Below are 115,343 nucleotides of genomic sequence, written 5' to 3'. Positions count from 1 at the left end.
GCCTTCGGCACCTGCTCAAGGATCTCTATGATCCGGTCTTCTTTTTCTTTCAGTACAGAGGGTGAAATCTGATCCAGCACATTCGGTTGATTCTCATCTAATATAATATCATTCAATCCCCTGCCTGCAAAGCATTTCCTTATCAGTTCTTTCTCTAAAGGCACAGATCTTTTTATACCGTAACGGCCATTTCTCAGACATTCTGCTGCTCTGTGATAAATCTCAGAAGAGATGACCAGGCCGGTACCTACTTTTTCTCCGTGGTAAAAATCAAGACAGGAATTGACTGCCTCCATCTCCCACAGATGAGACATATGATGCTCTGTCCCTGAAGCAGGACGGGAATTCCCCACCATCTGGATCGCCAGTCCGGAAAGCAGGAGACCGTACATGAGCTGTTCATAAGCAGATATCTCACCCTTCTTTAGTCCCGGAAGACTTTTACACATAATCTCAAGAGCCTCTTCCTCAAAGCCGCAGACTCTCGGGCAAAAATATTCTCCTGTCAGCAGATGTGCCAGCTTCCAGTCCGCAAGCGCCGTATATTTCCCCAGCAGGTCACCTACACCCGAAGCTGTAAGGCGGAGCGGAGCTTCTTTCAGCACCCTGCTGTCTGCCGCAATGATCTTCGGCGCACAGGAGGGCACTGTCTTTTTAAATCCCTGAAGTGTCATAGCCGCAACTGTAGATGTGTAGCCATCCACACTGGCAGCCGTCGGCACAGATATAAACGGTATTCCAAGGTCAAAGGCACAGTATCTGGTAATGTCGTGAAGCGTGCCGGACCCGACCGTGATCAATGCATCCGGCCGTTCTCTTCCTTTCAGCTGTCCCATCACATATGCCACACTGGTTTCATCCGCATGGACCCCGCTCCCCTTCAGCATGACTGTTTCTGAAATATGAAGCAGCTGTTCCGTCTGTTTCCCGGCTATTTCATAAGTATTTTCATCGCAGATCATGACAAGATTCTGATAAGGTGTATCTTTCAGCAAAAGCGGCAGTTTTTCGACAGCTCCCTCCTCCAAAAGAATCTTATCAATATCTGCGTGATGTTCTCTTTGGCAGGAGCAGGCTCCCTCCAGCTTTTTTAAGTCAATCTCCATCAAAAAACCTCCTCTCATTCAGACAACAGGGACCTGCATCGCAAGTCCCTGGAAAATAGTGCCCGGTTATGATATAATACATCTGTAAGAAAGAAATGCTCTGCCGACGCTTCGCCCCAAATGAAGACTGTCTATGAGTGTTTCTTTTTTCTTTCTGCGCTGTATCTTCATCATTTTAACCCTTTCTGCATATGCTCTTTGAAAAATTCATTCAGCAGTGCACAAATCTGCGCCGGTGAATTCAGAACTTCGAGCTTAGCCATTTCTGCTTCATTGGATATCAGCAAAACCAGAGTACTCAGCACCTCCACCTGCTGACTCGGCTCTTTAACGCCCAGAACAAAAGCAAACTTTGCGTTCACCTGGATTTCAGGCTCTCCCATGTGCGAAAACAAAACCGTTTCTTTAAATCTTACAAAAGATATGGATGCCTCTCTTACATGTTCCACATCCGTATGCGGAATCGCAATCTCATATGATTCGGTCTTTAGACCTGTAGGATAAACTGCTTCCCTGCTCTTCAGCCCATCGGCAAAACTTTCCTTTACTTTGCCTTTTTCATAAAGCCTTTTCCCGATCTTATCAAAAAACTGGTCTTTGTCTTCAAACGTTTCATCCAGCCAGATGAGATCTTCTCTGAAAATCTGCTCCATTCTGTTTCCTCCCTTTATCTGCCTTAAAGATTCTTTTCTACTTCCTCATACAGTTTCCCGGTCCCCATCCATGGATATAAAAGACACAATCCCTGCAGTACCGGAAGCGATGTATTCAGATTGCCTGTAGCAGTAGAGATCACCATATCATGGCCTTCTTCCAGACTTTTTAAGTCCGTCACCTCATATGTATTTACAAATGTCACCTCGGCCATTATGTTCTTTTCTTTCAGTCCTTCTTTCAGAAGCTCTGCCGCCTTTTGGGCTTTTTCTTTCTTCATGCCTCCGGCCAGCAGTAAAGAAGTCTCTCTCATAACATCACTCTCCTCTTAGAATTCTTCCAGGATCGCTTTTGTCCTGCTGATGCCGATCCGGTCAGATCCCGCCTCGATCATAGCCATACAGTCTGCCAGGTTATTGATTCCCCCTGCGGCTTTCACATGGACTTTTTCTGAAACTGTCTCCCTCATGAGTCTGATATCCTCTGCAGCAGCCCCGGACGGCGCAAAACCTGTGGATGTCTTTACGTAAGCAGCTCCTGCTTCTTCTGTCAGCTCACAGCCTTTCCTGATTTCTTCTTTGGTAAGAAACGCTGTCTCAAGAATGACTTTTACAATGCCCGGTGTCGCATTGACCACTGCCTCGATGTCCTTTTTTACATCCTCGTATTCACCATTCCTCAGTGCCCCGATATCAATGACCATATCAAGCTCCACTGCCCCTCTTGCATAAGCATCCACTGCCTCCGCCACTTTTGAAAACGTCGTATGTGCTCCGGAAGGAAATCCGATCACGGTTCCAATCTTTACGTCCGTACCTGCAAGTACTTCTCTTGCCATATCCAGATTGCACGGGTTAATGCAGACAGATGCACAGTGATTCTCCTTTGCAAACTGAAGTCCTTCCATAATCTCTTCTCTCGTCAGCTGAGGTTTTAACAATGAGTGGTCCACTTTGCTTAAAAATTCTTGTTTTGTCATTTCCATAACTTTGTTTTCCTTTCATTCATAAATAAATGTGTTGTTTAGCCGAACAGTGAAAATACCTTAACGAACAGCCACGAAATCAGGTTTGCCCGGTCCAGATTTCCGATCTGGGAAGCTCCCGCCGGCATTTTGATTCCTGCAGTCAGGGCCATCTGTGTCTCGATCGGCGCCAGATTCGTTGCCATCAATAATACGCATGCCATAACGACCGTTCCCACGATCAGTGCCCGGATGACATTTCCCTTTGACATGGCAGTGATCAGGCATACGATGAACGGGATCACCGCCAGATCTGCAAACGGCAGCAGTTTATTTCCAGGCAGCACAATCGCCAGAAGGATTGTGATCGGCACGAGCAGAAGCCCGACAGCGATAACTGACGGCTCTCCGAGTGAAACTGCCGCATCCAGTCCGATAAAGATTTCTCTGTCTCCGAAATGCTTTGCCATAAACTCCCTGGCTGCCTCTGAGATTGGAATCAGCCCTTCCATCAGGATTGCTACCATCTTCGGCATGAGATACATGACTGCTGCCATTGTGATGGCAAGCTGTAAGATGGCATCAATTTTCTGTCCCCCTAAAAGGCCCAGCGCAAGGCCGATGATCAGCCCCATGGACATCGGCTCTCCAAAGATACCGAACCGTTTTCTGATGGTCTCCGGATTTGCATTCAGCTTATTGAGTCCCGGAATCTTGTCAATCAGCCAGTTTAAAGGCACGACCAGCGGCAGAAATCCAAGTGCCGTCAGATGCGGAAATGAAATGCCCGGCATACCGAAGAACTTTTCCACAAAAGGCTGGGTATAATCTGCAAGGATCAGAGCCAGAATGGAAAGTGCACTGGCTGCAATAATTCCCATCGGCAGGCTTCCGCTCACGGTTGTCACCGCATATCCAACGAAAGCGAACTGCCAGTAATTCCAAATGTCCACGTTCATAGTCTTCGTAAGTTTCAGCGTGAGCATCACGAAGTTGATCACGAGTCCAATCGGTATCATCAGGCCTGCCGCTGCCCACGCCCAGGAAATGGACGACATGGCCGGCCATCCGATATCGATGACCTGAAGGTCCAGTCCCAGGCGTTCCGTCATGGCCTGCGCCACCGGACCCAGCTGATCCGTCAGCAGCGTAATGACCAGGTTGATTCCTGTAAATCCGATTCCTATGGTCACACCGGACTTAAATGATTTTGAAAATCCAGCCCTCATGATGAGTCCGAACACGAAAATAATGATCGGCAGCATAACTGTGGAACCCAATCCCAATATAAAATTTAATATTTCCATACAATTCCTCCCATTGTACCCTCATTCATCTACGGTACTTTGTGGCCCTTGACTGCCGTCCAGACCATAAACCACTGTTCTGGCGTCAGCCGGTATTTCAATGCTTTGACTGGTCTCTCTGCCAATCCGATTTCTCCTGAACCTGTGATCGGAATCGGCTTTGCCGGATGGGAGAACAGCCATGCGAAGGCCACTTCATCGATATCTTCCGCACCGATCTCCTCCCGGATGACTTCTAAAACTTCTCTGAGCCTTATTTCCTCTTCTCCCTGCCCGGTAAAGATCCTGCCTCCGGCAAGCGGAGACCAGAGCATAGGATGAATCCTCTCTTCCAGGCAAAGATTCATGACTCCGTTTTCCATATTTCCCATCCTGAGCGGAGAAAGTTCGATCTGATTCGTGATCAAAGGTACAGTGAGATAAGATTTCAGCAGGCGGAATTCGTCCGGCAGAAAATTCGATACTCCAAAGGTCCTTACTTTTCCTTCCTTTAAAAGGGTTTCAAACGCTCTGCTGATCTCTTCCGGGTCCATAAACGGACTCGGACGGTGCAGGAGCAGTGTGTCCAGGTGATCAATCCCCATATATTTCAAAGATTTCTCCACCTGTCCGATGATGTAGTCTGTACCATAGTTATAATATTTGACACGTGCAGTTTCTGACTTGTAGACAATTCCGCACTTTGAAATAATCTGCATTTTGTCTCTGAGATCCGGCCTTTTTTTCATGGCTTCCCCGAATTTCTCTTCGACCGTGTAGTCCCCGTAAATATCTGCGTGATCCATCGTCGTGATCCCCAGGTCAAGACATTCTTCCAGATAGCGGATTAATTCATCGGTTGAAAGATTCCAGTCCAGAAGTCTCCAAAAACCAAGCACCACTCTGGAAAACTCAAGGCCTTCCGCCATTGTTACATATTCCATGTTTTACCTCCATCATACATCCTCATTCTTCCAGACCTCTTAAGACCGTCAGAATTTGTTCATCAACAGCTTCCGGTTTGATCCCTGTCAGATAGTTAATGGCAAATACCGACGGTGTCGTTACTGTTTCAGGAACTCGCGTGCTCGCAACGATCAGGTCAAATTCCGGAGCCATTTTTTCTACCTCCACAATTTTTACCTGCTGTACTTTTACTTTAAATCCATTGTCCTCGCAGAGATTCTTAACCCGGTTGGCAATCACCGTGCTGGTAGCAATACCGCTCCCGCAGGCGATCAAAATATGGTATTCCTTCATGTCATCCACCTCCTTTCCTTTTTATTTATTTTCAAAGACCGGTTTTGCGGTCCTTAAAATCATTTGGACAAATACTCCGCCGTATCCTGGTCCGTGACTAATATATCGATATATCCTGCCTCCAGCGCTGATCTCACGGAGTCATATTTTTCTCTGCTCTCTACCACACAGATCTTATTGGGAATCTTTTTTAATTGTTCTTCGGTAATCCCTATGCACCTCTCGGTAATATTTTCACAGCATATTTGGCTGTTCTTATCCAGGAAAACAACAGAGACAACATCACAGATAGCGTCCTCCTTTTCCAACTGTCTTAAGTCTGCCTCAGATATGTAGCCCGACTTTTTGATACTGCTGTCCTTTGCCAGCGGATTGCCAAGACTGAAAACCGCATATTCTGCCTGAGATGTGCGCTCGATTACACGTTTTACCTGGTTGTCGTCTGACAAAAATGTTTTCTCTTCTTTATTTTTCACAAGTGCCGGAGCGATCAGGGACAGCGATCTTCCCCCTGTTTTTTTTGCCAGGTTGGACGCTATGGTCGTAGCGTGCATATCCAGTTCGCTCTGTCCGTGTCCTCCGATGATCGGTGAAAACAACAGCTCCGGATCATCCATCTTCTGAATATAATCCGGGATCAGACGCATCGTGGACCCCCACCCGACGGCGACTGTGGAACCGGATTCCAAATGCCGTTCCAGATAATAGGCAGCAGCGGAGGCTACCTGCTCCTTTGAAGAATTTCCGATGGATGTGTCTACGATGACCACATCCTTTAACTTATATTTTCCTTTGATGTCCTGTTCCAGTTCCGGATAAACGCCGGAATAATCTATGATGATCCTTACGATGCCCTCTTCCTTCGCCTTCTGAAGAATTCTGGATACTTTCATTCTTGACAATCCGGTCTGCTTTGCGATCTGCTGCTGGGTCATATTTTCTTCATAATACAGCTTGCTGATCATAGTCATAGTTCTTCTCTGCATATCCATGTCATCACCTCTTTTTGTTCATTTGAACATATACTGTTATTTTGTTCATCTTTATAATATAACACTTATGTACAAAAGTCAATACAATTTGCCCGCAGGAAAATTTTCTCAGAAAAAAGGATATGAGAACTGTTTTCAGTACAGTTCTCATATCCTTTTTTAGTTTTGGCATTCAGTCCGCCGTCTAAGATTTCAAAAGTTTCCGGTATTCCGGGTGCTTTTCAAACCACCGCACCGCATAGGAACAGGTTGGGATTACCTTCATCCCTCTTTCTTCCAGCTGTTCTGCCGCCGTTTCCAATAGTTCTCCGGCCACTCCCTGTCCCCGCAGGGAATCATCTACAAAGGTATGGTCTATGACGGCCATGCCTTCAGACACTTCGGGAAATGTTACTTCTGCTATCACATGTCCTTCTTGATCTTTGGCAAAAATCCGGTGATCTTCACTCTGAAATTCCATTTGATCGTCTCCTTTTCCTTCATTACAGATAATCAATGCTGTAAACACCATTTGTATTCTTTCCGATTTTGGAGACTTTTATATAATACGTTCCCGCCCCATGCTTCAGACGATATTTTCTTTCCTTCTGTCCTGAGAGTCTATAAATCTTCAGTGGTTTTTTTCTGCCTTTTTTATAAATTGTAAACTTCAGTTTTCCAGAATTCATGGAAGTACTGATTTCAATGTAACGTTTCTTTTTCGCTGTCTTTCTGGAGATCCGATACCATCTGGAAGCTTTTTCTGTATCTGTATACAAATCTGTCTGAAAGCTTTCCAGCGTAATTTTTTTAGCTTTTGACTTTTTTGTCTTATATTTCTTCACAACCGTTTCGGGAACATAACCAATCAAATACGGCGTACCCGTCTTCCCCTTCACGGCAGCTCTGTAATTCCCCTTCGCCAATCCATAAACAGACCTGGATAAGGCCTTCTCATAATCATCATCAGCTGTCTTGGTTTTTGAAAGCATCTTCCATCCGGCCTTTGTCTTCCGCTGTATATTATATGACAGCTTCTGGTCTGTAAAGGGAAGTATCGGCAGCATTGCCATAGATCTTTTTTTCAGAGTAAACTCATGATAAAAATATCCTCCGGTGGCTGTCTGCACATAAGAATCATTCTTCCTTAACACCTTTTGATGATCTTCCATCAGATCGGCTTCTACGGTAAAACTTCTAAACTTTTCGGGTAGTTTTAGGGAATACACTGTTCCTGCAGAAACAACCTTCATAAGAAGTCCTTCCTTCTGATATTCCTTTACCTCTTTTCCTGAAGCATCATATAACGTACCGCAGGCATCAGCCATATCTTCAGATTCACCTCCGATTACGAGCAGTCCGGATTGATCTGCATAGATTTTAACTGTTTTGCCCTGCCATGAGGAGCTGTACTTGTATCCTTCTTCACCCGGCATCTCACCTATGGAGCGGTACTTTTTAACGTGAATCTCCGCCTGGTTCTTCCCGGCTGCCTTTCTGCCTTTGTTATACTCTGTTCTGTTTTTTACTTTCAGCAGATCTGTGACATCTGTCTTTTCTTTCGCTGAAACCGGGACCAAAATACTTCCTGCTGCCAACGCAGCAGACAGAAAAACTCCCATCAGCTGTTTCCGTCTTATTCTCATAACCATTCCTCCTGTCAGGTTGTCTGTTTATTATAGCAAAGCCTAAGGAGAAATTTGTAACAAAACTATGTTAGATCTATTACAAATCAATATTCACCGCTGTCGCCGAAAGTAAGAAGGTACACACCCTTTTTAAGCCGGATGCCGATCCATGTTCCCTGCTCATCTGCATGAAATGTCCGGTACCACTTCGGTGATCCCTCTTCCTTCACATTCTCCGCCTTAAAATCTGCCATGCTCCAGCCGGCTCCTATAAGGACAGACCCTATGATCAGAAATACCGCACTCAATATAAGACATTTCTTTTTAAAACTGCTGATACTCATACGTTTTTCCTCCTTATCCTGGTAACTGTCCCCGCCAGCCATTTACTGAAATTGGCTGTTACTTTTACAAAATATTTTCCTAAAACCCATGTCAGCAGACCTGTCAGGATGAAAATACCGGCAGACAACATGCCGACGCCCAGCTGAATGACCCCTGCCGCAGAATTCTGGAAAACGATGACTGCCGCGCCGCCCATACTGACTACTGACAGAATCAGGCCCGCCACTGAGGCTGCTCCGGTGCACAGCGGAATACACCAAATGACAATGTAGGCAGACAAGACCAGCAGCACCGCTGACAGCACAATACAAAATCCCGCAAGCATCAGGGAACCCCAAAGCGGAAAACCAAGGACCAGCAAAACTGCGACCAAGACTTTCGTCCCCCGGGACATCGGCGCCTTCATCTGTGACTGCTGTTCCTCCAAAATCTCCTGTGCGATCAGCCCCGGATTCCCGATCTGCTCTACCGCTTGCTCCTCCGTATATCCGTCCTCCATATAATCGTCAATGATCTCATTGTAATAGGAGAGCGATTTTTCTCTCTCACTCTTCCCAAGACTTTTTAAAAGCCGGTTAAGACTTCCTAAAAACTCTTCTTTACTCATGTTCTGCCGCTCCTTTCACAAACTCATAAATACCCATGATCTGCTGCCACTCATCCAAAAATTCTCTGATATGGTCTCTTCCCTTTTCTGTTATCCTGTAATACTTTCTGAGACGGCTGTTGTGTTCCACCGTGTAAGTATCCAGATATCCGCTGCTTTCCAGACGTTTCAGAATCGGATACAGCGTTGACTCGGAAATCTTAATACATCCCGATACATCTTTGATGATCTGGTAACCATAGGAGTCATCCTCACAGAGGGCAGCCAGAATACAAAACTCTAAAAAACCTTTTTTCAACTGTGTATTCAATCTATCGCCTCCTTATGCATTATACTATATATTACATAGTATAATGTGTCAAGATGTATTTTCAATTTCATCCTAGATCTATTCGTAAAAAATAGAAAAAAGCCAGCGAATCCTTTTTTCAAAGACTCATTGGCTTTTCACGTTTTATATATTTTAATTTACTGCAGGTTCTTTCTGAAATCGGCAAATTCCCTGGCGTCTGCCATGGCTGCCAGCGCTCCTTCCCTGGTTGTAGTATAAGCCGCATAGGCGTTGGCAAAATCCAGATACTCCTTTAAAGTCCCGAAATTCACCGCTTCCAGATCCGTCACATTATCCCTCAGAAGCTGGTATAAAAATGCTCCGATAAAGGAATCACCGGCTCCGGTCGTATCTCTTACGTCAATGGAATATCCCGGTGCTTCCGTCATTCCATGTTTCGTATAGATCTCCGCACCGTCTTTTCCTTTTGTATAGATGACATACTTCGTCCTTCCGTTCAGCAGGTCAGGCACTGCCTCCCTTATATCCGTATGTCCTGTGATAAACTCCAGTTCTTCATCTGAGATTTTTATAATATCCGCAAAAGGCAGAAATTCATTGACTGTCTCTTTCAGTTCCTGTAAGTCATCCCACAGTGAAAAACGGAGGTTTGGATCAAATGATACAAGCACGTCTTTGCCGTTTGCCATGTCAATTAATTTCTTATGTGCATCTTTCATGGGTGAATTCACCAAGTCTACGCTGCAGAAATGGATCATCCCGCAGTCATCCAGAACATCCGGCTCAATGTCATAGACACTGTAGCGGAGATCTGCGCTGTTTTTGCGGTAAAACTTAAAATCCCTGTTTCCGTCTGATGCCAGAGAGACAAAGGCCAGAGCCGTCTCTGCTTCTTTGTCCCGTTTAATATGACTTGTGTCAATTCCAGCCTCATCAAGTACTTCAACTATATAATCACCGAAGGGATCGTCTCCAAGTTTTGTCAAAAACTTGGACGGAATCCCAAGTTTCGTCACCGCACCGGCTACATTGGCAGGAGCCCCTCCTGCTACTCTGGTAAAGGACGGTACATCCTTTAATCTCTGTCCTTTCACTTCCGGAATAAAATCAATCAGTGCCTCTCCGATTCCGCATAATTTTCTGGTCATTCTCTTTCTCCTATCTCCAGAGGCCGCAGGCAATAGATCTTCATGGTACCCGAACAGTCCCCGTCTATGCTAAGCTTTCCCTGGCTGCTGTATACCCTGGTGGTAAAGACTTCTTCACCGCCGTTTACAAAAATTTCAAGAGAAGTAGTGTCTGCGAAAATCCGCAGGTCTTTTAATTCATCCAATGCGGCACATCTTGTCGTCCTGCCCTCACCAAAATCCCCCAGATCAAGGGTGAGCAGTCCGCTGTCATAGGATAAGGTAACGCCTTCCTTTAACGTCAGAACCATATCAGCGCAATGTCTGAATCGAACCTCTGCTTCATACAGTTTCAGATTGCTCTCCATCCTGCCCTGTTCAGAAAATGTACAGATCAGTTCTCCTTTTCTCATCTGTTCCATCTCCTTTATAGGCCGCTGAATGATCCTTCCATCCTTTATGTGCAGTTCCCTTGGGATTGTCAGTGCGTGCTGCCATCCATGCTCAACGGTCGGATTCGTGTAATCGGCATCCGGAATCCCCATCCATCCGATCAGGATACGGCGTCCCTTCTCGTCCTCAAAGGTCTGGGGTGCGTAAAAATCAAAGCCCCTGTCTAACTGCTGAAACTCTGAATTATCGCAGATCTCATATGATTTGTTCTCAAAGTCATAATCCATCTTCACCGCTGTACACTGATGAACATTCTGATAGTCAATGCCTTTCGGTTCTACCCCCTGAGGGCATGTGATCAGCATCATCTGTCCGTCCAGTTCGAACAAGTCCGGACACTCCCACATATAACCGAACGGTTCTTTCGGAACGATCCGGTCAAAATACTCCCAATGAGACAGATCCTTTGAATGAAACATCAGGATCAGTCCATGACTGTCTATATCCCTGGCTCCCTGGACCATATAGTAATCATCCCCCCGCCGGATGATCTTCGGGTCCCGCACATGGCAGCTCATATCCTCAGGATAATCGTCCGTGGTCATTAAAAGGTCTTTTTCAGAAAAATGATATCCGTCTTTGCTGGCCACATGAATCGTGTTGCTGCCCCGCCCTGAGTTGATGTAATCGTAATCATCCCTGTCAAAACACTTGATATTCCCTGTATAGAAATAGTGAATCGTATCTCCTTTTACAAAGGCGGAACCGGAGTAGACGCCGTGAGCGTCAAACTCCGAATCCGGAAATAATACCGGTCCTTCATCTATATAAGAAATAAAATCTTTTGTCGTATAATGCCCCCAAAGCTTCAGTTCTCCGGTCGGTTCAAACGGGGTGTACTGATAATAGATATGGTAGGTGCCGTGAAACTGGCACAGTCCGTTGGGATCGTTGAGCCATCCGGTCTTAGGCATCAGGTGAAATTTAAGCCGCATCGGATCTTTCGCTGTCTCTTCTCTGTCACTTTCATGTTCAGCATACCACTTTTCATAGTCTTCTTTCAATACTTTATTATACTTCTTAAACATGATTTCCCTCTTATCTAACGATCATAACCTGTGTTTTCGTATCTGCATCCGTCTTTGGAATGACTTCCACCTGTCCGTCTCCCTCTGCCAGCATCATCATAGTCTGAGGACTGTAACCCTTTTCTTTCACGAGATCTATATCAAACGTAAGGATCTTATCTCCCTGTTTTACCTTCGTTCCGGCTTCTGCGAACGTCTCAAAGCCTTCCCCTTCCATCTTTACGGTGTCAATTCCCGCATGAATCAGAAAACTCTTTCCCGTTTCTGCCTGAATCGCAATCGCATGTTTTGTCGGAAAGATCATCGTTATCGTACCGTCACACGGCGCATACACTGTGCCCTCAGAAGGATTGACGGCCACGCCGTCTCCCATGGCTTTCGATGCGAATGCTTCATCTTCGGACTCCGTGATGGGAAGCACTTCCCCATTCATCGGGGAGTAAAGCACTGTTTCCGCTGTTTCTGCCTGTTCCGGAATTTCTGCTGTTTCCTCAGAAGACTGTACCGGCTTTCCTGTTTTTTCATTTCCGCCAAGGTTATACTTTTTCCAGAACACAACGGTGAGCCCCGCTGAAATCACCATGGAGAGGATCAATCCGATTCCAAAGTGAAGAAAATGATCCGGTTTCATGGATATAAATCCGGGAAGTCCCGCTGCTCCCAATGCCTGTGCCAGTGTTTTGGTAGCTGCTGCGTATGCACTTCCCACTGCGGAACCAATGATCGCCGCGTAGAAAGGATATTTCAATTTCAGTGTCACGCCAAACATCGCCGGCTCCGTAATTCCCAATAATGCGGAGACTCCGGATGCAGAACAGATAGACTTCTGTTTCTGGTCTTTTGTGAGGAAGAGGACTGCTAAAACTGCCGCTCCCTGTGCAACATTGTTCATACTTGCCGTTGTAAAGATGAAGCTTCCTCCGGTCACTGCCTTTGCGGCCAGAAGCTGAGTTTCGATGGCAATAAAGCTGTGGTGAAGCCCTGTCATTGTGATCGGTGCGTATACAAGGCCAAAGAGTCCGCCTCCCACAGCGCCGAGAGTATTGTAAACCCATGTGATGCCGTCTGCTAATAAGTTGCCTGCTTCTCTTAATACCGGTCCCACACAGATGAATGTTAAAAATGCAGTTATAATGATAGAAAGCAATGGTGTCGTAAGATTGTCAAGCCAGGTAGGTGTTACTTTGTGAAGCCTTTTTTCAATCTGAGCCAGAATCCAGGAAATTGCCAGTACAGGAAGTACTGTTCCCTGATAACCGATCGCCTGAATGTTGAATCCGAAGATATCCCACACCGGTGCCTGCCCGATGCCGATCTGATAGGCATTTAAAAGATCCGGGTGAACCATGATCATACCCATGGCCGCACCTAAAAACGGATTGCCTCCAAACTTCTTCGTGGCGCTGAATCCGATCAGTACTGGGAGAAAGGTAAACGGTGCGTTGGCGAATGTATTGACCGCCTGAGTCAACCCCTTCCACTGGGGATATAATTCAATGATCGATCTGCCGTCGAATAATCCCGCCGTCAGAATATTATTAAGTCCCATCAGAAGACCGCCTGCCACAATGGCCGGGATAATCGGGACAAAAATATCACTCAGCATCTTTACAAAACGCTGTACAACAGAGCCCTGTTTTTCTTCTTTCTCCTCTTCTCCTGCGGCTGAGGAAACATCCCCGATCTGTTTCTGTACTTCGTCACAGATGAGATTTACGAGTCCTGATCCAAAAATAATCTGGAACTGTGACTGGGTTAAAAAGACACCTTTTACCCCATCCAGGTCACTGATGGCCTCTTCATTTCTCAAATCATTATTCTTCAGCTGAAAACGCAGCCTGGTCGCACAGTGCGCCACAGATTTGATATTCTCTTTTCCGCCTACGTTAGCGATGACCTGGCTTGCAATCTTTGCATAATCCATAGTTTTCTCTTATCCTCCTTACGATATTTGTGGTATCGGTTCCATATTTGTATTATAGGACGATTCTTTCTCTACGTCAACACTTTTCTGGTATCGGTTCCATAAAAAATTGCACAAAATAGAAGACTCCTGTTTGGGAGTCTTCTACAAAGTCTTAATCTATTTATCGATTATTTATTTTTTGAAACCGATATTTCATTGCCTCCTATAATGACCGCCTCTACGTTGTCAGGATTTATCAGCTCTGTAAAATCACTTTGATGAAAAGCATATCCGTTTGCCGACCTGTCAGCCCCCTGACTGTAAGACCAGTGAAGCTTTTTGACCGTTCCATCCTTGATCCTTAAAGAACATTCCGGTAAATTGGAATTATCCTCCGAACTGCCCTTTTTGCCATGATAAACCCTGAAATAAAATGGAGTAATCTCTATCTTCTTTATGATTTCCTTTCCGTTTTGGAAATGATATTCTTTATCCACATGAACCTCTGCCGTTTCCATTTTGCTGTTTTCCACTTTCCAGGTCAGCTTCCATGAGCCTTTGGGATTCTCAAAAATCAAATCTTCTGCCGTTGTATGGGTAGATGTAAATCCCTCCAGTGACAACATGATCTTCTGATTTTTAAAATCATGACCAGATCTCTCTGCCTGTAATATAAACCATCCGATATTCTCTTTTTTCTGAACCAACAGCAGACGGTCCGCGTTCATCCCTGTCATTTCTTTCTTCTTTGGGTCATCTTTTGCTCCGGTCTTTAAAAGACTGTATTTGAAAATCTGATCTTCCTTAAATGTCTGGTTCTCCGGAAGTTCTGTTTTCAGCAGTATATAAATCATACCTTTGGAGGCTGCCGACTGTACCACTTTCACTTTAATATTTTTACTTTCAGCCTCTGCCATTACTTTGTCACTTCCGCTGTACTCCTCCAGATCTGTCTCTGTGCCTTTTCCGATGAGCGTGCTGTTAAATAATTTGGGTATCAGATTTCCCCAGCCTCCGGAAGCTGCCACGGCAGTTCCTCCTCCAATAATCACAACAATGGCCGCTGCCGCTGCCTTCTTAAAAAAAGCCTGCCGCCGTTTCTGTTTCCCTGCAATCTTTCTTGCCATCGTCTTCATTTGGTCTGTCATTTCCTGATCTTCCAGATCTCTCTCGCTCTCCGGAATCTTTGTTTTTATCTTATTTAAGATGCGATATATATTCATTGTCCCGCCTCCCTGATCTCTTTATGTTTTCTGAGCTTTTTTCTTCCTCTTGATATTCTCTGATAGATCGTACTTTCATTTAATCCCATTTCCGCTGATATCTCTTCGATGGTGGCTTCCTCAATAAAATGCTTCTGAAAAATTTCACGCTCCGGCTGGGACAGCTGTTCAAATAATTCTTTTATTTCTTGGTCCAATTCTACCTTCAGCATCTGTCTTCCGGCATGTTCATCTTCAATGAACTGGTCTTCTATATCCACATATTTTCTGCTCCGTCTCAAATAGTTCCGTTTACAATCGATTGCCTTAAATCTGGCAATTCCCGCTGCCCAGTTTTGAAAACTGCCTGTATTCGGATCAAAATCACCGATGTGCTGCCAGACTGCCATCAAAACATCATTCATACACTCCTGCTGCAGATCCGGCAGCAAAAACAAATGCTTCCTAACCACAGACTGAATGACCCATCCGTAGGTTTCCACGGCATAGAGCAGCCCTTCCTCCCTCCTTTTCCTGATCAGATTTATAAAATTTTTCTCCGTTGCTTTCATAACTTTGTCTCCTGTCCCCTGAACAGTTCCCGCCTTCACTCTATATTTCGTATACAGACAGACATTTCTGACAGAAAAAAAGTCATAAAATCCAGCTTAATCCGGATCTTATGGCCTTTTTGCAGTCCTATGTTCGATTTTTTACGCTCTTACCTTCTATAAATTTATACTCTACGATTTGTTTCTTGGATACCGGTTCTTCTTTTATCATCTTGAGAATCGTCTCCGCCCCGAGATATCCCATTCCATAGGAATCAAATTTCAGTGTCGTAAGCTCCGGCGTTAAAAGACTGCTCTCGTCATATCCGCCAAATCCCACCACCGAAATATCTTCCGGGATGCGAAGCCCTTTCTCCTGCAAAACTTTATAGGCTCCAAACGCCAGACGGTCAGTGGCGCACACAATAGCGTCCGGCTTCATTTCCTCCAGGATCTCTCTCGTATTTTTCTGTCCTCCGAGAAAACTGTAATCACTCTTTTTTATCAGCGGATCATGAATTCCAAATGCCGCAAGTCCGTCCAGAACTCCCTGACGCCTTCGGATACCTACGGCCTCATCGGTCTCATAAACACCAATATATCCAACGTTCTTATGACCTGTTTTTCCGATATATTCTCCCACACATTTTCCAGCATTGTAATCATCATCGATGATAGAAATCCCGTCCTCATAATCCTGAGCCAGGACAACAATGGGTATCTGTGTCTGCTCAAAAATATCACGGTGATCCTCTGTGACTGCGATAGAACTGATCAAAATCCCATCCACATTCAGATGAATCAGCTTTTGTATATTTAAAAGCTCCAGATCAATATCATGATCTGAGTTTTTGATCAGTGTTGTGTAATTCCTGTCCCTTAAATACCGGTCAATGCTTGTGATGACACGGCTGGTAACCTTGGAATTCAGCGTAGGCACTACGACCCCGATCACATTGCTTTCCTTTGCCTTTAACCTTGCAAATGTATTCGGTGCATAATTATATTCTTCGATTACTTTCTGAATCTTTTCCCTCGTAGCCTTTTTGACATATCCCCCATTAAAATAACGGGAAACCGTGCTTTTTGTCACTCCCGCCATCTCTGCCACATCAGCCATTGTTATTTTTTTTGGCATTGTGTATCCTGCCTTTCTCTCATACTTGATTTTATTGTAAGATGATTTCCCGGATTGTGCAACCGGAATCCGGTTTCTTTCCATTTTCTTTGACATTTCATAATTTATGTAATATATTACATATAGGAGGTATTTCGACCATGAAATTAGAAGATTACGACAGCAGACACCTGCTGTTTGCTGCATTATTTATGACCAGTAACCGGCTCCAGTCAATCGGAGACCGCTTCTATGAAGAGATCACGTCAAAACAATGGTTTCTTCTGGCTGCTCTCAATACCTTTGAGTATGCCCCAACTTTCAATGAACTTTCCTCCCTTATGGGCAGTTCCCACCAAAATGTAAAGCAGATCGCTTTAAAGCTTCAGCAGAAAGGTTATGCGGAAATAGAAACTGACCCGGATGACCGCCGCAAAAGCCGGGTGCGCCTTGGCAGAAAAGCCGAATCACTGCAGTCTGCGTATGCCTTAAAGGAAGAAGCTTTTATGGATCTTTTATACAAGGATATCTCAGAGACACAGCTGAAGACCGCACTGGAAACCCTGAATACTATGATGAAAAACATGGAGGAATGTAATATATGAAGAAAACCGCAGTTGTCTACGGGTCCGTTTACGGGTCCACAAAACAATACGCACAGTGGATCGCCGACTCCTTGTCTGCCGATCTGTATGAAAATAAAAACCTGGATCTTTCTGTCCTGGAACCCTATGACGTTATCATTTACGGCGGCGGCCTTTATGCCGGAGGAGTCACCGGTATTTCCCTGATTTCCCGCCATCCTGAATTTATACAAAAGAAAAAAGTGTTTGTATTTACTTGCGGAATTGCCGATCCTGCGCTGCCGGAAAATGTAGAACACATTTTAAAAAATCTAGATTCAGTTTTCCCCGGTGAATTGAAACAACAGATTTCCTTCTATCACCTCAGAGGCTGGATGGATTATTCCCGGTTCAGCAGAAAACACCGGGTTATGATGTGGATGATGAAAAAAATGCTCTCCAAGAAAAAACTGGAGGACCTAACAGAGGAGGACCAGGGAATTCTTGAAACTTATGGAAAACACGTAGACTTTACCGATCGGGACAGCATCCTTCCTCTGGTACAGGATGTCAGACAGTATATCTAGCAATCTCAAGAAAAGACCCTCTTAATCAAAAGAGAGTCTTTTCTGTTTTACTTTCTTCTATTATAATTTCTGAACATCAGACCGGCACTGATGCTTCCGCTGGCTATCAGTAAAATTAAGATTACAAATGGTGTTTTTATGTCAGAAGTTTCAGATAATTCTCCGTTTTGGTTTCCATTCCCACTTCCTTTCATCTGGTATTGTCCCCATTCAGGAAGTTGCTCTGTTTTTTTATCTGACTTTTTCTTAGATGGCTTCTTTTTGGATGCCTGCTTTTTGTCTGATGCCGGGGGTTCTTTTTTGGGGTCCTTTGTCTGTTCTGTACTCTTAGATGCTTCCCTCTCCTTTGTCCATTTTGCTTTTAATTCTATTCCCTGATTCAATGAATCATTAAAATCCCATTTCTGTTCCTTTCCATTCTCATCAGTGTAATACCATCCTTCAAACGTGTATCCGTCTCTTTTCGGATCTGACGGTCTCTCGATCTTTTCTCCCCCGGTAACTAGCTGGTCTTCCGGTTTATGATCTCCTCCGCTGGGGTCAAACACTACCTTGTGTTCTCCTGTCAGTGTCACTTTGACCGTTACCGATGTACCGTCTGACATAGAAAAAGTCATAGGAAATACCCCGGTTTTTCCTGCCTGTTTTGCACGGTTGATCGTCTCCATCTGTTTCTCATCTGCATTGACTGGTATGCTATCCCCATATTGATTTTTTCCTTTTACATCACACAGGGTAATAATTTCGTCTTTGCTGAATGCATCTCCGCCGGTTTCATGGCTTGCATGGTTTGCTGCAATGCTTGCGCTGCCGCTCCTGTGGTCTGTACCGTCGGTCCCCTCATCCCTGAGAAAAACTTTGATGACCACTTCAGTTCCATTTTCTGTTGTAAATGTCAAAGGAAATTCTCCGGTTTTTCCGTCTTCTTTTGCCTTGTTAATACGTTCTAACTGGACACTTTCTGACAGACTGAGCTTGTCTTTTTGTATTTCGTTTCCATGCTCATCAACAGCTCTTAACAAAGAGAGATCTTTCAGCTGCTTCTCGGTAAAGCCCTTTCCTCCTGTCCTGCTGATCACATTTTGTGCCTTAATAATTTCATGATTGTCCGGATTTTCTGTAATCTGGTCAAACTCTCCCGTTAAGGTAACTGTCACTGTGACTGAGTTTCCTTCCGGATCGGTGAATTTGAGATCAAATTCACCCGCTTTTCCTGCGGTCTTTGCGCTGTTGATCTTATCAAGCTGTTCCTGGTTTAAGCTGAAATCATCCAGTGCAATATCATTGCCATCTGAGTCCTTTCCTTTTAATTCGGCAAACTGCTTGACATCGTCTTCGGTCCATTCGGTACCTCCAGTCTCTTTGGCGAAATTGTCTGCACCAAGGACAGATGTCGGGTCCTGCGGGTCATACTCCACGCCGTCACTGCCCTGTTCTTTTAAGTATACTGTAATCTGCACTTCTGTACCTGCAGATGTTTGAAATGTAAGCAGAAATTCTCCGGTTTCATTTTTGATCTTAGCATGATTAACCGCTTCCATCTGTGCTTTATCCGCAACGGATAACTCCTCCAAAAGATATTCCGTTCCATCTTTCTTCTTTCCGGTGACTTTACTGAGGATCTTCAGCTGTTCTTCTGTAAAGGCCGTTCCCCCGCTCTTGCTAATAATATTGTTCGCACCAATCTGTTCTTTCGTTGTGTTATCTACTGTGTTTTCATCTCGGTAAGGACCAAAATATACTTTTGTGTAAAATTTCCCCACTACAATATTTGAATTTGTCGGGAATGGAGATTCCGCCGTAAAATTATACTCTTCCGGATTTAGTCCGGTGCCGTCCTGTATATACCCCTGATATCCCGGATTCGGTGCTGCAAATACATTTGTTATTGTACTTGAAACAGTACCTATCCCCGGTTTTCCAGAGGCCTCGTCTCCAATTGCAGTGACAACGGTATCCCCACCGCTGATCGTTATATTTTTAGATGGATAATCTATAGAACCGATACCAGGAGCATTTTCGCCTCCTTCTGCTTCTACAACCCCTCCACTAATGTATAATCCATCTAATTCACACTGAAGTCCTGCACCTAAACCTGCACATGAAAAATTCCCTTTTGCCTTTACATTTCCACCTGTTATTCGAATATTTTTTGCAGATTTTTTTGCTATTCTTGTTGCACAGCAAGCACCTCCCAGCCCTGGAGAATGTTTCCCACCCAGTGCTTCAATATTGCCCCCTTCAATGGTAAAGTTGCAAAATCCTGCCTCTGAAGAATTGTTAGAACTTCTCCTGGTACTTCCTATGGCGCCTGCATGAAATAAATCTCTATTACCTTCGGCGTAAAGTGACCCGCAGTTATCATCACACTTATGTCCTTTTTGACCAGCTTTTTGGCACTTGATCGTCAGTTCTCCGTCCATTCCATCTTTAGCCAACGCATTCCCCGTATTGCCACCTGGAGAATCCCAGGTATCTCCCGCATAACAAATAAGACGATTTTTGCCAATCAAAATCATAGTAACATTGGCATGTGATACATTGATACAATCAAGTTTGATATTTGTTGTGACCCCAGCCGTCTGTTTTGCACAGGTGATGTCTACGTTATCTAAGGTTAAATTTGTTGTAACACCACGCTCAACCGTTACATTATAATCTTCTGTTGTACCCGTGATCCGGTATCCTTCCGGATTTAGCTCAGATTCATCTTCTTCCAGTCCGCCGCCTGTGGCGCCGGTGGCCGTGATCACGATATCCCCCTTGCTTACATCCAAAAGTGTTTGTCCGCTTACTAATTTCTTACTTTTGGCTGCCGCCTTCTTTTTTCGGGGGGGGGGGGGGGGTAATCGTCTTGTTTTGCGATATTTCTGGCTCAGACACACTTGTATCTAAAGCTTCTGTCTTTAAATCATCGCCTTCCTTTATTTCTGTCGCTGAAATCTCAGTTTCTGTTGTGGCTTCCGTCTGTTCCGAACGTTCTTCAGCATTTATGCTGCCCAAGTCATGAATAAGTCCAACAGAAAAAGCTGCGGTTACAGCCAGTATAAGAATCCTTTTCCATCTCCTCGTTTTAGACATTTTACTTCTCCTCTACTCTGCATATTTTAATGTTCACCAACAAGAAGGGCATCCTAAGACAGACCCTTTTCCAGCCACTTAGTCTTACCTTCTTCTATTATAATTTCTAAACAACAGCCCAGCGCCAATGCTTCCGCTAACTATCAGTAAAATTAATATCTCAAACGGCATTTTCTCATCAGATGTTTTTACAGCTCCTCCTCTTTCACTTCCGCTGCCGCTTCCTTTGATCTGGTATTGTCCCCATTCAGGGAGCGTCTCTGTTTTTTTATCTGACTTTTTCTTAGATGGCTGTTTCTTCCCTGATGCTGGTTTGGTCGTTTCTGTACGTTTAGACGTTCCACTGTCCTTTTTCCATTTCGCTTTTAATGTAATCCCCCTGTGCAGAGGATCATTGAAATTCCATTTATGTTCTTTCCCATCTTCATCGGTATAATACCAACCCTCAAAAGCGTATCCGTCTCTCTTTGGATCTTCGGGTTTTTTGATCTTCTCTCCTCCGGTAACTGTCTGGCCTTGCGGTGTATAATCTCCTCCATTAGAATCAAATGTCACCTTGTGTTCTCCCGTCAGCGTTACATTGACCGTCACGGATGTACCGTCTGACATGGAGAAGGTCATTGGAAATACCCCGCTATTTCCTGCCTGTTTAGCACGGTTGATTGCTTCCAGCTGTTTTTCATCTGCATTGACCGGCATCGTGTCTCCGTATTGATTTTTCCCTTTTACATCACACAGGGCGATGATCTCTTCTTTGCTGAATTTTTCTCCGCCAGTCTCATGATTCGCATGATTTGCTGCAATGCTGGCGCTGCCATCCTTATGGTCTGCCCCATCGGTCCCTTTATCTCGAAGAAAAATGCTGACAGTCACTTCGGTCCCATTCTCTGTTGTAAACGTCAATGGGAATTCTCCGGTTTTCCCATCTTCTTTTGCTTTGTTGATGCGCTCTAATTGAGCACTGTCTGACAGACTGAGCTTGTCTTTTAAAATTTCGTTCCCGTCCTCATCGACAGCTCTCAGTTGAGAAAGTTCTTTCAGCTGTTCCCCGGTAAATCCCTTTCCTCCGGTCCTGCTAATTACATTTTGTGCCTTAATAATCTCATGATTTACAGGGTTTTCTTTAATCTGGTCAAACTCTCCTGTCAAGGTCACTTTCACTGTGACTGAGTTTCCCTCAGGATCTGTAAATTTCACATCGTACTCTCCAGCCTTTCCAGCAGTCTTGATTTTATTAATTTTATCTAAAATCCCCTCATCTATAGTGAAATCACTTAATTCAATATTATTTCCGGCAGAATCCTTCCCCTTTAATCCTGCAAGATTCTTTATGTCGTCTTCCGTCCATGCTGATCCACCGGTCTCTTTTGCAAAACTATCTGCCCCGATTACCGCTGATGGATACAGCGGATCATACTCCGCTGTATCGCTTCCTTTTTCCTTCAGATATACTGTAACTGTAACCTGTGTTCCGGAGGATGTTTGAAATGTGAGCGGGAATTCTCCTATTTCGCCTTTGGTCTTTGCCTTGTTGATCGCTTCCATCTGTGTTTTATTTGCGATGGATAATTCTGATGATAAATACTCGGTTCCATCCTTTTTCTTTCCTGTGACTTTACTTAAAATTTTTAGCTGTTCTTCCGTAAACGCTCTACCGCCGCTTTTACTAATAATGTGATTGGCACCAATCTGTTCTTTGGTTGTATCATCCACTGTATTTTTATCTCTATAAGGCCCAAAATATACTTTTGTATAAAATTTACCCACAGCAATATCAGAACGATTATGAAACGGTGATTGCTCTGTAAAACTATACTCTTCTGGTTTTAATCCAGTTCCGTCCTGTATGTACCCTTGATAACCCTGATCTGGAACTGCAATAACATTTGTCATCGTACTAGCGGCAGTCCCTATCCCGGGTTTCCCGGTTGATTTGTCACCAATAGCAGTTACAATGGTATCACCGCCACTAATAATAATATTTTTTGACGGATATTCTATAGAACCGATTCCCGGAGCATCAACTCCTCCTTCGGCTTCTACAATTCCTCCAGTAATATAAAGACCATCTAAATCGCAATGATATCCACTTCCTAAACCAGGACAGCCTTGATTTCCTTTCGCCTTTACAATTCCACCTGTAATTCGAATATTACTAGTTAACTGCCCTCCAATATTGGTTGTACAGCAGGCTCCTCCTAATCCTGGGGAATGTATCCCACCCAAAGCTTCAATATTCCCTCCTTCAATGGTAAAATTTGAAAATCCTGCTTCAGAAGAACTATTAGAACTTCTCCTTGTACTTCCTATAGCACCTGCATGGAATAAACTTCTGCTTCCTTCTGCATAAAGTGACCCACAGTTATCATCACATTTATGCCCTTTTTGACCAGAATTTTGGCATCGGATTGTTAGCGATCCATCCATTCCGTCCTTGGTTAATGCATTTCCCGTGGTGGTACCTCCATCATCTACAACAGTTCCCGCATAGCAAGTCAATTTATTTTTACCAATCAAAATCATCTCAACGTCAGCATGTGATACATTGATACAATCAAGTTTCCTATTTGGTTGTTTACCACAAGTAATATCTACATTATCTAAGGTAAGTTTTGTTGTAACACCACGATCAACTGTCACATTATAATCTTCTGTTGTACCTGTGATTCGATATCCTTCCGGATTTAGCTCAGATTCATCATTTTCCAGACCGCCGCCTGCTGCACCTGTCGCTTTAATTATAATATCTCCTTTACTTACATCCAAAAGGGTTTGTCCATTTACCAATTTCTTTTGTTTCTTATCATTGCCTGCTCTGTTGTTCTCTTCTGCAGCATGAATGTTGCCTGTATCCTGAACCATCCCAATCGAAAACACTGCCGCTAAAACTAATGCGACAATCTTTTTCCATCTCCTCATTTTATTCACCCTTTTATCCCCCTTTTTTTACTTTCTTCTATTATAGTTTCTAAACAATATCCCAGCGCTGACGCTTCCGCTAACCATCAGTAAAACTAATATCTCAAACGGCATTTTCTCATCAGATGTTTCAGCAACTCCTGCTTTTCCGCTGTTCTTTCCTTTGATCTGGTATTGTCCCCATCTTGGAAGTGCTTCACCTTTTTTATCTGACTTATTCTTGGCGTTCTTCTTTTTAGAAGCCTGTTTTTTGTCTGATGCGGGTGTTTTTATTTCTGAATCTTTTTTTGTATCCTTTTCTGTATTTTTTGATACCTCGTCATCCTTCTTCCATTTTGCCTTTAGTTCTATCTCTTGGTTTAATGGATCATTAAAATCCCATTTCTGTTCCTTGCCGTTCTCATCCGTATAATACCATCCCTCAAAAGTATATCCGTCTTTCTTTGGATCTTCCGGTCTCTTAATCTTCTCCCCGCCAGTGACCGTATAATCTTCCGGTTTATAGTCTCCCCCATTAGGATCAAATGTCACCTTATGTTCTCCCGTCAGCGTTACGTTGACCGTCACGGATGTACCATCTGACATGGAGAAGGTCATAGGAAATACCCCGGTATTTCCTGCCTGTTTGGCACGATTGATTGCTTCCAGCTGTTTTTCATTTATTTTGACCGGCACGGTGTCTCCATATTGATTTTTTCCTTTTACATCACACAAAGTTATGATTTCTTCTCTGCTGAATCCAATTCCACCAGTCTCTTGGGTTATATGATTTGCGGCAATGCTTGCGTTTCCGGGTTTCTGCTTTGTTCCGTCCGTTCCTTCTTCCCTAAGAAAAACATTGATGGTAACTTCAGTTCCATTCTCTGTTGTAAATGTCAGAGGAAATTCTCCGGTTTTTCCGGATTCTTTGGCTTTGTTGATGCGTTCTAACTGAGTAATATCTGACAAACTCAGCTTGTCTTTTTGTATTTCATTCCCATCCTTGTCAACGGCTCTTAATAAAGTGATGTCTTTTAGCTGTTCCTCAGTAAAACCATTTCCTCCTGTTTTGCTGATTACGTTCTGCGCCTTAATAATCTCATGATTTATCGGATTTTCTTTGATCTGATCAAATTCTCCTGTCAGAGTCACTGTAACTGTTACAGAATTTCCTTCGGGATCGGTAAATTTCAGATCGAATTCACCGGCTTTTCCGTCAGTCTTCATCTTGTTGATTTCATCTAGCTGTTCCTTGTCTAAACTGAAATCATCCAATGCAATATCATTGCCATCTGAATCCTTTCCTTTTAATTCAGCAAACTGTTTGACATCGTCTTCCGTCCATTCAATGCCTCCGGTCTCTTTGGCAAAATTATCTGCCCCGATGACAGAAGACGGATTCAATGGATCAAAATCTACCCCGTCATTACCCTGTTCTTTCAAATATACCTTGATCGTTACTTCTGTTCCATCGGGCGTTTGAAATGTAAGCGGAAACTCTCCGGTTTCACCTTTTGTCTTTGCCTGGTTAATCGTTTGCATCTGTGATTTATCTGCGATGGACAGTTCCTTTAAAGGATACTCTGTCCCATCTTTCTTTTTTCCGATAACTTTGCTTAATATTTTGAGCTGTTCTTCCGTAAAGGCTGTCCCGCCACTTTTACTAATGATATTGTTTGCGCCAATCTGTTCCTTAGTTGTGTTATCCACAGTATTTTCATCTCTATGATGTCCAAAATAGACCTTTGTATAAAATTTTCCGACTACAATACTTGTTTTGACTTGGAATGGTGATTCAGCTGTAAAAGTGTACTCGTCCGGTTTTAATCCTGTTCCATCCTGTATGTACCCCTGGTATCCCGGGTCCGGAATGGCGACAACATTTTCCGTCGAACTTGAAGAAGTTCCTATCCCCGGTTTTCCGGTTTCTTCATCTCCAATCGCAGTAACGACAGTATCACCACCGCTGATCACTATATTCTTTGAAGGATATTCTATGGAACCAATTCCCGGAGCATTTGCCCCTCCTTCTGCTTCAACGATTCCTCCGGTGATATAAAGTCCATTTAAATCACAGTGATACCCTGCTCCCAGTCCTGCACAAAATTCATTTCCTTTTACTTTTACATTTCCCCCGCTAATTCGAATATTATTTACTGACTTTCCTCCAAGTAATGTTGTACAACAGGCTCCTCCTAATCCCGGGGAGTGTTTTCCTCCCACAGACTCAATATTTCCACCTTCAATGGTAAAATTTACAAAGCCTGCTTCGGAAGAATTTCCGGCATTTCTTCTGGTACTGCCTATGGCACCAGCATGATATAGATCCCTGTTTCCTCCTGCATAAAGCGATCCACAGTTATCATCACATTTATGACCTTCTTGACCTGCCTTCTGACACTTGATTGTCAGTTCTCCGTCCATTCCATCTTTTGCTAAAGCGTTGCCTTCATAACCGTCGAAAACATCAGCTGGATTTCCGGCATAACTGGTCAACCGATTCGTGCCAATTAAAAGAATGGTGACATTGGCATGTGATACATTGATACAATCAAGTTTTCTGTTTGGCGTATCCATTGGCTGCTTTCCACAGGTGATATCTACATTATCAAGGGTTATGCCGGTTGTAACACCACGCTCAACCGTTACATTATGATCCTCTGTCGTACCTGTGATCCGATATCCTTCCGGGTTTAGTTCAGTCTCATCCTCTTCCAGTCCGCCGCCTGCTGCACCTGTTACTTTGATTACAATATCTCCCTTGCTTACATCCAAAAGAGTTTGACCGTTCACTAATTTCTTCTTTTTCGCATCACTGCCTGCTTTTTTTCGAGTTATAACTTTTTTCTGAATGTTTGGGTTCTCGTCCTGCTTTTTTTTATCTTTTCTTTCTCCATCTGACGTTTCGGTCTCGGGTGTTATTGTTTCCGATGTCTCTGTAACATTTTTTATATCCGATGCAATATCTTCCTGCTCCGTGCCCTCTTCTGCAGCATTAATGCTGCCTGTATCCTGAATTATCCCAATAAAAAAGATCGCTGCCATGCCAAATGCAAGAACCTTTTTCCATCTCATCATTTTCCTCATCATTTTCTTCCCCTTCACTCTGCATATCTTAATATTTGTCAGCTTTAGCTTATTTCGTTTTCATATAGTGCTTAACTTTCAAATCTGGATTTTTTTGATCCATGGGTTATGGCCAAGAGAAATGCCGCCCCCAGAAGCACGAAAAGAATCAGTCTCTTACTCGTCCTCACCTCATTCATCTCAATTGCCCTTCTTTCAACTAAATATATTTTTATAGTTGACAACAAGAAAAACTCTCTGTTAAAAATGTTAGATTATTTCATAAAATAATAGTCTGAATCAGTTTTTTCTAAAATACTGATTCAGACTTATCATAGTCATTCTAATTTATTTTTTATAAAACCTGTACATCTTTGACCGTCCATCCTCTGCCGTCAGGTAAAGAACAAAATTTTCTGCCCTTGCCGGAAAATAAAGAATCCCTCTTGATGAATCATATTTGACAGGGTACATAATTTTACCGGAATCTGTTTTTGTATAGGTTTTACCATAGTGAATCCTCCCGCTTACCCGAACCTCAAGCAACTTTGTCTTTTTATTGACTCTCATAGAGCTGTAATTTACCGGGATGGAGGGTTTCTTTTTTTTCTTTGCCGGGATCTTGATCCCTTCCAACTCCTCTGTCTCCAAAGACATCTTCGGCAGCACAACAGAATCAAAACTTTCTTCCGCCAGAGGTTCACTTTGCCATAAAGCCAAAGCTGCGGCACCTGTACAGACTGTCAGAACAGTAATTGCTGCTTTTTTTGCTGCCAAAAAATGTCCGGATAAATGTTTCGAAGACGAAACTACGCATTCCCGAATCGGCGGATAAAAAACAAAGAAACCGAAACTCCGTACTCCAAGCGCCTCTCTGTCCGCCTTTGGAAGCTTCTGTATCTGTTTTTTCAAATTTCTCTTTCCATGATACAAGAGATTTTTCACCGCATTAATGTCACAATCCATGACTTCCGCAATTTCTCTCATTTTCATCTGCCACAGGCCACTCATGATCACTGCGGCCTTTTGTTTTGTCGGCAGATTTGAAATGCACTGAAACAGCAGCTGATTTTTTTCATCCTTCAGAACAGCTTCCTGCGGCTCACTGTCCTTCTCCGCTATATGATCCATTGTTTCAATGACACTGTCTCCAACGACAACATCCTTCTTCTGTTTGGAAAATCTGATACAGCAGCGATATGAAATCTTTCTCTGCCACGCGCAAAATGCCAGATTATTTTTCAAATCCGGCAGATAACGGTAAACATCCAAATATATTTCCTGTATAATGTCTTCTGCCTCATTTTTATCCTTACAAAAATTCAGCACAAACCATTTGGTCATATCATATGTAGCCTGGTAAAGATGCTCAAAGGCATCCTGATCCCCCTGCTTGGCCCGCTCCACATATGGACTCAATTCTTCATAAAACTTTTCTTCTCTCATCTCTTTGCGCTCCTAAACTTTTTCAGGACTAACTATAAATTAGAAACATAAGAAAATCAAGTGGAAAGAAATGTAATAGAACTGCGAATATTAACCAATTACTTCATAATTTTTGTCAAAAAGTCTGAAATTAAGCCAAAAAATAAGGATACACCTATACAATACAAGTGTATCCCTAAAAAACTATTCTGTTTCTGCTGCCAGCCTGTTTTTGGCCTGTTCTTCCTGCATATTATCTTTTTGTAAATAGAATCCTGCCAAAATAGTTCCTGAGATTGAGTGCCATACACAGGATACCGCACTGGCCATAGCCGCCTGAGGTGCTGCGGCAAAATGGGCCGTTGCCAGATTTGTAGCAAGTCCCGCATTCTGCATTCCAACTTCAATCGAAATTGTGCGTTTCTTTGCTGTGTTCATTCCTGTCAGTTTACCGACTCCATAGCCAAGGGCATATCCAAGACTGTTATGCAGCAAAACTGCAATAAAGATCACAGCACCAGATTTAAAGAAATTCGCTCCCTGAAGTGCAATAACGCCTCCGACGATCAATGCCAGCCCGATCACTGAGATCCCCGGCATGACCTTCTGTGCTTCTTTGAAGGCTTCCTTTTTGCCAAACAATGTATTTAGTATAAATCCGAGCAAGACCGGAAGCAGTACAGATTTCACGATCGAGATGAACATGGAAGCGGCGTTGACTTCGATCCTTGCTCCTGCCAAAAACAGTACCATCATCGGTGTCATGAGTGGTGACAAAAGCGTGGATGCCGTAGTCATTCCAACGGAAAACGGTACATCTCCATGGCATAGGTATGACATGATATTCGATGATACCCCTCCTGGGCAGCACCCGACGAGAATCAATCCGATGGCAATCTCATTGGGCAGTCTTAAAATAGTCGAAATCCCATAAGCCAGAAACGGCATGATCAGGTACTGAGCCGCTGCTCCGATAAAGATATCCAGCGGACGTTTTGCCAACACTTTGAAGTCTTCTGTCGTCAATGTCAGTCCCATCGTAAACATGATGACTCCAAGTACAAGGCTCTGATTATTTCCCTGTACCCAGGAGAAAATATCCGGGACAAAGAAGGCTGCAATCGCCACTAAGATGACAAAAACAGACGTTTTGCTGGACAGCATACTGCTGATTTTTTGTAAAGTTTTCATATGTATCTCCCATCTTTCATATATAAGTCTATTGGATATTGTATTCCAATAGACAACCCATGTCAAGAAAAGGAAATATATATCTTAATCCTAAAAAGAATTAGTTATAATTTAAATATACAGATAATTAATTAAATTCTGATTTAAAAACAAATGAGCAATTGCTTATCAGATGATAATTCTGGTCTGCAATCGCTCTTTTAGGATTATTTTTTATATTTTTTTACTTTTTTTAATTTCTTAATGGCTTTTTTCAAACTCGCATTTGATTTATCGATTGATTTTTGCTTTGCTGTGATGCTATATAGTATTTTTTTTGATTTTTTTAACTTTTTTTGCATATACTTCCATGTTTTTTTACTATATTTCTTTGTTTTTAACTTCGACGCTTTATTTATAGTTTTATATAATGAATTAGTTTTTAAAGAAACCTTTCCAGAAATAGGCTTCAGTTGGCTTTTATACTTTATTTCAACAGATAAAATTTTTGCTAATGTTGTAGCCCCTTTAGGTGTAAAATGCATATTATCTTTTACATACATATTCCGTGCTTGCTTTTTTCCAATTAAATTAAAGTAATCTGCCGACTTTTTTCCCAAGTCTATCAACGGTACCTTATATTTTTTCCCAATAGAAATCATAGCTGCTCTGTATTGTGGGACATAAGGAATGTATTTTCCTGATGTATTAACTGGAGGTGGCGTGATTAATACTGGTTTTGCCTTTTTGCTTCGTATTTTTTTTATATAATTAATTAGATAAGTCCTATACTCAGAAACCGTAGAACCAGTCCACCATTGAGTATATACTTCATTATGGCCAAGCTGAATAAAAACATAGTCTCCCTTTTTTAACTTTTTCTGAATCGCCTGAAACATTCCATATTTATCATAAATTGCAACACTTGCTCCATTTTTTGCCCAATTTTCAATAGATAACTCAGGTGTATTATACCTAATAACATCTACATAATCAGATGCACCTTTTACGTGAACCGTTCTTTTTTTAGATGGATGTTTAAAATATCTGTACAGCATTTGTCCCCATCCATTTTGATACCTATTTCCTTCATAGGAATGAGCAATTGAGTCACCCATAATATAGATTGTAGGTTTACTCTTTGCATGTAAATTATGTTTGGGAATGAAACATGTAATCAGAACCAGACTTAAAAACATAGACGCTATTATTTTAACCTTTTTTTTCATATTAATTGATATCCTCCTATTATTTCTAAGTATATCATTTTCATTCTATTTTATCTATGCTACTTTTTTCTAACCCAATAAAAAACCGTGATATAGGGTTATAGATTTGAGTGAGCTCCTCCTTCTCCTGCATTTTTTGTATAAGTTTTGCTTTTTATATTCATGTTAATATTCTGTCTTCCGTTTTGATTTGTTGTGACAATAGAATTATTTGCAGGATGTTCATCTGTATAGACATAGCATAAATCACTTTCCGGATGACTATGAGCAGGAATTTGTTTGATACTCAATGTTACATCCTTTAATCCACCAGATTTTTCAACAGTATTAAAATCCGGGCCAGATTCATTGACACCTACCAATGTTTGACCTTTTGCAATTGGTTCCCATTCTCCCAGTAATGATTTATTTGGATCGAAGCCATTTAAAAAGGCAAGTACAATACCAACAGGATATAAAGCCGAATTTAAATCTTCAATTCTTTCATCAAGGCTTACAATTGAACTTTTCAAATGACTAATTTCTCCTGTATGAATCTGAAACTGCTCGATGTTAACCAAGCCTACGGAGTCTATATTCACTTCAAATGGAGATGTATTTGAGGATTTAAAGCAGAAATCCCATGTAATCGAAAACCCCGGACTCTTTGATGCAGAAGGAATGTGCTTTGCCGCCGATATGTGGGCAATACAGTAAAGAATCTCTCCTTCCTCCGGGTCCTGTGCATAGATTCCGACCTGCCACAGATCATACCCTTCTTCCAAATTTGTGTTTTCTAAAAACACCGGAAGAATCATCTTATCCCCTTCTGTCCTGGCCTCCTGCAAATTGATTCGCTTTCCTCCCTCTGTGACGCTCGTCTGCTGTCATAGATTTACCACAGGCACCTTTAGAGCCCCAGTCATAACTTTTGTAATTTGCAATGTCTGTCCATCCACCAGTTTAGCCTGAAGATCTGCCCCTTTGTCAGTTAACACTGTACTTTCCGAAATGTTCATGCTTATTCTCCTTTATAAATCAATAATGAATACTACAAGAAGAAATATAACATGATGACCACGGGCATTGTGGGCAAGTTGTATCCGGGGCATTCAACAATGAAAAACCGCGTATCTGCAAAACGCGCTGTAAATACACGGTTCTCAATTTCTTATTTATTTGTTCACTGGGCAACTACTATCAGCCGTCTGCTCTGTTTATCATAGGGACTTTTATCATAGTCCCCGTAAATTTGTATGTTATGAAATCCTGCTTCTTCCAACAAACGTCTATAATCATCATCAAGAATAATCTTATATTTAATATCGTATTGATTCTGCTCGTTCCGTTCTTGTGAATGGAACAAATCCAGAACGTGTACTGTTTGAAATTGGCTGTCGTTTTCCTTCACAAATATCCGGGAAAAATCATTTCTGTTTACAACCACCTCGATTGGCGGCAAAGATAATGTATAGTGTGTTGTTCCCTGTGTTAATACAAGCAGCCCCTTTGTATTCAGCCTGTCCCTCATTGATTTAAGAGCTCTCAGCAAGTCTTCATCTGTATGCATGTGAGGCAGTGATGTTGTAAGACATACAACAGCATCAAATTTTTCCGTATATGCTTCCTGTAGCTGTCTGAAGTCACATTGTTGAAGTGGTATTTTCTTTCCATACTTTTCTAAATTTACAGCAGCAGCCTTTAGCATAGCAGCAGAGTAATCAGAGCCGCAAACAGACAGACCCAATTCATCCAGCATAAGTAAATGCTGCCCTGTTCCGCAGGCACAGTCTAAAACAGTTTGTACATTGTTTTCTGCAAATAACACTTTAAAGAATGTCTTCTCACTCCCTAAATAATCCTCAATGCTGCCAAATTCATCATAATCATTCGCAAACTTTTCATAGACATCTTTTAACATATTCACCCCGCGTTTTTATGAATTAAAGTATCTCTTTAAGAACCCTTCAAATGCCTTCCCATGTCTTGCTTCATCTCTCGCCATTTCGTGGACCGTATCGTGAATGGCATCCAGCCCTTTTTCTTTGGCCCGTGCCGCAAGATCTGTTTTTCCTTCAGCCGCACCATATTCTGCATCCACACGCAGTTCCAGGTTTTTCTTCGTAGAATCCGTTACTGCTTCCCCTAAAAGTTCCGCAAATTTAGCAGCGTGATCTGCTTCCTCCCTGGCCGCTTTTTCGTAGTATCGTCCGATTTCCGGATATCCTTCCCGGTGAGCTGCTCTGGCCATGGCAAAATACATTCCCACTTCCCGGCATTCTCCTTCAAAATTGGCATGAAGATCAGAAAGAATGTCCTCTGAAACTCCTTCAGCGGCTCCCACTGTGTGCTCCGCAGACCAGGACTTTTCGGCTTCCTGAAGAATAAATTTATCTGACCCCACATGACAAACCGGACATTCTTCCGGCGCCTGCTCCCCTTCATGTACATATCCGCAGACACTGCACACATATTTTTTCACAGAATCCGTCTTTATGTCAGGTTCTTTTTCTGTTTTCTGTCCAAGCTCTTCACTCCGGTCATGATACATGGTATGCAGCATTTGTTCTGCCAGTTCGCTTAACGGCTCCCCATAAAATTCTTCATAAAGCTTCTTGATCTGCTTATTTTCATGGCTTGCCCGGATCTGCATCCCGCTGTCTCTCCTGTAAAGGCTCTCAATCCTCTTTTCCTGAATGATCTGTCCTTTAAATTCTTTATCCTTCGGCTGTCCTCCGCCGCCGATACATCCGCCGGGACAGGTCATGACTTCGATGAAATGATACTGCTTATCCGAAGATTTTACCTTATCGATCATTTTTCTGGCATTTCCCGTACCGTAAACCACGGCCACGTTGACTGTGAGATCACCGATATCAAGGCTTGCCTCTTTTACCCCTTCCATGCCCCGGACAGGTTTCAGGTCGTAAAGGATATCCGGTGCTTTTTCTTTTGTGATAAACTCATATGCAGTTCTTAACGCAGCTTCCATAACGCCCCCGGAATTGCCGAAGATGACGCCCGCACCTGATCCTTCTCCCATAAATTTATCAAAGTCAGAGTCCTCAAGCCCCATAAAATCTATTTTCTCCTCGTTTGCCCAAAGAGCCGCTTCTCTTGTAGTTATCACATAGTCCATATCCCGCATATCTTCTTTGCCATAGGAAATACCTGCATCCTTCATCTCTTCCCTGCGGATTTCAAATTTTTTCGCCGTACACGGTGTCAGCGCCACGTTTACGATCTTCTCCGGATCGATGCCCATGAGCTTCGCAAAATAGGTTTTGATGGTCGGTCCCTGCATTCCGATGGGACTTTTTGCCGTAGAAATATGATCCAGCAGCTCCGGATAATAAATCTCTGCAAACTTCACCCATGCAGGACAGCAGCTGGTAAACTGAGGCAAAGGTTTTGTTCCTTTCGTAATCCTTTCGATCAGTTCGCTTGCTTCCTCCATGATCGTAAGATCTGCACTGAAATTTGTATCCAGCACATAATCAGCCCCCAGAGCACGGAGGAGTGCCACCATTTTGCCCTGGACAAACATACCTTCTTCTGTTCCGAATTCCTCACCCAAAGCAGCCCTCACAGACGGTGATGTACTTACGATAACAATCTTTTCCGGATCTTTTACCGCCTCTCTGACCTGCTGGTACTCATATGTCTCGGTGATGCTCTCAACCGGACAGACATTGGCACATTGGCCACAGTTGATACAGACGGCCCTGTCTTTCGTCTCGGCAAGTGAATAAGTTCCCAATACGGAAATATAATCTTTGCAGATATTTTTACACTGGCCGCATTTAATGCACTTTTCCTCGTGCCTCATGATTGATGGATTGTCGGAATCGATCGGTACTCTTACATCGACTGGCAAATGTTTACTCATTGGTTTTCCCCCTTACAGCATATCACAAATAGTAACAATTACTATTATTATATATTATTTTCCAGGAGAACACAACGTTTATTTGCAGTATCCTGTCTGAAAATCAACGACATGAAGCAATTCTTCTCCGCTCAGATATCTTCTGACATTTTCCACTGCAATGTCTGCGATAAAATCCAATGTCTGCGGAAGATGAAAGTCCCCAGAAATATGAGGTGTGATCACTGCATTTTTAATATTCCACAGACGGTGTTCCTGAGGCAGAGGCTCCGGATCTGTCACATCCAGTCCCGCGGCATAAATCTCTCCCCTGATCAGAGCATTGCACAGTGCCTCCGTATCCACGGCATTTCCACGGCCTGCATTGAGAAATACTGCGTTTTTTTTCATTTTCTTAAACTGGTCTTCTCCAAATATCCCTCTCGTAACAGGTGTATTGGGAAGGATGGAAACGACCACATCCGCCTTTGGAAGCAGCTCATCGAGTTCCTCCATGGTGTGCAGTTCATCCACGCCCTCCGGGCACTCTGACTTTCTTCTCTTAATTCCGATCACATAAGAATCCAGCCCTTTCATCATTTTGGCAAAGGACAGACCTATATTCCCGAGTCCCGCGATCAGCACCGTATTTCCAGTCAGAGAAAGCACCTGCCCCTCGTCGGACCAGTCACATCGGTTCTGATTGTCCCGGTAGACGTGAAGCTTCTTCTGTATGGACATGAGCATGGCAAACAGGTGCTCCCCCACGGCTTTCCCATAGGCGCCGGTCGCACTGGTCATGATCGTCCTGTCATTTAAAATGTTCACACCCATATAGGCGTCGGTACCGGAAGAATTCAGCTGCAAAAGCTCCAGATTTTTTGACATACCGATCATCCATGCGGGAACATTTCCGATGATAATATTTGCTTCCTGCACCATTTCTCTGCTGACATCCTCATATGTGGAATACATGATTTCACACCCTTCGGAAACTTCTTTCAGTTTTTCTTTATATGTATCGCTCATTGGAACAACGGTCAAAATCTTTTTCTTTGTCATAATGATTCTCCTATCCTGTTTTATTTTTAGGGATTTTATTATATCATAAGACATGGAGGAAAATATATGAACCCGAAAAAGAAAATTTTGATCATCGGCTCCTCTGTAGCCGATGTGATCATAAATGTCAAAAAACTCCCTGCCCCCGGTGAAGATGTTCATATCTTAAATCAGCGTCTGTGCATCGGCGGATGTGCTTTTAATGTATCCGATATCATCCGGCATTTCCGGGTGCCTCACCTGCTGTTTTCTCCGGCCGGCACCGGAATCTATGGGGATTTTGTCAGAGAAGAATGGCAAAAGCGTGGGGTTGTCTCTGTCCTGCCTGTGCCTAGTCTTGAAAACGGCTGCTGCTATTGTTTTGTCGACCAGACAGGCGAACGGACTTTTGCTTCTTACCACGGAGCCGAATATCTGTTTCAGAAAGAATGGTTTGATCTGATCGATGCTTCCGAATATGACACAGCCTATATCTGCGGACTGGAAATCGAAGAAAGTACCGGAGAACACATCGTTTCGTTTTTAGAACAGCAGCCGCATATGAAGATCTATTATGCACCCGGTCCAAGGATCGAGAAACAGCCGAAAGATCTGATGAACCGCCTATTTGCACTTCATCCTGTGGTACATTTAAACCAGTCCGAATCTTTTTTGCTGACCGGTAAGACAGATACGGAATATGCCGCCAGGGCCATCACCAGGCTGACCGGACAGGATGTCGTCATCACGCTCGGCAAAGACGGGGCATACTGTCTGGAAAACGGAACAGGGGTATTTCTTCCGTCCAGAAAAGCAAAACAAGTGGACGCCACCGGAGCCGGTGACGCCCACATAGGAGCTGTTATGGCGCTTAGAAAACTGGGATTTTCCCTTTCTCATGCAGTCGGCAAAGCCAACTTAGTCTCTGCCGCAGTCGTTGAGAAAAAGGGGGCTTCTCTGGATCATTCTTCATTTTTACAATGCTTTAATAGATAATCGTCCCATAGCTCTCAAAGGCTTCTTTCATTTCATCGGACAGCGGCTCATCCAGGATAAAACCGTCGAAGTCTCCGATCTTTGCATAGGAACAAATGGTACGCTTCCCGATCTTGGACGTATCGCAGACGAGATAATTCTGGTCTGCCGCGGCCATCATTTCCTTTTTGATCTCTGCCTGATCCATGTTTGGTGTGGTGGCACCCTTGGTCAGAGACACACCGTCCGATGACATAAATGCCTTTTCAACCGAGATATTCTCCAAAAACTTCATGCCCATACTGCCCACCGTGCTTTCGAATGCCGTCCGCACATGACCTCCGATCAGGATCAAGTAAACTCCTTCCATCTTCTGCAGTTCCATGGCAACAGGCAGGTCATTGGTCACGACCGTGAGGTTTTTTGCATCCTTTAAGAGTTTTGCAAGTTCCAGCATGGTCGTTCCGCTGTCCAGAAGAATCGTATCCCCGTCCTTTATCATGCTTCTGGCCTTTGCAGCGGCTTTCTGCTTTTCCCTCAGACATTTCTGTTTTCTTGCGGCGATAGACTCTTCCACATTTAAAATATCATCGTTCAGCAGTGCCCCTCCGTGAGTTCTGATCAGCCTCCCTGCCTTCTCCAGTTCCATCAGATAGGTGCGGACCGTCGTTCCGCTCACATGAAACCGCTCAGAAAGTTCGGCGCTGCTCACCCTTTTATTTTCTTTCAAAAGCCTCATGATTTCTTCTTTTCGTTCTTCTGCAAACATACGGTCCTCCTGTCAGTCTCTTCTTATAATTTCACGATCTTTTTGTTTACGATGGATTCATTTCCTGCTTTTACGATCCTTACTGCCATCTTTCCGTCAAGGCCGCTGCACTCTACCGGAGTATCATTTAAGATAGCGCGGATAAAGCTTCGGTCCTCGGCCAAGTAGGCGTCTTTAAACAAGAACTTCCAGCTTCTTGTAGTCGGACGTTTTAACTCATGATTCGGAGTACAGGTAAGGATCTTCTTTTCATGGATATCTCCGAGACAGATGACTCCTTTTGTCCCCAGAATTTCTACCCTGGCGTCATATCCATACTGAACATACTGGGCGCCTTCCACGCAGGCATGAATTCCATTGGCAAACTCACCGGTCATGATGACATTGTCATAGAAATCCGGGTACTGTTCGGCAATCTCTTTGTTTCGGAAATTCCCTCCTATGGCGTAAACGCTCTCAAGTTCACTTTCCGCGAACCAGCGGACCGTGTCAATATCATGGCTGCTGACCTCTGCCAAAGGTCCGTTGCTCTTTTTAATATCGTACATCCACTCCTTTGGTTTACTAGGCCCTCTGGAATGAGATTTCACTAAGACAATCTCCCCGATCTCCCCTTCTGCGATCATCCGTTTTGCTTCCTGGAAGCTCTCGTCGAAACGGCGCATAAATCCAATCTGCAGCTTTACATTATTTTCATCGGCGGCTCTGATCATCTCGTCACATTCTTCCTCGTTCATAGCCATAGGCTTTTCACAGAAAATGTGCTTCTTTGCCTGGGCTGCGGCCACTGCGATCTCTTTGTGGTACTTGGTTGGCGTCACAATATAGACCGCATTGATCTCGTCATTTTTCAGGACATCTCTGTAATCTGTATAATACTGTTCAATGCCCAGCTCTTCTGCCGCATTTTTTGCCGTTTCCTCTACCGGGTCACAGACTGCGATAATCCTTGCATTAGGAACGCTTCCTGTGAAATTATGTGCGTGGACCATACCTGCCCTTCCGGAGCCGATCAGACATACTTTGACTTCTCTCATCTTATTTTCCTCCCCTTATTCCTGCATCTCTTTTACAATCTCAACACCTGCACTCGTTCCGAGTCTCTCAGCTCCGGCTTCTATCATATCCAGGGCAGTTTTCAGATCTCTGATGCCTCCCGCGGCTTTTACTTTCACTGTATCGCCCACGACAGATTTCATCAGCCTCACGTCTTCCACTGTGGCTCCTCCGGTTCCAAAGCCCGTGGACGTTTTAATGAAGTCCGGCTTCACTTCCTTTGCGATTTCAGCGACTTTTCTTTTTTCTTCATCGGTGAGATAACAGTTTTCAAAGATCACTTTGCTGATAACACCTGCTTTTCTGCAGACAGCCACGATCTGCTCCATCTCTTCTTTTATGTACTCATAATTGTTGTTTTTTACTTCCGCCACGTTGATCACATAGTCAATCTCATCGGCTCCCTTTTCTATGGCATCTTTGGTCTCGAAGACTTTGCACTCAAGTGTGGTCTGCCCGAGAGGAAATCCAATGGCTGCACCCACATGCACCGGGCTTCCATCCAACAGTTCTTTGCACAGACTGATCTGTGCCGGATTGATCGCTACCATCTTGAACCGGTACTCTTTCGCCTCGCCGCAAAGCTTTTCAAACATTGCTCTGTCTGCAAATGCCTTTAAATTCGTGTGATCCACCATACCTGCCAACTGTTCTGCCGTGATCTTCATCTCTGCACCCTCCATTTCGTTTACCTGCGTTATACTTCGTTTACTTGTGTTTATGACCTTATATTACCACAGGTAATATACAAAAGCAATACATAACAGAACAAAAGTAAACAAAAGTTTTCGTAAGCGCTGTATCCTCTAATAAAACAAAGAAGAATCTGGAAAGATTTTCTCTCACAGACTCTTCTTTTATAAAATATTTTCAGTTTTTTATTTTTCTTTCATCCCCATGTAGATCTTCTCTGCTGTAATCGGCAGTTCTCTCACACGCACTCCCGACGCATTGTATACTGCCTCAGCGATTGCCGGATTCGGGGTATTAATGACAATTTCTCCGATGGATTTTGCCCCAAAAGGTCCTGTCGGCTCGTAGCTGCTCTGGAATTCTACCCGGATATTTCCGATGTCCTGTCTTGTAGGAATCTTGTACTGCATAAAAGAGTTGGCCGATGTCTTCCCTTTGTCATTGTAAAGGATTTCTTCATACAAAGCCATTCCGATTCCCTGAGCAATGCCTCCTTCGGTCTGGACTCTTGCAAGATTCGGATTAATGACAGTTCCACAGTCCACCACAGCCGCGAAATCAATCAGCTCCACTGCTCCAGTCTCCAAATCCACTTCCACTTCTGCGGAACCTGCCATAAAAGGAGGCGGAGAAGTCGGGGAATAATGGGATTCGCTTGCCTGAAGCGCTTCCTCATTTCCGCACATCACCTGATTGCCGATCTCTTTTAATGATATTTCTTTTCCGCTTTCCGGATGGAACACTCTCTTTCCGTCAAATTCCACTTCTTCCTTAGGACAAGAAATGTACTGGGCACCTTTTTTAAGAATCTTTTCTTTCAAGACCTCACAAGTCTTGACCACAGCCATTCCGGTCACATAGGTTGTACTGGATGCGTAGGAGCCTGTATCATACGGAGATACGTCCGTATCCACTCCGTGGACAATGATCTGATCCATATCACAATCCAGACAGTCTGCTGCCATCTGGGCAAGGATCGTATCGCATCCGGTTCCCATGTCAGATGCCCCGATGACCAAACTGTAAAATCCGTCATCGTTGACTTTGATTGTAACCGCAGCTGTGTCCACATTGGAAATACCGGAGCCCTGCATAGCTAATGCCAGACCGACACCCCTGACTTTTCCGTTTCCCATGTCTTTTCTTGGATATTTCTCATCCCATGAGATCATCGCTTTCACCCGCTCCACACACTTGTCCAGAGCACAGCTTGTTGCTGTCTCACCATAGTAAGCAGGCATCTTCTGGCCTTCCTTCACCATGTTCAGTTCTTTTAACTTCACCGGGTCCATGCCCATCTTGTGAGCCAGTTCATTTACTGCGGATTCTACGGCAAAAATACCCTGAGTAGCTCCGTATCCCCGATAAGCCCCCGCAGACATGACATTGGTATAGACTACATCGTAGGCAAAGCGGAATGCTTCTGCCTTTCCGTACAGAGGAATGGATTTATGGCCGGAAAGCCCAACGGTCGTTGGGCCATGCTCTCCGTATGCCCCCGTGTTTGACAGAGTATATACATCGATTCCTTTGATAATTCCATTTTCATCTGCACCAATGCGCACAGTGACTTCCATCTCATGCCGCGGACTGGATGCGATGAAAGATTCTTCTCTTGTGTAGACGATCTTTGCAGGCTTCCCTGTCTTCATGGTCACCAACGCCGGATATACTTCCGTGACTATCGTCTGCTTCGCCCCAAAGCCTCCTCCGATCCTTGGCTTTACTACACGGATCTTTGATTTTGGAATATCTAAGGCATGTGCCAGAATCCTTCTCACATGGAAAGTGACCTGCGTGGAAGACACCACATTGAGCCTTCCGTATGCGTCCATATGTGTAAACGTACAGAAGTTTTCCATCATAGCCTGCTGGTTTGCTTTTGTGTGATAAGTCTCCTCTACGTAATATTTACAATCCTTCAGCACCTGGTCTATGTCGCCTTCCTGTGTCTCATTGTGGGCACAGAGATTTCTCTGATTGTCCGCCCCAACTTCACAGAGAGCTTTCCAGTTTTCTTCCGGATGCACCAGGATCTCATGATCTTTCGCTTTCCTGAAATCAAGGACCGGCTCCAGCACTTCATAATCTACTTTTACAAGCTTCATAGCCTTTGCCACTGCTTTTTCAGAGACACCGGCAATCACTGCCACCGCATCTCCGACAAAACGCACCCTATCATCTAAGATCCTGCGGTCATAGGGACTCGGCTCCGGGTAAGTCTGTCCGGCCATAGTAAATCTCTTGTCCGGGCAGTCTTCATGAGTCAAAACACACTCAATTCCCGGAATTTTCAGTGCTCTTTCCGTTTCTATTTTCTTGATTTTAGCATGGGCATGGGGACTTCTTAAAACCTTGACGATCAGGCAGTCTTTCGGCGCCAGATCATCTGTATAGACGGGTTTTCCGGTCACCAATGCCATGGAATCTACTTTTGGGACAGAAGTATTGACTGAATTCATGTTACTGTCCTCCTTTTTCTTTCATGTAATTTTGAATGGCTCGCATCTGGCCTTCATATCCGGAACACCGGCAGAGGTTCCCTGCCAGATACTCTTTTATTTCCTCAATAGATGGATCTTTTAATTCTCTCATCATCGCAATCACGTTCATAATAAATCCCGGAGAACAGTACCCGCACTGTTCTGCTCCTTCTTTTGCGAGAAACCTTCCAAAATCTTCTGCCTCTTCCTGAAGTCCTTCTAACGTAACGATTTCTTTTCCTTCTGCCCTGGCTGCCGGCATGGCGCAGGAAAGGCTCGGCTTTCCATTCACCAAGACGGTACACAGGCCGCAGTTGGTTGTATCGCAACCCCGTTTGACGCTGTAACATCCCATATCTCTCAATAAATCCAGCAGCATACAGTCCGGCTCTATATCAGCTGCCGCCGGCTTTCCGTTTAACTGAAATTTCACTTCCATCCCTATGACTCCTCCAATACAGCATTTGCGGCACGCCTTACGAGAACTTTTGCGATCGCTTCCCGGTATTCAGCGCTGCCTCTCATATTGCTTCCAAATTTCATGTCAGCGACTGCCTTTTCGCCCAAAGTCTCTGCCGGTTCTCCATGGATCACAGCAAGCTCAGCCTTCGCCGGCCTTGCTCCAACGGAGACATACCATGTATCTTCCTTTTTAGATACAGCACATGCAGCCACAGGGAAATCGGTCTTTGTCGCCCTCTGGGACAGATAAACGACTCTGCGCCCATCTTTTTTAATGATGATCTTCTCTAAGATATCACGGTCACGTTTCCTGTCAGCAAATTCAGCCAAAGTCATTTTCCCTGCATGAACCAGCACCACTTCCGTGTCGAGGGCCAGCAGACAGGTCAGCACATCAGAAAACCCAAATCTTCCGTAAATACTTCCGCCTACTGTGGCCTGATTCCTGAACTGAACACCCACGATATGCCGCACGCTTTCCTTTATGGCTCCTCTAAAATAAGTCTCCAGCCCCGGATGAGTTTCCAGGCTCCTCAGGGAACACATAGCCCCGATTTCAAATGCTTCTTCTGTTTCCTTAATGTAGTCTAAATCAAGTCCGGACAAATCAATGGCATTTTGTATGCGCGGGGAACAAAGTCTCAGCCACATCATCCCCCCAAGGACCCGGTTAGCCTTCTTTTGGTTCAGCTCATATGCCTCTGAAAGACTTTCCGGCCTTAAATAATTTGCTATCGTTACCAATTCAATCTCCTCCATCGTCATTCGTTAAAATCACTCCCTGCCCGACACAATTTTTCGTTTCCGGACAGAAAACACTAATTTATACTGTAACATAGAAATAAGAAAGAGCGAAAGAGTTTTTTGAGAAAAACCAGATGTATACAAAAACTAGATAAATTTATACCCTCCGGGTAGGAGCGCTATGTGCGATAAGGTATGGGTTTTTTAGCACTATTTCCGTCACGCTTTGAAATGCGTTCCTCCAATAGTGCTAAAAAACTATCGTTAGATAGTTCCAAATGGGCCGCCGCAGAGACTTTGCTGAATGTTAGAAAATCTTACATCTCTGAGGCAGCAAGTCGTAAAACTGGTCAAAATGTCATGACATACAGAAAAATACCCTGGCAGTTAGACATTGACTCCTTTTCTTTGCCTAACTATCAGGGTATATCTTATTTCTGTTACTGTTTATCTGGCTGTAATGAAACGGTTTGATCTTGCAATCAAATTTCAATACAACTCTTGTTACTGTTTATCGAAAAACAAATATCTTGGGCAAAACAAATCCAATTATTTCAATACAACTCTTGTTACTGTTTATCCGGCGTTCAGCCGCAGTATTGGATTGATGGCTTAATATTTCAATACAACTCTTGTTACTGTTTATCTTATACTCCTTTTTTAACTAAATCTCTAAAGTGAATTTCAATACAACTCTTGTTACTGTTTATCTACTCTCACAGGGGAAATAAAGATTCCGGGTTCAGAATTTCAATACAACTCTTGTTACTGTTTATCGCTGTGGCTGGCCAAGATTTCAATTACTCCAAAAAATTTCAATACAACTCTTGTTACTGTTTATCTTTCTACTCTTACGGGGAAAAAAGTGACTCCTCGAAATTTCAATACAACTCTTGTTACTGTTTATCATGGTGCGTCACGGATGGACGACGGCGGTTTGGAATTTCAATACAACTCTTGTTACTGTTTATCAGGATGTTACCAACGTGGCCACCGTTAATTCAGAATTTCAATACAACTCTTGTTACTGTTTATCCAACGCTTTTAAGCCATTCTTCCATTTCATTATATCCAGTTTTCCTGATAAAATCAACGTTTCTCTAAATATTTCCCAACCGTCATCAATTTTTTCACATTTTTCTCCAATACCCCTTCAAATGGCTATCCTCTGCGGTTTGTATGTAATTATCAATTTTATCGGTTGGAAAATCAGTATACCTTATCGCGCAGAGCGCGCCACCCGAAGGGTATGAAATACGGTGTAGTTTTTCTGCATGATTGGAGTGAGGCATTCTAAGAGCCGAACGGAAATCATGCAGAAAATGCTACTGTCAATACTCACAGTTATTTTCTCTTTTTTTCGTTATACTTCACAAACTTAATCAAGTTTATCCCAACCCTATTTACTTCTGCCAATCTCAGGTATATACTGGAAACAACTTATACTTTACCAACTTAATCAAGTTTATATTTTTTATATTTCAATCATAGTATTCTAAATACCTTATCGTGAGATCACACTCTTTAAAGAGCCTTTCAGCAAGGCATTCATTACGGTGTTTTCCTCACAAAAATTTAAATCAAAGGAGGCTCTATATGTTATTTCAAACAACCGAAGCTCATGAAGCCCTGCGTGCGAAAGTCAGGGAATTTGCAGAAACCGAAGTAAAACCACTCACCTTCCTCTTGGACAAAGAAAATGAATTTCCGACCGAAGCCATTGAAAAGTTTGCCAAAATGGGCATGATGGGACTGCCTTATCCGAAAGAATACGGAGGCGCAGGATCAGATGTCTTGAGCTATGCCATTGCTGTAGAGGAACTTTCCAGAGTTGACGGCGGCACAGGCGTTATTTTATCTGCACACGTCTCTCTCGGAAGTTATCCGATCTTCGCTTTCGGAACTGAAGAGCAAAAACAAAAATATCTCGTTCCTCTTGCTTCCGGTGAAAAGCTCGGTGCATTTGGCCTTACGGAACAAAATGCAGGCAGCGATGCGGGAGGCACTGAGACCACCGCGGTCCTTGAAGGCGACCATTATGTGTTAAACGGAGGCAAGATCTTTATCACCAATGCCGACAAGGCGGATACTTATGTAGTGTTTGCAGTCACTACCCCGGATATCGGAACTCATGGCATCAGCGCATTTATCGTTGAAAAGGGCTGGGAAGGCTTCACCTTCGGCGACCATTACGACAAAATGGGAATCCGTTCTTCTTCCACTGCCGAACTGATCTTCAATGACGTAAAAGTACCGAAAGAAAATCTTCTCGGAAAAGAAGGAGAAGGCTTTAAAATCGCCATGTCCACATTGGACGGAGGACGAATCGGCATCGCTGCACAGGCTCTCGGCATTGCGCAGGGTGCATATGAAAATGCTCTGGAATACTCCAAAGAAAGAGAACAGTTCGGTCGTCCGATCTGCCAGCAGCAGGCTATCGCATTTAAGCTTGCGGATATGGCGACCAAATTGAGAACTGCCCGCCTGCTCGTGTACAGCGCCGCTGATCTGAAAGAAAATCATGAGCCATACGGTCTGGAATCTGCCATGGCAAAACAGTATACTTCCGATATCTGTCTGGAAGTTGTCAACGATGCACTTCAGATCTTTGGTGGAACCGGCTACTTAAAAGGCATGGATGTGGAACGTGCCTACAGAGATGCAAAAATCTGTACCATCTATGAGGGCACCAATGAAATCCAGAGAGTCGTCATCGCTTCTCATATCATTGGAAAGATGCCGAAAAATCAGCCAGCCAGAAAAAAAGGTGCTGAGACCGGTGTCCGCAAAAAAATGATCTTAAAAGACGGTTCCGCCGAAGAACGAGTGGACGCTGTTGTAGAAGCCCTCAAAAAAGACGGATATGATTTTACGGTCGGCATTGACTTAGACACCCCGATTTCAAAAGCAGACAGAGTCGTCAGCGCAGGAAAAGGCATCGGTCCGAAAGAAAATATGAAACTGATTGAAGATTTAGCCGTTCAGGCAGGAGCTGCCATCGGTTCTTCCCGTCCGGTAGCAGAAACTTTAAAATATGTGCCAATCAACCGGTATGTGGGAATGTCCGGACAGAAATTTAACGGAAACCTGTACATCGCCTGCGGCATTTCCGGGGCAGGACAGCATTTAAAAGGAATCAAAGACGCCACAACCATCGTAGCAATTAATACAAATGCAAATGCTCCGATCTTTAAAAATGCAGACTACGGCATTGTCGGAGATGTGGAAGAAATTCTTCCTCTGCTGACCCAAGCGCTTGATAACGGAGAACCAAAACAACCGGCTCCGCCGATGAAAAAGATGAAACGTGCAAAACCAAAAAAGACCGTACCGACCTGGAAACGTTATGTCTGCAACGGATGCGGATACGAATACGACCCGGCGAACGGAGATCCCGAAGGAGAGATTGATCCTGGAACCCTGTTTGAAAAACTGCCGGAAGAATGGATCTGTCCAGACTGCGGCGAAGCAAAAGATATGTTTATTGAAGTTTAAACGTTCCTGCATTTGGACAACTGATTAAAGGAGGTATGATCCATGCATTGTGTTAGAAAAGTAACCGAAGATTTATATTGGGTTGGCGGCAATGACCACCGCCTGGCCCTGTTTGAAAATATCCATCCGATTCCGAGAGGGGTTTCCTATAACTCCTATCTGCTTCTGGATGAAAAGACCGTATTATTTGACACGGTCGACTGGTCCATCGGACGGCAGTTCCTAGAGAATATCGAATATGTTCTGGACGGGAGACCCTTGGACTATATGGTGATCAACCACATGGAACCGGACCACGGGGCTTCTATTGAAGAAGTGCTTCTGCGCCACCCGGAAGTACAGATCATCAGTACAGAAAAGGCCTTTATGCTCATGCGCCAGTTTGGATTCGATGTGGACGGACATATGATCGAGGTTGAGGAAGGAGACGTACAGTCTTTCGGAAAACATGAAGTAACCTTTGTCTATGCTCCAATGGTTCATTGGCCGGAAGCCATGGTATCCTTTGACATAACGGACGGCACTCTTTTTGCCGCCGATGCATTTGGTTCCTTCGGCGCCCTGGACGGCAAACTGTTCAATGATGAAGTAAACTTTGACAGAGACTGGATTGATGATGCCAGAAGATATTATACAAATATCGTTGGCAAATATGGTCCTCATGTACAATCCCTGTTAAAGAAAGCAGGAACCATAGATATCAAAACGATCTGTCCTCTGCATGGTCCGGTATGGCGCACAGACCTTGGTTATTTCCTTGATAAATATAATAAATGGAGCCGGTATGAGCCGGAAGAACAGGGCGTGATGATCGTCTACGCTTCCATGTACGGCAACACCGAAGCCGCTGCACAGAATCTGGCTGCAAAACTGTGTGAAAAGGGTATGACAAATGTAGTCTTATACGATGTGTCAAATACCCATGTATCCCAGCTGATCTCCGAGACATTCCGTTTAAGCCACATCGTTCTGGCTTCTGTCACTTATAATTTGGGCATCTATCCATTAATGCATAATTATCTGATGGATATGAAGGCACTGAATCTCCAGAAAAGAACTTTTGCCATCATTGAAAATGGTTCCTGGGCCTGCAAATCCGGTTCACTGATGAGAGAATTTATTGATGATATGAGAGAGATGGATATCCTGGATGAGCAGGTAACACTGATGTCTTCTATGACAGAAGACAACGGTTCCGATATGGATACATTAGCTGACGGTCTCATAGAATCCATGAAACAGTAAAAATGTTCTAACCCAAAGAAGCCAGGTCCGCACTTAATATTGGCGGGCCTGGTTTTTCTCTGAAAGAATTTTCCGGGTTCCATTGACAGGTATTTTTTAGTTTGGTATATTTTCACTAAGATAAGGAGGGAGAGACACATGCTGATTTCAAGAGAAACCGATTATGCCCTGCGTATTTTAAGGGCTTTAAGCGACGGAAAGAAACGCTCAATAGAAGAAATATGCTCTCTGGAAGCGACACCGAAACAGTTTGCTTACCGCATTATTAAAAAACTGGAGACAGCCGGATGGATCATCATCACCAGAGGAGCAGAAGGCGGATGCCGCCTGACGGCAGATCTGCACGACATAAGCCTCTTTCAGCTGATGCAGGGTCTTGGCAGCGGCTTTGGCATCAATGCCTGTTTTGAAGAAGGATATGAGTGTACCAGAACGCCTCTCTGCGATGAACCGTGCCATATCAAAGAAGGCCTATTACAACTGGAAGCAGCCATAGAAAAGGAACTCAAAGAAGCAAGTCTCTATTCTCTTATTTTCGGAATATCCGGCTAAGGGCTAAGATCGGTTTCTTATATTTACCGGCATCTAAGTTCCGCATTTTCCTGTGGTTCACCGGATGCCAGTAAAAAACTTTCCTGTTCCAGACCTTTTCCTTCTCTGACCAAAAGTTCTTTCATCTCCATTAGTTCAGGAATTTCGTCCATCCTCAACTTTTTTAATTTTTTTAAAGTCTCAGGTTCCATTTCCACCGCATACTTTTCATATTTATGATAGATTTCCTCATCCATTTGACAGGGCATGAGATCCGGAAATATTTTTTGTTTGATATACCGGTAGATCAGGATACCTCCGTAATCCAAATCTCCAGAATGGAAGCATTCTGTCTCTGCACAAAGACTCTCCCGCAGATTGATGAGAAACTCCCTTTCTTTCGGTGTAAAAAACCCATGGCTGTAAATGATGACGGCTTCTTCATCATAGGGTGCTGCCATATAGTTTGCTTTATTTTCTATGGTCAGGATTCTCTTTATGTTTTGACCCGACTGGGGTTTTGCATGGACCAGCATCTGTGAATTTAAGACTGCGCCGTAACGAAATTGTCCCAAATTTATTTCCTGTCCGTCCACTGAAATTCGCAGCGGCCCTTTTAACGCAAGCTCCTGTGAATATTCTTCAATGAAAAGCTGGGAAAGGACCTGCGTATGATCCATACCTTCCTCTATATCTGTATGATATTTTCTGGCTATAGATAGCACAGTGCTTTCCAGTTTTTTCTCAAAAAGCTTGGAATCGCCCAGACAATATTTGCTGAAAACCCTTTTATACAGCGGCTCCTTCAATCCATCGATCCCTTTAAGACATCGAAACAGCTCTTCCCGTTTTGAAAATTCTGACGGGATTTTGCCCTGCTCTAACCGTTTCATACAGTCCCTTAAATAATCTTTTATCCACAGTCCTTTGACCGAATGAAGAAGGTTTTCAACAGCCGCCATATTTTCTTCCATCACCTGAAACTTCGGCCGGATACCGGACATTTCATATATGAGCGCAAGATCCTTTAAAGAATAGCGTATCCTTCGTATATCCACCCCTACGGCTTCCCACTCAATTTTCAACAGGCCCTGACACTCAAGTTCTCTGGCTGCATTTATAAACTCTGTTTTTCCGATCTGATCATATAGTTCCTGGTGAACCAGAAAGGAACGGTTTCCTTCCGCTCCCTTCTTCCAGTCCGATGCAGACTTCTCAGTCTTTTCGATGATCATTTTAAGCAGTTCCTTCTTCATCCTCTGCTTCCTCCATCAGATGATCAAATTCCCGTTTTTCAAACTCCTGTATAGAAATACTTTTTTTATTCGGATTGGCATAGACAAAGGTCTTGTCTACGTTTTCCAAATAATTCTGTATCTTATCATTGGTGGCGCTTATGATAGCCTGGAATCCGAGTCCACGGATCAGTTCAATACAGCTGGCTACCTTCTCCGCATCCATCTTGGAAAAGGCTTCGTCAAGGACAACCAGCCGGATCGTAGGGCTTCTCCTTAACTTTGGCGACAGATTGATCCGGTAGGCCTGGGCAAAGCTCGCCAAAAGGGCTACATAGAGGGGATTCTGCCCTTCCCCTCCCGAATTTTTCTTGATCATCCTGCCAAGACCGATGGTCAGCTTTTCTTCCCCCTCCACGATCTGTTCCATATCGAAAGACAGATAGGTCCTGTAATCCGCGTATTTTTCCATGTTCCGCTTGGCCTCTTCCAGTTCTTCCGGGGATGCATTCTCCGGAGGTATGAAAATATCGATCAGGTCACTCATGACCTCTCCGTAGCGGTTTTCATGCTCCATGGAAAACAGATTCATCTGGTGATCCATGGATGCATCCAGAGTGGACGGATCGATCTGAAGCGATTCATCCATAAACATCGGATAGTAAACACCATCAGGGCCCTTGTTTTTCGTGATGCGGAACTGATACTTATCTTTTCCGAAGTCCAGCCGGCTGATGATCCGGTTTAATTCGTCCCTTCTCTGATATGCTTCCAATATGGCATACCTGATCTTGGATATAAAATCGTCCTTAAAATGCTCGGCCGCTGACCTTGCCTGTTCTCTTGCCCTCTCCTGATAATCCGCAAGATGGTCACATTCAAGCTTCTGCAGCAGCTCTTCATATGGCTCATTGGTCTCAATGGCCGGCGAGAATGTCCGGTTCGGATACTCCCTCAAATATTCGGAGCGCAGTTCTACAAGTGATCTGTAAGCTTCTTCCCTGCTGTTCTCCGCCTGTTTGATCTTCCTGAATGTCCCGTTTTTAAGGCTTTCAAGATTTGACGGCATCCGCCCCTGCATATAGTCATCAAAGGCTTTTTCCAGTTCTTCGCTGCGACAAAAACTTCTCTCCTGTTCCGTCAGCTCACTGTTTGCGGAAACATAGAGCCTCTGCCAGTCCTCGATCTGTTTTTCCCTGTTCCAGACGGCTCTTGAAACTTCATTTAACAGTTCCTGTTTCTGTGCCTGAAGCCTCTTATTCTCTCTCTGTCTTTCTTCCAGTTCACCGATGGATTCTTCCTTCATCTTCATCATCTGATCCTGAAGATCTCTTTTAAGCGCCGTTTTCTCTCTTATTTTCTTTAAGGCTTCCTGCTGTTCTATATATTCTTCCTCAGAACGCCCCAGAGCTTCCAGTCTCAAAATATCTTCCGCTTCTGCCAGCATCCTGGCAAACGGTTCTTTTTTGGCCGAAAGCTGTTTGAACTCTTCCTTCAGATCTCTGATTCTCTGTTTCACACTGCTCTCACCGATATAGGAACGCTTCGTATAATCCGCCGGATTCAGCCGTTTCAGCTGAAAATTCTTGTAGAGCAGACAGTCAGGAGTCACTCCGGTCCTCTGATTCCTCAGTTCTTCAATGGTTTGGCATTTGATCACCCTTCCGAGAAGCAGGTCCACGAAATTTCTGACATACGGCTCCTTGGCAATCACTTCCTCTGCCAGTGCGTGATCCATGACGGACGGCTTTTCTTTCAGGATCTTTTCTGTGTCTAAAATGGAGGCTCTGAAAAACTGCTTTTCATCCATTTCCCCATAGATCTCCATGGCCGCCTTGGCATAATCCGGCTCCACGACCAGCGAAAGTTTATTTGATCCTAAATACCCTTCCACGGCTTTATGCCATGTCTCCGACTTCATGTCCAGAAGATCTGAGAGAATATGTACCTTTACCGCTACTTGGAACTTAGAACTCAAACGGTTCTGAAGCTCATACCGGGCATTTTCCAGTTCTCTGGGATAAGCCTTATTCCCTTTTTTCAGTTCTTTCAGCTCCCCGTCGATTTCCTTTTCCCGCTTCTTGAGCCTTCTCAGTTCTGAGGCCGCATCCTGCCGGTCGTTTTCCACTTCTTCCCGGATTTCCTTTAAACTGTGCCGGAGTCTGCGCAGTTCTCCGAGACTGATATCTCCCTTGGAAAAGCTTTCAATATCCCATATGGTCTGATTCGGTGTCACGTCCAGTTCTGCCCACCGGCTCAGCCCTGTGGACGTCTGCTGCCATGCGGCCCTGCTTTTTTGCAGCTGATCCAAGAGTTCATTGACACCCTGCAGTTCTGTTTTTAAATTCTCGTAGCCGCTATTTGCGATCTGCTTTACCAGACGGTCATATTCCTCTGCGAGATCTGCAAGCTGGCCAGACAGTTCCTTTCTGTTCTTCTCCTGGGTCTTCTTATCTTCCCCTGCCTTCTCTATTTTTTCGTGCAGGTCTCTGATCTGTTCTTTCAGCTGGAGCATTACGAGCTTTTCCATCAGGTACTGACAGACCCGAACCTCCTGCTCTGCCCTGGAAAACCGGTCGTAACCGGTTCCTATCTGCTTTAAACTGCCGATCTCCTTCAGCGTATCTTCGATCTTCCTGCGCATCCTGCCGTACTGAAGAACACTTTCCTGCATATCTTCGATCTGGATATCCTGTTCCATACAGATGTATTCCCGCACAAAATCTTCCAGCTTAATATTCATTTTAAACGGGATCGCCCGCTTGAAAAGTCTCGGAAATTTCTCCGCGTCCAGTCCTCCCAGATAGATGTCGTAGAGCTGCCTCCGAAACCTCTCATTGCTGGAACCGAAATAAAATTCTTCTTTCGGAAAATGTTCCTTTATGTAATCTCTCACCTCTGTTGTTGCCATGGCACGGTCTTCTTTTCGGTAGCGGTTTTCAAGGATTCCTCCTTTATGCCAGAAAAACAGCCTGGAAATCTCATTGGTGGCAGTCTCCACGTCAAAAACGACTCCGACACACTCCTTTGCTCCGGTAACCGTCTGCTCAAGTTCCAGCACGATCGTTGTAGAAAAATTTCGGTTTCTGATATATTTTCCCTCATTATTGTCTCCCACCGAAATCATGCCTCTCAAATATTCGATCAGGCTCCGGTCCGAGTCATCGGCCGCCGCCTTGTTGAAAAATCCCCTTCCGTCCGTGTTGGCGTACAGAACGATCTGAAGGGCGTCGATGACCGTAGATTTTCCGCTGCCGGAATGTCCGGTAAAGAAATTGATCCCTTCACTGAAAGAAAGCACTTTCCGTTCAATATAATGCCAGTTATTCAGACAGATCTTCGATAGTGCTTTGAATGCCTGTTTGCTCTCCGTCTTCTTCTCCACGTTCGTCCTCCTCCGTAAATGTTTCTATCAATTTCTGTACATCAGCACCGAGAAGAACCGCGTTGATACACGGATACACCACCATGCGGCTCTCCTCATTAAGGTCTTCGAGTACGTCCATCGGCTCGATAATCTGGTATTTTTTGAGCAGAGAAATCGTCTTCCTCATCTCTGTCGCAGAAGACAGGTTCTTAAGCAAGGCAAAATCTCCGATCTTTTCATTGATTTCTCCCAGCGACGTATACACATAGCTGCTTGCAGACGCTGTTTCCATCTGCTCATCGTAGATCAGCTTTAAGATCAGCAGATAAATAGTAGCCAGTCTGGGCAGCTTTTCTCCCAGGACGGTCTCCCCCTGGATATAAAAAACTCCCATATGACTGTTATCCCGAAGTTCCAGCCCGGCAATCGAAAAATACTCCCTTAAAAATTCCAGGTGCTGATTTAAGATCCTGTAATCCTTCTGGAAAGCAAATCTTCCGGTCCTCTTTTCGTATTTCCGTTCCAGCACAAAGGTCTGCCGGAACAAAATCTGGATGACACGCTTTACATCATCCTTCTCCTCATCGCTCAGCTGTTCATAGTATTCAATCATGACTTTCTCCTCACAAACAACAGATCCGGATAACGGTATTTTCCATTTTCCAGCATCTTATTTTCCCTCTCGATCACCTGATACCGGCTGTTTTTCCTGGTACAGTAGTCATAGGCCAGGATCAGCTTTTCAAACGACTCATCGTCGCCGATATTGACATCTCTCATTTCCATGGATCCGTCTTCCATATGGCTTTCCAGAAACTCCTCGATTTCTTTTTTACTGTAACGTGTATGGATCTTATTGAGTCTCAATACTTCTTCCCTGGTAAGTTCCCGCACATCTTCATCCGGCTCTAACCGGCTGATAAAGTCTCTCCTTTTCTTTCTTCTGTAAAGAGATTTTTCCGACAGGACTTCCAGACGTGACAGGTTCATTTTTTCCGCCACTTTTGAAAGCCGTTCTTCCCTCTTTTCGTCGATTTCTAAGTGCTTTAAAAGACTGACTACCATTCCTTTCATATCTGCCTCGCCGCTGAGCATGTAGTTGAGCCTTGTGACTGTGGCGCGCACATATTTGGAATGTTCTTTGTCCATGTTAGCGATCCGGTGCTCGATGTCGTCAAAACCTCTCTCGATGGCATCCAGAATATCAAGCACATCTTCCTTTTCATCCCTGCCCTCTGCTCTTGCCTTGGCCCGGACTCTCTCGATCCACTCTGCGTCCTCCCACATTTCCTGAAGACATTTTTTAATATCCATTTTGTAGAGATAGAAATTGTCGTTGGTCTTTAGCATATGGTACTTTTTCTTGACGATCTCTTCCACATATCCTTCTAAATGTTCCGCCAGGACATCGCCGTAAGACTGCTGTTTCAGCAGGCGTCCGAAAAATTTGTCCATGTTGTGGAGCAGATCCTGAAGTGCCTTGTTCAGTTTTTTTGTATTGATCAGGGCTGTTTTCAGCATCCCTAGGTTGATTCTTTTATCGTTTTGAAAGGAGAACAGTGTTGCATATACATTTTGGATATAAATCTCCGTGTCTTCCATCTGCGGATTCACGAGCTGTTCAAAAGCATCCAGGAAAACTGCCGCGTAATCAGGAATGACAATGTTGGATGTCAGCGTAGAAAAGTCATCCAGTTTTTTCAGCCATCCGGTCCGGATCAGCCAGTTTAGTATCCGGTTTGGGGGAGTCTCCAGTACGTCCAGTTCTGATTCAAACTCTTCCCGCTGAAGCCAGATGCGCTTGTCCGCATTCCAGTCGCTTAGGACCTGAATACAGACCTCCCGGCTCAGAAAATAGTTGTTATATTCATATTCTTCACTGATTTTCAGCAGCGCTTCTATGTAATGATCCCGGTTTACAGAACGGAACAGGCTCCAAAAAGAATCCGGGATATCGTAACCAAATCTCATAGCTCCTCCTTTGTGTTTTGCTCTTTTATCATAACATAAAAACGGCAGCTTGTGGACTGGTGCAGCTGGGTAAACAAAAGGCAAAAAAAGAAGGCAGAAATTATAATTTCTGTCTCCTGGACATAGAAAGAAGATCTTTATACAATACAACTTTTGTTAATGTTTATCTGAGAACTTTACTGCCATAGACCAGCACACTACCCATTTTCAATACAACTCTTGTTACTGTTTATCCCTCGTTTTTAAGCCATTTCTATTTTTTATTATAGCCAGTTTTCCCGATAAAATCAACGTTTCCTTTATTTTTTCCCAACCACCTTCATTTTTCCTGTTTTTTCTTTCAAATCGTCTGTAAACCGCCATTTTCTGGGGGTTTGCCATGCTGTTTAAATATTTGTGGTTGGGAAACTCAATCATGATCAACCAGCCTCAATGCAGTCAGCTGAGACAACTCTCCATTTCTCAATGACCGCAGTGCCCGCCGCAATGTTTGCAGTCATTCCCGCACTGGATCGACTTTCCCTGTCTCTTATCCTTCATCATACTTCTGACGATCAAACTGACAATGCCAAAGACAGCCAAACCTACTGCTATTGTTCCCATAGAAATCTCCTTTCTAATGCAGGTCTGCACACCAGGTGCAGACCTCTCTATTTCCAATATTATCTTGTTCCGGTTATCTCCTTCAAATCGGCCTTTAACGTCTTGCTCTCTCTGTATGGTCTCACCAGCAGATAGATAAATCCAATAATCAGAAGGAAAGCAGCAGCTGTGCCGATTCCAAAGGTCCCAGTAGTAATCAATGTTCCGATCTGATATACACAGAGGGAAACCACATACGCAAGCCCTGTCTGATATCCGACGGCAAACCAAAACCATTTTTTGTTGTTCATTTCTCGCTTAATAGCTCCCATTGCTGCAAAGCATGGTGCACACAGCAGATTAAATACGAGGAAGGAATATGCTGCCGCCGCAGTCATGCTTCCGGCAAGGGTTCCCCAAATCTCAGCACCGTCTTCTGCCACTTCCGCAAATCCAAACAGAATCCCAAAGGTACCTACAACATTTTCTTTTGCTACTAATCCGGTGATCGCAGCAACAGCCGATTTCCAGTTGCCCCAGCCAAGCGGTGCAAAAATCCACGCGACGCCGTTTCCGATGGCGGCAAGAATACTGTGATCAAGTTCCATGTCGGTAAGCATTCTGAACTGTCCGTCGACCCATCCGAAGTAAGTTGTAAACCACACAAAAATGGTTGACAGAAGGATGATAGTTCCCGCCTTTTTAATGAAGGACCATCCGCGCTCCCACATACTTCTCAGTACATTGGAAACCGTCGGCATATGATATGCAGGAAGTTCCATGACAAACGGCGCCGGATCTCCTGCAAACATCTTTGTTTTCTTCAAAATAATTCCAGAACAGATAATGGCTGCGATTCCCACAAAATAAGCACTCGGGGCCACCCACCATGCACCGTGGAACAGAGCTCCTGCGATCAGCGCAATGATCGGCAGCTTTGCCCCGCACGGAATGAATGTCGTTGTCATGATTGTCATTTTACGGTCCCGGTCATTCTCTATCGTCCGTGATGCCATGATACCCGGCACACCGCATCCGCTTCCGATCAGCATCGGTATGAAGGATTTTCCGGAAAGTCCAAACTTGCGGAAAATTCGGTCCATAATAAACGCTACTCTTGCCATATATCCGCAGGACTCCAGGAACGCAAGGAAAATAAACAGCACCAGCATCTGCGGCACGAACCCTAATACCGCACCTACACCGGCAACCATACCGTCGAGAATCAGTCCCTGCAGCCATCCGGCACATCCGACTGCATTCAGTCCGGCTTCAATCACAGAAGGGATACTCGGTATGCTGAGTCCGAAAAGGCTCCATCCGTCGCCGAACACTCCGTCGTTTGCCCAGTCTGTCGCCCATGTTCCTATCGTGCTGACAGAGACATAATAGACAACAAACATCACCGCCGCGAAGATCGGAAGTGCAAGAAATCTGTTTGTGACAATACGGTCGATCTTGTCAGATGTCGTCATCGTTTCTTTTCGGTTTCTCGTAAAACACTGTTCAATGATGGAAGAAATATAGGTATAACGTTCATTGGTGATAATGCTTTCTGTATCATCATCCATGATCTCTTCAATCTTCTTGATTTCATCAGAAACATCCGGAACCAGTTTCATCTGTTCCTGAATCTTATCGTCTTTCTCCAGCATCTTGATGGCAAAGAAGCGCTTCTGTTCTGCCGGGACTTCACTGCCCAGCTTTGATTCTATGGAATTCAGAACTTCTTCTACCTGAGGGTCAAACGTATGTACCGGCGGTGCTGCTTTTCTGTCATTTGCAAGAGCCACCGCTTTCTCAGCCGCTTTTTTGATCCCCGTTCCTTTCAGTGCAGAAATCTCTGTCACTTCACATCCAAGCTTTTCACTCAGCTGTTTGATATGGATCTGGTCTCCGCTCTTTTCTAAGACATCCATCATGTTGACTGCCATGATGACCGGAATCCCAAGCTCCATCAGCTGCGTGGACAAATAAAGGTTTCTCTCGATATTTGTACCGTCTACGATGTTTAAAATAGCATCCGGCCGTTCCCCGATCAGATAGTTTCTGGCAACAACTTCTTCCAATGTATACGGTGAAAGGGAATAGATTCCCGGAAGGTCCATAATGGTGACATCCTTGTACCCCTTCAGCTTTCCTTCCTTCTTTTCCACCGTGACACCGGGCCAGTTGCCCACAAATTGATTGGATCCCGTCAAAGCGTTAAACAACGTTGTTTTACCGCTGTTAGGGTTTCCAGCTAAAGCAATCTTAATTGACATTCTGCATTTACCTCTTTTCTTTTCATACACTCTTGTTTGTTTATACTTATTTATATTAGTTTCGACTAACTCTTATACAAAAAAAGAAAAAGCTATTCTACTAAAATCATTTCCGCATCCGCTTTTCTCACAGACAGTTCATATCCCCGCACTGTAATTTCCACCGGATCACCCAGAGGCGCTACCTTCCTTACAAAAACATCTACTCCTTTTGTGATTCCCATATCCATGATACGGCGTTTTACAGGTCCTTCTCCATTCAGCTTCTTAACTTTTGCAGTCTCTCCGCAGGCTACTTCTTTTAATGTCTTCATTTTCTCTCCTTTTTAGTTCACCATAATCTTATTTGCCATATCTTTGCCGATCGCCACTCTGGAATCTTTGACATTTACAATGACATTTCCGCCGATGACAGATACGACAGTCACCATCCCGCCAACAGTAAATCCGAGATTTTCAAGAAATCTTTTCGTTTCTCCCCTGCCGCCGACTTTACAGATGATATTTTCTTCCCCTTCTCTTACCATTGTTAAAGGCATCATGATCCCTTCTTTCTTAATTGGTATTGATTATCATTTCCACTCATTAATTAGTATATTCTAACATATGTTAGCAGTCAATATCTCTTATTGATTCTTTTTATCAATAAGCCAAATGTTTGAAGTATAGGATGAGATATGATATACTTTGTAATGCTTTACATAAAAATATATATCATTAGAAATGAGGTAAATTCATGAGTTTAAATGAATCTGCTGAAAATTATTTAGAAACGATCTTAGTCCTGAGCAAATCCCGTCCTGTTGTCCGTTCCGTAGATGTAGCGACAGAGTTAGGGTTTAAAAAGTCCAGTGTCAGCGTAGCTATGAAAAAGCTCCGCCAGAACGAACATATTACTGTTTCGCCGGAAGGATATATTTATCTCACAGTCACCGGAAAGGAGATTGCGGAGATGATCTATGAGCGGCACAAACTTCTTTCATCCTGGCTTACGGCGCTGGGTGTTGACAAAGATATTGCAGCCGAAGATGCCTGCCGGATCGAGCACGTCATCAGCAAAGAGAGTTTTGAAGCTATAAAAAAACACGTAAAATAACAGAGATGCCAAGTTGTATTGGCGTCTCTATTTTTCTGCATGTTTCGCCTTCTCTTTACTTTCATACATTTTCGTATCCGCCTGATGGAACAGCCGGTAAATAAAATCTGTCCCTGTGTTTTCTCCCTTAACCCAGCCTCCTGCCGCATCCAGGCCTTCCGGATTTCCCTTTCCGTACTTCCGAATGTTCTCTCTAAAACTGCAGAACGCCTCTTCAATGCTTTCATCCGGTATATGTTCCATAATGACTGCGAATTCATCTCCGCCGATACGATAGCATCTCCCAATCGCTGAAAATGCATCTTTCACAGAATCTGCAGTATCCTTGATCAGTCTGTCTCCTGCCGCATGACCATATGTATCGTTTGTATACTTGAGATTGTTGACGTCGAATACTGCGACCGCAAAAGTGTTTGTGTCCCTCTTTGCGTGAAGAATCCCTGCATCCCGATCAAACGCTGCCCTGTTTCCAATCCCCGTCATAGCGTCTTTGTATGCCAAACGGCGGTATGTTTCCGCCTCCATACTGGTCCTGAGCAGCCCCATCCCCCTCCTGAGACTGACATAACAGAGAGAAAGGTAAAATCCAATCAAGCCAATGCGGAAAAACAACGAATTATCACTGATCTTTTGAGGGAGAAATGCAGCCAGAGAAAGCATTGCCCCGGCTGCCAGTATGCAAATACCGATCAGTACAAAAAATGTGTCTTTGTTGTGGTAATGAAGCAATTCTCTCAGACAAAGGAAAATACTGGCCGCAACTGTACAGATGATTAAAAAATGGGTCACGGGCAGTGACATTATCAGGTCAACAGTTCCTGTGATATAAAGTACCGCGCAAAAAATCGTCTGAAGAAGAAAAAGAATGCTCAGACAGTCCAGAGCCCCTTTGCCATGCCGGCAGATCTGACGCAGAAACATTAAATATGGTACAGGCATCAGTGTAAACAGTAAAAATGACAATATATATATGGGAGTCAGTCGTTTGGTTAAAAATTGAGGAATTTTTGAATCTGTAATGATCCACAGCGTGGAAATGACGATAAACAGACCGATATACACAAAATCTTTGCTGTTATAATCCAGTCCTTTCCAGCGAAGCAGACAGAAAACAAGAAGGAAACCCGAACCCAGCACACCAGACAGAATAGCGAATACAGCGATTCCGATACAGTTTTCGCTGATCATCTGCATCACTGCACTGCGGTTTCCATATTTTATTTCGGGGATCTTCCATCGTCCGGGTGTGTTCGGGGAAGTGATTTTTACAGCAATGGTTTTTCCATGAACACCCTCCGGCAGATCGATAATATTCCAAATGTTCCCCAGGATCCAGCCTGCGGGACCTTTATTTCCTGCCCCGTAAGAGTACAGCTTTCGATCTCCCGCAAAAACTTCCACAGCCTGATGAAAATTTTCCATGCAGAGCACTGCGTCTTCCGCCGCTGGTTTTGACAGATCCAGGTAAATGGTCAGACTTTTTCTCCCGCTGTCCTTAATCTTCACCGGAAGACTTGAAATTTCTGCCTTCTTCCCTTCTTCTATATAATACCAGCCTTCTGAAAGGGATGTTATCTCCTGCCTTTGATTAATGCTGATATTGTCTGTGTGATAATTCTTCATACCATACACAAAGGTTCCCAGTGCCGTAATGAGGGATAAAATGACAAGAAACGCAAAACTGTAATTTCTTGTTTTTTCTTTCATCTGTATATCCCTCCCACTCTTTATTTTTAAATTGATTTTATCATATGCATAGAAAAAAGGCCAGCTTGCGCCGGCCTCAAGTACAAAGTATCACCTCATTGTATATTCCTTTACTTCTCCAAAAGTCCAAGAATCTCTTCCACACTTTTCTTTCCGAAATACACATCTTTTTCATTCACAATCATACACGGCACGCTCATGATCTGATACTTATCTTTCAGATATGGAAAATATGCCATATCGTAAATATCTGCCTCGACATCGGGATTTTCCAGTGCAATCCTCTGTACAGCCATGACCAGTTCCGGGCACATCGTACAGGACAGAGACACAACAGTCTGAATCCTGATCTTCCTGCTGATATTCCGAATACGTTCCAGCAGTCCCTCATCGATAGCCTGTCCGGGACCGGCGGCATTATAAATCGCTATGATAAAAGAATTGAATTCATGTCCTCCCGGAACTCCGTGGAATGCAGTGCCAAGATACGTTCCGTCGCCTCTGCAGATACAGATTGCAGGGAGTTCGATATTTTCTCCCCCTTCCGGGCTCACTTCACAGCGGATATGAGGAGACAGGTCTTTCATCTCTCCGGCAAACTCTTCCACTTCCCTGGAAATCGGGCTGTCATCGGTATAAAATTTCAGCACCACGTCTTTTTCAAGTCTCTCAAATACCGGTGCCAGCTGCTGTTTCATTTCTGCTGTCAAAAATCCGTCGGTTTCCGGAATTTCCTCTTTCGGCACATCCGTCGGTTTTCTTCTCTCCGGTGTAGAGATCTCACGTTCGGGGAGTTTCAGTTTTTCGTACATCCCGGATAAATATTTTTCCTGTGAAGTGGCGGCCACTGCCCCATCAGATACGGCAGTCACTACCTGCCTTAAATTTTTCACGCAGATATCTCCAGCGCCATAGATACCGTCTTTGCTTGTTTTCTGGTTCATATCGGTCACCAGATAACCGTCTTCGCTCAGTTCCAGAAAATCTTTAAAAAGTCCTGTGGCTGGTGCATATCCTGCAAAGACAAAAATACCGAAACTTTTTCCTGCCGGCGGCTCATATTTCCATGTTTCCCCGGTTTCATTGTTTCGGAACACGGCATATTGAAGGGTGCTCTCGCCTCCTGCCTCTACGATCTCAGTCTGATAGTGCACTTCAATCCCAGGATGATTTTTGACCTGGTCCGCTACGGCTGCTGCACAAGTAAAATCCTCTTCTCTGACGATGACCGTGACTTTATTTGCGTACTTTGTAAGGAATACAGACTCTTCTGCCGCGGCAAAGCCTCCTCCCAAGACAAACACGTCCAGTCCCGTAAAAAATTCTCCGTCACAGGTGGCACAATAGGCAACACCCCGTCCCTGGTATTTAATTTCTCCCTCAAATCCAATCTTTCTGGGACTGGCGCCGGTGGCCAGCACGATTCCCAGTGTCTCAAAGTTTCCCTTATCTGTGACAACCTTTTTGATATCTCCGTCCGGATTCAGTTCTTTGACTTCTGCCATCATAAATTCCGCACCAAAAAACTCGGCCTGCTGTCTCATGTTTTCCGTAAGCCTTTTGCCGTCAGTTTCAGGAACCCCCGGATAATTGACCACCTCCGACGTGATCGTGATCTGTCCGCCCATCTTTTCTTTTTCTATGACCAGCACACGGTATTTTGCCCTAGCAAGATAAATGGCGGCGGAAAGCCCTGCCGGACCTCCGCCTATAATGATGCCGTCATAGAGTTTTTTCATATCAATTCCGTTCAACGTATCACCTTCCATTTACATCTGTTCTTAGATCAAACCTACCAGATCAAGACTCGGTTTTAAAGTTTCTGCTCCCGGCTGCCATTTTGCTGGACAAACCTCATCTCCATGTTCTGCTACGAATTGGGATGCCTGTACTCTTCTAAAAAGCTCTTCTGCATTTCTTCCGACATTACCGGCAATGACTTCATAAGCCACGATTTTGCCTTCCGGATTCACAATGAAGCTTCCCCTCTCTGCCAGTCCGCTTTCTTCGATCATCACATCAAAGTCTCTTGCGAGCAATCCGGTCGGGTCCGCCAGCATCGGATACTGGATCTTCTGAATTGTCTTAGACACATCATGCCATGCCTTGTGTACGAAATGTGTATCACATGACACAGAGTAAATTTCACATCCCACTTTTTTAAAATCTTCATATTTATTCGCCAAGTCTTCCAGTTCCGTCGGGCATACAAATGTAAAATCTGCAGGATAGAAAAAGAACACAGACCATTTTCCAAGAATATCTTCTTTTGTTACCTCTTTAAATTCATTTCCCTGATAAGACTGTACTTTAAAATCTGTTACTTCCTGACCTATTAATGACATTTTATTGTCCTCCTTTAATTTGATTGCTTTATCCCAGGTTCTGTTCTTACTGCTTAAACTTTCCTAAAAAACACGGTTTTATGCACTAAAAAGCAGAAAGAAATCACCTTAAAAGGCATGTTCTTTCTGCTTTCCATGATTCTACTTTATTTAAAATGTAGTAAAACCGGGATAGACTGCACTGTCTCCCAGCTCTTCTTCAATCCTAAGCAGCTGGTTATATTTTGCCACTCTCTCACTTCTGCTCGGCGCACCTGTCTTAATCTGTCCGGTATTCAATGCCACTGCAAGATCTGCGATGGTCGTGTCTTCTGTCTCACCTGAGCGATGAGAGACAACCGCTGTATACCCTGCCTTGTGCGCCATTTTAATAGCTTCCAGCGTTTCGGATACAGTGCCGATCTGGTTTAGTTTGATCAAAATAGAATTTCCGCATCTTTCTTTGATCCCTTTATTAAGACGCTCTGTATTTGTTACAAACAGATCATCTCCTACCAGCTGGATCTTATCTCCAAGCTCTCTGGTCATATATTGCCAGCCCTCCCAGTCCTCTTCATCTAAACCGTCCTCAATAGATACGATCGGATATCTTTCACAGAGAGACTTCCAATGAGCGACCAGTTCTTCTGAAGCAAACTTCCTCTTGCACTTAGGGAGAATATACTCTCCTTTTTTCTCCCCTTTCCACTCGCTGGAAGCCGCGTCCATTGCCAGCACAAAGTCTCTGCCTGGCTCGTACCCCGCCAATTTTACTGCCTCTAGAATGTATTCAATGGCTTCCTCATCGCTGGCAAGATCAGGTGCAAAGCCTCCTTCATCTCCCACGGAAGTCGCCAGTCCCTTTGACTTGAGCAGTCCTGCCAGCGCGTGGAACACTTCCGTACACTGGCGCAGAGCTTCACGAAAACTTTCTGCCCCCACCGGCATAATCATAAATTCCTGCACATCGACTGTATTTGCCGCATGGGCGCCGCCGTTTAATATATTCATCATTGGCACCGGAAGACGGTTTGCATTCAGGCCTCCCAAAAATCGGTACAGAGGAACTCCCAGAGCCGCTGCCGCTGCTTTTGCACATGCAATGGACACTGCGAGCACCGCATTGGCACCAAACTTTGATTTATCTTTTGTTCCGTCTGCATCGATCATTGCCCTGTCAACAGCATAAATATCAGAAGCATCCATCCCGCTTAAGATTTCGCTGATCTCTGTATTAATGTTTTGGACCGCTTTGGTTACTCCCTTTCCTCCAAAACGTCCCTTATCTCCATCCCTTAATTCAAGAGCTTCAAATTCACCTGTGGAAGCTCCGCTTGGGGCTGTCCCCCTTCCTGTCACGCCGCCGGCCAGATATACCTCAGCTTCTACCGTAGGATTCCCTCTGGAATCAATAATCTCTCTTCCGATGACTTTCTCTATCTCTAAATAATTCATTCTGTATCCTTTCTGCCGAATCTCACTTTGCTCTATGTCTATTATTTATTCAGTTAGTATGAACTAACCAAAATCAGTTTATCAAACTATTATCAATTACTCAAGATTAAAACAGCAGAATAATTCTCAATAGGACATTTTCCACACGAAGGGTATGAAATGCAGTGTGCCCGTGGGTATGCATAAAAAAGATGGCTCTGATAAATACTAAATACAAAAAAGGACGGAATTAACATGAGAAAATCAAGATGGCACTATGCATGGTTTATATTAGCAGCTGTTATTTTAATCAGGGGCTTTGCAGGCGGCGGCATCAACATGACTTCCGGACTTTTCCTGTCTCCGGTCTCAAAAGAAATCGGCGTGGGAATCGGAAGTCTGTCTATCTATTTGAGCATAACTTCTGTCGTTATGGTCTTATGGCTTCCCACAGCAGGCCGGCTGATCAATAAATATGATATCCGACTCATGGCCCTGGCAGGGGCAGTGCTCCAAACACTCTCTTTTGCCTCTTTTGGTTTTCTGAACAGCGTTTACGGCTGGTATCTTTTAGCCATTCCCCATGCCATGGGCGCCACAATCTTAGTAAATCTTTTAGGTCCAATTCTTATAAACAGATGGTTTGCAAAAAATGCAGGAACTATGCTCGGAATCCAGATGGCATTCGTAGGACTTTTCGGGGCAGTACTGCAGCCGGTCACGTCCGATATCATTACACAGTACGGCTGGAGAACCGGATATTTTTTTATCGGAGGCATCACATTTGCTGTCGTTGTCATCACTTCTCTGGTCCTCCTGAAAAATAAACCTGGAGACAAACACCTTCTTCCGTTAGGTGCTGAATCTGCGTCAGAAGATACTGCTCCCGGCCAAATAAAAAAAGACCAGCTTGAGATATCCGAAGCTGCGGCTCTGCGCTCGGCGTCTTTTTATCTGCTGCTGTTCTTTATGATTGCTATTACCGGGATCGGCGTCTTTACCCAGCATATTCCTACCTATGGTTCCATGCTCGGTTATAGTGTCAGAAAAACCGGGGCAGCGCTTGCCTATGCCTCCATCGGAAGTGCCATCGGCTCCATTGCCATCGGAATGATAAGTGACCGGATCGGCAGTCTGAAAACCTGCTATGGAATGATCGCAGTCGGACTCGCAGCAGAGACTGGATTTTTGTTCAGCCAGCAGAGCTTTGCGGTCTTTGCCGTTTCAACCTTTCTCCACGGTCTGGTGACTTCCGGCATCATGGTCTTGGCTCCAATCCTTACCCTCAAATTTTATGGGCAGACCGATTATGAAAAGATATTTGCCAAAATTTCTATGGGCGCCCCGATTGCCTCCATTGTGCTGGTCCCTGCCTACGGATTTATCTATGATCTTTCCGGCAGCTACCGGACAGTCCTCATAGGAATGATCTGCCTGCTGGTCTTTGCCGCCGTCTGCATAACTGTCGGCTGGAAAAAGCGCTGTACAAATGAGGGGTGTCCTTCCTGGAGAGAGAAGCACTGATATCCCAGTGAAATGGAAACACTGAAGCAGCGGTTCCTTTTTGACACTTACTCTGATATACTTATTTTAAGTGGTATAAAGCCAATGAAAGGAGCCAGTGCTGTGAATTTTATAATTGCTGAACTTTTAGTATTCAGGTGTGGAGTGAAAGATTCTTCTAAAAATCTTCAGACACACATCAATGAAATATAACGGAGAAAATTACATGAATATACGTTTTCTGAGTCAGATTGTACTGCAAGTAACCGGGTTAATTTATGCTACAGTAAAATACAGAAACAAAAATATTGAACACATTGATGATTATGTTTCCGGAATAAAGTATTCCCTGCCCTTTGACGGTGAATGGTACACCGCAAATGGCGGTGTTACCAAAGACACTTCTCATTCATGGGAAATTCTTCCACAGCGGTTCGCCTATGATTTTATTATTGTAGATGATAAAAGTGAAAGCTTCTGCGGAAACAAAAAGGATCTGCACAGTTATTACTGCTACGGAAAAAATATACTTGCTCCTGCGGACGGTATCGTTGTTTCAACAAAAAACAACTTCCCTGACTGCCGCATCATGGACACTGGGCAGACGGATCCGGATACTACTGATATTGGCGGCAACCGGATTATTTTAAAACATTCTCCAAATGAATACAGTGCAATCTGTCATCTTATGCCTGGGAGTATAAAAGTACAGAAAGGACAAACGGTAAAAAGAGGTAATGTTATTGCCAAGTGCGGCAACTCCGGCAATACGACAGAACCTCACGTTCATTTTCAGATACAATCCACTGCTGGTTTCTATTCCTGCCTTGGTCTGCCTCTTCGTTTTTCTCATATTCAGACTAAATTTTATTCGAAATACAGTCTAATGGATACACGGCCTCTGCCTAAAAAAGAGGATCTGAGAGAAGGCTGTATACATAGGGGACTGTTAGTAAAAAATATTTAACGTAAAAAAATTCCTTGAGCGTTTGCTCAAGGAATTTTTATTTTATCTGGTAATTTTATTTATCATTCAGTGCTGCCTGTGCTGCTGCAAGTCTTGCGATCGGCACACGGTATGGGCTGCATGATACATAATTTAATCCAACCCTGTGGCAGAATTCAACGGATGCAGGATCTCCTCCGTGCTCTCCGCAGATACCAAGTTTGATATCCGGACGGGTTGATCTGCCCTTCTCAGCTGCCATAGCGATCAGCTGTCCGACTCCGTCCTGATCCAGTTTCGCAAACGGATCTGACTCGTAGATCTTGTTGTCGTAGTAAGCTTCCAGGAACTTACCTGCGTCATCACGTGAGAATCCGAAAGTCATCTGTGTCAGGTCATTGGTACCGAAGGAGAAGAACTCGGCTTCTTCTGCGATTTCATTTGCCAGAAGAGCTGCACGAGGTATTTCAATCATTGTACCAATGTGGTAATTGATATCTGACTCATAATAAGCTTTTACTTTCTCTGCTGTCTCAACAACAACATTTTTGACAAACTGGAGCTCTTTCTTCTCTCCTACGAGAGGAATCATGATCTCAGGAACAATGTCGAATCCTTTTTCCTGTTTTACTTCGATGGCAGCTTCCATAACCGCTCTTGTCTGCATCTTGGCGATTTCAGGATAGGTGACAGCCAGACGGCATCCGCGGTGTCCCATCATAGGATTAAACTCATGCAAAGATGCACGTGTCATATTGATCTCTTCTACTGTTACATTCATATCTTTTGCCAGTGCTGAAATCTCTTCCAGTGTCGTAGGCAGGAACTCATGCAGAGGCGGATCTAAGAAACGGATAGTAACCGGTTTTCCTTCCATAACCTCGTAGAGTTCTTTGAAGTCTTTCTTCTGATATGGAATCAGCTGGTTCAGAGCGATCTCTCTCGCCTCTTTAGTCCTTGATAAGATCATACGGCGGATCTTCGGAATTCTCTCTGCATCAAAGAACATATGCTCTGTACGGCAAAGTCCGATTCCCTCTGCCCCAAACTTAACTGCGTTCAGTGCATCTGCCGGTGTATCGGCGTTGGTGCGTACCTTTAATGTACGGATCTCATCTGCCCATGTCATAATGCGGTCAAAGTTTCCGCTGATGGTTGCAGGGATCGTGCGGATCTCTCCATAGTAAACTTTACCGGTAGATCCGTCGATGGAAATATAATCTCCCTCACGGACAGTCTTTCCTCCCAGGGTGAACAGTCCTTTTTCTTCGTCTAACTGAATATCACCGCATCCTGCTACGCAGGCTGTACCCATACCGCGGGCAACAACGGCCGCATGGGATGTCATGCCTCCGCGGGCTGTCAGGATACCTTCAGCCGCATGCATACCTTCGATATCTTCCGGTGATGTCTCCAAGCGGACAAGGATAACTTTCTCTCCGGCTTCATGATGAAGTTTTGCAGTCTCGGCAGTAAAGTAAACCTTACCAGTTGCAGCTCCCGGTGATGCCGGAAGTGCTTCCCCGATCGGAACGGCAGCTTTGATTGCTTCCGGATCAAAGCGCGGATGTAATAGCTGATCCAAGGCTTTTGCCTCAATCCTTGAAACGGCTTCCTCTTTTGTGATCATACCTTCATCTACGAGTTCACAGGCAATACGAAGTGCTGCCGGTGCAGTTCTCTTACCGTTTCTGGTCTGTAAGAAATAAAGCTTGCCTTCCTGAATGGTAAACTCCATATCCTGCATATCGCGGTAATGGTCTTCCAGAGTCTTGGCGATCTGCATAAACTGCTCATAGCAGTCCGGAAGGTCTTCTTTCAGTCTGGTGATCGGCTGCGGAGTACGCACACCTGCCACTACGTCCTCTCCCTGTGCATTGATGAGGTACTCTCCATAGATCTGTTTTTCACCGGTGGATGGATTTCTTGTAAATGCTACACCAGTTCCTGATGTATCTCCCATATTTCCGAATACCATGGTCTGCACATTTACTGCAGTACCCCAGTCTCCAGGGATATCGTTCATTCTTCTGTAATAAATAGCACGAGGATTATCCCAGGAACGGAAAACGGCTTTGATCGCTTCCAACAGCTGTTCTTTGGGCTCCTGCGGGAAATCTTCCCCTAACTCACTCTTATAAATCTCTTTGTATCGCACGATGACTTCTTTCAGGTCATCTGCGGTTAAATCTGTATCAAACTTTGCTCCCTTGGCTTCCTTCATCTCGTCAAGGACCGCTTCAAATTTAGCTTTGTCCACTTCTTTTACAACATCTGCGAACATCTGGATAAATCTGCGGTAAGAATCATAAGCAAACCGTGGGTTGCCGGTCTTCTTTGCAAATCCTTCCACAGCTACGTCATTCAGACCTAGGTTCAAAATCGTGTCCATCATACCAGGCATAGATACTCTGGCCCCGGAACGTACAGAAACCAACAGCGGGTCTTCTAAGTCTCCGAACTCCTTCCCCTGAATATTTTCCAATGCTTTCATCGCATCGAAAATCTGTCCCTGTACCTCATCACTGATGTTTTCACCGCAGTCATAGTAATTGGTACATGCTTCTGTCGTCACCGTAAACCCCTGAGGAATCGGAAGACCAAGTCCTGTCATCTCTGCCAGGTTGGCACCTTTGCCGCCCAAGAGGTTTCTCATTTCTGCATTGCCCTCGTTAAATTGATAAACCCATTTTGTTGACATGTCTATACCTCCTAAAATAGTATGTTGTAACAGTGTATGTCGTTGGACTAATTGTACCACAAAACAAATTATTTGTTAATTATTTTTATACGTTTTTAACAATAAATTTTACATTCTATTAAGAAAACTATTTATTTTCTCTAAATCGACATGTTTTTCTCAATTATTTTGTTTTATCTTTCGTGAAATATTAATAAAATGGAAAGCCCTGCAATTCTTCCGGTGTAGCAGTCCCGTTCTGAAGCGCCTGTTGGCGATTAACTTTATAAAACTCTGCCCATGTTGCCTGCCGGTAAGGCACCACATAAAATATATCCAAAACCCCGCAGGTAAGAGTGGAGAGAATAATCCATCCGATAAAAGATAAATCTAAAAAGAAAGCGTTCAGCTTCTGTCCGTCCATCATCTTTCTGCTTATCTCAAAAGCTCTTCTCCTTGAAATCGAAGGATTTTCCGCCAGTATATACGGAATCATTGAATAGGAATAAGACTTTACAAGTCCCGGTATCAGCAGCAGAAGACTCCACAACACTGTAAACAACTTTCTCAGAAACATTGTCAGCACAACATTCAGATAATTCCCGCTCTGAAAAACAGTTCCGACTAATCCAAATCTAGCTTTTCTGTCACTGTTTTCCAGAAAGAAACGGCTGCATCCTACCAGAAGAGGATTGCCCAGAAAGATTTTAAGCAGCGTAAATCCTATAAAAAGAACCATAAGAATTCCAATCGCCGCCGACACGATCATCAAAAATTGAGTGCTCGTGAAGAAATCCATGTTTTCCCCATTCCATCCGGATTCCCTCAGCTCGGTTTTTAAACTATTGTAAGATACATTCCCCCCAATCTGTCCGCTAATGATGCCTGCGATCAGCCCTACTACCACCATAATCCAGTAGTTTCTCCTGATCGATTCTTTTGCCCTCTCTTTTAATTCAGCTCTTGTCCACCACATATTAGTCCTCCTTTTCTTGTCATCTTATGTGAAAGTTACATTAAATAGTATGACATTTTCCACGCGATTTCCGTTCGGCTCTTAGAATGACTCACTCCAATCGTGTAGAAAATGGACATATTATCTCCTGGAGCAGGCTGCTTAGAAATGAAAGTTGCCGCCTGCTATAGTTTTTCTCCATTGTTGGAAGGAGGTCTTTCCAGAGCCGACTGGAAATAATGGAGAAAAACTCATACCCATAGGGCACACCGTATTTCATACCCTTTGGGTGGCGCGCTTTGCGCGATAAGGTATACCCATAGGGCACACCGTATTTCATACCCTTCGGGTGGCGCGCTTTGCGCGATAAGGTATACCCATAGGGCACACCGTATTTCATACCCTTCGGGTGGCGCGCTTTGCGCGATAAGGTATACCCATAGGGCACACCGTATTTCATACCCTTCGGGTGGCGCGCTTTGCGCGATAAGGTATAGAATACAGTATGTCTTGTGTGTATATCTTATCATCTTTACTTCGTCTGTTCCAGAAAAAAAGCAGATGCCGTAATTCTTAACAGCATCTGCTTTTATACTTCTAATTTTCTATATGTTTTTTCAGATCAATTTTATTCCCTATCTTCAGCAGACCGTGATCAATTCCTTTTTCCTGTACTTGCTTTTCCGGTTCTGTATAGCTGATCTCCCAGAAAGGTCCTCCGGCATCTGCGCCTTCTTTTCCCTGGCTTACAACCTTCTTTAACGACCATGTCTCGGCTGTATTGGCACGGCTTCCTACATCGGCAACCTTTACCTTATCTTTTCCGACCATCCTGGTCAATACGATAAAGTGTCCATTTTTTGTAAAGTCTCCGGGTCCTACCAGAGCAACCACCGGATGCCCGTTTTTCAGAGCTTTTTTTATTGCCTCATAATTAGTTCCCAGACCTTTGCAGTCCAGTCCGTATTCTTTTGCCAATCCCGGAATCACCTGATGGACACATCCCTGTCCGTTGATATACCAGCCTTTTTTATAGGCAATTTTGCACATCTTCGGCACACTGACTTTCTTCCCCGTCAGTGAACTGTAACAGACTGCAATGCAGGTCGGCCCGCAGCCTGCAGCCTTGATCGTGCTCTTCCCGATTTTCTTACCGGGATAATCCGCCTGATTATAATAAACTACATTAAGTTCTTTTTTGTCTCCCTCTGCCGCCGGTACATTTGTCACCTGAAATAGCATGCCCAACATAACGCAGCACATCAGTGTACATATGATGCGTTTCAAGTTCAGAATCTTCATTCCCTGTTTCCCTCCGATTCTTTGCGCATTTTTCCCCACAATTCGAAGTATAACAAGGTTTATTCCAAGAAGCAAGTACTATTTTTAATACTTTTGTAATATTTTCGTGAAATTTCTTCGAGATCCGTTGTCTTTTATCGTCAAACAGCTGTCTTTGCAAGACAAACGTCCATATATGAATCAGTCTATTTTCCCGCCCAGGAACCTGGCCCGCTGTACTGCATCCTTTCCATATTTTATTCTGATGGCATCGATGGACTGATCCAGCATCCTGAGTTTTTCTTTTTTCTTATCACTCAGGAAATCCATCTGTGCAAACTCTTCTTTTGTGATATCCGAGGCACGCACACCGATCAGCCGGACAGAAGTCCCCCGGAATTTCTCCCTGTATAGTTCCTTTGCCGCCTGCACGATCTCATTGGTAATATCCGTAGGTGCAAAAAGTTTTTTCTGATGGGAACTTCGGCGAAATTGGCAGTCCTTGATCTCCACCGTGATGCAGGAAGCTTTGACCCGGTCGGCTCTGAGCCTGGAGGCAACGGTCTCTGCCAGGGATAATACAACCGTGTCCGCTTCCTCTAATGAATCAATATCTGACGGCAGTGTTATGCTGTTGCCGTATCCTTTGCTGTCAGCCTGCTGGGCTTCTACCGGTGCCCTGTCAATTCCATTGGCGTATTCATAGATCTGTATGCCGTGTTTGTTCCCTATGTGGGACTTTAATAATTCCGGATTTATATGTGCCAGTTCCCCGATCGTCCGGATACCCAGATTATGAAGTTTCTTTTTTGTGGCAGGACCTACAAAAAGCAGATTTTCTACAGGCAGAGGCCACATCTTATTGGGCACTTCCTCCCGGAACAAGGTATGCACTTTATTTGGTTTTTCAAAGTCAGACGCCATCTTAGCCAGCAGTTTATTCGGCGCCACACCGATATTGACCGTAAAACCTAGCTTTTCATAAATCCGGTCTTTCAGCAGGCAGGCCGCCTCATAAGGACTCTTATACTGTCCAACAGTCTCCGTCATATCCAAAAAAGCCTCATCGATGCTGAACTTCTCAAGAACCGGTGAAAACTTCAGCGCCTCTTTTAAAAAAGCTTTTGAGAACTTGTCATACATCCCGTGACAGGGCGGGCGAATGATAAGATCCGGGCATTTATTCAATGCTTCACGGACAGTCTCCGCCGTGCGTATTCCCTTTTTCTTAGCAGGTATGGACGCCGCCAGCACGATCCCGCGGCGCTTGGACTCATCTCCGCCAATGATGGACGGTACTTCCCTCAGATCCACCTCATCTTTCCGCACGGAAATCCCATAGACTGCTTCCCAGCTCAAATAGGCAGAATTGACATCAATATGAAAGATCACCCTGGAACTCATTATCATCACTCCTTTTTATCGCTGTAAAAAATTATAACACACCCAAACATATGTTTTCAACAAAACAAAGAAAGGCAGCCCGAACATCTCAAAGAGAATTCCGGGCTGCCAGCCGGCTTAAGCTTTACACTGTTACTATTATTTGATTCTCACACGATATTTCTTTGTGATCTTTCCGGACTTCATGATGACATAAACTTTTCCCTTTTTCTTTGCTTTAAACTTTCCTTTCTTTGAAATAGAAGCTCTCTTGTTGGAAACAGACCATTTCACAGATTTTCCGGTGCCGTATGCTTTTGCTTTAAAAGTTACTTTACGTCCCTTTTTCACAGTTTTATATGCCCTTGTCACTTTAATGTAAGCCTTGACAGTTACTTTTGTCTTCAGGGTATAAGTTTTTCCGTTCTGAACGACTGCAGCTGTGATATAGGCTGTGCCCGCTTTCTTTCCGGTGACTTTTCCGGAGGAGCTGACAGATGCCACGGATTTATTGGAAGTTTTATAAGAAACTTTTGCTCCCTTATATCTGTTGTTAATGTTAATCCGACAGCTTTTTCCGGCATAAATCGTTTTCTTTGATGATACAGAAGGCTTTTTCACGACAGTCACGGTTGTCTTTAATTGATAAGTCCTCTGATTTTGTGTCACAGTTGTTGTGATCACTGCCGTGCCCGCCTTTTTGGCGGTTATATAGCCGTAAGTGCTGACCGATGCCACGGAAGGATTGCTGCTCTTGTAAGAAACCGAAGCATTTGCCGCCTTATTATGAATCGTAATACGGAATCCCTGCTTTTCTTCCAGAACTTTCTTTCCGTCCGCAGACGGCGCGGCAGGTTCCCGGACCTGCAGTTCTTTTTTAAGCTCTGTATCATTTGCTTTGTAGGTAATTGTATAGGCGTTGTCTGTGACTGTAAATTTACGGTTGTTTAGAGCGACCGTGTTTCCTTTGGAATCCCTGACTTCCTCCGTCACTTTAACTGAAGAATCACCTGTTGCGGCAATCTGTGCAGATGCCGCAGGAACGGTATAAGAGTTTCCCCTGGTCGCCGTAAAGGACGCATTTCCGGCAAAGGAAATGTTTGTTTTTGCTTCTTTCCAGTAAAGTTTCGTAATTTCACCAATGGACAATGCCCTGCTGTAAATCCTTGCAGAGGCAATCTCTCCCCTAACCGCATTCTGGATTTCTCCGTTTTTATTTGTATCTGCCCCGACGAAAAAGTATTTGGCGCCATCCGCCGGAATCACCCACTGGTCAGAGGCAGAAACCGTATCTTTCAATTTTCCGTTTACATACAGCTTTATGACAGAGCCGTCATAGACTGCCGCCGCATGAACCCACTTGGAAGTGTCAATCTGCGCTGTTGGTTTTTTATAACTGCTGCCGTGTCTGGACCAGAATTCCAGTGTCTTTCCGTCTGAATTCAACTCAAAACCCGCTCCCGCGCTCTCCTGGTCAGAAAATGGATTCCCCTTGCTGTCCAGTTTCATCATACACTCCATTGTGTAACCTTTCTGCATTTTCGTATATTCCTCTGTTTTGAAAGAATAGGCAAATGCAGAACTGCCGTCAAACTTTGCGGCCTTCCTTTCAAGAACCGAATTTTTTGCAATGACCGGATTCCCTTTTTTGATCGCTTCATGAGCGGCATCTGACTTGTCATCCGCTGTGCCGGTTATGAAATCCACATCCAGCAGATCGGCTTTGGGAGCTTCTTTTTTTAACTCTTCCTCTGTCAGCAGAGGTGCTGTTTTAATGTCAGCCGCAAGTTTCTGTGTACTTTCTTTTTGAAACGGATTTATCGCTGTAACTTCGATCCGGTATTCGGTATCATCGGCCAGTCCGGTGACTGTTTTGGTGAGTTCTTTCTGCATCGGCGGCATATAATAGTCAGAGAAAGTCAGCTTATCCACATCTGCTTTACCTGTGTTTTTGTTGACTGCTTTGATCCTGTAAGAATGCACCCAGCCGTCATCATTCTTATCTTCATTTTGTCCCTGGGTAAAAGTGAGATCTGCAGAAGCTTCTTTTACATTTGAAGCCGTGACTTCGGCTCCCTCTGGGAAAGTCGGAACAGCGCTCTCTGCGGTCCTTTTCTCTGTGGTGTAAGGAAATGACTTTTGCCTGACCAGTTCAGGTATATCCAGGGTCCATGATTTCCCTATATAATTTCCTTCGGTCAGATCCATTCTGCGGATCGTCACCTGATTTTCGCCGTCAACTTCCACCATCAGCGCCTGGGATGCGTTTTCACTGTCAGCCGGTCTGGTCCCTTCCATCTTTCCGGACTCATTTTCAAAATAGGCCCCAATCGTCCCGTCCTGGATCGCTGTAAACCCAAGATCCTGATTAATCGAACGTGGATCATTCAGTGTGGCATGGGAATGTCCCGAAAAATCGATGACCTGGGGATATTGTTTTAACAGTTCCTGAATATCTCCGAAGTTTCCATACCATTCATTAGTCACATAGGCCGTATCCTTAAACCCATGGTGCTGAGCCAAAAAGATAGGTTTCTCAGGATCTTCCGCTGCCGCCTCCTCAAGCTGCTGCTTCAGCCATTCATAATTGTCTGTATAATCTCCCCCATAATTCTTAGCACTCATTGTAATGATATGGTAACCGTCACCGACTGTGATATTGTTATTCGTATCCTGCCGGTTCACACCCTGCTTCAGTTTGGACATTGCCGCCTTATAGCGGTCTACAGCTCCGGATGCGGTGTTGAATTCGTGGTTCCCCATCATCATTCCTAGCTTCGTGTGATCTTTCAGTTTATTGTTGAGAATATCGATGAGTTTCGTATATTCCCCCTCAGCCCCATTATTCGTTATATCTCCCACAAAAATGGCCGCATCCAGCTGGCTGTCCGTCTGATAAAATGCATCAAAAGCATTTCTTAATTTTTCCGATGCATCCTCATTTCTTCCGATGTGCAGGTCACTCCCTACTGCAAACCGGACTTTTACATTGTCTCTGGAAAGCTCCTGCCATTCTGTCTGCTGGGGTGCTGTCCATGACGCGGCTTTTACAGGAGCCAAAGTTCCTGCCGACAAAAGCACTGCTGACATGGCACAAGCCGCTGCCCGTTTTATTTTTCTTAACATGTTTCCATCTCCTTTTTCTCTCCAGTTTTCTGTAAAGCACTCAAAAGCCTCTTTCATTGTAGAAGGTTTTTAAGACTCCATCAGCCGGCAAAGAGTTAAACTTCCTTAAAAGATTTGGAAAAAATACACGTTGAATGTAAAAAAAGATCTTTTGCGTTTAACAAAAGATCTTTCGGTTTTCCACAATTATAAATGTTTTTCAATCCAAAACAGCGTATCGTCGATGACTTCTTCTTTCTCCACTTCATTATAAATTTCATGAAAAAGTTTCGCATAAATCTTAAGCGTCTTATCCTCAGAGGAAATATCCCCAAACAGTTCCCTGGAATCCTTTTCACTGACCAGCCCGTCGTTGGCCCCGTGAAGGATCAGTACAGGATCGGTGAACTTTCCGCTGTTCTCTTTCAGCCATTCCACTCCTTCATAAATGCTGTTTAAAAGCGCCGCAGAAATTTCCTTCTCCACCAGAGGATCGTTGTTGTATGCCTCCACGACTTCCGGATCGCTGCACACCCCGTCACCCAGTGCATTGGGTACATAAGTGTCTCCCGGCACGGAAAGCGGAAGTTCTCCCGCACATTTGGTATTGTATCTGGTCAGTGCGCCGGAAAGGATGATCCCGTCTGCCTTTCCCGGATATCTAGCCCCGAAACAGGAAACCGCATAGCCGCCCATGCTGTGCCCTATGATGAACAGAGGAAGCCCTTCGTTGTGGCTTTTTACACGCTCCGCCACTTCATTGACATCATCGCTGATCGTCTCAAAACGGTCATAGTAGACTCTTTTTCCTTCTGATTTTCCATGTCCCCTGTGATCAAACCGGTAGACCATCAGATTGCGCTCACAGAGCCGTTCCGTCAGATACTCATACCTTCCTAAATGCTCGCAGAGACCGTGAACAATGATCACTGCGGCCTTCGGCGGTGCTGTCACATCCTGAACCATATAAAGACCTGTCCCGTCAGATGTGTGAAATGTAAATTCCTTTCTCATGGCATACCTCCCATCGTGGCTGGTTTCCTTGTTTGTATTTATTTTAATACAATTTCATGCCATTGGAAAGGATATTCTTTCCTGTCAGCCCAACAGAAGACTGCCTGTCTGAAATATAATGACTGTCACGGCCCATGCAAACACCATCTGAAAAGCGACCAGCCCCAGCGTCCACCGGGTGGACCCTGTCTCTTTTCTTATAGTCATGACGGTTGCAAGACAAGGTGTATACAGAAGGCAGAACACCAGCAGGCAGTAAGCATTCAGCGAAGTGAAGCCCATTCCGGACAGCATGTGCACAATATTTGCGTCCGAAGACGATGATACCTGAAACAGGACCATAAAGCTTGATGCCACCACTTCCTTGGCCGCCAGCCCTGAAATCAGCATGACTACGATCTGCCAGAGTCCAAGACCTGCCGGGGCCAGCAGAGGCACTAAAAATTTTCCAAAAGAAGCCCCAAAACTCTGACTCATGTCGCTGACCAGCCCTGTATGATTCAGATTGAGCAGCACCCACATGACGATGGATGCGGCACAGATCGTCGTTCCCGCCTTTGAGAGGAAATCTTTCAGCTTGCTCCACACATAGATAGCAATCGTCCGCTTATTTGGCGTCTTATATTCCGGCAGTTCGATCAGAAGCGGCTGTTTTACACTTCCTTTGAGCATCTTACTGTGGACAAACGCCACAAAAATCCCCAGAACCAGCCCCAGGATATACATGGAATAAGCCACTAACATGGCGGCTTTTCCAAAAAACAGCTGGGAAAACACGAGGTAAATAGGAAGCTTTGCACTGCATGACATAAACGGGATCAGCATGATCGTCCTCTCCCGGTCCCTTTCATCTTCCAGAGCCCTTGATGCCATGACTGCCGGCACGCTGCATCCGAATCCCAGAAGCATCGGAATAAATGCCCTTCCGGAGAGGCCCAGTTTGTCCATAACGCTGTCCATGACAAATGCGACTCTGGACATATATCCGCTGTCCTCCAGAAGTCCCAGACTCAAAAACAGAATAAAGATATTCGGTACAAAAGAAAGTACGCCTCCCACTCCGGCAAATACTCCGTCCTTCATGAGGGAGATCACCCACGCTCCCGCTCCCAGACTTTCAAGTCCGCCTATTATGTACCCGCTGACATAGTCGATCATCATCTCGACATATCCTTTTAAGAAATCTCCGACCGTAAATGTCAGGAAAAATACCACGGCCATAATGCCAAGAAAGATAGGAATTCCCAGGACCGGATGCGTCAGGACATTGTCGATCTTATCGGTAAATACTTCCTTCTTTTCTTTGTTAACCAAAACTTCAGCCATAACCCGCTCAATAAAGTGATATTTTTCATTGATAATATCATTCTCATAGGACCTGTCCACAATCCCTTCCACAAGAGTTCCGTACTTTTGTGTGACTTCCTCGTCCTGTTCGAGAAGTTTTATTGCATACCACCGGCTGTTCTGCATATCCGGATATTTTTCCTTCAGCCGCAGTCTGATCTTTGTAATCTTTTCCTCGATCCTGTCAGGATAGTCAAAGACCTGGCGGTCATTGCCCTCTACCTTGTGATGGGCTACCGCATGCATGAGCACTTCCAGACCGGTCTTTTTCCGGGCGGAAACCGGCACCACCGGAATCCCCAGCACCTCAGGAAGACGGTGGAGGTCCAGCTCCATTCCCCGCTCCTTGACAATATCCATCATATTTAAAGCCAGAATCACAGGCTTTCCAAGCTCGATCAGGCATAAAGTCAAATAAAGATTGCGTTCCAGCGCAGATGCATCTGCCACATCAACGATGACATCCACATCATCCTGAAGTATATATTCCCTGGACAGCTTTTCTTCCATTGTATAGGACGTCAGGCTGTAGATACCGGGAAGGTCCACCAGCCTGTACATGTGATTGTGGTATTTTAAAGCCCCTTCTTTCTTTTCCACCGTGACACCAGGCCAGTTTGCCACTTTAAGCTTGGCCCCGGTATAGGCGTTAAATAACGTAGTCTTTCCGCAGTTCGGATTTCCCACGAATCCGACCTGCAATTCCTCTGCACTCATGATAAATCCCTCTTTCCTGCACGGTCCCTGACCTTGATCCCCATAACAATCTCTCTTCCGAGAGCAAATCGGGTCCCTCTGATCTTAATGATCACAGCCCCGTTGCGCTTCTTCCGCATCACGTTAATTTTAGAACCTTCCGTCATGCCGAGAGATTCCAGACGGCGTTTCGTTGCAAGTTCCAGCTGGATTTCTTCCACCAGATACTGATTACCTGGATTTGTCTCTGTTAATCTCATCTTTCGCTCCATTTTGATAATTGTTCTCAACAAAATAGTACGTCATATAAAGCTCTGTGTCAAGCTTCTTCTTTCTTTTCCATTCTCATCTCAAAAAATGTTGCGGCCAGCATAATAAGGACCGTCCCAAGGATCATCAGCGTCGAGAGCGCATTGACGTCCGGCGACACTCCCTTTCTCACCATTCCGAGGATCTTGATCGGAAGTGTCATGCTGTCCGGCCCGGTTGTGAAAAAGCTGACCACCACGTCATCCAGCGACATCGTGAGCGCCAGCATGGCTCCGGATAAAACCCCCGGCAGGATCATCGGCAGCGTTACCCTGCGAAAGATTCTCCAGTCATTTGCCCCCAGGTCTCTTGCCGCCTCCTCCACGGAAGGATCAAAGCCCGCAAGCCTCGACCGCACTGTGATAACTACAAAGGGCATGGAAAACGTCACATGAGAAATAATCAGGGTAGCCATACTCATCTGTATTTTCACCAATGTAAAAAATGCCAGCACAGCAATTCCGAGCACGATCTCCGGAATCACGATGGGAATATACAGCAGATTGCTGACAGTCTCCCTTCCTCTGAATTTAAAACGATACATACCTACGGCACACAGTGTCCCAAGAATCACGGAAAGCAGGGTGCTGACAGCCGCTACGATCAGCGTGTTGAAAAATGACTGCATCAGCTGGACATTTTCAAACATCCTTCCATACCACTCGAATGTAAAACCCTGAAAGGTCACATTCAGCTGAGATGTATTAAAGGAAAATACAACGACCACAGCGATCGGCAAATATAAAAACAGATAGAAAAGACATGCATAGCACAGTGCCAAAGGGCGGAATCCAATCTTTTTCTTTTTCATTGCTCATTCCTCCTATACCATATCTTCTATGCTTCCGACCCGTGTATACAGCTTCATAATAACGATGGTAACTGCGATGAGCGCGATCGCAAGCGCCGCTCCGAGAGGCCAGTTTCTCGCAGTCAGAAATTGGTTCTTGATCACATTTCCAATGTTCATCGTGGTGGCTCCTCCCATCATATCTGTGATAAAGAAGTATCCCAGAGACGGAATAAAGGTCTGAACCGATGCCGCGAAAATCCCCGGCATCGTGAGGGGAAGTATGACTTTTCGGAACACATGTACCTTGGATGCTCCCAGATCGCTGGCCGCCTCCAAAAGGGAATGATCAAGCTTTTCAATGGAAGAATACAGCGGCAGCACTGTAAACGGGATCAGCGCATACACCATACCCAGCAGGACTGCCCCGTCTGTATAGAGCATCTGAAGCGGCTGTTTTATGATCCCCAGCTGCATCAGGAGTGTATTTAATATTCCCTGCTCCCGGAGGATACTGTTCCATCCGTAAGTTCGGATCAGAGAATTGATCCAGAAAGGCAGCATGATCAGCAGGACACAAAACGGTTTCCATTTTTTCTTTGTATTTGAAATGATATAGGCAAAAGGATAGCCAAACAGCAGGCAGAGCCCGGTAGTCTTCAATGACAGCCACAGTGAGTCTAACAGGATCTTCATATACTTCGACTGGAACATAGTCTTATAGGCTGTCAGATCAAAGGTCTGAATCACACCCCCGTAAAGCCCCTTTTTCATGAAGCTGATGCCCACGATATACAAAAGCGGCAGCACCAAAAATAAAATAAGCCAGATAATAGCCGGCGATACGGTTGCCAGAAACGGTATCTTATTGCTCTTCTTTTTCATTTTCATTTCCGGCCCCCTCTATAATCTCATAGACCCGGTCTTCCCGTGTGTGCATAACCACAGCTTTTTTGGGAAGCCAGTAAAGATATACGTTGGTACCCACCGGGATTACTTCGTCTTCCGGAGGATTTGTCATCTTGACCAGCTGACTGCTGGGTAGTTCTATGATGGTCTTTATAGTGGAACCAACAAAAATATGTTCCATCACAGTCCCTCTCAGGGTAAATCCATCCCTGGGTTCCATGGACGCTTTCATATTCTCCGGCCGTACACATACATAGACCATCTCATCGTATTCAAAATCCGGAGCGTCAAGTTCCACTTTCCCGGACTCCATCACGAGAGAAATCCTGTTTCCCTTCTTCTCCTCAATGTAAGCTTCAAAAATATTGGACTCCCCGATAAAATCAGCTACAAATTTTGTCTTAGGGTGATTGTAGATCTCGACCGGAGTCCCCAGCTGTTCGATCCTTCCCTCATTCATAACTGCAATCCGGTCGCTCATAGTCAGTGCTTCTTCCTGGTCGTGTGTCACGTAAATGAATGTGATCTTCAGCTTTTTCTGCAGTTCTTTCAGTTCAAACTGCATCTGCTTTCTCAATTTTAAATCCAGAGCTCCCAGCGGCTCATCCAGAAGAAGCACCTTTGGCCGGTTCACCAGCGCTCTGGCGATGGCAACTCTCTGTTTCTGTCCGCCGGACATCTGAGACGGCATCCTCTTTTCCATCCCCTGAAGCTGAACCAATTCAATCATCTCATCCACCCGTTTTTTGATTTCCGCTTTCGGCACCTTTTTTTCCACAAGGCCAAAAGCCACATTGTCAAAAACGTTCATGTGAGGAAACAGCGCATAGCTCTGAAACACCGTGTTCACATCCCGGTGATTCGGCGCTTTGCCGGCCACGTCTTTATCTTCCAGAAAAATTTGTCCGCCGTCCGTATCTTCAAAACCTCCGATCATCCGAAGCGTCGTCGTTTTTCCGCAGCCTGACGGACCGAGGAGGGTCAAAAATTCACCCTGTGCCACATCCAGATTCAGATGATCAATGACAGATTTTCCTCCGTAGTTTTTTTCTATGTCTCTTAAGCGTACGATGATATTTTTCAACGAAGTTTCCACCACCCTTCTATAAAGTTTCAGCGCCCCGTTCTCCGGTGCGGATGCGCATCACATCGTCCACCGGGGATATAAAGACCCTTCCGTCTCCCACCTGTCCGGTGGCCAGTTCCTCATGGATCGCTCCCAGCAGATCCTCCACGTCTTCTTCCCACACGACAACCATCACGACAACCTTCGGCAGCAGATTGATCTCAAAATTCATCTCCTCAAATTCAGGGATAAAGCCTTCCTGATATCCGCATCCCATTGCCGTGAATACGGTCATGCCCGAATAGTCTTTCTTTTCCAGTATCTCTTTTAACTTTTCTAATTTCTCCGGACGGATGATAATATCCAGACGTTTCATCGCTTTCATACTCATTCCTCCCATTTATTTACTCTGTTTTTAATTTCGTATACAGATCGTCATAGATGCTCGCCGCATCCTTTACATCATCAATATATTCTGCCCTTTTTAACTCTTTCCGATCGACATTTGCACCGGGATTTTTCAGATAATGGTCATCCAGCAGCTTCTTTGTACCGTTATTGATGCATACGCCATAGTACTCATCCAGAACTTTTTTATAGTTTTCAGGCCGTAAAACATAATCGATGAACAGCCTTGCCTCTTTAGCATGCTTTGCCCCCTTGATGATTACAAAATTGTCCAGACATTTCTGGGCAGGCTCTTTTGTATAGATCACGTCCAGGTCTTTATTCTCTTCAATAGCCATAGCCGCATCCATACTGTACATGAGACCGACTGCCACGTCATTGGAGATCATTACGCTTTTCGGTGCATCAGCATCATAGACCTTCACATTTTTCGCCAGCTTCTTAAGCCACGGCAGTGTGCTCATAATCTCATCTTCCTTTGTGGTACTGGAGCTGTATCCTTTAACTTTCAGCGCCATAGCGGCAATTTCCCTTATATCATCTACAAGCACAATATTATTCTTTAGTTTCGGGTTGGTCAGATCATTAAAACTTTTGATATCCACACCCAGCTCTTTTAACTTCTTTTTGTTTCCACACAGCACTGTAAATGAAGTCATATATGGAATCGTGTATTCATTGTTCTTATCAAATGGCTGGTTCAGCGTGCTTTTGTCCAGATACTTCACATTTTTCACCTGATCCATTTGGATCGGCTCGATCAGGTCCTGTTCTTTCATGGCATCGATCACATAATTGCTGGCGATGGTCATGTCATACTGTCCGGTCCCTCCGGCCGTCAGCTTGGCAAGCATCTCTTCGTTGGACGTAAATGTGGATTCCACAACTTTGATGCCATATTCCTTCTCAAATCCATCCATCACACTCTGCGGGATATATTCTGTCCAATTATACAGGTACAATTTCTTTGCATATCCGTCTTTTGTTTTTTCTTCTTCCTTCCCGCCGCATCCGGCCAGCAAAGATACGGTAAGTGCCATCAGAAGCAGCAGGACTGTTACTTTTGTTTTTCTCATATCACTTCTCCTTTATAATCTTCCATATTTAAAATGCCGTCAGCTTACACTGACGACATTCATTCTTTCTATCCTATTATCTACCATCTTTTTTCATTTGTCTATTATTTTTTAATATAAAATCCGTTTGTTTTTCTCGTAGTCGTATTTCCTGATTTGTCGGTAAACTTCACATAAACGCGGACCCATTTCTTTTTTTTCTTATACGTCACACTGTTTCCTGTTTTCCATTTATACTTTGTATTTTTCTTGCCCTTGGGGACGATCTTATACTGGACTTTGGACTTCCCGCTTGTCCCGTAAGAGGCAGAAAATGTCAGTTTAATAGACTTCTTATACTTCTTGTTATAGCGGTTTTTCGCAGATGTCTTATAAGTCTTGATGCCTGACTTGCTGCCTTTGATCTTTGCACTGGAAGGTGCAGAAGTATCGACCGTAAATCCCGGAAGCTTGATGACGGTGGAGCCGAGCCATGTATTGTATTTTACATAAATTCTTCCCACCGATCCGTTCTTTACTGCCACAGAACTTCCGCTGCGGTAAGGAACTGTCCGGTTGTCCACGCCTTTTTTGACAAACTTATACTGGACGCTCTTTACTTTCGTAAACGGCTGAGGCGTCCCTGAAAATTTAACCGTCACATTTTTCTTTTCGTAAAGCTTATAGCTGTTGGCCGCACTGTAAGTCGTCGGCACCAGTTTGTTCTTTCCGTTGCTGGATACGCTGACGCTTTTCATCGTCGGTGATGCTTTCTTTGCCGGGTTATAATCGCCTGCGTAACTCGGTGCACTGTTTCCTTTTTCTGTCTTAACAGACAGGTTTGTTCCGTCAGAGGACACAATAATCGTACCGCGGTTGCTGGTCAGGTAGACATCGCTTTTCTCCAGATCTCTCAGGGTCTTTGCTTTCGGTGATTTATTTTTATTATCATAGCCATTGCTTACCACAGAAATCGGTGCATTCACCTTGTCAAACAAATACTTATGGTCTGATGTCCAGTCTCCTACTTTGTTGCTTTCCACTACATCCTGCATTCCGTGATGGGGCACTTTCAGTACTTGTGCCGACAAATCATATCCTTTTGAAACAATCTGCTGTATTGTCTCCTTCTGTGCATCACCCGTCATTAAGAACGAATTTTTCCCATACTCAACTTTACAGACAATCGAATACTTATTTTCCTGCCGAATATTCAGATCAACTTTTCTTCCGTATGTAAAATCCATATTGAGCGGACCGTAGAATGTAATCTTTGCATTTCCCAATCTAATAGAATCTCCTGCTGCCGGCACTTCATATACGGTCTCTCCTGTATCTGTTCTTACATTAATCGCAGCCTTCACCGCTTCATAAACTTCACTGCTGAATTCCGTGTCTTCAATGTCATCCGGATCCTGATTCCCACTGGATGAGTAGCTTAAATCAAAGTTATTTCCGTATATTTTATCAATCTTGATATTTTCATCTTCTAAAATATTAATCATGCCTGCGATATGATCTCTGTGCGGGTGCGTCAGCAGTACAAATTCTAGCTTTGTCACTTTATGATCCGTCAGGTATTTATGCACCCGCTCACTGGTGTCCACTTTACTCCCGTTTGTTCTCGTATAATAATCTGGTCCTGCATCAATCAACGCATACCTTGCACTGTCTCCATCTCCATATTGAAGCAGTGCCGCATCCCCTGCACCCACATCTATAAAATGGATCTGAAATTTTTCTGCCGCCCGGACCTGCTTTTTCTGCAGTCCTCCCGCTGACAATACAGCCGAGATAACAAACACTGCTGTCAGCAAGTAACTGATACATTTTTTCATGCCCGCTTTCATAATAAACCTCTTTTCTTATTGTCTTCTCTGGTAAACTCTTCCAGAACCTTGAAGCATATCTTGTAAGTAATTTACTCTATTTCGGTTTTAATATAACACATTTTTAATATATATTCAATATATTGTCACAATTTTGTAACAAATAAATCTCCCCAAACATCTTTGGAGAGATTTAGTTTGCCTATATAAATTTTTAAAAACTTCTGCACAATTCCAGAGTAATGTCTTTCATAGAAGTCACCACATGGTCTGCAGGTCTCAGTTCCTGATTTGCAACCTCTAAATTCCGGAATCCAATCACGCCCATTCCGGCACTCTTGGCAGCGGTGACTCCATTGTTGGAATCCTCAATCACCAGACACTGTTCCGGCTTTATGCAAAGCTTCCGGGCCGTCTTTAAAAATACATCCGGAGCCGGTTTGGGATGTTCGCAGTCTTTTCCGCTGACCAGTGCCTGAAAGCAATGAGTGATTTCAAAATAATCCATCACTCTCTCAATTTCCTGCTTGGAAGAAGATGACGCCACCGCCAGAGGAATTCCCTGACTGTGGAGTTCCCGGATCAAGTCCAGTGTGCCTTCGATAGGCTCATAGCCTTCTTCCCTGATTCGCTGTTCCCGGATTTCGTGTGTACCCTTCAGACATTCCTCTACTGGAACATCCAGTCCAAGCATTTGAGTCGTTGTCTTCCACATGTACTCTGATGCGCCGCCGAAAAATTGTTCAAAATATTCTTTAGTAATACTTTTTCCATAGCGCTCCAGAAACTGATTAGCCACAATATAAAAGCCGGGTTCTGTATCTACGATCACTCCGTCCATGTCAAAAATAACTGCTTCCACTCTATTTCCTCTCCATCTGTGTATTTTAATGAAATAATCCTCTCAAAGTACTTACATCTACATCTTCCATGGACCGAACAACTTTGTGTGCCCTTTCGTGTGCCGGACTTCCGTATTCAGGATTGCTGAAACCAAGAACCTTCATGCCTGCCCGGCTGCCCGCCAAAACACCGTTGACGGAATCCTCCACCACAGCACAATGTTTTGGATTAATTCCAAGCTGACCTGCTGCCTTTAAAAAGACTTCCGGATCAGGTTTAGAGTGTTCACAATCTTCCCCTGTCACCAGTGCGTGAAAGCAGTCAATGACTCCTAAATTCTCAGTGATCCGTACGATGTGATCCATCGGAGACGATGATGCAACTGCTGTGGGGATTCCCTCCTCATGAAGCGCACGGATCAGCTCCAATGACCCTTTGATCGGTGTAAATCCTTCTTCCCTGACCACTTCTTCATAAATCTCAAAGAATCGCCGAATACAATAGTCAACAGTCGTATCCAGTTTCAAATACTCAATGGTATCCGTAAACAGCTTTTCCATCGTAGTCCCAAAATACCGTGCATTATACTCCTCATCTACATATGCATCAAATTCATCCAGAAGCCTCAGCAGGGCTTTATAGTACCCCGGTTCAGAATCTACAATAACTCCGTCCATATCAAAAATAACTGCTTCTAACATAATTCCCCCCTAAGCACTGCTTTTAACACCTTCAATACACCGTCTTCTCTATTAGAATCTGTCACAAAATTTGCGGCTTCTTTTACCTCTTCCCTGGCATTGGCCACGGCAAAGCTGTGGGCCGCCCGTTTCAGCATCTCGATATCATTGATGTTATCGCCGAAAGCCAGCGTCTCATCTGCCGAGATATTGTAATGTTCCTGAAAACGCTTCAAAGAGTTTCCTTTATTTACTCCAAGGTTCATGCAGTCTACCCATTTTTCTCCTGCACTTGCAACGTAGATCCTGCCTCCCCATTTATCATAAAAATCTTTTCCTACCGCATCTTCCGCATTCCGGTTGTGGAACACAGACACTTTGCAGACCCCTGCTTCCACTTTAAATAAATCATCCACCATCACCGCATTGTATCCATAGTCGTCCTTCATATGGCGGTAAAGCATTTCGGAGTCAAAATAGCTGGTCTCTCCGTCGTTCAGAGCACAGGTACATCCGGGAATCTCCATTGCATCCTCCATTATGCTTTTGACGATAAATGGGTCCATCACATCCACATGTTTATATTCTCTGGATGTAATACATGCGCCATTTTCGGACAGGAAAATAATATCATCTTTGATCGGTTCAAAAAAACGCTCAATGCTATTTCTCTGACGTCCGCTGGCTGCTACGAACAGAACTCCCCGTTTTCTGAACTCCCGGATCACATCGAAGTATTCAGGATTCAGATTCATAGCTGCTTCTTCTACCAGAGTTCCGTCAATATCTGTTGCAATTAGTCTAATCATGGGCATCCTTTCTATGAACAATAGTTGTCGCTGTAAAATGGTATCTTTCATAATCTCTGCAAAATATAAGAGCCCTGATACCATAGCTAATGCTATCATATCAAGACTCTAAATTCAACGCCGCCCTGCGATAGTTTTTCTATATTCCTCCGAACATCCTGTAAACCCGTTCTCTGTCCCGGCATCTCACCAGCCGTTCCACCCGTTCCCTGTCACTGAAAATATTAGCGCAGTGCATCAGAAGTTCCATATGCTCATCCCCAATAGCCGCAAGCCCCATAACGATCTTGACCAGATTCCCATGCCAGTCGATACCGTCCGGACAGATCAAAACAGACATCCCCGTTCCAAGAATCTGGTCTCTGACACCTTTCTCTCCATGGGCAATCGCAAGCATATTTCCAAGATAAACAGAAAAATTTTCATCCCGTGAAAGCATTCCGCTGATGTACCCGCTCTTTATGTATCCGCTTCTCAGCAATAGTTCTCCGGCATGGATAATGGCTTCCTCCGGCGTCACTGCCTTACAGTCCAGCACGATATTTTCCTTTATGAGCACAGGTTTCCTGCTCTTGTCCTTTTGCATCATAACAATCCCTCATCTCCTTCTTGTTTTGCACGCTCCAAATACTCCCTGATCTGACATCTGAGTGCTTTTGGATCTTTCTTTTCAAGGGATTCAAGAATTCTCTCATCATTGACAAACCCTTCAGAAATAACGGCCAGCGTATCTCTTGTCTTCTTATCCTGTTTTTTATCCACGATCATCAGCGCACCTTTGTCAAAGTCCTGAAAATCCGGATGTGTCCCCTTTTTGTGATCCAATGTAAAAAACATAAGGACCGGTGTATTGTTTCCCGGAATATTACAGTGGAAAATCAGAAATTTACGGTCCTTTAATGCCACCGGTCCGTCTTTTTCTCTCTCCATCACCGCTTCCAGGCACCGGTCTTTTTGCTTCTCTCCCATGTCTGTATGTCCGAGAAGTTTTCTTAAAACCTCCTCTTTCCCTTCCGATGCATCTGCCGGATAGATCCGGAGATTTTCTACAATATCCGGGCATACTGCCCTGCGAATATTCTTTACATCCGGGATCTTCTTTTGTATCTTCTGCTCCTTCAGTATTTCAAAGTAAGCCTGCATTCTGCCGAAGTCCTCTTCTTTTAACAGAGCCCCGACTTCCATAACCGGTATTCCCTGGTCGGGCAGCTTTAACGTGGAAATGATAATGTCCATTCCTTCCGCTTCCCGCAATGCCACCTGTTCCACAGACAGCGGGCTGACTCTGACTGTCCCCGCAAAACGGCTCTTAATACTGGAGGACAGAAAACTGGAAATGCCGATCCCGCTGGCACAGACGACTGCAACATTCAGAATGACAGACTGTTTAATCTGTGCTTTCTTTCTCTCAATTGCCGCTCCGAAATGAAAGGACAGATAGGCGATCTCATCTTCATTGACTTCCAGATGATATTTTGTCTCCATGACTTTGCACACAGACTTGCATATGGCAAAGATATCCCTGAAGTCTTCTTTTATCTGGTCTAAAAGAGGATTTTCAAGCCTCATATGATAATTCAGGCGGTGCAGTGTGGCTCTCAGATGGGACGCCAGTCCCTGGTAAAGTACTTTGTCCTGGCTGAAATCATCTCCCATCAGGCGCCCGAATGCTGCGATGAGATCATCTGCTACGATCATACAGTCATACTCATCCAGCATCTTCGTCAGTTCGTCCTGCTTTTCCACCGCATATTTCATTCTTGCGCCTTTTAAATGCATGAATACATAGGCCGACTCCGATTCCGGCACTTCGATATGAAACTCTTCTTCAAAATACGCAGTCAGCTCTTTTGCTTTTTTATAGTAGGGATCTTCCTTTAATGCACGAAGCAGTTCTTCTTCCATCGTGATCGTTTTGCCGGAGAGGAGCCGTTCAATGGCAATGACCAGATGGATGACAAGTCCGATATAGGAGTGCCTGGTGATCCGGCTCAAAAACTCATCTTCACATTTCTTCAGTATCTTTATGACTTTGTCAAGAATCTCTTCATTCAGCAGATCCATATTGCTGTTCTTTCCAAGGTTTTGGAAATATTCCAGAGCACGGAATTCTCCTCTGCTGTCCTGGAATTGCTCCACATCTGCCCTCATCAGTTTTTCATTGAGAAAGTCAATGATCGCGCTTCGGAAATTTTCTTCTTCTCCGGTCACGGTAATGCCAAGACCTGCTTTCCTTTCCAGCGCCAGACTGTGTTTTTGAAACCAGGGCCTGACAGCCTGGATGTCATTGCTGATTGTCGCTTCGGATACCATCAGTTTATATGCATAGTATCCCAGTTTTTCAATATGTTTTCTTTTTAAAAATTCGATGGTCAGCAGTGCCCGCCGCTGTTCTTTTGTATAATAAAACAGAGAAGAATCTCTCTTAGAGATTTCCTCCAGGCAGCCGGCAAAACTTTCCCGGTCACCGGACAGCCGGATTCCTTTTCCTGTTTTTGTCTCCAGATATACTGAAAGCCCTCCAAGTTCCCGGTTGATCCCCTGAATTTCCCGAAACAGGGTCCTCGTACTGACTCCAAGTCTCTCTGCTGCCTGATCCATCGGCAGATACTGATCCTGCCCGAGCAGAATCTGAAACAGCTTTATCTGCCGAAGAGAAAAAAACGTTTGATCCATCTCTCTCACCTGACCCTTTTTTCAGGAGACTTGTAATTTCTGTTCTCTAGTCTCTTCCGCCCCTGAACCTCAAAAGTACTTCTTTTGCATCTTCTTTTAATTTCCGGTACGCTTCCTCCTGTACCTCATGATAAAACATATCCCCCTGTGTCTCTTTTAATTTCTCATAAACATGCATGGAGGCTGCTTTGGACCAGTAGGAATGGTAATTGATCTTTGTAATCCCCGCTTTGATTGCTTCAGCCACTTGTTCCTGATCCACGCCGGAGCCTCCGTGCATGACCAGCCTTGTGCTCTTTGGCATCTTGCTTCGGATTTCTCTCACCCGCGCAATATCGAGCATCGGTTCCTCCGCATAGATTCCGTGCACCGTTCCGAAACATACGGCAAGGGCATCCACACCGGTTCTTTCTGCGAACTCGGCTGCCATATCCGGGTCAGTGAAGGTCTTTTTAATCTCATCTCTTCCAAGGAGTCTCGGCCCGCCGTGGGAATCCTCCGCCGTACTGCTCATGGTTCCAAGTTCTGCCTCCACGGAGAGCCCCATCTCGTGGGCCGCCTCGGTAAATTCCCGGATTCTCGTGACATTTTCCTCAAAAGGAAGGTCACTGCAGTCATACATGATGCTGGAATATCCGCACCGAATCCCTCTCATAACAAAACTCATGTCAATGCCGTGATCCAAATGTACACATACAGGAGCCGATGCCCTTTTTGCATACTCCACCGTCTGGGGACCGATATTTTCGATTGGAATCAGACCGTCATGAACCTGGACGTGGCCGATAATCACCGGCACAGAAAGTTCACTGGCAGCATCCACAGCCGCTCTCGCCATCTCAAAGTTGGGAACATTGAAGCAGGGAACTGCGTACCCTCCTTCTTCCGCCTCTTTTAATATGTTCTGTAAATTTACTAACATGTCTCTTCCTCCATTTTACCCGAAATCTTTTACTGCTGCATTGGAAAATACTTCAATCACCGATCCATTTTTCGGCAAATAATACCTGCTCGGCTTCTTTGCACCACACCCCGTGGTTTGCTTTCAAAATGCCCGCAATTTTTTTATAAACCGGATCTTCATCTGCCTGCTTTTCAAAATCAGCGAGTGCCATAAGGGGCAGATCCACATGAGGATATACAAGTTTCTTTCCGCCCGGAATATCCGGCAGATTTAAAATGATCTCCGGCACCTCTGAAAGTCCCGTCACATGCGTGATCATATACTCCGGTGTGATCAGTCCTTCTCTGGACAAATCGAACATTTCCCGGATATCGTCTAAATTTCCGCCGCTGTTGCCGACATAGTGGGTCCTCCTGTAATGAATGTCGTAGAAATTGACTCTCGCCTTAAACTGCTCATCGGTCGGGCCGGCAAAAAAGTTCAGGCATCCGTTGACGGCAAGAAGGCTGCTGCCCAGCTCTACAAGACGTTCTGATGCCGCAAATACCATGATGTCGTCATAGCCCTTTCCCCCGGACAGCTGTCTTAATTCCTGTTCTTCATTGTCCAAATCCTCAGGATTCACATAAATAAGTTCCACTCCGTAATCCGATGCTTCTTTTGGACTGATCAGCTGTGCTGCCCTTTTAAGCCGCTCTTCATTGATCTCCGTAACTACCAGTTTCTTTGGCCTTGCAGGTCCGTGTACCGCATAGTCAATGGCTCCGATCCCCATAGGTCCGCAGGATGCCATCAGAAGCAGATTTCCGCCTTCCTTTGTTCCATGAATATTGTCATAGACAAACATATCTTCCATATAATCATGGATACATGTATGAAACGCGCTGATGATGCAGGATACAGGCTCTCCCATGGAAGCAAAAGCAAAATAGTCGTCTTCATAAGTCAGAAGACATCCGGATTCAATATAGCCTCCCGGAATGATCGTGTAAGTCGCATTTCCCCCGAAAAATTCAAAGGAATAACCCGGTGCGTCCTCACTTCCCTTGTACCGAATCCCAGCCTGTAAACAACAGGACGTTCCTTCTTTATACTGCCCTTTCCATTTTTCTCCTACTTTTTCAATGATACCGGCCATTTCATGGCCGGTAACCACCGGGGTCTCATGCACGTTTTCGGGAACTCTTAAATGCTCTTCGCCTTTCATGGCTGCTTTGTAGGTCGAAAAGCAGATCCCGTTGGACATGACTTTGATCAATATTTCATCGTCTCTTAAGTCCGGCAGCTCTGTCTCTCTGATCCTGATATCTTTCTTCCCATATAGAGAAGCCATTTTCACACGCATACGATTTCCTCCCCATACATTTACTGCTGCTTTTTCAGTTCTTCCACCAGCCGGTCATATTCCGGTGCCTCAACAAAGTTGGAAACCGCAATGATCCGTGCCGTACTGTTATAAGATTTCGCCCTGTCCGCAAGGCTTGTGTGAGTAAGAATAATCTCTGCGTCCTCTGGTATCTCATCCACAGATGTGTGAGCCACTTTAATATTGATTCCGGCCTTATTCAGCTTATTCGTCAAAGTAGCCGCCGCCATGGCGCTGGAGCCCATTCCCGCATCACAGGCAAAGACGATCTTCTTTACCCCGCCGTCCAGAGACAGATCCAATGGGTCAAAACTCTGGAAGCTGCCCTCTTCCTCATCATCTTTAGAGCGCTTATAAATAATGGAAGCAGCGATAAAAGATACTGCCGTAGCCGCAGCAATACCTGCCAGCACCGGAAGCGCCCCGCCTTTCGGAGCCATGGCCATATAGGCAAAAATACTTCCCGGTGTCGCCGCCGCCACAAGACCGCTGCCCAATAAGGAGTTGGTAAGTATTCCTGCACTGCCTCCCAGGATTACCGCGATGATCAGGGCAGGCTTCATAAGTACATAGGGGAAGTAAAGTTCATGGATTCCGCCGAAGAATTGAATAATGATAGCACCCGGAGCAGAACTCTTTGCTTCTCCTTTTCCGAAAAACCAGCATGCAAGGAGTACTCCGAGTCCAGGCCCCAGGTTGCCTTCCAGCAGAAAGTAGATGGATTTTCCGGCTTCAGCCGCGTCTGCAAGACCAAGCGGTGTCAGCACGCCATACTGAATGGCGTTATTTAAAAATAAAATTTTTGCCGGCTCAATGATAACAGATGCCAGCGGCAGCATTCCCGCGTCTACGATTGCCTTTACTCCGTTTCCAAGGGCATTGCTGGCTCCCTCTACGAGCGGCCCCATAATCCAGAAACAGAGCATTACGAGAATCATTCCGAGGATTCCTGCGGAAAAATTGTCATAAAGCATCTCAAAACCTGTCGGAATCTTGTCTTTCAGCAGACCGTCCAGCTTTTTCACAAGCCATCCTCCAAGAGGTCCTGCGATCATTGCTCCGAGGAACATCGGGATGGAGCCTCCGATGATGATGCCGAAGGTTGCCACTGCACCGACGACTGCTCCTCTTGTTCCGTACACCATCTTTCCTCCGGTATAGCCCATCAGGACCGGAATGAGATAGTTAAGCATAGGACTGATCACGGCTGCCATCTTTTCATTTGGGAACCACCCTCCCTGCAGGAAGATCGCGGTGAAAAATCCCCATGCGATCAGCGCACTGATGTTGGGCAGCACCATGCCGCTCAAAAAACGTCCGAACTTCTGTACTTGCTGTTTCATAATGTCTCTCTCCTTTCTTAAAAAGATTGCATTGTTGGTATGCTTTTATTATAAAGGATGTTCAGAACAAATAGTTGCCCAAGCAATTCAACCTTGGCATGAATGAATCCTGTCAAAATTTATGGGGATATATAGTTTGTGTACGAAAAAAAAGCCAAAAGTGACGTTCTTGAACAAGGTCCTCTGGCATGATAACATTATGAATTGCTGAAAGGAGGCATTCTAATTGAACAATAAGACTAAAAAGATACTGGCTTCCTGCCAGGAAAGTCTGAAGAAGAATTTCAGATTTGCCACTCTGGATTTTATTTTTATTATTACTTTTGTCACAGTATTCCAGAAAGTATTTGGCATGGAAAATTCCATCGTCGGTGTTATTTTTACCATTATGATGGCATCTTCTATGTTAAAGGATATGACCGCTTCACCGGTAAAACATCTGGCAGGCCAGGCTGCTGTCCTTGCAGCCATGGCTGTCTCTGCCTGTGTTGTAAACACACTGCCCCCTGTGTTTTCATTTCCGCTGAACTTCGGAATGATCTTTCTGATCCTTTATGTTTTTACTTACGAGCATTCCAGCCACCTTTACTTCCCATACATACTGTCCTATCTGTTCCTGATCTTTATTTCACCGATTACACCAGATCTGCTGCCAAAGCGTCTGGCCGCCATGATCACGGGTGCTGTCTGCATCATTCTGTATCAGTTCATTATGGGCCGTAAACGGGTTATTGAGACCACAAGAGATGCGCTGTCTGATATGATTGATGAGACCTGCGATCTGATCGATTATATGATCACCGGAAAAGGGGCCCCTGACACACCGGAAGACGTGAGAAAAAATCTGTTCCGCTTAAGCCGTATGGTTTATGACCGCCGTAAGAAGATTTTGTGCATTTCAGATGCTGATTTTGCGGTCATCGATTCCGGACAGGGGATAGAACATCTGTTTCTGATCCTTTCCGATATGGAACAGCCGCTCTCTGTTTTCCAGACGAAAATGCTCTGCTCCGTCTCTGAAAAGCTCTCTGTCTTCCGGCAGTTTGTACAGGGACAGATCAAAGAACTCCCTCCGCTCCTCCAGTCTGACTTTGTATCTCAGAAAGAGGATTCCAGGGCAAAGGAACTATTTGACGGGCTTACCTATCTGCAGGAACATCTCCTCCATATGACGGACCCTGAAAAAAAGACCCGGTACCGGAAGACAATGCTCTCTCTTTCCATCCGGCTGAAGGCCGCCCTGGATATCAGTCCGGTCAGAGTCGTATATGCCCTGCGCGTCGGTCTGCTCCTGGCATGTTCATGCCTGTTTGTCCAGTCCATGCACCTTGTTCACGGAAAATGGCTGCTGTTTACCATCGCTTCTGTTTCTCTGCCGTATGCAGACGACATCGGACAAAAGGCAAAGAAAAGGTTTGCCGCCACGGCAGCCGGCGGTCTCCTCAGCCTGCTTTTGTATGCGGCTGTTCCGTCTATGACAGGCCGCACTGCGATTATGATGTTATCCGGATACCTTTCCTTTTACTTTACAGACTATACCGGCACTTTCGCCTGTTCCACCATTGGTGCTCTGGGCGCCGCCGTCTTTACCGATGTCTTTGGATGGAACAGTGTGGGAGAAATGCTGGCAGTCCGCCTGGCATATATAATCGCTGGAATTCTGGTCTCCCTGATCTTCAACCTTGTAGTCTTTCCATTCAGCCGGAGACTTGCAACAGAACAGCTTTGGAATAAATATGCAGCAGCTACAAAGCTGCTGACACAGATATGCAGGCAGGAGGATACGGATACACAGCTCTATTACAGCCTGATCATCCAGTCCCATCTGCTGGAGGAAAAGCTTGCAAAAAATGCAGATGATGAAGAATGGGAGAAGCTGAAGAATATGCTTCCAAAATGCCGTCAAAGAGTGAGAAATGCCCACAGAAAGAAACCCCGCATTCAGGCTTTGTCGTAGATTTCTCTTTTTCTGTATCTGATCCCAGGCAGATATGCTATACTAAAAGAAAGATTCGGAAAGGAGCTGACCATACTGTGATGTCATACAAATACAAGAAAAATAAGGGTTTTACCTTAGTAGAACTCATTGTAGTTCTCTTGATTCTGGCAATACTTCTGGCTCTTTTGATTCCTTCCCTGATCGGCTACATCACCAGCGCCCAGAAGAAAGCCTGCCTGGTCAGCAAAGCAGGGCTTCTGAGGGATCTCACAGCCGATGAAATCTATGAACTGGAAGGGTCAGGAAAATACGACACCGCATACCTGAAATCTCTTGCCGAAAAATCCGAATACAAATGCCGGCAGGGCGGGGCCTATGATGTCAGCCGCGGATCTGACGGAAGTATCGTCATTGTGTGCGGCAAACATGATAAAAATTACGATTTTAACATGAACGAGGCATTGTCTTATATCATAGCGAATAACCCGGACATCGCAAAACTGATCGAAGGCTACATGAACAAAAATATCGATTCCTCTTCCGGTACAGGAAAAGCCTATGAAAATCTTCTGAATGCTCTTGGGCAGGCAGGATTTAACGCCGGCCAGGCAGGGGTCAATACATGGTCTTTTCAGGGAAAAGGCAGCAGCTATTATTTCTACTGGACCACAGAGGATATCAGTTCCAAGAGTCCCGGTGATAAAGTAAAAGTCATTCGCTATAATTCTGCGAGAGGCACTTACACTGCCGGATATGTGGCTGTACGTAGGGAGACATTGTCTGCTTCCGATTCCTCTGACGGAAAACCGCGTACTTATAACGTTCTCGGAAGAAGCGACAGTGATTGGACGGAGTACACCGGAGTGAAACAGAGTGAGGATGATAAGAAAAATTATTCAAAGATCTATCAGATCTTTAAGAATATGAAGTAAACACTTCCTTAAACAGAACATGGCAGCAAGGTTACTACTGCTGCTCCGTATGCGGTGCCAATCCGAAATCATTTCATAAAGGGCAGATACAGCTTTAAAAACCGTACCTGCCCTGATCATAAGTCCTTTTATTGTTTATCGTATTTGATAGTTCCATAGCTTCTCATTGCTTGTTGTAATCCCATTAAATCCTGCCCTGTACATTATATCAACCGTGTCTATACTGTCGATAAATCCGCCGGCAATATAACAGCAGTCTTTGATTTTTTTGAAATAATCCAAAAACTCTGCTGCATAATATGCCGGCCGCAGCTCAATGGCATCTGCCTTTGAAATCTGTAAGCTTTTGGCAGCCTGTTCCAGAGCAAAAGAGTCTGAAAGAGTGATGCGCTGAATGGTCTTCATTCCTTCATTCTTGACCATTCCCAGCCGGATATTGTGAACTCCCATGACACAGTCTACATGGTACATCTTCTTTAAAAACTCAAACGCAGTCTTGTCGACTCCCAGTCCACCCACGATCTCATGATTTACAATAATTTTTTTATTGGCATCATGACATTTGTGAGACAGGCTCTGCAGATTTCCTATATGTGCACAGTTGCTGGTCAAAATCCACTCTTCTTCCGTTCTCAGCGCTTCTGCAAAAAACTTCAGACTGCGTACCGCTGGTATCACATGAAATTTTCCATCATCAAACATAGCTCTCCCTCTCCCATAGTCTCCTGCTCCTTTTCATTCATCATATCATTTATTAAAAATGATTGCAGGATTTTTTATTACGTCATGAGGTTTTGTCTGGAATATCTTATCTTCTGATCCTTTAAACCGTTCCGCCTTCGAAATACCTACATCATTGGCAAAAACGATCAAGTCCGCTTCTTTGATCTCTCTTGCTTTTAGCTTGTTTTCTATTCCAAGAGCCCCCTGTCTTTCGACTTTACATTCATATCCTCTTTCTTTGCATATATTTTCTATTGCATCAGCCGCCATATATGTATGCGCGATCCCTGTTGCACATGATGTGATTCCGATTACCTTCATACATTTCTCCTTATCTGTATTTGTGTTTTCTCCCTATGTCTCCTGCTCCACCGGATGTCCGATAAATATAATCAATGCTGCTGAAATTAAAACCGCCGTTACAAGACAGATTATGAACACAAGCGGTTTATTGACTGCAAATAAGACAAATAACCCTCCGTGAGGTGCCCTCATTGTCACACCGAGAGCAAAAGACATGGCAGAACCGATGGCTGATCCGACACAAAAGCAAAGAATGCGTCTTACATCTTTTGCTGCATGAGGAATGGCAAATTCAGTGATCATACACAGGCATCCTGCGATGCACCCAGGAATGGAGCTTCTGTCTTCTTTCGTAAAATAATCTTTTTTCACGATCATTGCAATGGCCATAGCCATGGGAGGTGCCATTGCAGCCACAAAAACGGCAGCAATCGGCAGATAGTTTCCTGTTTCCATGCAGGCCAGTGAAAATGCATAGGCCACTTTATTACATGGCCCGCCCATGTCGAAAGCAATCATGGCTCCCTGCACAAGGCCTAAGATGATGATATTGCCTGTCCCAAGACCGTCAAGAAAATGTGTTAATGCAGTCGTTAAGGCTCCCAGCGGTCCTCCCAGTACATAGTGCATTAAAAGTCCTATCATTCCGCATCCAAGCAGAGGAATGATTAACGTGGGCAGCAGTGATTTTAAGGATCTTGGCAGCGGCATTTTCTTCAGGGCCTCCACCAGATATCCAGCAATAATGCCGCCGATCAGCGCCCCCAGGAAACCGGATGCATATCCAATGCTCCACGGATCTGTCGCAATCCATCCGGCATACATTCCAACACAGATACCCGGTTTATCTGCAATGGAATATGCAACAAACGCGCCTAAAATCGGAACCATAAGGGTACTAAGCCCAATCTGTCCAAGATAATAAAGGGTGGAAGCTAAGGTTTTGCACGGTTCAACCGCTGAGCCTACATCATAACCTCCGATTGCAAATGAAATGGCTACTAATATGCCTCCGGCTACAACAAAAGGAAGCATATAGGATACACCAGTTGTAATAGCTGACATCACTGTGGCTTTAAACTCCAATAAATTATCCTTCAATATTCTTCTCCTTTTCTCTCACTTCATTAAAAAAGTGTTCATTGCAATTTTGACATTCTCTTTCATACCTTCTTTTCCTGCCATGACGATATCATGAAACTGAACGCTGTCATCATCTCTATTTTCATATAAGAATTTTTTCACTCGATCGGCTCCGGCCAAGGCCATATATGTATAATAGTTAATCTTTTTTATCCCGTTTTGAATCGCAGTCTTAAATTCGTCGCTTGATACGCCTGAACCACCGTGCATTACCAGCGGAATATCAATTTTTTTCTTTATTTCCATGATCCGCTGCAGGTCTAATACTGGTTTTGCAGCATATACCCCATGTGCAGTGCCGAACGCTATTGCCAGGGCATCCACTTCTGTGTTCTTGACAAACTCCCTTGCCTTCTCAGGATCTGTATAACAATCTTTGGGATTTACGTTATTTGGGGTGACATCACCCTCAGAAGCTCCTTTTTCAGAGACTAAAATGTGTCCCAGCTCCGCTTCTACAGAGACTCCCATACCATGGGCTATCCTCACAATCTCTTTTGTCCTCTCCACATTTGTATCATAATCCTCAGAAGACGCATCAATCATGACAGAAGTAAATCCAATCCGCAGAGCTTTCATTATTTCGTTAAGACTTGTACCATGATCTAAATGAACACAGACTGGGACAGACGCATTTTTTGCAGTTTCAATCATGATCGGTCCAATGACTTCAATCGGAACATATTTTTCATGAATTTCAACATGGGCAATGATAACCGGAGCATTCAATTCTTCCGCTGCCTCTACGACAGCGGTCAAAGCCTCAAGATTCGGCACATTAAATGCCCCCACCCCAATCCCTCTCTCATCCGCGATCTTACAGATCTCTTTTAGTGTGACTAACATGAGTCATTTCCTCCTTTCGTACATACCTTTTTATAGTTTTAATTGATTTATTCCATGAATAAATTCTTCATAGTCTGCGGCTTCTTCCAAAAGCTTTAAAAATTCTTTATGTGCCAGCATTCCTGCTAATGCTGCCAGTACTCTCAGATGATAATTGTTCTCTTGATTTTCAGAAATAGCTAATACAAAAATGTATTTTACAAATCCGGATTCTCCTGCGGACTCATAAACAAAAGGTTCTTTGCATCTGTAAAATGCTATTCCAGGCTTTAAAACTTCTCTGCATTTTCCATGGGGTACAGCAACCAAATTCCCCATATATGTGGGGCCAAGGGTTTCCCTGAACTTCAAAGCTTCTTCAAATGCTTCCGCATTTGTGACAAATCCTTCTTCCGTAAATTTCAGAGCCGCAATGTCAAACATCTCCTCTTTACTTTCAAATGATTTACAGTCAAAGACAGCCATCTCTTTGAGCAGAACTTCTGCCAGATTAATCTTCTTCATTGTCTTCCTCCGCCATTCTGGTGAGGTAATCTTTCAGCTTCTGAACACCGATCTCTACGCTTACAACCGGAGTATCACTTGACGTTCCTGCAAGATGAGAAGTCAGTGTTACATTTTCAAGATTTAAGTATGGGTGGCCTTTTGGCAGCGGTTCCTGATCAAATACATCGATGGCCGCACCGCCGATCTCACGGTTTTTCAAAGCGTCTGTAAGTGCTTCTGTATCCACTAGTCCTGCCCGGGCAGTATTGATAAAGTAAGCTGTTTTCTTCATCTGTGCAAATTCCCGCTTTCCCATAAATTTCTTCGTTTTATCAGACAATCTTAAATGCACGGAGACAAAATCGGATGTTTCTAATAACTGGTCCAGCTCTACAACTTTCACACCATCTTTCTCAATCTGCTCTTTGCTGACAAAGGGGTCATAGACCAGAATCTGGCTTTCAAATCCCTTTAATTTTTTTGCCACTCTGGATCCAATAGCGCCGTAGCCTATCAATCCAACCGTACATTTATTCATATTGCGTATGTATCTTTGATTGATATATGATTTTACCCATCTCCCTTCTTTCATATAATGGTGGCTCCTTGCAATATTTTTATTTTCAGCGATCATCATGCCTACGGCTGCATCAGAGACCGCATCCGCACTTCTTAAAGATGCGTTCATCAGAGGAATCTGCCGCTTGGCAAGCTCACTGCTGTCCACATTTTCAATGCCGCCGCGAAGAACAACCACTGCCTGAAGTTTTGAACAAGCCTCCAGAATCTCTTTGTTGACTGATGTACAGTGAACAACCAAAATCTCTTTGTCTGAACAATTCTCCAGCAAAGTTCTGCACGTGGGTGCCTCCGCAATACCTTTTTGCTCCAGCAGCAGCATTCGATTGGTAACATCCCCCACGTTTTTTATCTGGTCATCATTGATCATAGTAATATGGGCTCCAAATTTCTCCAGTTCTTTCATTCCGCTCATGATGTCTTTCGTTATGTATCCATCGTAGACACATAATATTTTTATCTCTTTCATCCTGACCACCTTTCCATAAAAGATTATGTAACTAAGCGGGCAATCCCACTTCAACTCTCAACCCGCAGAGCGTTTTTATTTCATTAGGAAAGATCGTAGAACTTTCCTATAAAACAAAAAAATATGACAGAAAATCATGGCATAAGCCATAATCTTCTGTCATATTCAAATCTCTATACGACAATATTATTTTGTTTTAATTCAGGAATTCCTTGTAGTCATCCTATCATAAATTCCTTGTAAATGTCAACGGCAAATTAAGAAACCAGACTCGAAAAATAATATCAATTCAAGAAATATTTTTTATGTGAAATTCGGTTTTTTCATAAAATCCTACAAATCATAAGGAGTTGCCTGGTATACATAGTAGTTCAGCCAATTATAATACATCGCATTGGCATGGCATCTCCATGACTTTACCGGTCCCTTTTTCGGATCGTCATCCAGATAATAATTCTTTGGAATCTCCGGATTTAACCCGCGGTTCATATCCCTAATATATTCCTGATGGAGGGACATGACATCATACTCGGGATGCCCCGTGACGAATATCTGGCTTCCAGTCTCATTTAAGATCAGGTATGGTCCTGTTTCCTCTGACTCTGCCACTACAGTTAATTCTTTGCACTGTTTGATAGCCTCGCCGTCGACACCGGTGTTTCTGGAATGAGGAACAAAAAAGTAGTCGTCAAACCCTCTTACCAGCAGAGTCTTTTTGTGAAGCGGATAGTGCCGGTACACACCGGATATCTTTTGGTCCAGAACGTTTTTCTTAACCCCATAGTGATAGTAAAGCCCTGCCTGGGCAGCCCAGCAGATATGTAAAGTGGAAGTGACATTTTTCTTCGTCCATTCCATGATCTCCGCCACTTCCTCCCAGTAATCCACTTCTTCAAATTCTTTCAGCTCCACGGGAGCACCGGTTATGATCATTCCGTCAAATTTTTTGTCCCGCACCTCATCAAAATACACATAAAATTTCTCCATGTGGGATTCCGGCACATGTGTGGGCTCATAAGAGGCAGTCTTTAAAAATGTGATGTCGATCTGCAGCGGGGTGTTGGAGAGACTCCGGAGCAGATGCAGCTCTGTGTCCAGTTTATTCGGCATCAAATTCAGGATTGCAATCCTAAGCGGCCGGATATCCTGCGTCACCGCCCGGTCTATATCCATCACAAAGACATTTTCCTCCTCCAGGATGGCCCTGGCCGGCAGGTCTGTATCAATTCTAATCGGCATATTCACACGCTCCTTTATTCTCTACTTTTTCTTCTTTTTAATTACAAAACCTTTTGTCTTCACAATCGTGCTTCCGGAAGTCGTATTGTATTTTATGTAAAGACGTCCTTTAAATCCTTTTTTAACCTTGACCTTCTTTCCGGTCTTCCATCGGTATTTGGCACTGCTCTTCCCCTTTTTCACCAGCTTATACTGGACATTCTTAATCCTAGTAAATGACTGGGGCGTGGCCTTGATTGAAATTTTCAAAGGTTTCTTCTCTTTGATCTTATACTTGTTTTTCGCATTGACTGACACGATAGACAGTTTTTTCTTCCCGTTGGACTTCACCGACATCTTTTTCAGAAGCAGTGATGACTTCTTGGAAGAAACATAAGTGCTGGCCTTGGCCGGTTCATTTTTATTTCTGGATGTGCTGACACTCAGCCTGCTTCCATTGGAAGTAACGATAATATTGCCATTGTCACCTGTCGTATAAATATTCGACTTGGCAAGTTCCCTCGTGATCAGACCGGACGGAACTCTGTCCTTATTCCGGTATCCATTGCTGATGATCGATATGGCCGGCTGCACTTTGTCAAAAAACTTCTTGTGATTGGATGAAAACTTCCCTTTTGCATCCTTATTGCGCACATCTTCATATCCGTGGTGCGGCACCTTCAGAACCTGGGATTTGAGTTTCAGCCTCTGGCTTATCATATCGTACTCAGACTCCTGCTGAGTATCCCCGGTCATCAGAAATGAATTTTTTCCGTAAGTAATTCTGCATACAAGAGAAAATTTGTTGACCTGCCGGGAATTAAAGTCAACTTCCCGCCCATATTTAAAATTGGTCCGTCCCGGTGAGTAAAATGTTAGCTTTGCTTTTCCAAGATATACCGATGACTTCATCCGCGGTACAACAACCGGTATCCCCCGCTCCGCGATCAATTCATTTACGGTGCGGTACGTTTTTGTACTGTAAAAATCATCATCTCCCGAATAATGATTGTAAACCGGCTGCTGAGTCGCATAGACCTTTCCCACAGAGATGGATCTGTCCTCCAGTATAGAAATAAATCCCCCGATGTGGTCCTTATGAGGATGCGTCATGATGATAAATTCCAGCCTGCGGATCTTATATTTCTTTAAATAGTTATGCACTCTGCGGCTGACATCAATGGTTTTTCCTCCCAGAAGCTGTGTTGTCTGAGGTCCTGCATCGATCAGCGCATATTTTGCACTTTTCCCTGATCCATACTGAAGCAGGGCACCGTCTCCGGTGCCTACCTCGATGAAATGCACTTTAAATGAAGCAGCTGCTTCTGCCTGTTTCTCATTTCCCATCCATACGGCCGCAGATGTCATGACCATCACTGCCGCCAGCATCCATGAAATTATCCTTCGTTTCATATTCTTCATTCCTTACTTTATCATGTCCATAAATTCCTCTTCTGTTATGATCGGTATGGAGAGTTCCATGGCTTTTTTATTTTTAGAAGAAGCGGAATTTTTATTGTTGTTGATCAGATAGTCTGTTTTTTTCGTCACGGAGCCGGTCGCTTTTCCTCCCAGAATTTCAATCTGTTCCTGGAGCTGCTTGCGGTTTTCATAGTGTTCTAGAGAACCTGTGATGACAAAGGTCTTGCCGTCCAGCAATTTCTCTGTCTCTTCCGTCTGTCTTTTCTCAATCTCTACATATTGAAGCAGTCTGTCCACCGTCTGTTTATTGTTTTCCAGCCGGAAATATCCGCTGACCGCCTCACCGATGATCGGTCCAATGCCGTCGATCGCTGTGAAGTCTTCGGCTTCCGCATTTCTGATAGCATCCAAATCATCCTCAAAATACCGGCAGATCAGTTTTGCATTAGACAGACCTACATTGGCAATGCCGAGGCTGTATAAGAACTTAGGAAGTGTCACTTTTTTTGCCCTCTCAATGGCATCCGCCAGATTATGAAAGGACTTCTCCCCGAAGCCTTCCATCTCTATAATTTCTTCCTTGTGTTCTTTCAGGGTAAATAAATCGTACAGTTCGTTTAAAAGCCCCTTGTCCATCATCTTATGCAGAGATGCCTCTGAAAGTCCGTCTACGTTCATGGCATCCCTGGATACAAAGTGCGAAAACAGCTTAATCTTTTTGGCACTGCAGAATTGATTCGGGCAGACCAGGGTACGGATTCCGTTTTCTTCTTCGATCTCCGTCTTTCCTCCGCAGGCCGGACAGGTATCCGGAATCGGTGCATCGCCGCTCCTTGTCTGATTTTCTGCCAGCTGCGGAATGATCATATTGGCCTTATATACAGAAATCTGATCTCCTACGCCAAGTTCCAGCTCTTCCATCACGCTGATGTTGTGGAGACTGGCCCTGCTGACCGTAGATCCCTCTAATTCCACAGGATCAAAGATCGCCACAGGATTGATCAGCCCTGTCCTTGAGGGACTCCATTCGATCTCTTTCAGTGTCGTCTCCGCGATCTCATCCGCCCACTTAAAAGCGATGGAATCCCTCGGAAATTTGGCTGTCGTTCCAAGACTCCTGCCGTATGCAATATCATCATAGATCAGCACCAGGCCGTCGGAAGGCTGATCATTGTTCTCGATGGCCTGTGAGAAGCGCTCCACTTCCTCTGCCACCGTATCTTTCGTCACCGCCACGTAATCCACGATATCAAAGCCAAGAGATCTTGCCCAGATGAATTTCTCCTCTACAGAATTATGAAAATCCACATCCGGAACATCTGCCACGGAAAAACCATAAAAGCGGACGTTTCGTTTGGCTGTCACTTCATTGTTCAGCTGCCTGACAGAACCGCTGCAAAGATTCCTCGGGTTTTTATATCTGCTGTCCAGGTCTTCCATCTCTTCGTTCATCCGCCGAAAATCAGAATAATGAATCACGGCTTCTCCCCGGATTACAAGGGTTCCTTTATACGCGATCTTTTTGGGCAGATTTACAAATACCTTTGCATTGTTCGTGACGACTTCGCCCACTTCCCCGTTCCCCCGGGTCACGGCTTTTAAAAGAACGCCTTCCTGGTACGTAAGAACAATGGTAAGCCCGTCCAGTTTCCATGACAAAAGGCCCTTTTGGTCTCCCAGCCATTCTTCCAGCTGTCCCACCTCTTTTGTCTTGTCCAGAGAAAGCATCGGGGATGAGTGGGGTTCTTTTTCCAGAGAAGTTAGAAGTTCATATCCCACATGAATCGAAGGGCTGTCGGCCAGCACCGTATCTGTCTCTTTCTCCAGCTCCAAAAGTTCATCATAAAGCTTGTCATATTCAAAATTACTCATGAGCTCTCTATTTTCCTGATAATAGGCTTTGGATGCCTCGCTCAGGATATGGATCAGCTCTTTCATTCGGTCAAACTTATCTTTCACGGATCAGTTCCTCTTTTAACATTTTTATTTCCTCCGGCGTAAGCTTCCGGTAGGATCCTTCTTTCAAATTGCCGAGCCTGATATTCATGACCCGGACTCTTCTTAGTTTGGTAACCCTGTATCCAAAATATTCACACATTCTGCGGATCTGCCGGTTTAACCCCTGAGTGAGAATAATTCGGAAACTATCGGGCCCCTCTTTCTTCACAGTACATTTTCTCGTCACTGTGTCAAGCTCTGAAAGGGGCACTCCGTTTCTCATCCCCTGGATAAAATCGTTGGTGATCCTTTTATTGACCGTTACCTCATATTCCTTTTCATGATAATTCCTGGCTTTCATGATCTCATTGGCGGCTTCCCCGTCATTGGTCAGCAGGATCAGTCCCTGGGAATCTTTGTCCAAGCGGCCCACAGGATAGATTCTAGAGGGATAACCGACAGCGTCAATAATATTGTTGGCTTCCTCTTTGCTTGATGTACAAACGATACCTTTCGGTTTATTGTATGCAAGATATACTGTCTGAGTATCCATCCGGACCGGCTTTCCATTAAAACAGACTTCCTGCCCCTCACAAACCTTTGTCCCCGGCTCGGCTGTTTTTCCGTCAACCGTCACTTTGCCCTGCTCTACATAAAAATCAGCCTGCCTTCTGGAACACAGGCCTGCCTGACTTAAAAATTTATTAATCCTCACGGCGGAGTTTATAGTCTCTCTCATTCTTCATCGTTACTCCTATGTTTTTAAAAATGTAATACCTTATCACACAAAGCGTGCACACCCGAAGGGTATAAAATACGGTATGCTCTGTGGAAAATGTCATGAATTTTTTAGCACTATTTCCGTCACGCTTTGAAATGCATTCCTCCAATAGTGCTAAAAAACTATCGTTGGACAATTCCATTTGTTTGATGGATACTTATCCAGTAGATATCACGTCCATTTTCCACATGATTGGAGTGAGGCATTCTAAGAGCCGGACGGAAATCATGTGGAAAATGTCATACTCAATGATTGTATCACGATTGCCTGAAAATTGCACGTCTCTATGGACAGTTCCCGGATCATCCGGGTATTTTACATTTCCTGTGCAAAATATCCCAGATCCCCCAAAACTTCTTTTGCTTTTTCGATCAGTGTATCATCATCTTCCGGAAGGATGATGCTTTTATCACTCAGTTCAACTTCCGCTTCAATGCCCGCGTCCATAAGACCGATCTTGATCCGATCCACACAGTGGTCGCACAGCATCTCCTCGGACTTTAAAACCTTCATCTGTTTCCTCCTTCATGATCACATCTAATGCTCTTATACTTTCATCGCTCCCATTTGTCACAGAGAGCATTGATCTGATCCGCAAATCTGGCCAGATCCTTGTTGGCCCCGCCCTCACTTTTCCGTATAACAGACATCAAGCGCTCGCCTGCAGCCAGCAGCCTTGCAAATACAGCATTGGCTCTTCTCGTGCCCTTCCTGCTTTCCGGCACTTTCTTCGGCGCAACCCTGAGCTCCCACTCTCCTGCAGCCAGATCAAAAATATCCCCGCTGTACGGTGCTTCTGCCTTCCTGCCGCATTCACTTTCCAGGTATTGGGCAAAGCTGTCACAGGTCTCATCCTCTCCGTGAACGATGAAAAATTTTTCAGGCTGGTCTTTAAAAGCCTCCGCCCACACAGAGAGTCCTTTTTTGTCCGCATGTCCGCTCATTCCTTCCAGGCGCACCACATCGGCTTCCACTTTGATGGTCTCACCGAACAGCCGGACTTCTTTTGCCCCTTCCACAAGAGCACGGCCCAACGTGCCGTAAGCCTGGTATCCGACAAACACAATCGTATTTTCAGGCTTCCACAGATTATGCTTTAAATGATGCCGTATCCTTCCCGCCTCACACATTCCGGAAGCGGAGATGATCACCTTCCGTTCTTCATCAAAATTGATCGCCTTGGAATCATTGCTTGTGATGGATAATTTCAGATTGGAGAAAGTGATCGGATTGATGCCCTGATTGATCAGCGCCATGGCATCCTCATCAAATGTGTCATGTATGTTTTCCTGAAAAACGTTGGTGGCCTCCACTGCAAGAGGACTGTCTACATACACGGCAAAATCCCCGTGGTTCTTCACCCTGCGCTCCTCTTTGATCTGGCGGATATAGTACAGAAGCTCCTGGGTCCTTCCCACCGCAAATGACGGGATCACCACATTTCCGCCCCGGTCAAAGGTCTTTTGAATCAAACCGGCAAGTTCTCCGACATAATCGGGATGACTCTCATGAAAACGGTCTCCGTAGGTAGATTCCATCACCACATAATCTGCACTCTCCGTATAATGGGGGTCTTTGATCAGAGGCTGATTATTATTTCCGATATCACCGGAGAAGACAATCTTTTTCTGGGTGTCCGCCTCAGTGAGCCATACCTCAATGCTGGCTGAACCGAGCAGATGTCCTATATCTGTAAAACGTACGCTGATACCCCGGCTCACTTCTAATTTCTCGTTATACTGACAGCCCTTGAACTGCTCCATAACACTTACCGCGTCATCCATCGTATACAGAGGAGGCTCTTCCGGCTTCCCTGACCGTCTGGCCTTCCGGTTCTTCCACTCCGCCTCAAACTCCTGAATGTGGGCGCTGTCACGGAGCATGATATCACAGAGATCTTTGGTGGCTTTTGTGGCAATGACACTGCCCCTGAAGCCATTGGCATATAACAGCGGAAGCAGTCCCGAATGATCAATATGGGCATGGGTCAGCAGCACAAAATCAATTTCTGACGGATTTACCGGAAGTTCCGCATTCTCATAAACATTCTTTCCCTGCTCCATTCCATAGTCAACCAAAAAACGCTTCCCGCACGCCTCCACGTAATGACAGCTGCCCGTTACTTCATGGTCTGCTCCGATAAACATTAATTTCATAGTCATACCTCCTCGGTAATATATACGGCGTCCAATGGTATCAGTTCTCTCAGAAACGGATGCCTCTCCAATACATCCTCCCCGCCGTATCCAAATACTGCTTTCGAAAAATCTCCGATCGACAGTTCACCCTCGGCTTTTTTGGATGAAGGACGGATTTCTGTCCCGTCTTTTGAGGCGGAAAATAGGAAAGTTCCGTTATTCTTCCCGATCACAGGGTCCGTCACGGTAAGAACAAATTCTATTTTTTTTCTGCTTCTCAGGCAGCGGCACAGCGCCTCAAGAGATGTAATCCTGAACATGATCTTCGGCACCTTTTTTCCCCGTTTCACACAGCCCGCCGATATCTCGATTTTACTGCCGGGAAATGTGCGGCTGATCATCTCTAAAAATCTTTTTTCCTCTGTCCCGAATCCCAGCCGTACATATATGGTATCGTTTTCTTTTCCGTATGCAAAGACTCCGGCTATCTCACCGTGTTCTCTAAACACCATCAGGTCTCCGTCCTGGCTTTTTGCTTCCTTTGCCGCCTGTTTTAAATAATCCGGGTTTAACACCGTATAAATATCATATGAACGGATCTGCCGGTTTAAGAACCGGAGAACTTCCTGCGTATCATCTTCCCGAAACGGTTCCAGGGAGCCTGTAGCCTCACCCTCTTCCCCTGTGATCTTTGTCTCTGTCCAGTCCATCACAAATACAAAGTCAAAGGGTTCATAGTAAGCCTTATCGGCAGGAATCAGATATGTGAACGGCTCATTGCGCTCTGCCATATCATTGAGAACTCTGTGAAGCATTTTTCGCATGATGCCTTGTCTCCGCATTTCTTTCCTTGTGGCCACAGCAACGATATAATGGGCGTCAAACTCCTTATCTGAAATTTTCATACGATACGGATTCAGATGAATCATCCCTTTCAGCCGGCTGCCCTCCCATGCCATGAGCACCTGATTTTTAGGATAGATTACGTCAAAATAATATTCTGCAAACTTTTCAGGGTCCTTAAAAATATCCTGATACATCTGAAAAATCAGATCCCTGTGGCTTTTGTCGTCATAAACAAGTTCCATCTATTCCCCTTTCCGGCATCCCTGGCATCCCTGACATCCGGTCTGTGCGCCGGGCCTTAAGACGTCTTCATAGATATAATTATCTACGGTGGTCAGCATGCAGACTGCCTGGGCGCTGATCCCAAGTCCTTCCCCGGTAAATCCCAGATGTTCTTCCGTGGTTGCCTTTACGTTGATCTGTTTTCTTCCGACTCCGAGTGTCTCCGCGATCTTCTCTCTCATCTCTTCGATATAGGGCGCCAGCTTTGGCTTCTGTGCGATCACAGTGGCATCTACATTTTCAATCAGATAACACTCTTTCTCCACCAGTTCCCTGACCTTCTTTAACAGTTCCATGCTGTCTGCACCTTTATATTCTGGGTCTGTATCCGGAAAATGCCGGCCGATATCCCCCAGAGCCGCGGCTCCAAGCAGTGCGTCACAGATGGCATGCAGAAGCACATCTGCATCTGAATGGCCTAACAGTCCTTTTTCGTATGGAACATGCACACCTCCTAAAATTAAAGGGCGGCCTTCTGCCAGCTTATGCACATCATATCCCATTCCAACTCTCATATCCCATGCCTCACTTTCACATTTTTCTGTCATCTATATAGAATATCTCATTTTCTTTATTATAATATAATTCCGCGCAAGATACAAAAAAAAGGCATGTCCTTAAAAAACATGCCTTTTCATAGCGATGAGCAGATTCGAACTGCTGACACTACGGGTATGAACCGTATGCTCTAGCCAACTGAGCTACATCGCCATATCTTTATGCATTCCGCATAAAGAATGGGACCAATAGGGCTCGAACCTATGACCCTCTGCTTGTAAGGCAGATGCTCTCCCAGCTGAGCTATGATCCCTTGTCTCGCGACAAAAATTAGTATATAAAATAATGCGAAAAATGTCAACAACTTTTTGAAAAGTTTTTAAAAAAGTTTCCAGATTCACGATTTCTTTCAAGAACAAAGTAGGCAAGCCTACTTCAACTCCCCAACCCCTCAATCTTTGAGGGGCTTGACAACTTTGCGTGCCAGATGCGATTTGACGTAGTCAAATATATTCCTTACGCATCTGTGTACAACCCGCGGAGCGTTTGTTATTTCATAGGGAAGGTCGCAGAACTTTCCTATGAAATAACAAAAAAACAGCCTGACCGCGTCTTTCAGCGGTTCAGACTGTTTTGCTGACTGTTCTGTTTAATTTTTCAAGAAATCAGAGAGCGTAGGTCCCTGGCTCTTTTCCATCGGATGGGTCATCTCCCAGAAGGTCTGGCTGATCGCCTTTGTCTGCAGCTCATCCACAACCGTCTTTAAAGAGTAATCTTTGATTTCCTGTTCTTTTAATTCTACAGACACATGATCTTTAGAATCAATATCCAGCAGAGTTACAAAGCTTTCTTCCGTCACAATGGTTCCCTTTTTCAGCGGAACAACAACGCTCTGATTCTGAGACAGGACTGCCTTTAAGTCATTATAGCGGTGCTGTTTCTGCAGCTGTGCCTTCAGCTTAGCTGCATCTGCTTTGGTTTTCTTTGCCTTCATTGCAGCTTTTTCTTTCTCTCCGGGTTTATAAATCTCCCAGAACGGGCCGCCTGCGGATGCGGATTTAGACTGCTCGATCACATCTTTTAAATGGTACTTGTATGTACTGCGCTGTCTGCTTCCCACGTCTGCAACTGTCACCTGATCTTTGTCATCGATCGCCACCAAAGCTATAAAATGTCCTCCTTTGGTAAAATAACCGGGTCCCATGAGGCCGACTACCGGATGCTTCTTTTTAAGCGCATCCCTGATCTTCTTATAATCTGTCCCGAGTCCACTGCATCCCAGCTGATAATTTTTTGCCAGTGCAGGCACGACTTCATGGGCGGAACCTGCATTGCTGTAATAACCATGCTCGTATGCCCAGATGGTCGTATCAAGCGGGGTTACCCATTTGCCGGTCAGCGAGGTAATACAGACTGCCATGGCAGTAGGTCCGCAGCCGCTGCTCTTGATGCAGTAGCCATTCTGGTTCCAGGCGGAATCTCCCTGATTAAAATAGGTAAAACCTGCGATGGTTTCCTTCTGATCCTTCATGCTGAGACGCGTGTCATTATAGATCTTAGGGATAATGTTGGAGACTACCTTTTCTTCCTTAAGATTCTTGTTCTTTTTCAGCTTCTTGACTTTGTTTTTCTGTTTGATCTTTTTTGCTTTTTTCTTTGAAGCCTTGGATGTCTGGTCCTTTTTTTCTGTCGTTTTCTGGTCCTTATGCGCCGTTGTCGACTCCTGTTTCGTCGTCTCCTGCGGCTGTGCCGTGGTCGTGGCTTCGGTCTGTGCAGCCGTTGTCGATGTACTCTCGGACGCTGTTGTCTGCTCTGTTGCTGAGCTCTGTTCTGTTGTCTTTGCCGTTGCTGCCGCTTCTTCACCGTATGCAAACGTGTTGCTGCCCACTACAAGGCAGCCGCATAGTACAGCAGAGCAGATGGATTTCATGTGCCTGTTCATTCTGTATTCACTCCTTAGCTCACTCATTTATTCTCCATCCCCCAAAGTTCATTATAATCCTTTTCTCACAATTTCTCAATGCTACTCCCCATATTTTTCTTACGAACCGTGATTTTTTCTTCAATCCGCTCAGACAGCTCCGGAACATGGGAAATAATGCCGATCATCCTGTTTTTTCCGGAGAGCTCCTGGAGACAGGAAACCGCTTGTTCTAAGGATTCACTGTCCAGGGAACCGAATCCCTCATCTACAAACAAAACTTCGATCTGAATGCCTCCGGCGCTGTTCCTGACAATATCCGAAAGTCCTAACGCCAGGCACAGTGCCGCCTTAAAGGACTCGCCTCCTGAGAGAGTTTTTACAGACCTGCGCTTTCCGGTATAATAATCCATCACTTCTATTTCCAGGTTATCTTTTTTTCTGGCATCCGTGACTGTCTCACTCCGAAACATCTCATACCGGCCTCCGGTCATTTTCACAAACCTGATATTTGCGGCCTTTAAAATATCCCGGAAATATGTAATGAGAATAAACTGCTCAAAGGTCAGACGAAGCGCATTATTTCCGCTCAGAAGCCGGTCCACATCTCCAACAATACCGTAACTCTCTTCAAGCTTTTCTTTCTTTTTCTGCTTCTCTTTTAAAGAGCAAAGTGCCCTCTGTCTCTGATGCACAAGCACAGCGAGCTGTTCTCTTTCCTCCTCTGTTTTTTTGATCTCTCCTTCCAAATTTTCCAGATCACCGCTTGAAACCTTCTCCTGTTCAAGTTCAGCGCGTTGTTTCTTCCTTTCCTCAAACTCTCCACGGCGTTCCTCCAGAAGAGTCCGCGTCTTGGAAAGAGCCGTTTCCAACTCGATATTCTCCGCCGTCAGCCGGTCATTCTCTGAATCATATTCTTCCAGTTCTTTTGAAAGAGCGAGATGCTCCTCCTTTAGTTCCTCCGCTCTGCCCCACGATTCCAGCTGTTCTCTAAACGCTCTCATCCGGCCTTCTGCCTTCATCCGCTGTTCTCTGATATCCGCCAGACAGTTTTCTTCCTTCTGTCTGGAGAATTTCTCCGCTGAACAGGCTTCCTCTCTCGTAATCCCCTCATATTCAGGTTCTTCTCCGAGCTCTTCCTGTTTTCTTTTCCATTCGGTCTGTGCCGTATTCTTCTGTTCTTTCAATTTCAGCATTTTTTCATACCATTTGCGGAAAAGCTCTTCTGCCTTTTCTGCCCGGTCTTTCTGTGCCTCCAGCTGCTCCCTGTCCGGAGCTTCTGAAGGAATCCCGGCGGGCTTTGGGTGTATCGTGGAACCGCAGACAGGACATGGTTTTCCTTCCCTTAGATCTTTTGCCAAAATGCCAATGCTGCACGCATAATAAGCGGACTGCATCTCCATATAGATGTCCTGTTCCTCTTTTCTTAAGTCATCTGCCCTTCGGTACTCACATTCAGCCTGCTCAAATTCTTCTGAGAAACACTTAAATTTCTCAGAGGAAGCCTTTGCCTCCCCCTCTGCTTCCAGCCATTCCTGGTAAACTGCCATTCGGGTTCTCCTGATTTGCCGTGATTCTTCCTGGCTGGCTTCTTCATATTCGGTTTCCAGCTGTCCCAATCGTTCCAGCTGTTCATTGATCTCCTTTAAAACGCCGAGACGTTCCTTTTTATGATCCATCACATCTCTTAGACTGTAAAGATCCTGCTTCTTCTTTCGGATATTCTCTCGTTTTTGTTTAAGCTCTCCTAATTCCTCTTCCAGACTGCAGATCTTTGAAGCCAAAGTTTCTGTCTCTGCGGATAATTTCTTTGCCTGTTCAAAAATCTGTTTCTTCGAATCAAACTCTTCTCTCTTATTCCTGCTGTTTAAGAAAGCCTCGGATGCCAGCTGTTTCTTTTCCTTATAATCGTCCTCAAGAAAAGTGATCACCGCCGAAAAATCTTTCTTTTCTCTCATTTCTTCATATGCCGGATCTTCTCCCGACAGTTTAGCTGCCTCTTCCATCTGATTTGTGATCTCACGTATTTCGCTAAGCAGGGCTCTCGCCTTCTCGCCTGCAAGACCCTGGATTTTTTTATAGATCTGCGTATGAAAAATAGAGCGGAATACTTCCGCCCGGTCACTGGACTTTGCTGTGAGCAGCCTTTGAAATTCCCCCTGTGCCAGCATGGAGATCTGGCGGAACTGGTCATAGTCGATGGAGAGAATACGGGACAGCTCCTCGTTGACTTTGGACGTTCCGGCTTTTACAGTTCCATCGGGCAGAGTCAGCACGGCATCCTCTTTTTTTACCGTCGTTCCCGAACCTTTTCTTTTGGCTCTCCTGTATTTCGGATGGCGCTCTACCCGGTACTTTTCATTCCTGTGTGTAAATTCAAGAATCACATAGGTATCTTCCTTCTGTGAAGCGAAATCGCTCCTGAGGCTTTCCTTCGTGCGGACGCTTCCGCTGACTTCCCCGTAGAGAGCATAGGTCAGCGCGTCAAATATCGTAGTTTTCCCGGAGCCCGTAGGCCCGGTGATCAAAAACAGTCCACCCTGGAATTTGGAAAAATCAATCTGATTTTTGCCCGCATAGGGGCCCCATGCGCTGATCTCAAGAAATAATGGCTTCATATATTCAAGCCTCCTTCCTCCAGAAGTTTTTTAAGAAATTCCATCCTCTTTTCTTCTGCCTCACCGCAGGTCAGCTCAAGAAACGATTCCCCCAGTTCCAGCGGTGTCTTTTCACGGACGTCGGCGTACACCTCATCACCGCCGGACCTCTGTCTCTTCTCCAGGTTCAGTTCCATAATATTCGGATAAGAGGCACGGAGCTTCTCCATAGGATCTGCAAGTTCCTCCTCGTCCGTCAGCACGGCGCTGATATAGTCTTCACAGTCTGCAGCTTCAACCACCTGCGGATCTAAAAGATCTTCAAGTTTTCCTTTGATCCGGCGCATATCATGTCTGGGCTTAAGCGGGTAAACCGTAACTATTATGCTGCCTTTTTCTTTCAGCTCAACCAGTGTCACAGATTTCTTGTGAAATTCTTCAGAAAAAGAGTACTTAAGAAGGGAACCGCTGTATCTTACAGTCTCTCTTCCCGCTTTTTGAGGGCCGTGAATGTGCCCAAGCGCAGTATAGTCATAGTCTTCAAAGAC

100 protein-coding genes, 2 tRNA genes and 1 CRISPR repeat array (2 of these 103 cut by a window edge) are annotated in these 115,343 nt (G+C 44.6%); of the genes, 11 read left to right on the top strand and 91 right to left on the bottom strand.

The genetic code is table 11. From position 1 onward, the window contains the following. The 19 genes from ANCC_RS05490 to ANCC_RS05400 form a co-directional block, all read right to left on the bottom strand. A protein-coding gene (locus ANCC_RS05490) for a sn-glycerol-1-phosphate dehydrogenase (protein ID WP_009288900.1) crosses the window boundary here: on the bottom strand, positions 1 to 1,106 show its 5' portion. 178 nt of this gene lie to the left of the window's left edge; the window shows 1,106 of its 1,284 coding nt (coding positions 1-1,106); the start codon lies at positions 1,104 to 1,106; its stop codon lies beyond the left edge, outside the window. 170 nt (positions 1,107 to 1,276) lie between these two features. Next, on the bottom strand, positions 1,277 to 1,759 hold the full coding sequence (locus ANCC_RS05485) for a PTS sugar transporter subunit IIA (RefSeq protein ID WP_006565989.1): 483 nt from the start codon (positions 1,757 to 1,759) through the stop codon (positions 1,277 to 1,279). Positions 1,760 to 1,782: 23 nt separating this feature from the next. Further along, the gene (locus ANCC_RS05480; protein WP_006565990.1) at positions 1,783 to 2,073 is read right to left on the bottom strand and encodes a PTS sugar transporter subunit IIB; all 291 of its coding nucleotides are present in this window, start codon (positions 2,071 to 2,073) and stop codon (positions 1,783 to 1,785) included. Between the two features lie 15 nt (positions 2,074 to 2,088). After that, on the bottom strand, positions 2,089 to 2,745 hold the full coding sequence (gene deoC / locus ANCC_RS05475; protein ID WP_006565991.1) for a deoxyribose-phosphate aldolase: 657 nt from the start codon (positions 2,743 to 2,745) through the stop codon (positions 2,089 to 2,091). A gap of 38 nt (positions 2,746 to 2,783) precedes the next feature. Then, positions 2,784 to 4,031: a PTS galactitol transporter subunit IIC gene (locus ANCC_RS05470; protein WP_006565992.1), complete on the bottom strand. Its 1,248-nt coding sequence runs from the start codon at positions 4,029 to 4,031 to the stop codon at positions 2,784 to 2,786. 29 nt (positions 4,032 to 4,060) lie between these two features. Beyond that, positions 4,061 to 4,954 (bottom strand): aldo/keto reductase, encoded by an 894-nt coding sequence (locus ANCC_RS05465; protein ID WP_006565993.1) that lies wholly within the window; start codon positions 4,952 to 4,954, stop codon positions 4,061 to 4,063. Between the two features lie 22 nt (positions 4,955 to 4,976). Beyond that, positions 4,977 to 5,270 (bottom strand): PTS sugar transporter subunit IIB, encoded by a 294-nt coding sequence (locus ANCC_RS05460; RefSeq protein WP_006565994.1) that lies wholly within the window; start codon positions 5,268 to 5,270, stop codon positions 4,977 to 4,979. Between the two features lie 59 nt (positions 5,271 to 5,329). Continuing rightward, positions 5,330 to 6,262 carry a sugar-binding transcriptional regulator gene (locus ANCC_RS05455; protein ID WP_006565995.1) on the bottom strand — a complete coding sequence of 311 codons (933 nt, stop codon included), beginning with the start codon at positions 6,260 to 6,262 and terminating at the stop codon, positions 5,330 to 5,332. 184 nt (positions 6,263 to 6,446) lie between these two features. Then, positions 6,447 to 6,722, bottom strand: a complete 276-nt coding sequence (locus tag ANCC_RS05450; protein WP_039946277.1) for a GNAT family N-acetyltransferase — start codon at positions 6,720 to 6,722, stop codon at positions 6,447 to 6,449. A 22-nt stretch (positions 6,723 to 6,744) separates the two neighbouring features. Continuing rightward, positions 6,745 to 7,887 (bottom strand): hypothetical protein, encoded by a 1,143-nt coding sequence (locus ANCC_RS05445; protein ID WP_156340681.1) that lies wholly within the window; start codon positions 7,885 to 7,887, stop codon positions 6,745 to 6,747. Between the two features lie 86 nt (positions 7,888 to 7,973). Next, complete coding sequence (locus tag ANCC_RS05440) at positions 7,974 to 8,213, bottom strand: hypothetical protein (RefSeq protein WP_006565999.1); 240 nt, start codon at positions 8,211 to 8,213, stop codon at positions 7,974 to 7,976. Continuing rightward, a complete protein-coding gene (locus tag ANCC_RS05435; protein ID WP_006566000.1) occupies positions 8,210 to 8,821 on the bottom strand; it encodes a DUF1700 domain-containing protein in 612 nt (203 codons plus the stop codon). Before ANCC_RS05435 ends, ANCC_RS05440 begins: the two co-directional genes overlap by 4 nt. After that, positions 8,814 to 9,131 (bottom strand): PadR family transcriptional regulator, encoded by a 318-nt coding sequence (locus ANCC_RS05430; RefSeq protein ID WP_006566001.1) that lies wholly within the window; start codon positions 9,129 to 9,131, stop codon positions 8,814 to 8,816. The genes ANCC_RS05435 and ANCC_RS05430 overlap by 8 nt, the downstream gene beginning before the upstream one ends. A 158-nt stretch (positions 9,132 to 9,289) precedes the next feature. After that, positions 9,290 to 10,261, bottom strand: a complete 972-nt coding sequence (locus ANCC_RS05425; protein ID WP_006566002.1) for a carbohydrate kinase family protein — start codon at positions 10,259 to 10,261, stop codon at positions 9,290 to 9,292. Beyond that, the gene (locus tag ANCC_RS05420; protein ID WP_006566003.1) at positions 10,258 to 11,721 is read right to left on the bottom strand and encodes a glycoside hydrolase family 32 protein; all 1,464 of its coding nucleotides are present in this window, start codon (positions 11,719 to 11,721) and stop codon (positions 10,258 to 10,260) included. Before ANCC_RS05420 ends, ANCC_RS05425 begins: the two co-directional genes overlap by 4 nt. A 10-nt stretch (positions 11,722 to 11,731) precedes the next feature. Next, positions 11,732 to 13,645 (bottom strand): sucrose-specific PTS transporter subunit IIBC, encoded by a 1,914-nt coding sequence (locus ANCC_RS05415; protein WP_006566004.1) that lies wholly within the window; start codon positions 13,643 to 13,645, stop codon positions 11,732 to 11,734. A 170-nt stretch (positions 13,646 to 13,815) separates the two neighbouring features. Beyond that, on the bottom strand, positions 13,816 to 14,850 hold the full coding sequence (locus ANCC_RS05410) for a hypothetical protein (RefSeq protein ID WP_006566005.1): 1,035 nt from the start codon (positions 14,848 to 14,850) through the stop codon (positions 13,816 to 13,818). Then, complete coding sequence (locus tag ANCC_RS05405; RefSeq protein ID WP_039946252.1) at positions 14,847 to 15,401, bottom strand: sigma-70 family RNA polymerase sigma factor; 555 nt, start codon at positions 15,399 to 15,401, stop codon at positions 14,847 to 14,849. Before ANCC_RS05405 ends, ANCC_RS05410 begins: the two co-directional genes overlap by 4 nt. A 127-nt stretch (positions 15,402 to 15,528) precedes the next feature. Then, the gene (locus ANCC_RS05400; RefSeq protein ID WP_182483054.1) at positions 15,529 to 16,518 is read right to left on the bottom strand and encodes a LacI family DNA-binding transcriptional regulator; all 990 of its coding nucleotides are present in this window, start codon (positions 16,516 to 16,518) and stop codon (positions 15,529 to 15,531) included. Positions 16,519 to 16,658: 140 nt separating this feature from the next. On the opposite strand from ANCC_RS05400, the gene ANCC_RS05395 reads away from it, so the two are divergent. Both ANCC_RS05395 and ANCC_RS05390 read left to right on the top strand, forming a co-directional pair. Continuing rightward, on the top strand, positions 16,659 to 17,102 hold the full coding sequence (locus ANCC_RS05395; protein ID WP_006566008.1) for a MarR family winged helix-turn-helix transcriptional regulator: 444 nt from the start codon (positions 16,659 to 16,661) through the stop codon (positions 17,100 to 17,102). Then, positions 17,099 to 17,647: a flavodoxin domain-containing protein gene (locus ANCC_RS05390; protein WP_006566009.1), complete on the top strand. Its 549-nt coding sequence runs from the start codon at positions 17,099 to 17,101 to the stop codon at positions 17,645 to 17,647. Before ANCC_RS05395 ends, ANCC_RS05390 begins: the two co-directional genes overlap by 4 nt. A gap of 47 nt (positions 17,648 to 17,694) precedes the next feature. On the opposite strand, the gene ANCC_RS05385 is transcribed toward ANCC_RS05390, so the two are convergent. The 12 genes from ANCC_RS05385 to ANCC_RS05335 form a co-directional block, all read right to left on the bottom strand. Beyond that, positions 17,695 to 20,424, bottom strand: a complete 2,730-nt coding sequence (locus tag ANCC_RS05385; RefSeq protein ID WP_006566010.1) for an InlB B-repeat-containing protein — start codon at positions 20,422 to 20,424, stop codon at positions 17,695 to 17,697. 25 nt (positions 20,425 to 20,449) lie between these two features. Beyond that, positions 20,450 to 20,728, bottom strand: coding sequence for a hypothetical protein (locus tag ANCC_RS05380; protein ID WP_006566011.1), 279 nt, complete (start codon positions 20,726 to 20,728; stop codon positions 20,450 to 20,452). Between the two features lie 84 nt (positions 20,729 to 20,812). After that, the gene (locus tag ANCC_RS05375) at positions 20,813 to 23,647 is read right to left on the bottom strand and encodes an InlB B-repeat-containing protein (protein ID WP_006566012.1); all 2,835 of its coding nucleotides are present in this window, start codon (positions 23,645 to 23,647) and stop codon (positions 20,813 to 20,815) included. A gap of 27 nt (positions 23,648 to 23,674) precedes the next feature. Beyond that, a complete protein-coding gene (locus tag ANCC_RS05370) occupies positions 23,675 to 26,716 on the bottom strand; it encodes an InlB B-repeat-containing protein (protein WP_233458256.1) in 3,042 nt (1,013 codons plus the stop codon). Between the two features lie 324 nt (positions 26,717 to 27,040). Then, positions 27,041 to 28,138 (bottom strand): RNA polymerase sigma factor, encoded by a 1,098-nt coding sequence (locus ANCC_RS05365; protein ID WP_006566014.1) that lies wholly within the window; start codon positions 28,136 to 28,138, stop codon positions 27,041 to 27,043. Positions 28,139 to 28,321: 183 nt separating this feature from the next. Continuing rightward, positions 28,322 to 29,308, bottom strand: coding sequence for a bile acid:sodium symporter family protein (locus ANCC_RS05360; protein ID WP_006566015.1), 987 nt, complete (start codon positions 29,306 to 29,308; stop codon positions 28,322 to 28,324). Between the two features lie 206 nt (positions 29,309 to 29,514). Continuing rightward, positions 29,515 to 30,516 (bottom strand): SGNH/GDSL hydrolase family protein, encoded by a 1,002-nt coding sequence (locus ANCC_RS05355; protein ID WP_156340678.1) that lies wholly within the window; start codon positions 30,514 to 30,516, stop codon positions 29,515 to 29,517. 98 nt (positions 30,517 to 30,614) lie between these two features. Beyond that, positions 30,615 to 31,313: a phage baseplate protein gene (locus tag ANCC_RS05350; protein ID WP_182483056.1), complete on the bottom strand. Its 699-nt coding sequence runs from the start codon at positions 31,311 to 31,313 to the stop codon at positions 30,615 to 30,617. Positions 31,314 to 31,382: 69 nt separating this feature from the next. Then, positions 31,383 to 31,514, bottom strand: coding sequence for a hypothetical protein (locus tag ANCC_RS17795; protein ID WP_006566019.1), 132 nt, complete (start codon positions 31,512 to 31,514; stop codon positions 31,383 to 31,385). A gap of 164 nt (positions 31,515 to 31,678) precedes the next feature. Then, positions 31,679 to 32,416: a class I SAM-dependent methyltransferase gene (locus ANCC_RS05345; RefSeq protein WP_006566020.1), complete on the bottom strand. Its 738-nt coding sequence runs from the start codon at positions 32,414 to 32,416 to the stop codon at positions 31,679 to 31,681. A gap of 15 nt (positions 32,417 to 32,431) precedes the next feature. Next, positions 32,432 to 34,384, bottom strand: a complete 1,953-nt coding sequence (locus ANCC_RS05340; protein WP_006566021.1) for a [FeFe] hydrogenase, group A — start codon at positions 34,382 to 34,384, stop codon at positions 32,432 to 32,434. A gap of 78 nt (positions 34,385 to 34,462) precedes the next feature. Next, positions 34,463 to 35,425 carry a D-2-hydroxyacid dehydrogenase gene (locus ANCC_RS05335; protein WP_039946262.1) on the bottom strand — a complete coding sequence of 321 codons (963 nt, stop codon included), beginning with the start codon at positions 35,423 to 35,425 and terminating at the stop codon, positions 34,463 to 34,465. 66 nt (positions 35,426 to 35,491) lie between these two features. Here ANCC_RS05335 and ANCC_RS05330 point away from each other — a divergent pair, with 66 nt between their 5' ends. Then, positions 35,492 to 36,400, top strand: coding sequence for a PfkB family carbohydrate kinase (locus tag ANCC_RS05330; RefSeq protein ID WP_006566023.1), 909 nt, complete (start codon positions 35,492 to 35,494; stop codon positions 36,398 to 36,400). Here the strand turns inward: ANCC_RS05330 and ANCC_RS05325 are convergent. From ANCC_RS05325 to ANCC_RS05300, 6 genes are all read right to left on the bottom strand, one after another. Further along, the gene (locus tag ANCC_RS05325; protein WP_006566024.1) at positions 36,390 to 37,148 is read right to left on the bottom strand and encodes a DeoR/GlpR family DNA-binding transcription regulator; all 759 of its coding nucleotides are present in this window, start codon (positions 37,146 to 37,148) and stop codon (positions 36,390 to 36,392) included. The two genes, ANCC_RS05330 and ANCC_RS05325, sit on opposite strands and share 11 nt — an antisense overlap. Before the next feature lie 23 nt (positions 37,149 to 37,171). Further along, positions 37,172 to 38,185: a Gfo/Idh/MocA family oxidoreductase gene (locus ANCC_RS05320; RefSeq protein ID WP_006566025.1), complete on the bottom strand. Its 1,014-nt coding sequence runs from the start codon at positions 38,183 to 38,185 to the stop codon at positions 37,172 to 37,174. 15 nt (positions 38,186 to 38,200) lie between these two features. After that, positions 38,201 to 38,887 carry a deoxyribose-phosphate aldolase gene (deoC, locus tag ANCC_RS05315; protein WP_006566026.1) on the bottom strand — a complete coding sequence of 229 codons (687 nt, stop codon included), beginning with the start codon at positions 38,885 to 38,887 and terminating at the stop codon, positions 38,201 to 38,203. Between the two features lie 195 nt (positions 38,888 to 39,082). Then, positions 39,083 to 41,359 (bottom strand): xanthine dehydrogenase family protein molybdopterin-binding subunit, encoded by a 2,277-nt coding sequence (locus tag ANCC_RS05310; protein WP_039946264.1) that lies wholly within the window; start codon positions 41,357 to 41,359, stop codon positions 39,083 to 39,085. A 1-nt stretch (position 41,360) separates the two neighbouring features. After that, on the bottom strand, positions 41,361 to 41,819 hold the full coding sequence (locus tag ANCC_RS05305; RefSeq protein WP_006566029.1) for a (2Fe-2S)-binding protein: 459 nt from the start codon (positions 41,817 to 41,819) through the stop codon (positions 41,361 to 41,363). Between the two features lie 2 nt (positions 41,820 to 41,821). Then, complete coding sequence (locus ANCC_RS05300; protein WP_006566030.1) at positions 41,822 to 42,607, bottom strand: FAD binding domain-containing protein; 786 nt, start codon at positions 42,605 to 42,607, stop codon at positions 41,822 to 41,824. A 465-nt stretch (positions 42,608 to 43,072) separates the two neighbouring features. Next, positions 43,073 to 43,622: direct repeats of the CRISPR family, unit length 30 nt; unit sequence ATTTCAATACAACTCTTGTTACTGTTTATC. 560 nt (positions 43,623 to 44,182) lie between these two features. Between ANCC_RS05300 and ANCC_RS05295 the strand changes: the two genes are divergently transcribed. The 3 genes from ANCC_RS05295 to ANCC_RS05285 all read left to right on the top strand — a co-directional run bounded on the left by ANCC_RS05295 (position 44,183) and on the right by ANCC_RS05285 (position 47,878). Beyond that, positions 44,183 to 46,081 (top strand): acyl-CoA dehydrogenase family protein, encoded by a 1,899-nt coding sequence (locus tag ANCC_RS05295; protein WP_006566031.1) that lies wholly within the window; start codon positions 44,183 to 44,185, stop codon positions 46,079 to 46,081. 42 nt (positions 46,082 to 46,123) lie between these two features. After that, complete coding sequence (locus ANCC_RS05290; RefSeq protein ID WP_006566032.1) at positions 46,124 to 47,326, top strand: FprA family A-type flavoprotein; 1,203 nt, start codon at positions 46,124 to 46,126, stop codon at positions 47,324 to 47,326. Positions 47,327 to 47,464: 138 nt separating this feature from the next. Next, positions 47,465 to 47,878: an RrF2 family transcriptional regulator gene (locus tag ANCC_RS05285; RefSeq protein ID WP_006566033.1), complete on the top strand. Its 414-nt coding sequence runs from the start codon at positions 47,465 to 47,467 to the stop codon at positions 47,876 to 47,878. A 23-nt stretch (positions 47,879 to 47,901) separates the two neighbouring features. Here the strand turns inward: ANCC_RS05285 and ANCC_RS05280 are convergent, their stop codons facing one another. The 9 genes from ANCC_RS05280 to ANCC_RS05240 all read right to left on the bottom strand — a co-directional run bounded on the left by ANCC_RS05280 (position 47,902) and on the right by ANCC_RS05240 (position 57,818). Beyond that, the gene (locus ANCC_RS05280; protein ID WP_006566034.1) at positions 47,902 to 49,113 is read right to left on the bottom strand and encodes a Wadjet anti-phage system protein JetD domain-containing protein; all 1,212 of its coding nucleotides are present in this window, start codon (positions 49,111 to 49,113) and stop codon (positions 47,902 to 47,904) included. Then, positions 49,094 to 52,477: an ATP-binding protein gene (locus ANCC_RS05275; RefSeq protein WP_006566035.1), complete on the bottom strand. Its 3,384-nt coding sequence runs from the start codon at positions 52,475 to 52,477 to the stop codon at positions 49,094 to 49,096. The genes ANCC_RS05280 and ANCC_RS05275 overlap by 20 nt, the downstream gene beginning before the upstream one ends. Beyond that, positions 52,416 to 53,072 (bottom strand): DUF4194 domain-containing protein, encoded by a 657-nt coding sequence (locus ANCC_RS05270; protein ID WP_006566036.1) that lies wholly within the window; start codon positions 53,070 to 53,072, stop codon positions 52,416 to 52,418. The genes ANCC_RS05275 and ANCC_RS05270 overlap by 62 nt, the downstream gene beginning before the upstream one ends. After that, a complete protein-coding gene (locus tag ANCC_RS05265) occupies positions 53,069 to 54,430 on the bottom strand; it encodes a Wadjet anti-phage system protein JetA family protein (RefSeq protein ID WP_006566037.1) in 1,362 nt (453 codons plus the stop codon). The genes ANCC_RS05270 and ANCC_RS05265 overlap by 4 nt, the downstream gene beginning before the upstream one ends. Positions 54,431 to 54,652: 222 nt before the next feature. Next, positions 54,653 to 54,847, bottom strand: a complete 195-nt coding sequence (locus ANCC_RS05260; RefSeq protein WP_006566039.1) for a hypothetical protein — start codon at positions 54,845 to 54,847, stop codon at positions 54,653 to 54,655. Positions 54,848 to 54,892: 45 nt separating this feature from the next. After that, positions 54,893 to 55,033, bottom strand: a complete 141-nt coding sequence (locus ANCC_RS05255; RefSeq protein ID WP_006566040.1) for a FeoB-associated Cys-rich membrane protein — start codon at positions 55,031 to 55,033, stop codon at positions 54,893 to 54,895. Between the two features lie 59 nt (positions 55,034 to 55,092). Then, positions 55,093 to 57,276, bottom strand: a complete 2,184-nt coding sequence (feoB, locus tag ANCC_RS05250; RefSeq protein ID WP_006566041.1) for a ferrous iron transport protein B — start codon at positions 57,274 to 57,276, stop codon at positions 55,093 to 55,095. Positions 57,277 to 57,368: 92 nt separating this feature from the next. Next, entirely contained in the window at positions 57,369 to 57,590 is a 222-nt protein-coding gene (locus ANCC_RS05245; protein WP_006566042.1) for a FeoA family protein, read from the bottom strand. Positions 57,591 to 57,602: 12 nt separating this feature from the next. Beyond that, positions 57,603 to 57,818, bottom strand: coding sequence for a FeoA family protein (locus ANCC_RS05240; protein ID WP_006566043.1), 216 nt, complete (start codon positions 57,816 to 57,818; stop codon positions 57,603 to 57,605). 194 nt (positions 57,819 to 58,012) lie between these two features. On the opposite strand from ANCC_RS05240, the gene ANCC_RS05235 reads away from it, so the two are divergent. Next, positions 58,013 to 58,372 carry a metal-dependent transcriptional regulator gene (locus ANCC_RS05235; RefSeq protein WP_006566044.1) on the top strand — a complete coding sequence of 120 codons (360 nt, stop codon included), beginning with the start codon at positions 58,013 to 58,015 and terminating at the stop codon, positions 58,370 to 58,372. Positions 58,373 to 58,399: 27 nt separating this feature from the next. Here ANCC_RS05235 and ANCC_RS05230 read toward each other — a convergent pair whose 3' ends face one another. The 4 genes from ANCC_RS05230 to eno all read right to left on the bottom strand — a co-directional run bounded on the left by ANCC_RS05230 (position 58,400) and on the right by eno (position 63,858). Then, positions 58,400 to 60,079, bottom strand: coding sequence for a sensor domain-containing diguanylate cyclase (locus tag ANCC_RS05230; RefSeq protein WP_006566045.1), 1,680 nt, complete (start codon positions 60,077 to 60,079; stop codon positions 58,400 to 58,402). A gap of 110 nt (positions 60,080 to 60,189) precedes the next feature. Continuing rightward, positions 60,190 to 61,848, bottom strand: a complete 1,659-nt coding sequence (locus ANCC_RS05225) for an FAD-dependent oxidoreductase (protein ID WP_006566046.1) — start codon at positions 61,846 to 61,848, stop codon at positions 60,190 to 60,192. A 12-nt stretch (positions 61,849 to 61,860) separates the two neighbouring features. Beyond that, positions 61,861 to 62,424 carry an alkyl hydroperoxide reductase subunit C gene (gene ahpC, locus ANCC_RS05220; RefSeq protein WP_006566047.1) on the bottom strand — a complete coding sequence of 188 codons (564 nt, stop codon included), beginning with the start codon at positions 62,422 to 62,424 and terminating at the stop codon, positions 61,861 to 61,863. A 150-nt stretch (positions 62,425 to 62,574) separates the two neighbouring features. Continuing rightward, the gene (gene eno, locus ANCC_RS05215) at positions 62,575 to 63,858 is read right to left on the bottom strand and encodes a phosphopyruvate hydratase (protein ID WP_006566048.1); all 1,284 of its coding nucleotides are present in this window, start codon (positions 63,856 to 63,858) and stop codon (positions 62,575 to 62,577) included. A gap of 234 nt (positions 63,859 to 64,092) precedes the next feature. On the opposite strand from eno, the gene ANCC_RS05210 reads away from it, so the two are divergent. Both ANCC_RS05210 and ANCC_RS05205 read left to right on the top strand, forming a co-directional pair. Beyond that, positions 64,093 to 65,361: an MFS transporter gene (locus ANCC_RS05210; protein ID WP_006566049.1), complete on the top strand. Its 1,269-nt coding sequence runs from the start codon at positions 64,093 to 64,095 to the stop codon at positions 65,359 to 65,361. Positions 65,362 to 65,566: 205 nt separating this feature from the next. Beyond that, complete coding sequence (locus ANCC_RS05205) at positions 65,567 to 66,307, top strand: M23 family metallopeptidase (protein ID WP_050754275.1); 741 nt, start codon at positions 65,567 to 65,569, stop codon at positions 66,305 to 66,307. A 55-nt stretch (positions 66,308 to 66,362) separates the two neighbouring features. Here ANCC_RS05205 and ppdK read toward each other — a convergent pair whose 3' ends face one another. The 22 genes from ppdK to ANCC_RS05095 form a co-directional block, all read right to left on the bottom strand. After that, positions 66,363 to 68,987 carry a pyruvate, phosphate dikinase gene (gene ppdK, locus ANCC_RS05200; RefSeq protein WP_006566052.1) on the bottom strand — a complete coding sequence of 875 codons (2,625 nt, stop codon included), beginning with the start codon at positions 68,985 to 68,987 and terminating at the stop codon, positions 66,363 to 66,365. A gap of 190 nt (positions 68,988 to 69,177) precedes the next feature. Beyond that, a complete protein-coding gene (locus tag ANCC_RS05195) occupies positions 69,178 to 69,942 on the bottom strand; it encodes a DUF975 family protein (RefSeq protein WP_006566053.1) in 765 nt (254 codons plus the stop codon). A gap of 576 nt (positions 69,943 to 70,518) precedes the next feature. Further along, positions 70,519 to 71,223, bottom strand: coding sequence for a C39 family peptidase (locus ANCC_RS05190; RefSeq protein WP_022260737.1), 705 nt, complete (start codon positions 71,221 to 71,223; stop codon positions 70,519 to 70,521). Positions 71,224 to 71,403: 180 nt separating this feature from the next. After that, positions 71,404 to 72,606 carry a DNA polymerase Y family protein gene (locus tag ANCC_RS05185; RefSeq protein WP_156340671.1) on the bottom strand — a complete coding sequence of 401 codons (1,203 nt, stop codon included), beginning with the start codon at positions 72,604 to 72,606 and terminating at the stop codon, positions 71,404 to 71,406. A 138-nt stretch (positions 72,607 to 72,744) separates the two neighbouring features. After that, a complete protein-coding gene (locus ANCC_RS05180; RefSeq protein WP_182483057.1) occupies positions 72,745 to 75,711 on the bottom strand; it encodes a LamG-like jellyroll fold domain-containing protein in 2,967 nt (988 codons plus the stop codon). A gap of 186 nt (positions 75,712 to 75,897) precedes the next feature. Continuing rightward, positions 75,898 to 76,704: an alpha/beta hydrolase gene (locus tag ANCC_RS05175; protein WP_006566058.1), complete on the bottom strand. Its 807-nt coding sequence runs from the start codon at positions 76,702 to 76,704 to the stop codon at positions 75,898 to 75,900. 84 nt (positions 76,705 to 76,788) lie between these two features. Then, entirely contained in the window at positions 76,789 to 78,768 is a 1,980-nt protein-coding gene (gene feoB, locus ANCC_RS05170) for a ferrous iron transport protein B (protein ID WP_006566059.1), read from the bottom strand. Beyond that, positions 78,765 to 79,007, bottom strand: a complete 243-nt coding sequence (locus ANCC_RS05165) for a FeoA family protein (RefSeq protein ID WP_009288955.1) — start codon at positions 79,005 to 79,007, stop codon at positions 78,765 to 78,767. Before ANCC_RS05165 ends, feoB (ANCC_RS05170) begins: the two co-directional genes overlap by 4 nt. Before the next feature lie 59 nt (positions 79,008 to 79,066). After that, on the bottom strand, positions 79,067 to 79,867 hold the full coding sequence (locus ANCC_RS05160; protein ID WP_006566061.1) for an ABC transporter permease: 801 nt from the start codon (positions 79,865 to 79,867) through the stop codon (positions 79,067 to 79,069). A 12-nt stretch (positions 79,868 to 79,879) separates the two neighbouring features. Next, entirely contained in the window at positions 79,880 to 80,737 is an 858-nt protein-coding gene (locus tag ANCC_RS05155; protein ID WP_006566062.1) for an ABC transporter permease, read from the bottom strand. Further along, positions 80,712 to 81,839 (bottom strand): ABC transporter ATP-binding protein, encoded by a 1,128-nt coding sequence (locus ANCC_RS05150; protein ID WP_039946291.1) that lies wholly within the window; start codon positions 81,837 to 81,839, stop codon positions 80,712 to 80,714. The genes ANCC_RS05155 and ANCC_RS05150 overlap by 26 nt, the downstream gene beginning before the upstream one ends. Before the next feature lie 19 nt (positions 81,840 to 81,858). Beyond that, complete coding sequence (locus ANCC_RS05145) at positions 81,859 to 82,206, bottom strand: P-II family nitrogen regulator (protein ID WP_009288959.1); 348 nt, start codon at positions 82,204 to 82,206, stop codon at positions 81,859 to 81,861. Positions 82,207 to 82,225: 19 nt separating this feature from the next. Then, positions 82,226 to 83,305 (bottom strand): polyamine ABC transporter substrate-binding protein, encoded by a 1,080-nt coding sequence (locus ANCC_RS05140; RefSeq protein WP_006566065.1) that lies wholly within the window; start codon positions 83,303 to 83,305, stop codon positions 82,226 to 82,228. 104 nt (positions 83,306 to 83,409) lie between these two features. Beyond that, positions 83,410 to 85,134: a ComEC/Rec2 family competence protein gene (locus tag ANCC_RS05135; protein WP_006566066.1), complete on the bottom strand. Its 1,725-nt coding sequence runs from the start codon at positions 85,132 to 85,134 to the stop codon at positions 83,410 to 83,412. Positions 85,135 to 85,327: 193 nt separating this feature from the next. Then, entirely contained in the window at positions 85,328 to 85,975 is a 648-nt protein-coding gene (locus ANCC_RS05130; protein WP_006566067.1) for an HAD family hydrolase, read from the bottom strand. A gap of 25 nt (positions 85,976 to 86,000) precedes the next feature. Continuing rightward, complete coding sequence (locus tag ANCC_RS05125; RefSeq protein ID WP_006566068.1) at positions 86,001 to 86,657, bottom strand: HAD family hydrolase; 657 nt, start codon at positions 86,655 to 86,657, stop codon at positions 86,001 to 86,003. Beyond that, positions 86,651 to 87,445 (bottom strand): Cof-type HAD-IIB family hydrolase, encoded by a 795-nt coding sequence (locus ANCC_RS05120; RefSeq protein WP_009288962.1) that lies wholly within the window; start codon positions 87,443 to 87,445, stop codon positions 86,651 to 86,653. The genes ANCC_RS05125 and ANCC_RS05120 overlap by 7 nt, the downstream gene beginning before the upstream one ends. 139 nt (positions 87,446 to 87,584) lie before the next feature. Continuing rightward, on the bottom strand, positions 87,585 to 88,034 hold the full coding sequence (locus ANCC_RS05115; protein ID WP_006566071.1) for a PTS mannitol transporter subunit IIA: 450 nt from the start codon (positions 88,032 to 88,034) through the stop codon (positions 87,585 to 87,587). Continuing rightward, positions 88,031 to 90,121, bottom strand: coding sequence for a BglG family transcription antiterminator (locus ANCC_RS05110; protein ID WP_006566072.1), 2,091 nt, complete (start codon positions 90,119 to 90,121; stop codon positions 88,031 to 88,033). The genes ANCC_RS05115 and ANCC_RS05110 overlap by 4 nt, the downstream gene beginning before the upstream one ends. A gap of 46 nt (positions 90,122 to 90,167) precedes the next feature. Then, the gene (locus ANCC_RS05105) at positions 90,168 to 91,043 is read right to left on the bottom strand and encodes a class II fructose-bisphosphate aldolase (RefSeq protein ID WP_006566073.1); all 876 of its coding nucleotides are present in this window, start codon (positions 91,041 to 91,043) and stop codon (positions 90,168 to 90,170) included. 52 nt (positions 91,044 to 91,095) lie between these two features. Next, a complete protein-coding gene (locus ANCC_RS05100; RefSeq protein WP_006566074.1) occupies positions 91,096 to 92,370 on the bottom strand; it encodes an alcohol dehydrogenase catalytic domain-containing protein in 1,275 nt (424 codons plus the stop codon). Positions 92,371 to 92,390: 20 nt separating this feature from the next. Then, positions 92,391 to 93,734, bottom strand: coding sequence for a PTS mannitol transporter subunit IIBC (locus ANCC_RS05095; protein WP_006566075.1), 1,344 nt, complete (start codon positions 93,732 to 93,734; stop codon positions 92,391 to 92,393). A gap of 226 nt (positions 93,735 to 93,960) precedes the next feature. On the opposite strand from ANCC_RS05095, the gene ANCC_RS05090 reads away from it, so the two are divergent. Beyond that, a complete protein-coding gene (locus ANCC_RS05090) occupies positions 93,961 to 95,691 on the top strand; it encodes an FUSC family protein (RefSeq protein WP_006566076.1) in 1,731 nt (576 codons plus the stop codon). Positions 95,692 to 95,771: 80 nt separating this feature from the next. Beyond that, positions 95,772 to 96,605, top strand: coding sequence for a prepilin-type N-terminal cleavage/methylation domain-containing protein (locus tag ANCC_RS05085; RefSeq protein ID WP_006566077.1), 834 nt, complete (start codon positions 95,772 to 95,774; stop codon positions 96,603 to 96,605). 135 nt (positions 96,606 to 96,740) lie between these two features. Here ANCC_RS05085 and ANCC_RS05080 read toward each other — a convergent pair whose 3' ends face one another. The 19 genes from ANCC_RS05080 to ANCC_RS04990 form a co-directional block, all read right to left on the bottom strand. Then, the gene (locus tag ANCC_RS05080) at positions 96,741 to 97,307 is read right to left on the bottom strand and encodes a glycerol-3-phosphate responsive antiterminator (RefSeq protein WP_006566078.1); all 567 of its coding nucleotides are present in this window, start codon (positions 97,305 to 97,307) and stop codon (positions 96,741 to 96,743) included. A gap of 45 nt (positions 97,308 to 97,352) precedes the next feature. Further along, positions 97,353 to 97,649 carry a PTS fructose transporter subunit IIB gene (locus ANCC_RS05075; RefSeq protein ID WP_006566079.1) on the bottom strand — a complete coding sequence of 99 codons (297 nt, stop codon included), beginning with the start codon at positions 97,647 to 97,649 and terminating at the stop codon, positions 97,353 to 97,355. A gap of 33 nt (positions 97,650 to 97,682) precedes the next feature. Beyond that, the gene (locus tag ANCC_RS05070; RefSeq protein WP_006566080.1) at positions 97,683 to 98,732 is read right to left on the bottom strand and encodes a PTS fructose transporter subunit IIC; all 1,050 of its coding nucleotides are present in this window, start codon (positions 98,730 to 98,732) and stop codon (positions 97,683 to 97,685) included. 18 nt (positions 98,733 to 98,750) lie between these two features. Beyond that, positions 98,751 to 99,620, bottom strand: a complete 870-nt coding sequence (locus ANCC_RS05065) for a class II fructose-bisphosphate aldolase (RefSeq protein WP_006566081.1) — start codon at positions 99,618 to 99,620, stop codon at positions 98,751 to 98,753. A gap of 30 nt (positions 99,621 to 99,650) precedes the next feature. Beyond that, entirely contained in the window at positions 99,651 to 100,124 is a 474-nt protein-coding gene (locus tag ANCC_RS05060; RefSeq protein WP_006566082.1) for a PTS sugar transporter subunit IIA, read from the bottom strand. Then, positions 100,111 to 101,154 carry a 2-hydroxyacid dehydrogenase gene (locus ANCC_RS05055; RefSeq protein ID WP_006566083.1) on the bottom strand — a complete coding sequence of 348 codons (1,044 nt, stop codon included), beginning with the start codon at positions 101,152 to 101,154 and terminating at the stop codon, positions 100,111 to 100,113. Before ANCC_RS05055 ends, ANCC_RS05060 begins: the two co-directional genes overlap by 14 nt. A 333-nt stretch (positions 101,155 to 101,487) precedes the next feature. Continuing rightward, positions 101,488 to 102,393, bottom strand: coding sequence for a homoserine O-succinyltransferase (locus ANCC_RS05050; RefSeq protein ID WP_006566084.1), 906 nt, complete (start codon positions 102,391 to 102,393; stop codon positions 101,488 to 101,490). Positions 102,394 to 102,414: 21 nt separating this feature from the next. Continuing rightward, positions 102,415 to 103,785 carry a ComEC/Rec2 family competence protein gene (locus ANCC_RS05045; protein WP_167319329.1) on the bottom strand — a complete coding sequence of 457 codons (1,371 nt, stop codon included), beginning with the start codon at positions 103,783 to 103,785 and terminating at the stop codon, positions 102,415 to 102,417. Positions 103,786 to 103,797: 12 nt separating this feature from the next. After that, positions 103,798 to 105,753: an NAD-dependent DNA ligase LigA gene (gene ligA, locus ANCC_RS05040; protein ID WP_006566086.1), complete on the bottom strand. Its 1,956-nt coding sequence runs from the start codon at positions 105,751 to 105,753 to the stop codon at positions 103,798 to 103,800. After that, positions 105,743 to 106,471: a pseudouridine synthase gene (locus ANCC_RS05035; protein WP_006566087.1), complete on the bottom strand. Its 729-nt coding sequence runs from the start codon at positions 106,469 to 106,471 to the stop codon at positions 105,743 to 105,745. Before ANCC_RS05035 ends, ligA begins: the two co-directional genes overlap by 11 nt. A 357-nt stretch (positions 106,472 to 106,828) precedes the next feature. Further along, on the bottom strand, positions 106,829 to 107,026 hold the full coding sequence (locus tag ANCC_RS05030) for a heavy-metal-associated domain-containing protein (RefSeq protein ID WP_006568586.1): 198 nt from the start codon (positions 107,024 to 107,026) through the stop codon (positions 106,829 to 106,831). Positions 107,027 to 107,067: 41 nt separating this feature from the next. Continuing rightward, positions 107,068 to 108,669 carry an MBL fold metallo-hydrolase RNA specificity domain-containing protein gene (locus tag ANCC_RS05025; protein WP_039947002.1) on the bottom strand — a complete coding sequence of 534 codons (1,602 nt, stop codon included), beginning with the start codon at positions 108,667 to 108,669 and terminating at the stop codon, positions 107,068 to 107,070. A 2-nt stretch (positions 108,670 to 108,671) separates the two neighbouring features. After that, positions 108,672 to 109,739 carry a GNAT family N-acetyltransferase gene (locus tag ANCC_RS05020; protein WP_006568588.1) on the bottom strand — a complete coding sequence of 356 codons (1,068 nt, stop codon included), beginning with the start codon at positions 109,737 to 109,739 and terminating at the stop codon, positions 108,672 to 108,674. Further along, entirely contained in the window at positions 109,740 to 110,294 is a 555-nt protein-coding gene (gene ispF / locus ANCC_RS05015) for a 2-C-methyl-D-erythritol 2,4-cyclodiphosphate synthase (RefSeq protein WP_039947003.1), read from the bottom strand. Positions 110,295 to 110,416: 122 nt separating this feature from the next. Further along, positions 110,417 to 110,490: transfer RNA gene (locus ANCC_RS05010), tRNA-Met, on the bottom strand. A 27-nt stretch (positions 110,491 to 110,517) separates the two neighbouring features. Continuing rightward, positions 110,518 to 110,590 (bottom strand) — tRNA-Val (locus ANCC_RS05005). 336 nt (positions 110,591 to 110,926) lie between these two features. Beyond that, complete coding sequence (locus ANCC_RS05000; protein WP_006566401.1) at positions 110,927 to 112,246, bottom strand: C39 family peptidase; 1,320 nt, start codon at positions 112,244 to 112,246, stop codon at positions 110,927 to 110,929. Between the two features lie 38 nt (positions 112,247 to 112,284). Continuing rightward, positions 112,285 to 114,816 (bottom strand): AAA family ATPase, encoded by a 2,532-nt coding sequence (locus ANCC_RS04995; protein ID WP_006566402.1) that lies wholly within the window; start codon positions 114,814 to 114,816, stop codon positions 112,285 to 112,287. After that, positions 114,813 to 115,343, bottom strand: partial view of an exonuclease SbcCD subunit D gene (locus ANCC_RS04990; RefSeq protein ID WP_006566403.1) — the end only. Its footprint extends 606 nt past the window's final position; the window shows 531 of its 1,137 coding nt (coding positions 607-1,137); its start codon lies beyond the right edge, outside the window; the stop codon is at positions 114,813 to 114,815. The genes ANCC_RS04995 and ANCC_RS04990 overlap by 4 nt, the downstream gene beginning before the upstream one ends.

This window comes from Anaerostipes caccae L1-92, from assembly GCF_014467075.1.
Lineage (GTDB): Bacteria > Bacillota > Clostridia > Lachnospirales > Lachnospiraceae > Anaerostipes > Anaerostipes caccae.
The sequence above is the reverse complement of the archived record's forward strand: the minus strand, read 5'-3'. Positions and strand labels throughout refer to the sequence as shown.

Excerpts from the sequence above, each read along its gene's own strand:
- ANCC_RS05485 (WP_006565989.1), bottom strand. The coding sequence starts at position 1,759 with ATGGAGCAGATTTTCAGAGAAGATCTCATCTGGCTGGATGAAACGTTT.
- ANCC_RS05480 (WP_006565990.1), bottom strand. The coding sequence starts at position 2,073 with ATGAGAGAGACTTCTTTACTGCTGGCCGGAGGCATGAAGAAAGAAAAA.
- deoC (WP_006565991.1), bottom strand. The coding sequence starts at position 2,745 with ATGGAAATGACAAAACAAGAATTTTTAAGCAAAGTGGACCACTCATTG.
- ANCC_RS05470 (WP_006565992.1), bottom strand. The coding sequence starts at position 4,031 with ATGGAAATATTAAATTTTATATTGGGATTGGGTTCCACAGTTATGCTG.
- ANCC_RS05465 (WP_006565993.1), bottom strand. The coding sequence starts at position 4,954 with ATGGAATATGTAACAATGGCGGAAGGCCTTGAGTTTTCCAGAGTGGTG.
- ANCC_RS05460 (WP_006565994.1), bottom strand. The coding sequence starts at position 5,270 with ATGAAGGAATACCATATTTTGATCGCCTGCGGGAGCGGTATTGCTACC.
- ANCC_RS05455 (WP_006565995.1), bottom strand. The coding sequence starts at position 6,262 with ATGGATATGCAGAGAAGAACTATGACTATGATCAGCAAGCTGTATTAT.
- ANCC_RS05450 (WP_039946277.1), bottom strand. The coding sequence starts at position 6,722 with ATGGAATTTCAGAGTGAAGATCACCGGATTTTTGCCAAAGATCAAGAA.
- ANCC_RS05445 (WP_156340681.1), bottom strand. The coding sequence starts at position 7,887 with ATGAGAATAAGACGGAAACAGCTGATGGGAGTTTTTCTGTCTGCTGCG.
- ANCC_RS05440 (WP_006565999.1), bottom strand. The coding sequence starts at position 8,213 with ATGAGTATCAGCAGTTTTAAAAAGAAATGTCTTATATTGAGTGCGGTA.
- ANCC_RS05435 (WP_006566000.1), bottom strand. The coding sequence starts at position 8,821 with ATGAGTAAAGAAGAGTTTTTAGGAAGTCTTAACCGGCTTTTAAAAAGT.
- ANCC_RS05425 (WP_006566002.1), bottom strand. The coding sequence starts at position 10,261 with ATGACCAGAAAATTATGCGGAATCGGAGAGGCACTGATTGATTTTATT.
- ANCC_RS05420 (WP_006566003.1), bottom strand. The coding sequence starts at position 11,721 with ATGTTTAAGAAGTATAATAAAGTATTGAAAGAAGACTATGAAAAGTGG.
- ANCC_RS05415 (WP_006566004.1), bottom strand. The coding sequence starts at position 13,645 with ATGGATTATGCAAAGATTGCAAGCCAGGTCATCGCTAACGTAGGCGGA.
- ANCC_RS05410 (WP_006566005.1), bottom strand. The coding sequence starts at position 14,850 with ATGAATATATATCGCATCTTAAATAAGATAAAAACAAAGATTCCGGAG.
- ANCC_RS05405 (WP_039946252.1), bottom strand. The coding sequence starts at position 15,401 with ATGAAAGCAACGGAGAAAAATTTTATAAATCTGATCAGGAAAAGGAGG.
- ANCC_RS05400 (WP_182483054.1), bottom strand. The coding sequence starts at position 16,518 with ATGCCAAAAAAAATAACAATGGCTGATGTGGCAGAGATGGCGGGAGTG.
- ANCC_RS05395 (WP_006566008.1), top strand. The coding sequence starts at position 16,659 with ATGAAATTAGAAGATTACGACAGCAGACACCTGCTGTTTGCTGCATTA.
- ANCC_RS05390 (WP_006566009.1), top strand. The coding sequence starts at position 17,099 with ATGAAGAAAACCGCAGTTGTCTACGGGTCCGTTTACGGGTCCACAAAA.
- ANCC_RS05380 (WP_006566011.1), bottom strand. The coding sequence starts at position 20,728 with ATGTCTAAAACGAGGAGATGGAAAAGGATTCTTATACTGGCTGTAACC.
- ANCC_RS05375 (WP_006566012.1), bottom strand. The coding sequence starts at position 23,647 with ATGAGGAGATGGAAAAAGATTGTCGCATTAGTTTTAGCGGCAGTGTTT.
- ANCC_RS05370 (WP_233458256.1), bottom strand. The coding sequence starts at position 26,716 with ATGATGAGGAAAATGATGAGATGGAAAAAGGTTCTTGCATTTGGCATG.
- ANCC_RS05365 (WP_006566014.1), bottom strand. The coding sequence starts at position 28,138 with ATGAGAGAAGAAAAGTTTTATGAAGAATTGAGTCCATATGTGGAGCGG.
- ANCC_RS05360 (WP_006566015.1), bottom strand. The coding sequence starts at position 29,308 with ATGAAAACTTTACAAAAAATCAGCAGTATGCTGTCCAGCAAAACGTCT.
- ANCC_RS05355 (WP_156340678.1), bottom strand. The coding sequence starts at position 30,516 with ATGAAAAAAAAGGTTAAAATAATAGCGTCTATGTTTTTAAGTCTGGTT.
- ANCC_RS05350 (WP_182483056.1), bottom strand. The coding sequence starts at position 31,313 with ATGATTCTTCCGGTGTTTTTAGAAAACACAAATTTGGAAGAAGGGTAT.
- ANCC_RS17795 (WP_006566019.1), bottom strand. The coding sequence starts at position 31,514 with ATGAACATTTCGGAAAGTACAGTGTTAACTGACAAAGGGGCAGATCTT.
- ANCC_RS05345 (WP_006566020.1), bottom strand. The coding sequence starts at position 32,416 with ATGTTAAAAGATGTCTATGAAAAGTTTGCGAATGATTATGATGAATTT.
- ANCC_RS05340 (WP_006566021.1), bottom strand. The coding sequence starts at position 34,384 with ATGAGTAAACATTTGCCAGTCGATGTAAGAGTACCGATCGATTCCGAC.
- ANCC_RS05335 (WP_039946262.1), bottom strand. The coding sequence starts at position 35,425 with ATGACAAAGAAAAAGATTTTGACCGTTGTTCCAATGAGCGATACATAT.
- ANCC_RS05330 (WP_006566023.1), top strand. The coding sequence starts at position 35,492 with ATGAACCCGAAAAAGAAAATTTTGATCATCGGCTCCTCTGTAGCCGAT.
- ANCC_RS05325 (WP_006566024.1), bottom strand. The coding sequence starts at position 37,148 with ATGTTTGCAGAAGAACGAAAAGAAGAAATCATGAGGCTTTTGAAAGAA.
- ANCC_RS05320 (WP_006566025.1), bottom strand. The coding sequence starts at position 38,185 with ATGAGAGAAGTCAAAGTATGTCTGATCGGCTCCGGAAGGGCAGGTATG.
- deoC (WP_006566026.1), bottom strand. The coding sequence starts at position 38,887 with ATGGAGGGTGCAGAGATGAAGATCACGGCAGAACAGTTGGCAGGTATG.
- ANCC_RS05310 (WP_039946264.1), bottom strand. The coding sequence starts at position 41,359 with ATGAATTCAGTCAATACTTCTGTCCCAAAAGTAGATTCCATGGCATTG.
- ANCC_RS05305 (WP_006566029.1), bottom strand. The coding sequence starts at position 41,819 with ATGGAAGTGAAATTTCAGTTAAACGGAAAGCCGGCGGCAGCTGATATA.
- ANCC_RS05300 (WP_006566030.1), bottom strand. The coding sequence starts at position 42,607 with ATGACGATGGAGGAGATTGAATTGGTAACGATAGCAAATTATTTAAGG.
- ANCC_RS05295 (WP_006566031.1), top strand. The coding sequence starts at position 44,183 with ATGTTATTTCAAACAACCGAAGCTCATGAAGCCCTGCGTGCGAAAGTC.
- ANCC_RS05290 (WP_006566032.1), top strand. The coding sequence starts at position 46,124 with ATGCATTGTGTTAGAAAAGTAACCGAAGATTTATATTGGGTTGGCGGC.
- ANCC_RS05285 (WP_006566033.1), top strand. The coding sequence starts at position 47,465 with ATGCTGATTTCAAGAGAAACCGATTATGCCCTGCGTATTTTAAGGGCT.
- ANCC_RS05280 (WP_006566034.1), bottom strand. The coding sequence starts at position 49,113 with ATGAAGAAGGAACTGCTTAAAATGATCATCGAAAAGACTGAGAAGTCT.
- ANCC_RS05270 (WP_006566036.1), bottom strand. The coding sequence starts at position 53,072 with ATGATTGAATACTATGAACAGCTGAGCGATGAGGAGAAGGATGATGTA.
- ANCC_RS05265 (WP_006566037.1), bottom strand. The coding sequence starts at position 54,430 with ATGAGATTTGGTTACGATATCCCGGATTCTTTTTGGAGCCTGTTCCGT.
- ANCC_RS05260 (WP_006566039.1), bottom strand. The coding sequence starts at position 54,847 with ATGATTGAGTTTCCCAACCACAAATATTTAAACAGCATGGCAAACCCC.
- ANCC_RS05255 (WP_006566040.1), bottom strand. The coding sequence starts at position 55,033 with ATGGGAACAATAGCAGTAGGTTTGGCTGTCTTTGGCATTGTCAGTTTG.
- feoB (WP_006566041.1), bottom strand. The coding sequence starts at position 57,276 with ATGTCAATTAAGATTGCTTTAGCTGGAAACCCTAACAGCGGTAAAACA.
- ANCC_RS05245 (WP_006566042.1), bottom strand. The coding sequence starts at position 57,590 with ATGAAGACATTAAAAGAAGTAGCCTGCGGAGAGACTGCAAAAGTTAAG.
- ANCC_RS05240 (WP_006566043.1), bottom strand. The coding sequence starts at position 57,818 with ATGATGCCTTTAACAATGGTAAGAGAAGGGGAAGAAAATATCATCTGT.
- ANCC_RS05235 (WP_006566044.1), top strand. The coding sequence starts at position 58,013 with ATGAGTTTAAATGAATCTGCTGAAAATTATTTAGAAACGATCTTAGTC.
- ANCC_RS05230 (WP_006566045.1), bottom strand. The coding sequence starts at position 60,079 with ATGAAAGAAAAAACAAGAAATTACAGTTTTGCGTTTCTTGTCATTTTA.
- ANCC_RS05225 (WP_006566046.1), bottom strand. The coding sequence starts at position 61,848 with ATGGAAGGTGATACGTTGAACGGAATTGATATGAAAAAACTCTATGAC.
- ahpC (WP_006566047.1), bottom strand. The coding sequence starts at position 62,424 with ATGTCATTAATAGGTCAGGAAGTAACAGATTTTAAAGTACAGTCTTAT.
- eno (WP_006566048.1), bottom strand. The coding sequence starts at position 63,858 with ATGAATTATTTAGAGATAGAGAAAGTCATCGGAAGAGAGATTATTGAT.
- ANCC_RS05210 (WP_006566049.1), top strand. The coding sequence starts at position 64,093 with ATGAGAAAATCAAGATGGCACTATGCATGGTTTATATTAGCAGCTGTT.
- ANCC_RS05205 (WP_050754275.1), top strand. The coding sequence starts at position 65,567 with ATGAATATACGTTTTCTGAGTCAGATTGTACTGCAAGTAACCGGGTTA.
- ppdK (WP_006566052.1), bottom strand. The coding sequence starts at position 68,987 with ATGTCAACAAAATGGGTTTATCAATTTAACGAGGGCAATGCAGAAATG.
- ANCC_RS05195 (WP_006566053.1), bottom strand. The coding sequence starts at position 69,942 with ATGTGGTGGACAAGAGCTGAATTAAAAGAGAGGGCAAAAGAATCGATC.
- ANCC_RS05190 (WP_022260737.1), bottom strand. The coding sequence starts at position 71,223 with ATGAAGATTCTGAACTTGAAACGCATCATATGTACACTGATGTGCTGC.
- ANCC_RS05185 (WP_156340671.1), bottom strand. The coding sequence starts at position 72,606 with ATGAGTTCCAGGGTGATCTTTCATATTGATGTCAATTCTGCCTATTTG.
- ANCC_RS05180 (WP_182483057.1), bottom strand. The coding sequence starts at position 75,711 with ATGTTAAGAAAAATAAAACGGGCAGCGGCTTGTGCCATGTCAGCAGTG.
- ANCC_RS05175 (WP_006566058.1), bottom strand. The coding sequence starts at position 76,704 with ATGAGAAAGGAATTTACATTTCACACATCTGACGGGACAGGTCTTTAT.
- feoB (WP_006566059.1), bottom strand. The coding sequence starts at position 78,768 with ATGAGTGCAGAGGAATTGCAGGTCGGATTCGTGGGAAATCCGAACTGC.
- ANCC_RS05165 (WP_009288955.1), bottom strand. The coding sequence starts at position 79,007 with ATGAGATTAACAGAGACAAATCCAGGTAATCAGTATCTGGTGGAAGAA.
- ANCC_RS05160 (WP_006566061.1), bottom strand. The coding sequence starts at position 79,867 with ATGAAAAAGAAAAAGATTGGATTCCGCCCTTTGGCACTGTGCTATGCA.
- ANCC_RS05155 (WP_006566062.1), bottom strand. The coding sequence starts at position 80,737 with ATGAAAATGAAAAAGAAGAGCAATAAGATACCGTTTCTGGCAACCGTA.
- ANCC_RS05145 (WP_009288959.1), bottom strand. The coding sequence starts at position 82,206 with ATGAAAGCGATGAAACGTCTGGATATTATCATCCGTCCGGAGAAATTA.
- ANCC_RS05140 (WP_006566065.1), bottom strand. The coding sequence starts at position 83,305 with ATGAGAAAAACAAAAGTAACAGTCCTGCTGCTTCTGATGGCACTTACC.
- ANCC_RS05135 (WP_006566066.1), bottom strand. The coding sequence starts at position 85,134 with ATGAAAGCGGGCATGAAAAAATGTATCAGTTACTTGCTGACAGCAGTG.
- ANCC_RS05125 (WP_006566068.1), bottom strand. The coding sequence starts at position 86,657 with ATGTTAGAAGCAGTTATTTTTGATATGGACGGAGTTATTGTAGATTCT.
- ANCC_RS05120 (WP_009288962.1), bottom strand. The coding sequence starts at position 87,445 with ATGATTAGACTAATTGCAACAGATATTGACGGAACTCTGGTAGAAGAA.
- ANCC_RS05115 (WP_006566071.1), bottom strand. The coding sequence starts at position 88,034 with ATGATGCAAAAGGACAAGAGCAGGAAACCTGTGCTCATAAAGGAAAAT.
- ANCC_RS05110 (WP_006566072.1), bottom strand. The coding sequence starts at position 90,121 with ATGGATCAAACGTTTTTTTCTCTTCGGCAGATAAAGCTGTTTCAGATT.
- ANCC_RS05105 (WP_006566073.1), bottom strand. The coding sequence starts at position 91,043 with ATGTTAGTAAATTTACAGAACATATTAAAAGAGGCGGAAGAAGGAGGG.
- ANCC_RS05100 (WP_006566074.1), bottom strand. The coding sequence starts at position 92,370 with ATGCGTGTGAAAATGGCTTCTCTATATGGGAAGAAAGATATCAGGATC.
- ANCC_RS05095 (WP_006566075.1), bottom strand. The coding sequence starts at position 93,734 with ATGAAACAGCAAGTACAGAAGTTCGGACGTTTTTTGAGCGGCATGGTG.
- ANCC_RS05085 (WP_006566077.1), top strand. The coding sequence starts at position 95,772 with ATGTCATACAAATACAAGAAAAATAAGGGTTTTACCTTAGTAGAACTC.
- ANCC_RS05080 (WP_006566078.1), bottom strand. The coding sequence starts at position 97,307 with ATGTTTGATGATGGAAAATTTCATGTGATACCAGCGGTACGCAGTCTG.
- ANCC_RS05075 (WP_006566079.1), bottom strand. The coding sequence starts at position 97,649 with ATGAAGGTAATCGGAATCACATCATGTGCAACAGGGATCGCGCATACA.
- ANCC_RS05065 (WP_006566081.1), bottom strand. The coding sequence starts at position 99,620 with ATGTTAGTCACACTAAAAGAGATCTGTAAGATCGCGGATGAGAGAGGG.
- ANCC_RS05060 (WP_006566082.1), bottom strand. The coding sequence starts at position 100,124 with ATGAAGAAGATTAATCTGGCAGAAGTTCTGCTCAAAGAGATGGCTGTC.
- ANCC_RS05055 (WP_006566083.1), bottom strand. The coding sequence starts at position 101,154 with ATGAAAGAGATAAAAATATTATGTGTCTACGATGGATACATAACGAAA.
- ANCC_RS05050 (WP_006566084.1), bottom strand. The coding sequence starts at position 102,393 with ATGCCGATTAGAATTGATACAGACCTGCCGGCCAGGGCCATCCTGGAG.
- ANCC_RS05045 (WP_167319329.1), bottom strand. The coding sequence starts at position 103,785 with ATGAAACGAAGGATAATTTCATGGATGCTGGCGGCAGTGATGGTCATG.
- ANCC_RS05035 (WP_006566087.1), bottom strand. The coding sequence starts at position 106,471 with ATGAGAGAGACTATAAACTCCGCCGTGAGGATTAATAAATTTTTAAGT.
- ANCC_RS05030 (WP_006568586.1), bottom strand. The coding sequence starts at position 107,026 with ATGAAGGTTTTAAAGTCCGAGGAGATGCTGTGCGACCACTGTGTGGAT.
- ANCC_RS05025 (WP_039947002.1), bottom strand. The coding sequence starts at position 108,669 with ATGAAATTAATGTTTATCGGAGCAGACCATGAAGTAACGGGCAGCTGT.
- ANCC_RS05020 (WP_006568588.1), bottom strand. The coding sequence starts at position 109,739 with ATGGAACTTGTTTATGACGACAAAAGCCACAGGGATCTGATTTTTCAG.
- ispF (WP_039947003.1), bottom strand. The coding sequence starts at position 110,294 with ATGAGAGTTGGAATGGGATATGATGTGCATAAGCTGGCAGAAGGCCGC.
- ANCC_RS05000 (WP_006566401.1), bottom strand. The coding sequence starts at position 112,246 with ATGAGTGAGCTAAGGAGTGAATACAGAATGAACAGGCACATGAAATCC.
- ANCC_RS04995 (WP_006566402.1), bottom strand. The coding sequence starts at position 114,816 with ATGAAGCCATTATTTCTTGAGATCAGCGCATGGGGCCCCTATGCGGGC.